This window comes from Xanthomonas sp. F1, assembly GCF_014199855.1.
This window is the reverse complement of the sequence record NZ_JACHOK010000002.1, coordinates 1-114,600: the sequence shown is the minus strand read 5'-3', so window position 1 is coordinate 114,600 and position 114,600 is coordinate 1. Positions and strand designations below refer to the sequence as shown.

The 114,600-nt window shown below is 69.5% G+C and carries 92 protein-coding genes, 3 tRNA genes, 1 other RNA gene, 2 pseudogenes and 1 riboswitch (1 of these 99 only partly in view); of the genes and pseudogenes, 33 read left to right on the top strand and 65 right to left on the bottom strand.

Translation table 11 applies throughout. The annotated features are described in order from the left end of the window. A protein-coding gene (locus GGR71_RS05190) for a hypothetical protein (protein WP_160962838.1) crosses the window boundary here: on the bottom strand, positions 1-375 show its 5' portion. 39 nt of this gene lie to the left of the window's left edge; 375 of the gene's 414 nt are visible here — the first part of the coding sequence; its start codon is at positions 373-375; its stop codon lies off the left edge, out of view. Between the two features lie 50 nt (positions 376-425). Then, entirely contained in the window at positions 426-1,676 is a 1,251-nt protein-coding gene (locus GGR71_RS05185; protein ID WP_237474551.1) for a multidrug effflux MFS transporter, read from the bottom strand. A gap of 287 nt (positions 1,677-1,963) precedes the next feature. Next, a riboswitch (glycine riboswitch) is annotated at positions 1,964-2,068 on the top strand. A 102-nt stretch (positions 2,069-2,170) separates the two neighbouring features. Between GGR71_RS05185 and gcvP the strand changes: the two genes are divergently transcribed. Both gcvP and GGR71_RS05175 read left to right on the top strand, forming a co-directional pair. Beyond that, a complete protein-coding gene (gene gcvP / locus GGR71_RS05180) occupies positions 2,171-5,095 on the top strand; it encodes an aminomethyl-transferring glycine dehydrogenase (protein WP_160962840.1) in 2,925 nt (974 codons plus the stop codon). Between the two features lie 232 nt (positions 5,096-5,327). Then, entirely contained in the window at positions 5,328-7,442 is a 2,115-nt protein-coding gene (locus GGR71_RS05175) for a catalase (protein WP_160962842.1), read from the top strand. Positions 7,443-8,264: 822 nt separating this feature from the next. Here the strand turns inward: GGR71_RS05175 and GGR71_RS05170 are convergent. Continuing rightward, positions 8,265-9,428 (bottom strand): zinc-dependent alcohol dehydrogenase, encoded by a 1,164-nt coding sequence (locus GGR71_RS05170; RefSeq protein ID WP_160962844.1) that lies wholly within the window; start codon positions 9,426-9,428, stop codon positions 8,265-8,267. Between the two features lie 155 nt (positions 9,429-9,583). On the opposite strand from GGR71_RS05170, the gene GGR71_RS05165 reads away from it, so the two are divergent. Beyond that, on the top strand, positions 9,584-9,934 hold the full coding sequence (locus tag GGR71_RS05165; protein WP_160962846.1) for a nucleotide pyrophosphohydrolase: 351 nt from the start codon (positions 9,584-9,586) through the stop codon (positions 9,932-9,934). Positions 9,935-10,410: 476 nt separating this feature from the next. Here the strand turns inward: GGR71_RS05165 and GGR71_RS05160 are convergent. The 3 genes and pseudogenes from GGR71_RS05160 to GGR71_RS05150 form a co-directional block, all read right to left on the bottom strand. Beyond that, positions 10,411-10,905 (bottom strand): annotated as a pseudogene (locus GGR71_RS05160) (DUF6496 domain-containing protein); the annotation flags it as partial. Between the two features lie 124 nt (positions 10,906-11,029). Further along, a complete protein-coding gene (locus tag GGR71_RS05155; protein WP_160962850.1) occupies positions 11,030-11,602 on the bottom strand; it encodes a phosphatase PAP2 family protein in 573 nt (190 codons plus the stop codon). A 356-nt stretch (positions 11,603-11,958) separates the two neighbouring features. Then, positions 11,959-13,344, bottom strand: coding sequence for a DUF763 domain-containing protein (locus GGR71_RS05150; RefSeq protein WP_160962852.1), 1,386 nt, complete (start codon positions 13,342-13,344; stop codon positions 11,959-11,961). A gap of 365 nt (positions 13,345-13,709) precedes the next feature. On the opposite strand from GGR71_RS05150, the gene GGR71_RS05145 reads away from it, so the two are divergent. Together GGR71_RS05145 and GGR71_RS05140 are read left to right on the top strand one after the other, a co-directional pair. Beyond that, positions 13,710-15,992: a glycoside hydrolase family 3 N-terminal domain-containing protein gene (locus GGR71_RS05145; RefSeq protein WP_160962854.1), complete on the top strand. Its 2,283-nt coding sequence runs from the start codon at positions 13,710-13,712 to the stop codon at positions 15,990-15,992. A gap of 420 nt (positions 15,993-16,412) precedes the next feature. Beyond that, complete coding sequence (locus GGR71_RS05140; protein WP_202405157.1) at positions 16,413-17,291, top strand: SDR family oxidoreductase; 879 nt, start codon at positions 16,413-16,415, stop codon at positions 17,289-17,291. A gap of 268 nt (positions 17,292-17,559) precedes the next feature. On the opposite strand, the gene GGR71_RS05135 is transcribed toward GGR71_RS05140, so the two are convergent. Continuing rightward, the gene (locus tag GGR71_RS05135; protein WP_184451712.1) at positions 17,560-20,076 is read right to left on the bottom strand and encodes an excinuclease ABC subunit UvrA; all 2,517 of its coding nucleotides are present in this window, start codon (positions 20,074-20,076) and stop codon (positions 17,560-17,562) included. Positions 20,077-20,200: 124 nt separating this feature from the next. Beyond that, positions 20,201-20,842, bottom strand: a complete 642-nt coding sequence (locus tag GGR71_RS05130) for an HD domain-containing protein (protein ID WP_160962860.1) — start codon at positions 20,840-20,842, stop codon at positions 20,201-20,203. 232 nt (positions 20,843-21,074) lie between these two features. On the opposite strand from GGR71_RS05130, the gene GGR71_RS05125 reads away from it, so the two are divergent. From GGR71_RS05125 to GGR71_RS21000, 4 genes are all read left to right on the top strand, one after another. Then, on the top strand, positions 21,075-21,536 hold the full coding sequence (locus tag GGR71_RS05125) for a GNAT family N-acetyltransferase (RefSeq protein ID WP_160962862.1): 462 nt from the start codon (positions 21,075-21,077) through the stop codon (positions 21,534-21,536). Positions 21,537-21,672: 136 nt separating this feature from the next. Next, positions 21,673-21,933: a hypothetical protein gene (locus tag GGR71_RS05120; RefSeq protein WP_237474557.1), complete on the top strand. Its 261-nt coding sequence runs from the start codon at positions 21,673-21,675 to the stop codon at positions 21,931-21,933. Between the two features lie 78 nt (positions 21,934-22,011). Then, complete coding sequence (locus GGR71_RS05115; RefSeq protein ID WP_160962866.1) at positions 22,012-22,434, top strand: hypothetical protein; 423 nt, start codon at positions 22,012-22,014, stop codon at positions 22,432-22,434. 68 nt (positions 22,435-22,502) lie between these two features. After that, on the top strand, positions 22,503-23,489 hold the full coding sequence (locus tag GGR71_RS21000) for an XVIPCD domain-containing protein (RefSeq protein ID WP_237474559.1): 987 nt from the start codon (positions 22,503-22,505) through the stop codon (positions 23,487-23,489). Positions 23,490-24,057: 568 nt separating this feature from the next. Here GGR71_RS21000 and GGR71_RS05105 read toward each other — a convergent pair. The 8 genes from GGR71_RS05105 to hflK form a co-directional block, all read right to left on the bottom strand. Beyond that, a complete protein-coding gene (locus GGR71_RS05105) occupies positions 24,058-25,722 on the bottom strand; it encodes an XVIPCD domain-containing protein (RefSeq protein WP_343160849.1) in 1,665 nt (554 codons plus the stop codon). A 35-nt stretch (positions 25,723-25,757) separates the two neighbouring features. After that, positions 25,758-26,702: a hypothetical protein gene (locus GGR71_RS05100; RefSeq protein ID WP_343160850.1), complete on the bottom strand. Its 945-nt coding sequence runs from the start codon at positions 26,700-26,702 to the stop codon at positions 25,758-25,760. Between the two features lie 292 nt (positions 26,703-26,994). After that, positions 26,995-29,220 carry a radical SAM/SPASM domain-containing protein gene (locus GGR71_RS05095; RefSeq protein ID WP_184451710.1) on the bottom strand — a complete coding sequence of 742 codons (2,226 nt, stop codon included), beginning with the start codon at positions 29,218-29,220 and terminating at the stop codon, positions 26,995-26,997. Between the two features lie 297 nt (positions 29,221-29,517). Then, complete coding sequence (locus tag GGR71_RS05090) at positions 29,518-30,753, bottom strand: hypothetical protein (protein ID WP_160964014.1); 1,236 nt, start codon at positions 30,751-30,753, stop codon at positions 29,518-29,520. 138 nt (positions 30,754-30,891) lie between these two features. Further along, positions 30,892-32,184, bottom strand: a complete 1,293-nt coding sequence (locus tag GGR71_RS05085) for an adenylosuccinate synthase (RefSeq protein WP_184451708.1) — start codon at positions 32,182-32,184, stop codon at positions 30,892-30,894. 267 nt (positions 32,185-32,451) lie between these two features. After that, a complete protein-coding gene (locus GGR71_RS05080; RefSeq protein WP_160963146.1) occupies positions 32,452-32,637 on the bottom strand; it encodes a DUF2065 domain-containing protein in 186 nt (61 codons plus the stop codon). A gap of 235 nt (positions 32,638-32,872) precedes the next feature. After that, on the bottom strand, positions 32,873-33,739 hold the full coding sequence (hflC, locus tag GGR71_RS05075) for a protease modulator HflC (protein ID WP_048490195.1): 867 nt from the start codon (positions 33,737-33,739) through the stop codon (positions 32,873-32,875). After that, the gene (gene hflK, locus GGR71_RS05070) at positions 33,736-34,878 is read right to left on the bottom strand and encodes an FtsH protease activity modulator HflK (RefSeq protein ID WP_160963148.1); all 1,143 of its coding nucleotides are present in this window, start codon (positions 34,876-34,878) and stop codon (positions 33,736-33,738) included. The genes hflC and hflK overlap by 4 nt, the downstream gene beginning before the upstream one ends. Before the next feature lie 142 nt (positions 34,879-35,020). On the opposite strand from hflK, the gene GGR71_RS05065 reads away from it, so the two are divergent. Together GGR71_RS05065 and pilH are read left to right on the top strand one after the other, a co-directional pair. After that, positions 35,021-36,025: an acrylyl-CoA reductase family protein gene (locus tag GGR71_RS05065; protein ID WP_160963150.1), complete on the top strand. Its 1,005-nt coding sequence runs from the start codon at positions 35,021-35,023 to the stop codon at positions 36,023-36,025. Between the two features lie 82 nt (positions 36,026-36,107). Further along, positions 36,108-36,485 (top strand): twitching motility response regulator PilH, encoded by a 378-nt coding sequence (gene pilH, locus GGR71_RS05060; protein WP_048490192.1) that lies wholly within the window; start codon positions 36,108-36,110, stop codon positions 36,483-36,485. 520 nt (positions 36,486-37,005) lie between these two features. On the opposite strand, the gene GGR71_RS05055 is transcribed toward pilH, so the two are convergent. Together GGR71_RS05055 and GGR71_RS05050 are read right to left on the bottom strand one after the other, a co-directional pair. Beyond that, complete coding sequence (locus GGR71_RS05055) at positions 37,006-37,893, bottom strand: DnaJ C-terminal domain-containing protein (protein ID WP_148829409.1); 888 nt, start codon at positions 37,891-37,893, stop codon at positions 37,006-37,008. Between the two features lie 136 nt (positions 37,894-38,029). Beyond that, positions 38,030-38,497, bottom strand: coding sequence for an Hsp20/alpha crystallin family protein (locus tag GGR71_RS05050; RefSeq protein ID WP_160963152.1), 468 nt, complete (start codon positions 38,495-38,497; stop codon positions 38,030-38,032). Positions 38,498-38,666: 169 nt separating this feature from the next. Between GGR71_RS05050 and GGR71_RS05045 the strand changes: the two genes are divergently transcribed. Next, complete coding sequence (locus tag GGR71_RS05045; RefSeq protein WP_160963154.1) at positions 38,667-39,149, top strand: peroxiredoxin; 483 nt, start codon at positions 38,667-38,669, stop codon at positions 39,147-39,149. A 31-nt stretch (positions 39,150-39,180) separates the two neighbouring features. After that, positions 39,181-39,765, top strand: coding sequence for a ferritin-like domain-containing protein (locus GGR71_RS05040; RefSeq protein WP_160963156.1), 585 nt, complete (start codon positions 39,181-39,183; stop codon positions 39,763-39,765). Between the two features lie 618 nt (positions 39,766-40,383). Here the strand turns inward: GGR71_RS05040 and pbpC are convergent. The 9 genes from pbpC to GGR71_RS04995 form a co-directional block, all read right to left on the bottom strand. Next, positions 40,384-42,777, bottom strand: coding sequence for a penicillin-binding protein 1C (gene pbpC, locus GGR71_RS05035; protein WP_160963158.1), 2,394 nt, complete (start codon positions 42,775-42,777; stop codon positions 40,384-40,386). Between the two features lie 418 nt (positions 42,778-43,195). Then, a complete protein-coding gene (locus GGR71_RS05030) occupies positions 43,196-44,137 on the bottom strand; it encodes a glycerophosphodiester phosphodiesterase family protein (RefSeq protein ID WP_160963160.1) in 942 nt (313 codons plus the stop codon). 19 nt (positions 44,138-44,156) lie between these two features. Continuing rightward, a complete protein-coding gene (locus tag GGR71_RS05025) occupies positions 44,157-47,069 on the bottom strand; it encodes a TonB-dependent receptor (RefSeq protein WP_160963162.1) in 2,913 nt (970 codons plus the stop codon). A gap of 246 nt (positions 47,070-47,315) precedes the next feature. Continuing rightward, complete coding sequence (locus tag GGR71_RS05020) at positions 47,316-48,107, bottom strand: DeoR/GlpR family DNA-binding transcription regulator (protein ID WP_160963164.1); 792 nt, start codon at positions 48,105-48,107, stop codon at positions 47,316-47,318. Continuing rightward, positions 48,104-48,763 (bottom strand): HAD family hydrolase, encoded by a 660-nt coding sequence (locus GGR71_RS05015; protein WP_184451706.1) that lies wholly within the window; start codon positions 48,761-48,763, stop codon positions 48,104-48,106. Before GGR71_RS05015 ends, GGR71_RS05020 begins: the two co-directional genes overlap by 4 nt. 28 nt (positions 48,764-48,791) lie before the next feature. Then, a complete protein-coding gene (locus GGR71_RS05010) occupies positions 48,792-49,880 on the bottom strand; it encodes an MFS transporter (RefSeq protein WP_456362597.1) in 1,089 nt (362 codons plus the stop codon). A gap of 614 nt (positions 49,881-50,494) precedes the next feature. Next, entirely contained in the window at positions 50,495-55,384 is a 4,890-nt protein-coding gene (locus tag GGR71_RS05005) for an alpha-2-macroglobulin family protein (RefSeq protein WP_184451835.1), read from the bottom strand. 848 nt (positions 55,385-56,232) lie between these two features. Beyond that, the gene (locus GGR71_RS05000; RefSeq protein WP_160963170.1) at positions 56,233-57,252 is read right to left on the bottom strand and encodes a nucleoside hydrolase; all 1,020 of its coding nucleotides are present in this window, start codon (positions 57,250-57,252) and stop codon (positions 56,233-56,235) included. Positions 57,253-57,321: 69 nt separating this feature from the next. Next, entirely contained in the window at positions 57,322-59,541 is a 2,220-nt protein-coding gene (locus GGR71_RS04995) for a TonB-dependent receptor (protein WP_160963172.1), read from the bottom strand. A 511-nt stretch (positions 59,542-60,052) separates the two neighbouring features. Here GGR71_RS04995 and GGR71_RS04990 point away from each other — a divergent pair. After that, positions 60,053-60,670, top strand: coding sequence for a hypothetical protein (locus GGR71_RS04990; protein WP_237474579.1), 618 nt, complete (start codon positions 60,053-60,055; stop codon positions 60,668-60,670). 60 nt (positions 60,671-60,730) lie between these two features. Here the strand turns inward: GGR71_RS04990 and prpF are convergent, their stop codons facing one another. The 6 genes from prpF to prpB all read right to left on the bottom strand — a co-directional run bounded on the left by prpF (position 60,731) and on the right by prpB (position 68,122). Next, positions 60,731-61,924 carry a 2-methylaconitate cis-trans isomerase PrpF gene (gene prpF / locus GGR71_RS04985; protein ID WP_160963174.1) on the bottom strand — a complete coding sequence of 398 codons (1,194 nt, stop codon included), beginning with the start codon at positions 61,922-61,924 and terminating at the stop codon, positions 60,731-60,733. A 38-nt stretch (positions 61,925-61,962) separates the two neighbouring features. Continuing rightward, on the bottom strand, positions 61,963-62,466 hold the full coding sequence (locus tag GGR71_RS04980) for an SRPBCC family protein (protein WP_160963176.1): 504 nt from the start codon (positions 62,464-62,466) through the stop codon (positions 61,963-61,965). 30 nt (positions 62,467-62,496) lie between these two features. Continuing rightward, the gene (gene acnD / locus GGR71_RS04975) at positions 62,497-65,112 is read right to left on the bottom strand and encodes a Fe/S-dependent 2-methylisocitrate dehydratase AcnD (protein WP_160963178.1); all 2,616 of its coding nucleotides are present in this window, start codon (positions 65,110-65,112) and stop codon (positions 62,497-62,499) included. A gap of 280 nt (positions 65,113-65,392) precedes the next feature. Further along, positions 65,393-66,559, bottom strand: coding sequence for a bifunctional 2-methylcitrate synthase/citrate synthase (gene prpC, locus GGR71_RS04970; protein ID WP_160963180.1), 1,167 nt, complete (start codon positions 66,557-66,559; stop codon positions 65,393-65,395). A gap of 41 nt (positions 66,560-66,600) precedes the next feature. Next, complete coding sequence (locus GGR71_RS04965) at positions 66,601-67,203, bottom strand: DUF1003 domain-containing protein (RefSeq protein ID WP_160963182.1); 603 nt, start codon at positions 67,201-67,203, stop codon at positions 66,601-66,603. A 31-nt stretch (positions 67,204-67,234) separates the two neighbouring features. Next, positions 67,235-68,122: a methylisocitrate lyase gene (prpB, locus tag GGR71_RS04960; RefSeq protein WP_160963184.1), complete on the bottom strand. Its 888-nt coding sequence runs from the start codon at positions 68,120-68,122 to the stop codon at positions 67,235-67,237. Between the two features lie 118 nt (positions 68,123-68,240). Between prpB and GGR71_RS04955 the strand changes: the two genes are divergently transcribed. The 8 genes and pseudogenes from GGR71_RS04955 (at position 68,241) to GGR71_RS04925 (ending at position 76,214) form a co-directional block, all read left to right on the top strand. Next, positions 68,241-69,482 (top strand): citrate synthase family protein, encoded by a 1,242-nt coding sequence (locus GGR71_RS04955; RefSeq protein WP_160963186.1) that lies wholly within the window; start codon positions 68,241-68,243, stop codon positions 69,480-69,482. A gap of 105 nt (positions 69,483-69,587) precedes the next feature. Further along, positions 69,588-69,698: pseudogene (locus GGR71_RS20995) on the top strand (type II toxin-antitoxin system RelE/ParE family toxin); the annotation flags it as partial. Positions 69,699-69,778: 80 nt separating this feature from the next. After that, on the top strand, positions 69,779-69,874 hold the full coding sequence (locus tag GGR71_RS20990) for a type II toxin-antitoxin system RelE/ParE family toxin (RefSeq protein ID WP_237474580.1): 96 nt from the start codon (positions 69,779-69,781) through the stop codon (positions 69,872-69,874). Further along, positions 69,871-70,227: an XRE family transcriptional regulator gene (locus tag GGR71_RS04945; RefSeq protein ID WP_160963188.1), complete on the top strand. Its 357-nt coding sequence runs from the start codon at positions 69,871-69,873 to the stop codon at positions 70,225-70,227. Before GGR71_RS20990 ends, GGR71_RS04945 begins: the two co-directional genes overlap by 4 nt. Before the next feature lie 120 nt (positions 70,228-70,347). Next, a complete protein-coding gene (lexA, locus tag GGR71_RS04940; protein ID WP_160963190.1) occupies positions 70,348-70,956 on the top strand; it encodes a transcriptional repressor LexA in 609 nt (202 codons plus the stop codon). Further along, entirely contained in the window at positions 70,956-71,576 is a 621-nt protein-coding gene (gene imuA, locus GGR71_RS04935; RefSeq protein WP_160963192.1) for a translesion DNA synthesis-associated protein ImuA, read from the top strand. Before lexA ends, imuA begins: the two co-directional genes overlap by 1 nt. A gap of 10 nt (positions 71,577-71,586) precedes the next feature. Next, positions 71,587-73,005, top strand: coding sequence for a Y-family DNA polymerase (locus GGR71_RS04930; protein ID WP_160963194.1), 1,419 nt, complete (start codon positions 71,587-71,589; stop codon positions 73,003-73,005). Beyond that, the gene (locus tag GGR71_RS04925) at positions 73,002-76,214 is read left to right on the top strand and encodes an error-prone DNA polymerase (protein ID WP_456362588.1); all 3,213 of its coding nucleotides are present in this window, start codon (positions 73,002-73,004) and stop codon (positions 76,212-76,214) included. Before GGR71_RS04930 ends, GGR71_RS04925 begins: the two co-directional genes overlap by 4 nt. A gap of 116 nt (positions 76,215-76,330) precedes the next feature. Here the strand turns inward: GGR71_RS04925 and GGR71_RS04920 are convergent, their stop codons facing one another. Then, positions 76,331-77,098 carry a DNA-formamidopyrimidine glycosylase family protein gene (locus tag GGR71_RS04920; protein ID WP_160963198.1) on the bottom strand — a complete coding sequence of 256 codons (768 nt, stop codon included), beginning with the start codon at positions 77,096-77,098 and terminating at the stop codon, positions 76,331-76,333. A 201-nt stretch (positions 77,099-77,299) separates the two neighbouring features. On the opposite strand from GGR71_RS04920, the gene GGR71_RS04915 reads away from it, so the two are divergent. Beyond that, complete coding sequence (locus GGR71_RS04915) at positions 77,300-77,482, top strand: hypothetical protein (protein WP_160963200.1); 183 nt, start codon at positions 77,300-77,302, stop codon at positions 77,480-77,482. Positions 77,483-77,615: 133 nt separating this feature from the next. Here the strand turns inward: GGR71_RS04915 and GGR71_RS04910 are convergent, their stop codons facing one another. From GGR71_RS04910 to GGR71_RS04845, 14 genes are all read right to left on the bottom strand, one after another. Beyond that, on the bottom strand, positions 77,616-78,743 hold the full coding sequence (locus tag GGR71_RS04910) for a serine hydrolase domain-containing protein (protein WP_160963202.1): 1,128 nt from the start codon (positions 78,741-78,743) through the stop codon (positions 77,616-77,618). A 714-nt stretch (positions 78,744-79,457) separates the two neighbouring features. Continuing rightward, positions 79,458-79,532: transfer RNA gene (locus GGR71_RS04905), tRNA-Val, on the bottom strand. An 87-nt stretch (positions 79,533-79,619) separates the two neighbouring features. Next, on the bottom strand, positions 79,620-79,973 hold the full coding sequence (locus GGR71_RS04900; RefSeq protein WP_010342469.1) for a PilZ domain-containing protein: 354 nt from the start codon (positions 79,971-79,973) through the stop codon (positions 79,620-79,622). Beyond that, positions 79,970-80,932 carry a DNA polymerase III subunit delta' gene (locus GGR71_RS04895; protein WP_160963204.1) on the bottom strand — a complete coding sequence of 321 codons (963 nt, stop codon included), beginning with the start codon at positions 80,930-80,932 and terminating at the stop codon, positions 79,970-79,972. The genes GGR71_RS04900 and GGR71_RS04895 overlap by 4 nt, the downstream gene beginning before the upstream one ends. Next, positions 80,929-81,600, bottom strand: a complete 672-nt coding sequence (gene tmk, locus GGR71_RS04890; RefSeq protein ID WP_160963206.1) for a dTMP kinase — start codon at positions 81,598-81,600, stop codon at positions 80,929-80,931. The genes GGR71_RS04895 and tmk overlap by 4 nt, the downstream gene beginning before the upstream one ends. Next, the gene (gene mltG / locus GGR71_RS04885) at positions 81,597-82,664 is read right to left on the bottom strand and encodes an endolytic transglycosylase MltG (protein ID WP_456362587.1); all 1,068 of its coding nucleotides are present in this window, start codon (positions 82,662-82,664) and stop codon (positions 81,597-81,599) included. Before mltG ends, tmk begins: the two co-directional genes overlap by 4 nt. A gap of 68 nt (positions 82,665-82,732) precedes the next feature. Next, positions 82,733-84,082, bottom strand: a complete 1,350-nt coding sequence (locus GGR71_RS04880) for an aminodeoxychorismate synthase component I (RefSeq protein ID WP_160963210.1) — start codon at positions 84,080-84,082, stop codon at positions 82,733-82,735. Between the two features lie 183 nt (positions 84,083-84,265). Then, positions 84,266-85,501, bottom strand: a complete 1,236-nt coding sequence (gene fabF / locus GGR71_RS04875) for a beta-ketoacyl-ACP synthase II (protein WP_048490158.1) — start codon at positions 85,499-85,501, stop codon at positions 84,266-84,268. Positions 85,502-85,630: 129 nt separating this feature from the next. Continuing rightward, complete coding sequence (gene acpP / locus GGR71_RS04870; protein ID WP_010342475.1) at positions 85,631-85,870, bottom strand: acyl carrier protein; 240 nt, start codon at positions 85,868-85,870, stop codon at positions 85,631-85,633. Positions 85,871-86,068: 198 nt separating this feature from the next. Further along, positions 86,069-86,812 (bottom strand): 3-oxoacyl-ACP reductase FabG, encoded by a 744-nt coding sequence (gene fabG / locus GGR71_RS04865; RefSeq protein ID WP_160963212.1) that lies wholly within the window; start codon positions 86,810-86,812, stop codon positions 86,069-86,071. A gap of 92 nt (positions 86,813-86,904) precedes the next feature. Then, positions 86,905-87,849 carry an ACP S-malonyltransferase gene (fabD, locus tag GGR71_RS04860; protein WP_160963214.1) on the bottom strand — a complete coding sequence of 315 codons (945 nt, stop codon included), beginning with the start codon at positions 87,847-87,849 and terminating at the stop codon, positions 86,905-86,907. Between the two features lie 700 nt (positions 87,850-88,549). After that, positions 88,550-89,533: a beta-ketoacyl-ACP synthase III gene (locus tag GGR71_RS04855; RefSeq protein WP_160963216.1), complete on the bottom strand. Its 984-nt coding sequence runs from the start codon at positions 89,531-89,533 to the stop codon at positions 88,550-88,552. A gap of 97 nt (positions 89,534-89,630) precedes the next feature. After that, on the bottom strand, positions 89,631-89,825 hold the full coding sequence (rpmF, locus tag GGR71_RS04850) for a 50S ribosomal protein L32 (protein WP_010342479.1): 195 nt from the start codon (positions 89,823-89,825) through the stop codon (positions 89,631-89,633). Positions 89,826-89,926: 101 nt separating this feature from the next. Continuing rightward, the gene (locus GGR71_RS04845; RefSeq protein ID WP_010342480.1) at positions 89,927-90,436 is read right to left on the bottom strand and encodes a YceD family protein; all 510 of its coding nucleotides are present in this window, start codon (positions 90,434-90,436) and stop codon (positions 89,927-89,929) included. Between the two features lie 135 nt (positions 90,437-90,571). On the opposite strand from GGR71_RS04845, the gene GGR71_RS04840 reads away from it, so the two are divergent. Further along, entirely contained in the window at positions 90,572-91,144 is a 573-nt protein-coding gene (locus GGR71_RS04840) for a Maf family nucleotide pyrophosphatase (protein ID WP_184451702.1), read from the top strand. Between the two features lie 21 nt (positions 91,145-91,165). On the opposite strand, the gene GGR71_RS04835 is transcribed toward GGR71_RS04840, so the two are convergent. From GGR71_RS04835 to GGR71_RS04825, 3 genes are read right to left on the bottom strand one after another with little or no spacing between them, the layout of a single operon-like run. Beyond that, complete coding sequence (locus GGR71_RS04835; RefSeq protein WP_237474720.1) at positions 91,166-93,004, bottom strand: glycosyltransferase 87 family protein; 1,839 nt, start codon at positions 93,002-93,004, stop codon at positions 91,166-91,168. 8 nt (positions 93,005-93,012) lie between these two features. Beyond that, positions 93,013-94,002: a glycosyltransferase family 2 protein gene (locus GGR71_RS04830; RefSeq protein ID WP_160963998.1), complete on the bottom strand. Its 990-nt coding sequence runs from the start codon at positions 94,000-94,002 to the stop codon at positions 93,013-93,015. 50 nt (positions 94,003-94,052) lie between these two features. After that, positions 94,053-95,897: a glycosyltransferase family 39 protein gene (locus GGR71_RS04825; RefSeq protein ID WP_160964000.1), complete on the bottom strand. Its 1,845-nt coding sequence runs from the start codon at positions 95,895-95,897 to the stop codon at positions 94,053-94,055. 36 nt (positions 95,898-95,933) lie between these two features. Between GGR71_RS04825 and GGR71_RS04820 the strand changes: the two genes are divergently transcribed. From GGR71_RS04820 to GGR71_RS04805, 4 genes are read left to right on the top strand one after another with little or no spacing between them, the layout of a single operon-like run. Then, positions 95,934-96,887, top strand: coding sequence for an AAA family ATPase (locus tag GGR71_RS04820; protein WP_048490150.1), 954 nt, complete (start codon positions 95,934-95,936; stop codon positions 96,885-96,887). A 5-nt stretch (positions 96,888-96,892) separates the two neighbouring features. Further along, on the top strand, positions 96,893-97,849 hold the full coding sequence (locus GGR71_RS04815; RefSeq protein ID WP_160964002.1) for a DUF58 domain-containing protein: 957 nt from the start codon (positions 96,893-96,895) through the stop codon (positions 97,847-97,849). Next, on the top strand, positions 97,842-99,791 hold the full coding sequence (locus GGR71_RS04810) for a transglutaminase family protein (protein WP_160964004.1): 1,950 nt from the start codon (positions 97,842-97,844) through the stop codon (positions 99,789-99,791). The genes GGR71_RS04815 and GGR71_RS04810 overlap by 8 nt, the downstream gene beginning before the upstream one ends. Beyond that, positions 99,788-100,306 (top strand): Slp family lipoprotein, encoded by a 519-nt coding sequence (locus GGR71_RS04805; protein WP_048490147.1) that lies wholly within the window; start codon positions 99,788-99,790, stop codon positions 100,304-100,306. The genes GGR71_RS04810 and GGR71_RS04805 overlap by 4 nt, the downstream gene beginning before the upstream one ends. A 58-nt stretch (positions 100,307-100,364) precedes the next feature. On the opposite strand, the gene GGR71_RS04800 is transcribed toward GGR71_RS04805, so the two are convergent. The 4 genes from GGR71_RS04800 to dnaX form a co-directional block, all read right to left on the bottom strand. Continuing rightward, positions 100,365-100,712 (bottom strand): histidine triad nucleotide-binding protein, encoded by a 348-nt coding sequence (locus tag GGR71_RS04800; RefSeq protein ID WP_010342491.1) that lies wholly within the window; start codon positions 100,710-100,712, stop codon positions 100,365-100,367. Between the two features lie 75 nt (positions 100,713-100,787). Further along, a complete protein-coding gene (recR, locus tag GGR71_RS04795) occupies positions 100,788-101,402 on the bottom strand; it encodes a recombination mediator RecR (RefSeq protein WP_160964006.1) in 615 nt (204 codons plus the stop codon). A gap of 239 nt (positions 101,403-101,641) precedes the next feature. Continuing rightward, on the bottom strand, positions 101,642-101,962 hold the full coding sequence (locus tag GGR71_RS04790) for a YbaB/EbfC family nucleoid-associated protein (RefSeq protein ID WP_048490144.1): 321 nt from the start codon (positions 101,960-101,962) through the stop codon (positions 101,642-101,644). 6 nt (positions 101,963-101,968) lie between these two features. Beyond that, entirely contained in the window at positions 101,969-103,846 is a 1,878-nt protein-coding gene (gene dnaX, locus GGR71_RS04785; protein ID WP_160963950.1) for a DNA polymerase III subunit gamma/tau, read from the bottom strand. Positions 103,847-104,081: 235 nt separating this feature from the next. Here dnaX and GGR71_RS04780 point away from each other — a divergent pair. After that, positions 104,082-104,174: transfer RNA gene (locus GGR71_RS04780), tRNA-Ser, on the top strand. A gap of 97 nt (positions 104,175-104,271) precedes the next feature. Beyond that, an RNA gene (ffs, locus tag GGR71_RS04775) (signal recognition particle sRNA small type) lies at positions 104,272-104,368 on the top strand. A gap of 497 nt (positions 104,369-104,865) precedes the next feature. On the opposite strand, the gene GGR71_RS04770 is transcribed toward ffs, so the two are convergent. From GGR71_RS04770 to GGR71_RS04740, 7 genes are read right to left on the bottom strand one after another with little or no spacing between them, the layout of a single operon-like run. Further along, on the bottom strand, positions 104,866-105,312 hold the full coding sequence (locus GGR71_RS04770) for a molybdenum cofactor biosynthesis protein MoaE (RefSeq protein ID WP_160963952.1): 447 nt from the start codon (positions 105,310-105,312) through the stop codon (positions 104,866-104,868). 3 nt (positions 105,313-105,315) lie between these two features. Beyond that, entirely contained in the window at positions 105,316-105,561 is a 246-nt protein-coding gene (locus GGR71_RS04765; RefSeq protein WP_160963954.1) for a MoaD/ThiS family protein, read from the bottom strand. Further along, positions 105,558-106,076: a cyclic pyranopterin monophosphate synthase MoaC gene (moaC, locus tag GGR71_RS04760; RefSeq protein ID WP_160963956.1), complete on the bottom strand. Its 519-nt coding sequence runs from the start codon at positions 106,074-106,076 to the stop codon at positions 105,558-105,560. The genes GGR71_RS04765 and moaC overlap by 4 nt, the downstream gene beginning before the upstream one ends. A gap of 31 nt (positions 106,077-106,107) precedes the next feature. Further along, positions 106,108-106,482 (bottom strand): nuclear transport factor 2 family protein, encoded by a 375-nt coding sequence (locus GGR71_RS04755; RefSeq protein WP_160963958.1) that lies wholly within the window; start codon positions 106,480-106,482, stop codon positions 106,108-106,110. 3 nt (positions 106,483-106,485) lie between these two features. Then, complete coding sequence (moaA, locus tag GGR71_RS04750) at positions 106,486-107,520, bottom strand: GTP 3',8-cyclase MoaA (protein WP_160963960.1); 1,035 nt, start codon at positions 107,518-107,520, stop codon at positions 106,486-106,488. Further along, complete coding sequence (locus tag GGR71_RS04745) at positions 107,517-108,284, bottom strand: MBL fold metallo-hydrolase (RefSeq protein WP_160963962.1); 768 nt, start codon at positions 108,282-108,284, stop codon at positions 107,517-107,519. Before GGR71_RS04745 ends, moaA begins: the two co-directional genes overlap by 4 nt. Further along, a complete protein-coding gene (locus tag GGR71_RS04740) occupies positions 108,284-109,033 on the bottom strand; it encodes a 3-deoxy-D-manno-octulosonic acid kinase (RefSeq protein WP_160963964.1) in 750 nt (249 codons plus the stop codon). The genes GGR71_RS04745 and GGR71_RS04740 overlap by 1 nt, the downstream gene beginning before the upstream one ends. A 20-nt stretch (positions 109,034-109,053) precedes the next feature. Between GGR71_RS04740 and GGR71_RS04735 the strand changes: the two genes are divergently transcribed. Then, entirely contained in the window at positions 109,054-110,103 is a 1,050-nt protein-coding gene (locus GGR71_RS04735) for a glycosyltransferase family 9 protein (protein WP_160963966.1), read from the top strand. A gap of 199 nt (positions 110,104-110,302) precedes the next feature. After that, positions 110,303-110,557, top strand: coding sequence for a DUF2798 domain-containing protein (locus GGR71_RS04730; protein ID WP_019798099.1), 255 nt, complete (start codon positions 110,303-110,305; stop codon positions 110,555-110,557). A 50-nt stretch (positions 110,558-110,607) separates the two neighbouring features. On the opposite strand, the gene GGR71_RS04725 is transcribed toward GGR71_RS04730, so the two are convergent. From GGR71_RS04725 to GGR71_RS04715, 3 genes are all read right to left on the bottom strand, one after another. Then, positions 110,608-111,012 carry a DUF6165 family protein gene (locus GGR71_RS04725; protein ID WP_017907820.1) on the bottom strand — a complete coding sequence of 135 codons (405 nt, stop codon included), beginning with the start codon at positions 111,010-111,012 and terminating at the stop codon, positions 110,608-110,610. 104 nt (positions 111,013-111,116) lie between these two features. Next, the gene (locus tag GGR71_RS04720; RefSeq protein ID WP_456362586.1) at positions 111,117-112,991 is read right to left on the bottom strand and encodes a rhamnogalacturonan lyase B N-terminal domain-containing protein; all 1,875 of its coding nucleotides are present in this window, start codon (positions 112,989-112,991) and stop codon (positions 111,117-111,119) included. 413 nt (positions 112,992-113,404) lie between these two features. Beyond that, positions 113,405-113,495: transfer RNA gene (locus GGR71_RS04715), tRNA-Ser, on the bottom strand. 209 nt (positions 113,496-113,704) lie between these two features. Here GGR71_RS04715 and GGR71_RS04710 point away from each other — a divergent pair. Next, complete coding sequence (locus tag GGR71_RS04710) at positions 113,705-114,409, top strand: PP2C family protein-serine/threonine phosphatase (protein ID WP_160963970.1); 705 nt, start codon at positions 113,705-113,707, stop codon at positions 114,407-114,409. Positions 114,410-114,600: the final 191 nt, after the last annotated feature.

Below are 114,600 nucleotides of genomic sequence, written 5' to 3'. Positions count from 1 at the left end.
GACCTGGGCATGCCGCGACTTGAACTCGTCGAAGCTCAGGCCCTGCGCCTGCGCATCGGCATGCGCGGCGTCCTTCAGCGCGTCCGAGTACATCAGCCGCACCGGCGTGCCGGCGCGCTCGTGCAGTTCCGCCGCCTGCATGATCAGCGACAGCACCTGCGCAGCGCTCTCGCTCTGCCCGGCGATGCGCCCGTCCATGCCCAGCACCCACTCGCCGTCGCGGCGCACGATGCCGGCCAGCAGCGTGCGCTGTTGATCGCGCAGTTCCGCGTGCGGTTCGATGGGCGCGGCCGGCGCGGCGCCCTCGGCGCGGTGGCGCAGGCGCTCGGCCAGCTTCTTGCGCAGATCGCGGCGCTGCTTGGACTGGATGGACATGCGGTTTCCTCAACGATGACCCGACGACGATAGCCCAACCGCGGCCATGCTCACAGCGGGTCGGCCGGTTCCAGCCGCGGCACCTGCGCGTCCGGCCGCGGCAGGCGCTTGCCGCTGCGCCGCTCCCAGCGCCAGAAACCCCAGCCGAGCAGGAAGAACGCGCCCGAGCCCAGCGCCAGGTGCAGGGCTTGGCCGCTGAGCAGCGGCGACAGCACCCCGGCCACCAGCACGGTGACCATCAACTGGGTGAAGGCCTGCAGCGACGATGCCAGCCCGCGCTGGCGTGGATACATGTCCAGCACCGCCAATGCCAGGATCGGGAAGATCAGCGCGGTGCCCAGGCCGGCGAAGAAGATCGGCAGCACCGCCCACGGCAGCGCGATGGCCGGCGCCAGCGCGGTGTAGGCGATGTTGCTGGCCATCGACAGGCCGCAGCAGACGAAGCCGATACGCACCTGGCGCATCGGCCCGAGCCGTCCGGCCATGCGCCCGGACAGGAACGCGCCCAGGGTCATGCCGCCGATGGTGGGCAGGAACAGCCAGGCGAAGTCGCGCTCGGTCTTGCCCAGCAGGTCGATCATGAATACCGGCGCCGAGGCGATGTACAGGAACACCCCGCCGAAATTGAACGCGCCGGCCGCGGCCAGGCGCTGGAAGCGCGGATTGAGCGCAATGCCGATGTAGTCGCGCAGCAGCGTGCGCGGCGCCAGCGGCGTGCGCGCTTGCGGCGGATGCGTCTCCGGCATCCAGCGCAGCGTCGCCACCAGCAGCAGCGAGGAGAAGCAGACCAGGAACCAGAAGATCGCCGGCCAGCCACGGCCGCTGCCCAGGATCCAGCCGCCGATGACCGGCGCGATCGCCGGGGCGATGCCGAAGATCATCGACACCTGGCTCATCAGCCGCTGCGCATCGTCGCCGTGGAACAGATCGCGGATCACCGCGCGACCGACGATCATGCCGACCCCGGCCGACACGCCCTGCAGCGCGCGGAACGCCAGCAGGGTCGGCAGGTCGCGCGACAGCGCGCAGCCGGCCGAGGCCAGGATGAACACGACCAGCCCGACAACGATCACCCGCCTCCGCCCCAGCGCGTCGGACAGCGGCCCGTGGGCCAGACCCATCAGCGCGTAGGCCAGCAGGTACACGCTCACCGTCTGCTGGATCGCCACCGGATCGGCATGCAGGCGCTGCGCCAGCTGCGGGAACGCCGGGAAGATGGTGTCGATGGAGAACGGGCCGAACATCGCCAGCCCGGCCAGCAACAGGGCCATGCGGCGCGTGGACACGGACGGGAGCGTCATGGGGACATCATCCTGAAAACCGGCCGCGGCGGCCAGGGACTGGCGCACACGCGACGACGCCGTCCGGCATGGACGGGCGCGAGAGAAGGGAGTACCGCCATGATACGCGCTGCGGCCGCATGCGCGCATCCGCCGCGGCTTGCCCATTCAGCCTGGCGTGGGTGCGAGCGGCCCGCCGTGGGCGCCGCCGGCCACGCTATAATCGCCGCGCAGCATGGTGGGAGAAGCGGGGCGACCCGCTGCCGAAGGCGCAAACGCCCGTAATCGCTCAGGCCCGATACCACCCGCACCAAGACTCTGGAGAGACCGGTCAAACCCGGCGCCGAAGGGGCACGAAGCGCAGCGCCAGCCGCCGCTTCCAAACTCTCAGGCAAAAGGACAGAGGGGCATTGGGAGGACCCGCGCTTCCCGTCGATCGTGCCCGCCACCGCGGTCCGACGACGGCCTTGCGCGGGTCCCCGCCTCCTTGTGCCTTCCTCTGCCGGACGACTGCCATGTCTCACACCTCTTCGCTGCGCGACCTCGAACACCACTCGGCGTTCATCGAGCGCCACATCGGCCCGAACGACGCCGAGATCGCGCACATGCTGCGCACCGTCGGCCACGACTCGCTGGAGGCGATGACCGACGCCATCGTGCCCGCGAACATCAAGTCGCCCGCCGCGCTGGCGCTGCCCGACGCCATCACCGAGGAGGAGGCGCTGGCCAAGATCCGCGCCATCGCCGACAGGAACACGGTGCTGCGCAGCTTCATCGGCCAGGGTTACTACGGCACCCACACGCCGAAAGTGATCCTGCGCAACATTCTCGAGAACCCGGCTTGGTACACCGCCTACACCCCGTACCAGGCGGAGATCTCGCAGGGTCGCATGGAAGCGCTGATCAACTTCCAGACCATGTGCGCCGACCTCACCGGCATGGAGATCGCCAACGCCTCGCTGCTGGACGAAGCCACCGCCGCGGCCGAGGCGATGACCCTGGCCAAGCGCTCGGCCAAGTCCAAGTCCGACACCTTCTTCGTGCACGACGCGGTGCATCCGCAGACCCTGGAACTGCTGCGTACCCGCGCCGAGCCGCTGGGCATCGTGCTGCGCGTTGGCACGCCGGAAGAAGCGCTGCAGGCCGAGTGCTTCGGCGTGCTGCTGCAGTATCCGGACAGCTTCGGCCACATCGGGGATCACCAGGCGCTGGCCGACGCAGTACACGCGCAGGGCGGCCTGGTCGCCGTCGCCACCGACCTGCTCGCGCTGACCCTGATCGCCGCGCCCGGCGAATGGGGCGCGGACATCGTCGTCGGCAACTCGCAGCGCTTCGGCGTGCCGTTCGGCTTCGGCGGCCCGCACGCCGCGTTCATGGCCTGCCGCGACGCCTACAAGCGCTCGATGCCGGGCCGCCTGATCGGCGTGTCGATCGACGCCGCCGGCAACCCCGCCTACCGCCTCACTCTGCAGACCCGCGAGCAGCACATCCGCCGCGAGAAGGCCACCTCCAACATCTGCACCGCGCAGGTGCTGCTGGCGGTGATGGCCTCGATGTACGCGGTGTACCACGGCCCCGAGGGCCTGGTGCGCATCGCTCGCCGCACGCACCGGCTGGCCGCGATCCTGGCCGCGGCGCTGCGTGGTACCGGCGTCGCCGTCGGCGAGCGCTTCTTCGACACCCTGCACGTCACCGGCGTGGACGCCGACGCGATCCACGCCAAGGCGCGCGCAGCCGGCATCAACCTGCGCGCAATCGACAGCGCGTCGCTGGGCATCAGCCTGGACGAGACCACCACCCGCGCCGACGTGGTCGCGCTGGCGCAGTTGTTCGGCGCCCAGGCCGACGTGGACGCGCTCGACGCCGCCACCGCCGATGCGCTGCCGCCGCAGTTGCTGCGGCACAGCGCGTTCCTGCAGCACCCGGTGTTCAACACCCACCACAGCGAACACGAACTGCTGCGCTACATGCGCGCGCTGGCCGACAAGGACCTGGCGATGGATCGCACCATGATCCCGCTGGGCAGCTGCACCATGAAGCTCAACGCCACTGCCGAGATGATCCCGGTGACCTGGCCGCAGTTCGGCGCGATCCATCCGCTGGCCCCGGCCGAGCAGAGCGTGGGCTACAAACAGCTGATCGACGAACTGGAAGCGATGCTGGTCGAGTGCACCGGCTACGACGCGGTCAGCCTGCAGCCCAACTCCGGCGCGCAGGGCGAGTACGCCGGCCTGCTGGCGATCCGCGCCTACCACCGCGCCCGCGGCGAAGGCCATCGCGACATCTGCCTGATCCCGGAGTCGGCGCACGGCACCAACCCCGCCTCGGCGCAGATGTGCGGCATGACCGTGGTGGTGACCAAGTGCGACGGCAACGGCAACGTCGACGTCGCCGACATCCGCGCCAAGGCCGAGAAGTATTCCGAGCGCCTGGCCGCGCTGATGATCACCTACCCGTCCACCCACGGCGTGTTCGAGGAAGACGTGGTGGCGATCTGCGAGGCGGTGCACGCGCACGGCGGCCAGGTCTACACCGACGGCGCCAACATGAACGCGCTGGTCGGCCTGGCCAAGCCCGGCAAGTGGGGCTCGGACGTGTCGCACCTGAACCTGCACAAGACCTTCTGCATCCCGCACGGCGGCGGCGGCCCCGGCGTCGGCCCGTGCGCGGTGAAGGCGCATCTGGCGCCGTACCTGCCGCGGACACTTCCCCGTGCCGGCATCCATGCCGGCGAAAATCAAAAAGCCGCCATCCATGGCGGCGGATTCAACTCTGGCGACGGCGACGTCGGCATGGTCTCGGCGGCCAGCTTCGGCTCGGCCTCGATCCTGCCGATCAGCTGGATGTACATCACCATGATGGGCAACAGCGGGCTGCGCAAGGCCACCCAGGTCGCCCTGCTCAACGCCAACTACATCGCCAAGCGGCTGGCGCCGTACTACAAGACGCTGTACACCGGCCGCAACGGCCTGGTCGCGCACGAGTGCATCCTCGATGTGCGCCCGCTGGAGAAGACCAGCGGCATCGGCGCCGAGGACATCGCCAAGCGCCTGATCGACTTCGGCTTCCACGCGCCGACGCTGAGCTTCCCGGTCGCCGGCACGCTGATGGTGGAGCCGACCGAGAGCGAATCGCAGCACGAGCTGGACCGCTTCATCGACGCGATGATCCAGATCCGCGAGGAGATCGCCGCGATCGAAGACGGCCGCCTGGATCGCGAGGACAACCCGCTCAAGCACGCCCCGCACACCGCCGCGCAGGTCACCGCCAGCGAGTGGACCCACGCCTATCCGCGCGAACTGGCCGCGTTCCCGCTGCCGACGCTGAAGCAGCAGAAGTACTGGCCGCCGGTGGCGCGCGTGGACAACGTGTACGGCGACAAGAACGTGATGTGCGCGTGCATCCCGGTGGACGCGTACAAGGAAGACGCGGTGGTCTGAGCCGCGTTACCGTTCGACGGTGTCTCCGAGACCCAGCCTCGTGCGCGAGGCTGGGTTTTTTTATGCGTGCGCAGCGCGCGCCCCCAGGTAGACAAGTGCGCGCGATGCGGCGCGTTGCACGGCTCGTTCACGCCGCGCCGCCCAGGATCGGGACTTCCGCCGCGCCCGCATCCTCACGCACCGGGCACCCCACCGCGACGCCTTCTTCCGCCACGCACCGGAGCGATCTTCCATGGCCAGCCGCAAGCGCACGCCCAGCGATTCCGCATCGTCCACCGCCCTCGCCTCCACCGCCGCGCCCGCCGACCAGCGCGGCCATGGCGACGAACTGCACCAGCAGGCCGGCGGCACGCATCCGCCGCTGACCACCAACCAGGGCATTCCGGTCGCCGACAACCAGAACTCGCTGCGCGCCACCCCGCGCGGACCGACGCTGCTGGAAGACTTCATCCTGCGCGAGAAGATCACCCACTTCGACCACGAGCGCATTCCCGAACGCATCGTGCACGCGCGCGGCAGCGCCGCACACGGCTACTTCGAATTGACCAAGTCGCTGGCCAAGTACACCACCGCCGCGCTGCTGACCGAGGTCGGGGTGAAGACGCCGGTGTTCACCCGCTTCTCCACCGTCGCCGGCGGCGCCGGCTCGGTGGACACGCCACGCGACGTGCGCGGCTTCGCGGTCAAGTTCTACACCAAGGAAGGCAACTGGGACCTGGTGGGCAACAACATCCCGGTGTTCTTCATCCAGGACGCGCTGAAGTTCCCCGACCTGATCCACGCGGTGAAGATGGAGCCGGACCGCGGCTTCCCGCAGGCGGCCAGCGCGCACGACACGTTCTGGGATTTCGTCTCGCTGATGCCCGAGTCGCTGCACATGATCATGTGGGCGATGAGCGACCGCACCATCCCGCGTTCGCTGCGCATGATGGAAGGTTTCGGCATCCACAGCTTCCGCCTGCTCGACGCGGAAGGCCGCAGCACCTTCGTCAAGTTCCACTGGCGACCCAAGCTCGGTCTGCAGTCCACGATCTGGGACGAAGCGGTGAAGCTGGCCGGCGCCGATCCGGACTTCCACCGCCGCGACCTGTTCGAGGCGATCGAACGCGGCGACTTCCCGGAATGGGAACTGGGCGTGCAGCTGTTCACCGAGGAGCAGGCCGACAGCTTCCCGTTCGATCACCTGGACGCCACCAAGCTGATTCCCGAAGAACTGGTGCCGCTGCAGATCGTCGGGCGCATGGTGCTGGATCGCTGGCCGGACAACTTCTTCGCCGAGACCGAGCAGGTGGCGTACTGCCCGGCCAACATCGTGCCCGGCATCGATTTCTCCAACGACCCCCTGCTGCAGGGCCGCCTGTTCTCGTACCTGGACACCCAGCTCAGCCGCCTGGGCGGGCCGAACTTCCACCAGTTGCCGATCAACGCGCCGAAGTGCCCGTTCGCCAACATGCAGCGCGACGGCCACATGCAGATGGGCGTGCCCAAGGGCCGCGTCGCCTACGAACCCAGTTCGCTGCAGGCCGACAGCCCGCGCGAGACCGCGCGCGGCTTCGTCAGCCACCGCACCCAGCCCGACGACGGCACCAAGGGCCGCGTGCGTGCCGAGAGCTTCGCCGACCACTACAGCCAGGCGCGGATGTTCTACCGCAGCCAGACGCAGCCGGAACAGGCGCACGTGGCCTCGGCGCTGGTGTTCGAACTGTCCAAGGTCGACACCGCGCACGTGCGAGAAGCCGTGGTCGGGCATCTGCGCCACGTCGATCCCAAGCTGGCGCAGCGCGTCGCCGACGGCCTGGGCATGGACGGGTTGCCGCCGGCACCGCCCGCTGCGGTCGCGCCGCAGGACCTGCCGCTGTCGCCGGCGCTGCAGTTGATCGGGCGCATGAAGCCCACCCTGCAGGGCCGCGCGATCGGCATCCTGATCGACGAGGGGTCCGACACCAAGACCGTGCGCGAGTTGCGCAGGGCCGCCCTCGACGCCGGCGCGGTGGTCAAGATCGTCGCGCCCAAGCTGGGCGGCGCCGTCCTCAGCGACGGCAAGCGCCTGGCCGCCGACGGCCAGTTGGCCGGCACGCCCTCGTTCGTGTTCGACGCGGTGGCGGTGGTGCTGTCGGCAGAGGCCGGCAAGCGCTTGAGCAAGGAGTCGGCGGCCATCGACTTCGTCAGCAACGCCTTCGCCCACCTCAAGGCGATCGCCGCCGACGCCGGCGCGCAGCCGCTGCTGAAGGCCGGCAACGTGCAGAAGGACGCCGGGGTGGTCGAGGCCAGCGACAGCAAGGGCTTCGTGACCGCCGCCAAGACCCGGCAGTGGAGCCGCGAACCGAAGCTCCGCCTGCTGGCCTGAGCGGCGCGGCGGTTTCCGCCATGGCGCCGCCGCAGGACGTGGCGCCATGGCGATGCCGGTGACCCGGACGGGTCGTCGGCGCTACTCACAAGCACGCAAATCGATGCACCCCGATGGTCGCAGTTCGCGACCTGGCACGGTGGCGGTGTCAGCGTTCCGGCTAGGCACAGCCCTCGATCGCCTGCCAGCACGTGCCCCTTGGCTGCCACGTCGCACGTGGCTGGCACGGCGATGACGAGATCCAGCCCCCAGCGCCACCGGCCCCCCGACACACAGCCTCCGATACGCCCGAGCTGGGGTCCAAAACAGGCCGCCTGGCCCGCTCCGATAGCGACCCAAAAATCGCCTGGTCAATTTTTCGCCACCCCTCTTGACACTGTTGTGTCACGGGCCGGCATCGGCCTTATCCACAACCTTATGCAGAAGTCATCCACACCCCCTGTGGACAACGGCGCGCTGCCGCCCTCACTCGGCCAAAACAACCAAGTCTTTGATTCGCATAACTAAAGCCTGTCATAGACTTGACAAGAAGCAGGCCAGCCCCTTGCGGACGGCCACGGAGCGGCGGGTGCGGCAAAAACTTATCCCGAACCCCGAGGCGCGGTGTCTACCGTGGAGAGAGGTGAAGGGGTCGTGAAATCTTCACCTGTTCGCGACGAACGGTTGGCGCTTCGGTGCCCCGCAACGCGTGAGGCCAACGGGACGCCCTCCGCTGTCGCGACGACAGCCTGAGCGTGGTGCAGCGCAGCAGGCTTTGCACCCGGCAAGCCCCCGCGGGAGCTTGCCGGGTGCCCCCGGCGGGATACCGGCTGCCTCGGCGTCTTACGGCGTCAGGATCACCTTGCGGCAGTCCTGCTCCTTCTTGTCGAAGATGGAATAGCCCTGCGCCGCCTCGGCCAGGCTCAGGCGGTGGGTGATGATCTCGTTCGGCCGCAGCCGGCCCTCGCCGATGTGCTCCAGCAGTTCCGGCATGAAGCGCTGCACATGGGTCTGGCCCATCTTGAAGCTCAGCCCCTTGTCGAAGGCGTCGCCGAACAGGAAGCCGTGGATGAAGCCGGCATACACGCCGGGCACGCTGACCGTGCCGCCGCGGCGGGTGGCGGCGATGCACTGGCGTAGCGCCGTGCCGCTGCTGCCTTCCAGCTTCAGCGTGGCCATCACCGTCTCCACCGTGCTGCCCTTGGCCTCGAAGCCGACCGCGTCGATGCTGGCGTCCACACCGCGGCCGTCGGTCTGGCCGACGATGATGTCGGCCGGATCATCGATCTCCTCGAAGTTCAGCGGAATCACCCCGTAGGTGCGCTGGGCGAAGTCGAGCCGGTATGGATAGCGATCGACCATGAAGATGCGCTCGGCGCCGAGCATGCGGCAGCAGGCCGCGGTCATCAGTCCGACCGGGCCGGCGCCGAAGATCGCCACCGTGCTGCCCTGGCGCACACCCGCGTTGACCGCGGCCTGGTAGCCGGTGGGCAGGATGTCGGAGAGGAACAGCACCTGCTCGTCGTGCAGCACGTCCGGCACCACCAACGGGCCGACATTGGCCTTGGGCACGCGCACGTACTCCGCTTGACCACCGGCCACGCCGCCATACAGATGGCTGTAGCCGAACAGCGCCGCCGGCGGGCGGATGCCCTTCTGGTTCAGCGCCGCGCCCTTGCCGGTGTTGGTGGTCTCGCAGGCGGCGTACTCGGTCAGCCGACAATGGAAACATTCGCCGCAGGCGATCACGAACGGGATCACCACGCGGTCGCCCTTCTTGACCCGCTGCACGTCCGGGCCGACCTCTTCCACCACGCCCATGAACTCGTGCCCGAGCACGTCGCCGGTGTGCAGGTCGGGGATCTTGCCGCGGTACAGATGCAGGTCCGAGCCGCAGATCGCGGTGGCGGTGACGCGCAAGATGATGTCGTCGGTCTCGAACAGCACCGGATCGGGAACGGTTTCCACACGCACGTCCCGGGTGCCGTGGTAGGTCAGCGCTTGCATGGGCATTTCCTTTCGACTGCGAACATGTGCCCGCAGTGTCGCTGCCGACGCCGTGCATCGTCGGTGACCATCCCGTGAGTCCGACGTCGCGACCGCGCTGCATGCATGCGTCGCAGCTGCTTTACCATGCGCCGTCCCCACTGCGAGCCGATGCCATGCCCGACAGCCTCCACGACCTGCAGGCCGCCCAGCGCGCCTTCGCCGACGCCCGCGACTGGGGTCAGTTCCACAGTCCACGCAATCTCGCCGCGGCGCTGTCGGTGGAAGCGGCGGAGCTGCTGGAGCATTTCCAATGGCTGGACGATGCGCAAAGCCGGCAGCTTCCTGAAGAAAAAAAGCAGCAGGTCGGCAGCGAGATCGCCGACGTGCTGCTGTATCTGGTGCAGTTGTGCGACAAGCTGGGGATCGATCCGATCGACGCCGCACAGCGCAAGATGCTGGCCAACGCCGCCAAGTATCCGGTGGAGCGCGCCAAGGGCCGCATCACCAAGTACACCGAGCTGTAGGCGCGCGCGAGGCGGTTGCCGCGCAACGACGCGGCGGCAAGCGCCCCCGATCACCGGCTTCCGCCACAAGCCGGATGCAGCTTGCCCCGTAGGAGCGGCTTCAGCCGCGACGGGTTGTACTGGGGAAGCCCCGTCGCAGCCGAAGCCGCTCCCGAAGGGCACGCACGTGAGCGATCAGAAGCACCCGACGCGCGCCACGGCGCGGCAGGCGGCGGCTAGGCGCGGGTATGCGAACTGCCCTTGCGCGCGGACGACGTCTTGCCGGCGCGCTTGCTGCTCGCCCGCGTTGCGCTGCTTTTCGCTGGCGCTTTCCTGGCCGCCGACTTCTTCGATGCCACCTTCTTCGACGCGGTCTTCTTCGTCGCAGTCTTTTTTGCCGAAGAGGTCTTGCGCGCAGCCTTCTTGGCCGTCGTCTTCCTGGCCGACGCGGTCTTCGCCGTGCGCTTCTTCGCGGCGGACGTGCGCGTGCCGGACGTCTTGGCCCGGGTCTGCGCGGCCTTCTTGGCCGCGGCCTTGCGCACCGTCGCACCCTTGGTCTGTGCGGCCTTCTTCGCCGCGGCAGAGCGGCTACTGGCGCTGCGCTTCTTCGCTGCGCGCTTGGTCTGCGTCGACAGCGCCTCGCTGCCCACCGTCTGCGTTGCGCGCTTGCCTTTGCTGGCGGTCTTCAGCGCCTTCTTGGCGCCGCGCGAGCGCGTCGGCGACGGCTTGGCCTGCTTGCCGCCCTTGGCTTCTTCCTGCGCGACCTTCTTCCTGGTGTCTTTCGACGCGGTCTTCGACGCGCCGGTCTTGACCCCGGCACGGCGCGCCTTGGACAGGCCGATGGCGATCGCCTGCTTGGTCGACTTCACCTGGGTCTTGCCGTCGCGCACGCGATCGATTTCCTCGCGCACGAATTCGCCGGCCTGGGTCGTGCCCGCCTTGCCTTCGCGCTTGGCGCGGCGCGCACGGGTGGTGGTGGATTGCTCCGGCATCGTTGCGTCTCCTGGTAGCGGCCACGACGGCCATCGGCTCCGGGTGTAGCAACGCACAGGTCAAGAGCAGGCATACGACAAGCGAAGCGTGCGTGCACGGGCTTGCACGCCGGCGACGGCGCGATCAGCCGTCGCGACCGCACAGCGCGGGCGAATAGGTCTGGATGGCGTGCTGGATCGGCGCGTGGCGTCCGTACATCAGCACACCGACCAGGGCCACCGACACGATGGCGTACATGCGCAGGCGCGCGGGCAACTGTGGCGCGCCGCGCCACTGCAGATAGCAGGCCGTGGTCGCGGCGCCGACCACCACACCGGCCGCGACCTCGGACAGGCTGTGCGCACGCGCGTAGACGCGGGCGATGGCGATCACGCTGGCGATGACGAATCCGCAGGCGATCGCCAGCCGCGGCCGCGGGCGGGCGCGCAGGCACAGCATGCAGGCCATCGGCCATACGCACGCCGCGAGCATGGTGTGTCCGCTGATCACCCGGAACTGCAGCGCGCGCAACTCCACGCCGCAGCCGGCGTAGAGGATCTTGGTCGCACCGACCAGCGCCGCGGCGGTCGCCACCAGGCCCAGCCAGGCGCCGGCGGCACGCCAACCGCTCCCGCCGAGTCCAAGCCACAGGGCGCAGACGAGCGCCAGCGGCAGCGTCATCGCCGCGTCGCCGAAGTTGCTGATGGCAGACCACATGCTGGAATCGGCGTACGCCTCGTTGGGGCCACCGACGCGGTGCGCCGAGGCAGCCATGATACGGGCGATCGCTCGACCGGAAGGACCGTGGTACGCGAGCAGGCAGCTTATCCGCCTGCCACCATCGCCATCGCATGACAGCGGACTTCCGAAGAAGCGCGCCCCTGGTCTCCCATGCACACGCTGACAGCGCCCCTGATAGCCCATTCCTCCATGTGGGAGGGACTTCAGTCCCGACTGCAACGCGGCCGGATGCGCCGATGGACGCGCCTATCGTGGCCGAATCGCCGTTGACGCCTGCACGGCAACCTGCATCCGGCTCGATCGTGGCGAGCCCAGACCATCAGCAACTGGCCCTACCTCGCCCGTGCGGCACGCCGCTCCGCGACCGCCTGCGGTGCCGGCTCCCAGCCGAACACGCTGCGCCCGCCATAGGTGTGCGATTGCGCGCGCTCTTCGGCGATGTAGCCCTCCACCGACGGCCCGCGCGCGGTCGGTTCGAGCAGGCGCGCCTGCGCGTCCAGGCGGCGGATCGCCTCCAGTTTCTCCTCGCGGCCCAGCCTGGCCTGCGCCACCGCGGTCTTGAGCACGCCGATGGTGTGGTCGTAGACCCGTGTCGGCACCGGGAACGGATGCCGGTCCTTGCCGCCATGGGCCAGCGAGAACCGCGCCGGATCGCTGAAGCGGCACGGCGCGCCGTGCAGCACCTCGGCCACCAGCGCCAGCGCGCGCACCGTGCGCGCACCGACGCCCGGCACCTGCAGCAGGTCGGCGAAATCGCGCGGTCCGCATTCGGCGGCAGCGGCCAGTGCGCCGTGCAGCCGCCGCACCACGACGTCGCTGCCGCGCACATCGTGGTGGTCGGGCAGCGACAGATGCGGCAAGTCGGCCGGCCGGCGCTCGGGCAGCGTGGCCGCCGCCGCCGCGAACAGGTCGCCGGTCTCGGCGAACAGCGCATCGGCAGGCGCCGCAATGTCACACCGCTCCTGCGCGGCGCGGGCAGGCGCTGCGGCAGCCGGCGCCGACGTCTGCGCGGCCTCCAAGGCGGCGTACTCGCGCGCAATGCGCTCCGGTGCCAGCGTCTGCAGCAGTTCCACCTGCGCCGCGCGCGCCGCGGCGGCGCGCTGGTCGGCCAGATTGACGATGCGCCCCTGGCGCGGGCCGTCGATCGCCGCATGCGGCGCGTCGACGAAACTGCTCAGGCCTTCCGACAGCCAGTGGTAGCGGCGCGCCTGCTTGCGCGCGCCATGCATGCCCTGCTGCACCACCACCCAGCGCCCGTCGTCGCTGACGATGAAACCGTGCAGGTACAGGTCGAACCCGTCCTGCACCGCGGCACTGTCCACCTTGGCCACCAGGCGGCTGACCCGCGCCAGCTCCGCGCCGTCCAGGCCGGTGCGCTCGCCCACCACCTGCAGTTCGTCCGGCGTGGCCCGCGAATGCCGCCCACGGCCGCCGCAGACATGGATGCCCAGTTCGCCGGACAGCGGCGCCAGGCCGCGCTTGAGCGCGCCGAGCACGCTGGTGGTGATACCGGAGGAATGCCAGTCCATGCCCATCACCGCGCCCAGCGACTGGAACCAGAACGGATGCGCCAGGCGCCGCAGCAATTCGTCGCGGCCATAGCTGTGCACGATGGCCTGGCACATCACCGCGCCGAGCCGGGTCATGCGCGCGCCCAGCCAGTGCGGCACGCGGCCGCCGTGCAGGGGCAGATCGGCGCTGCCGGAACGTCGGCTCATGGGGACTCCGAGGAAAGTGGTACACCAGGGTAGCCAGTGCCGGTCTCACCGTACGAGCCGGCATGCGGGTGCGGGCTGAGCGGTTCAGTACGGGCGATGCGTGACGTGAGGAGCATGCGTTCGCGGCCGAAGGCTGTTCCCTTTTCGGCATCGCAGGCGACTTGCCTGGTCAGTACCGCCCGTCGGGGCTGAAGCCCCTCCCACATCGGTCCTTGCGCCGTTCGCGTTGCGCCTCTTTGCCTTTGTGGGAGGGGCTTCAGCCCCGACTGCAGGGCGCATCAGCACCCCACCATCGTGCACTGCATCACAGCTTTCCGATCCCGATGGGGTAGCGTGACCGTCGGGCTGAAGGGGGAGCTTTGCCGATGACGTTTCGTACCACGCGGCGCGGGCTGTTGCTCGGCGCCGGTTCGTTCGCGTTGCTGTCGCACGTGCCGATGGGCCTGGCCCTGCCGCGCGCGCCGGCGAAGACGCCGGCCTTCATCGATGCGCTGATCGCGCGGATGACGCCGGAAGAGAAGGCCGGGCAACTCACCCTGTTCGGTTCGGCGCAGCAGACCGACGCGGCGGCCGCCGCCAATCCGGTCAACGTGCGCCCCACCGCCGAGGGCCAGCTGGCCGCGGCGCGCGCCGGACGCCTGACCGGCATCTTCAACGGCTCCAACGTGCGCTGGCACCAGCAGTTACAGCAGGCCGCGCTGGAGAGCCGGCTGAAGATCCCGATGCTGTTCGCTGCCGACGTGATCCACGGCTTCACCACCGTGTTCCCGGTGCCGCTGGGCGAAGCCGCCAGCTTCGAACCGGAGCTGGCGCAACGCACCGCGCGTGCCGCCGCACTGGAAGCCAGCGCGGTCGGCATCGACTGGACCTTCGCGCCGATGGTCGACATCGCCCGCGATGCGCGCTGGGGCCGCGGTGTGGAAGGCAGCGGCGAGGACGTGCTGCTGGGCCGGCGTTTCGCCGAGGCGCGCGTGCGCGGCTTCCAGGGCGAGGGCATCGACCATGCCGACGCGCTGGCCGCCTGCGCCAAGCACTTCGCGGCCTACGGCGCCGCCGAGGCCGGCCTCGACTACAACACCGTCGACATCTCCGAGCGGACCTTGCGCGAGGTGTATTTCCCGCCGTTCCAGGCCGCCTTCGGTGCCGGCGCGGTAACCACCATGGCTTCCTTCAACGAACTGTCCGGCGTGCCCGCCACCGCCAATACCTGGCTGCTGAGCCAGGTGCTGCGCGGCGAGTGGAACTACAGCGGCCTGGTGGTCTCCGACTACACCGGCGACCTGGAACTGGTCGCGCACGGCTACGCCCGCGATGCGCGCGACGCGGCACGGCTGGCGTTCCTGGCCGGCGTGGACATCAGCATGCAGAGCGGGCTGTACCTGCAGCACCTGCCTAGCCTGGTCGCCGCCGGTGAGGTGCCGATGGCGCGGCTGGACGATTCGGTGCGCCGCGTGCTGCGCTTCAAGGCCGCGCTGGGCCTGTTCGACGACCCGTTCCTGCGCATCGTGCCCGAGCGCGCGCAGGCGCGGCAGCGGCGCCCGGAGACGCTGGCGCTGGCGCACGAGGCGGCGCGCAAATCGGTGGTGTTGCTGAAGAACGAGGGCGAACTGCTGCCGCTCAAGCGCCAGGGCCAGCGCATCGCCCTGATCGGGCCGATGGCCAGCAACTGGGTGGAGAGCGCCGGACCGTGGACGCTGTTCGGCGGCGACGACAGCGGCAACGACCTGGCCACGGCCCTGCGCGCGCAACTGGCCGATCCGGCCACGTTGCAGGTGGTGGAAGGCTGCGCGTTCGAACACGCATTGCCGGGCGGCGTGCAGGCGGCGGTGGCCGCGGCGACCGCAGCCGACGTGGCGATCCTGGCAATCGGCGAACCGCTGCGCTACTCCGGCGAAGCGCAGTCGCGCACCGAGATCGTCATCCCCGGTGTGCAGCAGTCGCTGCTGGCCGCGGTGGCGGCCACCGGCACGCCGGTGGTGGTGGTACTCAGCAACGGCCGCGCACTGGTCCTCGACGGCGCGGTGCTGGACGCACCGGCGATCCTGGTCAGCTGGTTCCTCGGCTCGGCCTCGGGCCCGGCGCTGGCCGACATCCTGTTCGGCGTGCACGGCCCCTCCGGGCGCCTGCCGGTGAGCTTCCCGCACGAATCCGGGCAGTCGCCGTACTACTACGCGCACAAGCCCACCGGTCGCCCGGATCCGCGCCCGAACGCGCTGACACCCTTCACCACCCACTACCGCACGATCTCCAACACCGCGCTGTTCCCGTTCGGCCACGGCCTCACCTACGGCCGCATCGAGTACGGCGAACTGACCTTGAGCACGTCGCGGCTGGCCGCCGGCGGCACGCTGAAGATCACTGCACGCATCCACAACCGCGGCCACCGCGACGCCGAGGAAGTGGTGCAGCTGTACGTGCACGACCGCAGCGCCAGCATCACCCGCCCGGTGCGCGAGCTGAAGGATTTCCGCAAGGTCGCCGTGCCGGCCGGCCGCAGCGCCAGCGTGGAGTTCGTCCTGCGCCGCGACGATCTGCTGTTCGTCGGCCAGGCGCTCAAGCCGACAGTGGAACCGGGCCAGTTCGATCTGTGGGTGGCGCCTTCGGCGCAGGCACCGGGCTTGACCGCCAGCTTCGAACTGCTGGGCTGATCGCAGCGCGGGCGAGCGCTGTCGGTGGCGGCCATGCGGGCGCCACCGCGGCCCAGCGCTGCAGACTGCTACCAATGCGCTTCACGTCGACGGCACTGCGCGCTCACGCGCTGCTGCCGCGCGCGGCGCTCAGATGGGAACGGTCGTCTGCCGCCATGTCGCGCATCGCGCGCGCCAGATTCCTTGCATCGCATACGCAGACGACGCCACACCGGCGGCGACGGCGATGCGCGCCGCCGCGTCTTCCCCCACGCCAGGAGCCGCGCCATGCACGATCACGATCCCGACCACTCCGCCGGACGCCGTCGCGCACTCGGCGCCCTCGGCAGCGGCCTGGCCGCTGGCGGCGCACTGGCAATGTCCGCTGGCGCCGGTGCGCAACCTGCGGCCGCCGCTGGTACTGGCGCTGCGCGTCCGCCGATGCAGAACCCGCGCACGCAGTATCCGCGCCCGCCGTTCGACACGCCGAAGCAGGAATGGCCGGGCCTGGCCTCGAAGATGGTGCCGGTGCCCGACCATGGCGAACGCAGTTACGTCGGCTCCGGCCGCCTGAGCGGGCGCAAGGCACTGATCACCGGCGGCGATTCGGGCATCGGCCGTGCCGCGGCGATCGCCTTCGCGCGCGAAGGTGCGGACGTGGCGATCAACTACCTGCCGCAGGAAGAATCGGACGCGCGCGAGGTGGTCGCGCTGATCCGCGCGGCTGGGCGCAAGGCGGTGGCCATCCCCGGCGATCTGCGCGATGCCGCGTTCTGCAGGCAACTGGTCGCGCAGGCAGTGCAGCAGCTCGGCGGCCTGGACATCCTGGTCAACAACGCCGCGCGGCAGACAGCGCAGACATCGCTGCTGGACATCGACGACCAGCAACTGGACGACACGCTCAAGACCAATCTCTACGCGCTGTTCTGGATCATCCGCGCGGCGCTGCCGCATCTGCCGTCGGGCGCGGCGATCATCAACACCACCTCGATCGTCGCCGACGACCCGCCGGAATCGCTGCTCGACTACGCCACCACCAAGGGCGGCATCGTCAGCTTCACCAAGAGCCTGGCCAAGCAACTCGCGCCCAAGGGTATCCGCGTCAACGCGGTGGCACCGGGGCCGTACTGGACGCCGCTGCAGCCCAGCGGCGGGCAGTTCATGGACAAGCTCAAGACCTTCGGCGCCGACGGTCCCACCGGCCGCCCCGGCCAGCCGGCGGAGATCGCACCGATCTATGTGCTGCTGGCCTCGCAGGAATCCAGCTTCACCACCGGCAGCGTGTTCAGCAGCGTCGGCGGACGCGGCAACGTGGGTTGAAGTGCTGTCGCACGTCGATGCGCGATGTGCGTGCGGCATGAGACCTCATTGCGGAAGCGGCTCTAGGCCGTTTTGCGACCACACGGAGCCGCTCCCGCGGGGCCATGCGGTGCCTTACCTGGGTGCACCTTGGGAGGGACTTCAGTCCCGACGCCTTGCAGGGTCAGACACCCGGCAGGCTTCGCTCGCTGCGACTGCATCACCATGAATTCCTACATGCCATCGCCGTGTCGGAATTGGCGGAGGCCGCGAGCCGCCACGCGCGCGATTAACCGGCCAATTCCGCCGCCAAGAATGGCGCCGTTCGGCTGCCTGCCCGCGTCGCCACCACTTCCGGCACACCGGCCGCAACCACCTTGCCACCCGCCCCGCCCGCACCCGGCCCCATGTCGATGATCCAGTCGCTGGCCGCGGCCACACGCATGTCGTGCTCCACCGCCACCACGGTGTTGCCCGCCTCCACCAACCCGTGCAACTGCCGCAGCAGCGTGTCCACGTCGGCCGGATGCAGGCCGGTGGTGGGTTCGTCCAGCACGTACACGGTGCCGCGGCGCTGCGCACGCTGCAGTTCGCTGGCCAGCTTGATGCGCTGCGCCTCGCCGCCGGACAGTTCGGTGGCCGGCTGGCCCAGCCGCAGATACCCCAGGCCCACCTCCACCAGCACCTGCAGCGGCCGCGCGATCGCCGCATCGTCGGCGAAGAAATCCAACGCCTGCGCCACGGTCATGCGCAGCACCTGGGCGATGTTCAGGCCGCGCAGTTCGATCTCCAGCGTCTTGGCGTTGTAGCGCGCGCCATGGCAGGTGGGGCACGGCGCATACACGCTGGGCATGAACAGCAGTTCCACGCTCACCGCACCCTCGCCTTCGCAGGTGTCGCAGCGGCCCTTGGCCACGTTGAACGAAAACCGCCCCGCGTCGTACTTGCGCTTGCGCGCCGCCGGCGTGGCCGCGAAGCGCTTGCGCACGTGGTCGAACAGGCCGGTGTAGGTGGCCAGGTTGGAACGCGGTGTGCGCCCGATCGGCGCCTGGTCCACCTGCACCAGCCGCCGCACGTGTTGCAGGCCGCCGGCGATGTAGCCATCGGTGGCGACCCGCGTACCGCGCTCCAGCGGGTCCAGTTCCTCCTCCGCCTCGGCCGGCGCCTGCCCCAGTTGCGTGCCCAGCAACTCCACCAGCGCCTGGCTGACCAGCGAGGACTTGCCCGAGCCGGACACGCCGGTGACCGTAGTGAACACCCCCAATGGGATGTCCACGTCCAGCGCGACCACGTTGTTGCGGCTGACCTCGCGCAATTGTAGCCAGCCCTCCGGCGTGCGCGGCGCACGCGCGGCGGCCTGCGGCTCGGCGAACAGGTAACGGCGCGTGGACGAGGCCTGCACCTGCGCGAGCCCGGCCGGCGGACCGCTGTACAACACCTGCCCGCCATGCTCGCCGGCACCCGGGCCGACATCGACGATCCAGTCGGCATGGCGGATCACGTCGATCTCGTGCTCGACCACGAACAGCGAGTTGCCCGCACCCTTGAGCTGGTCCAGCGCGCCCAGCAGCGCCTGCGTGTCGGCCGGATGCAGGCCCGCCGAAGGCTCGTCCATCACGTAGACCACGCCGAACAATTGCGAGCGGATCTGCGTGGCCAGGCGCAGCCGCTGCAGTTCGCCGGGCGACAGCGTCGGCGTGCTGCGCTCCAGGGTCAGGTAGCCCAGGCCCAGCGCCTCCACCACCTGGATCCGCGCCAGCAGGTCCTGGGCGATGCGCTGTGCGGCCAGTGCCTGCTGCGGATGCCGCGAACGGCCCTGCATGCGGCCTTCCGCCGCGGGCCGCAGCAGGTCGGCCACCTCGCCGAGCGGGCGCTGCGACAGTGCGCCGATATCCAGCCCGGCGAAGGTCACCGACAATGCCTCGCGGCGCAGCCGTTTGCCGTCGCAACTGGGGCACGCGGTGCTGATCAGGTACTGCGCCACGCGCTTCTTGATCAGCGCGCTCTGCGTGCTGGCGAAGGTGTGCAGCACATAGCGGCGCGCGCTGCTGAAGGTGCCCATGTACGCCGGCTCCTGCTTGCGCTTGAGCGCGCGCTGGGTCTCGGCCAGGGTGAAGCCGGGATACACCGGCACGGTCGGCTGCTCCTCGGTGTACAGGATCCAGTCGCGGGTCTTCTTCGGCAGCTTCGCCCATGGCACGTCGACGTCGTGGCCGAGCGTGGTGAGGATGTCGCGCAGGTTCTGCCCGTGCCAGGCTGGCGGCCACGCCGCCACCGCGCGCTCGCGGATGCTCAGCGAACGGTCCGGCACCATCGACGCCTCGGTGGCGTCGTAGATGCGCCCCAGCCCGTGACAGGTGGGGCAGGCGCCGGCCGGCGTGTTCGGCGAGAAGCCGTCGGCGTGGATGATGCCCTGCCCCGGCGGATAGGTGCCGGCGCGCGAATACAGCATGCGCAACGAGTTGGAGATGGTGGTGACGCTGCCCACCGACGAACGCGTGCTCGGCGCGCCGCGATGCTGCTGCAGCGCCACCGCCGGCGGCAGGCCGTCGATGGCGTCCACGTCGGCGACGCCAGCCTGATCGATCAGACGCCGCGCATACGGCGAGATCGAATCCAGGTAGCGCCGCTGCGCCTCGGCGAACAACGTGCCGAACGCCAGCGACGACTTGCCCGAGCCGGACACGCCGGTGAACACCACCAGCGCGTCGCGCGGCAACTCGACGTCCACGTCCTTGAGATTGTGCTCGCGCGCGCCACGGACGCGCACGAAGCCGGAAGCGGCGAAAGCGAAAGGCGTGGACATGAGCAGGACCGGCAACGCGAAGGAGCGCGCAAGCTTAGCCGGTCGGCCGCCATGGACGTGTCGCGTCGACTGTGTTGCGCGTTTTTATTGCCCAAAACGCGCATAGTCGCCGGTGACGCAGACCTCAACCCAACGCAGGCGCCGCCAGCGTGTCGGCATCGGCGTCGCGCGCAGCCAGCGCCTGCATCCGCGTCACCGCATTGGCGAAGGGACGCAGCACCGCCACGCCGCGCTCGGCGTAGATCGCGTGCAGCGCCTGGTAGTACCACAGCGTGCCGTCGCGGCCGGCGGTGAAGCGCTCGAACACCGCCGTGCCGACCTCCGGGTCCTCCAGGTCGGCGACGATGCTGCGCGCGTTGTAGAGCTTGTCGCAGGCCGACACCAACAGCACCGCGTCCGGGGCCTCGGCCAGATGCGCCAGATACGCCTGCTTGCGGATGCGCCAGTCGCGGCGCTTGGCCGGTACGTCCGCGGGCGCCGCCTTGCGCTCTGCGGTGGCGTCAGTGCAGGCCATCACCATGTCGGCCACCGCCTCGCCGAACTGTGCGCGGATCACCGCCTCGTGCCCGGCGCCGCAATCCTCCACCACGTCGTGCAGCAGCGCCGCGATCGCCTGCTCCTCGTCGCCGCCGGCCTCCAGCACCAGCGTCGACACCCCCAGCACATGACTCAAATACGGCACCGTGCCGCCCTTGCGGAACTGGCCGGCGTGGGCGATGCGCGCGTAGTCCACGGCGCGCGCGTAGCGTTCGGTGAGAGCGGTCATGCGGCGATCCTGACGGAACAGGCCGGCATTATCGCCAAACTTGTCCGCACAGGTGCGTGGAGGCGAGCGTGGGCATGGCGCCCGTTCAAATCGCGCGGATGGCAGTCCTTGATCGCGTGCTCGGCCGGCAGGCGCGCACTACGAACACAGGCGCCGCGCGGGCCAATGCGGGTCGAGGCAACCTTCCCGCTTACACTTTCCTGTTCCCCCCATCACCGAAACGCCCGTACGCATGGACGTCCGTCATCTCGACCAGCACGCAACAGAATTGCCGCAGATCGCCGCCTGGTACCACGCGGCCTGGGGCCGGGAGGCGGGCTTCTCGCTGGACGACGAACTGCGCCAACTCCAGCGCGCCCCGGATGCGCATGGCCTGCCGCGGCGGCTGGCCGCTTTCGATGGCGCCCAGCCGATCGCCGCGGTGCAGCTGAAATACCGGGAAATGGACGCCTTTCCTCAGTATCCCTACTGGCTGGGCGGCATGTACGTCGCCGAGGCCTACCGTGGGCGCGGCATCGCCGGTCGCTTGCTCGCCCATGCTCTGGCCGACGCCGCGGACCTGGGCCTGGACGCCCTGTACCTGCAGACCGAGCATCTGGATGGCGGCGTGTACGCCCGCCACGGCTGGCAGCCCGTGCAGGAAGCCGATTCCTACGGCAGCCGCGTGCTGCTGATGATCCGCCCGGTCGGCTGAGCGGCTGGCCGCGCCTGCACATTACTTTTCCCCCGCGCCGCGTTAACGTGGCGCTTGGAAAGATAGGGCGGCCTTCCCTAACCTACCGCCCGCTCGACACACACGCATGAACGCAGCGCCGAGGATGCAACCGACCATGATCACCGACACCGCCCACGCCGTGGACGACACCGCCACCGACAGCGCCCCCATCCCGCCGGCGCGCCGTGCCGCCATCTCCGGCCGCGCCGCCGCGCACAGCGTGTACCGCTCGCCGCTGTCCGCCGATGACGCCGGCGATGAAGCGCTGCGCCTGCGCGAGTTGCGCGCCAAGCGCGCGGCGCAGGTCGCCGCGGTCGGCACCGTCGCCGCCCTGGCCGCCGTGGCCCTGATCGCCTGGCGCCGCGCGCGGCGCTGACCGCGCAACAACACCAGGCGCATTTGGCATAATGCGCCGAGCAGGAAGCTCGCCACCGCCCACGCAAGGACCGTCCCCATGACGCCATGGCACCGCATCGCCCAATTCGCCGGCCTGGCACTCGTCGCCAGCGCCTGCAGCATGCCCGCCGCCGCCCGCAAGACGCCGATGGCCTCGGCGGTGCTGAGCGTCCCGGCCGACCTGCCCAACCAGCGCCTGTTCGATTGCGCCGAATCCAGTATCGCCACCCTGTCCGAGACCAGCAGCTCCTGGCCCAAGGTCACCCGCGCAGACCCGGCCAAGGGCATCCTGGAATCGGGCGATTTCCCCGAGACGAATCGCAGCGGCTTTCGCCTGCGCCTGGAGCGGCCGCCGGGCGCCAACCAGGCCAAGCTCGCCCTCAAGGGCGCCGGTGCCTATTTCGTCGACCTGGGCGTCGACCAGGCGATGCACGACCTCAAGACCGCACTGGACCGCTGCGTCGCCACGCAACCGAACTGAGCCCGACGAACGGAACACGGCAGTTCTGATCCCCGCTGCATTCACATCGACCAAGGAAGGACACGACCATGCCCAATTACTCCATCGAAGCCCGCTCGCTCGGCGTGGTCGGCATCGCCGGCCACGACTTCTGGGTGCTGCGCGACGAACACGGCAAGGCCGTGGCGGAACTGCATGGCCTGGCCACCGATCGCCAGACCGGCCAGGCCATTCCCATCGGCACCGACGACACCCGGCACTCGCTGCGCGCCTGGCATTACCCGCACGATCCTGCCTATGCCCGCTCCATCGGCGAGAAGGTCGACAGCACCACCTACATCCGCGACGACCAACCGTCACGCACGGTCGCCACCGGCGACAAGAACGAAATCATGGAGCGCTGGAATACGGCCGTGCGCGCCGTGCCGGAACTCAACGCGCAGGATCGCGACTACCCGAACTACGGCTTCAAGGTCTTCGGCGAAACCGTCAACAGCAACTCCGCCTACCGCACTTTCGGCGAGCTGATGGACGTGCCGGTACAGGATTTCCCCGGGCGCCTCGAACCGGGCATCGACAACCGCATGCTGTCGCCGGAACGCATCGAGGAACTGCGCTACCACGCACCGGACGAACAGGAACAACAACGCGCACCCGCGCCTGCGGCCGATCCCACACGCGCCGACCATCCCGATCACACGATGCTGCAGCAGATCCGCGACAAGGTCCAAGGCCTTAACGGCCCCGGCCAATTGAACCCGGCCGACAACGACCGCGTCAGCGCCAGCCTGTACGCCCTGGCCAAGCAACACCACTTCAGCAGCGTCGACCAGGTCGCGCTCAGCCAGCAGACCGCAACCGCCGCCGCGGGCGACAACATCTTCATCGTGCAGGGTGCCGCCAACGATCCGGCCAAGCAGCGTGCGCACATGTCCACCGCGGAAGCGGCACAGACGCCGGCGGAGCAGTCGTATGCGATTGCGCAGGCGCAGCAGCCGCAGGCACAGCCGCAACAGGTGGAGTCACCGACTCAAACGCAAGACGCGCAGCCTCGGCCGCTGGTGCACGCGTTCTAGCCATCCCGGCCATGCGAACGGCCGCCAGCAACGTGCATGGCGGCATACAGGCCGCCTGGTGGCACGAGAAGCATTCTGTACAAGCAAGCGTCTTCGCTGCGCTCGACGTTCGCGCAGCAGGACCTAGATCGGCGCTGATTTCACGCGACAGTCGGCCAATCCAACGCCGGCGCGTCGCGGCAAGCCGCCGTCATCGTCCGCCAGGTCGGCACCCTCAACATCGCCGAGCTCGCGCGCGATCCGGGCCTGCGGGGTCGGACTATGGCGCTTCGCCGTCGGCTCCCCATCTTTCCCGCTTGAACACCTCGACCGTATCGCCGGCACGCTGACGGCTGTCGTGGCATGCGCATTCGTCTCGCGCGTCCTCGCTATCGCTCGAGGCTATGCCGCAGGGCGTGGACACTGTTGCTGCATGGCGTCAGGATGACGCCATCGGCATCCGCTACGGCGACATGTGCATGTCCGCGATCACGGCGTCGCCGTGCATACATCGGGCCGCAGCGCCGGCCACAACGTCTCGCGCAGCACCCCTTCTCCTTGCTTGGCCAACAACCAGCACCACGATGCATCAAGCCAACCCTCGCTGCCTGGCTGCGTCTTGTTGCGCAAGCATCGGTTCCTGCGCCTGATTCTGCGCCGTCGTGCGCGCATCGAGCGCCTGCATCTGGGACAACGACTGCTCGACCGGCGTGTTGATCGCCACATCGGTGGACATGCCGGCACGCAGAAACGCTGGGTTGCGCGGCTCGCTCTGCACGACGAACACGGTCGCGCCGGCCGGGGCACGCGCTGTCTGCTCGCTCAGCAGCACCTGATCGATACGCTCCAACCCATTCGCCTTGGCCAGGTGGGCGAGGCTGGCGGTCATGCGATCGCTGGTGCCGTCGCTGGCCCTGCCCAGACGCGCGTCCAACTGCCCGACGAGCGTACCGGCTTGCGCAAGCAGGGGATACGGTAGCCGCTGCGCCGGTTCGGCGTCTGCCCGCCGACGCGGGTCTTGCGCAGGTTCGACCGGCCTGCCGTCGGGACGTACGGGTTGCTGTGGCGGACGCCCGCCCTGTTCCGCCGGTCGGGGCTGCACGCCCTCCCGCGGCTGCCCCTGGTCGTGTTGCTGCTCTCTCGCAGGACCTGGCGTCGTGGTCGTCAAGACGTACTGCCATCGCGTTTGCGCCGGATTGCCCCGGACCGCGCCGATGAAGTCGTTGTACTCCGCGGGATGAATGGTCTGGCACCCCGCGGAATCGGTGCTGCCGGATGAACCGCGGTGGATCTTGAAGGTGTTATTGAGAGCCTGCACACCATTGACGTCGGCCTGGTCGAACCATCCATCCGCATTGGTGTCGCGCTGGACCGCGCCGCGGCCGGCGGCGACTGCCGCTTGGCTGGGCCGCAGAGCGACATCCACGGCGCCTCGTTGAAGCGGATTCGGATGCGCCCCCTGTTCCATCTCGATGGTGCCGTCGCGCAGCCGCCCCAGGTCGCGGATGCCGTCCGCGTTGACGTCATCGCCCTCGATCTTCCTGGGCCGGACGATGCTTTCGTACCCCGGGGATGGAGCAAACCTGCGATTTTCCACGCCGCCTCCAGCAAGCGGGCGCTGCCCCGTGTTGCCGGCATGGTGGTCGTACTGCGCGGTCGGCTCGGTATTCGCCTGCTGGGCGACCTGGACATGGCGCGTGCCATTGGCATCCTTCCACAGGACCACGAGGCGATCGTTGTAGACCCCGGTGCCGGGGCGCGCTTCGTTGACACGAGGCGTGGCTGGATTGTCGTTGGCCAGAGTCGCAGGATGCGCGCGATCCTGCATGGCGGCGAACGTCGAATTTTCCTGACGCAGCCCCAGCACCACACGCTCGTTCGGACGCGCCAATGCGTCGTGCGCCGCATCGTTGCCTTTCACCTGCACGATGCTGGCATAGACGTCGTAGGCCTGCGCATCGCTCAACGTGGACATCTGGTCTTGCGCCGGGAAACGGGGCTGAGCGGTTGCCGCGGTCTGCAGCCGCTGCAACGCCGTGGTGGCCGCAGGGTCGGATGTCCCCTGCAAGTGGGTCGCAATGCTGGCGCTGCGCTCCACACCCACGTACCGATCCAAGGCATCCTGCACGGCCTCGGGCTGGTGTTGCCGGCGTTCTTCCAGCATCGCCAGCGCTTCCGTCGTCCGATTGGCATTGAACAATGCGGTGATCCGGTCCGCACTGGAACGGATGTCCAAGTCGTTGGATCTTTCCATTGCGATGCTCGTTGCTGGAATGGTTGCGTGTTCGGCTACTTTTCGACGAAGCGGTCCTCGCCTTCATCGGGATAGTCCGAACACGCGGGCTCCCCTGTGCGAACCTGGCGACACGGCCACTGCGCCCGGGTCACACGATCGACGCGCTCGAAGCGCTCGCCGGTCCAGCGCACGAAGCCGAAGTGGGCATAAGCCTCGACCCTGCGCGGATCGTCTTCGGACAATGGCTGGTCGGGATCGAACTCCATCAGCCAGCGCATGGTCGGGGCGTAGGGCAGCTTGTCGTCGAAGAGCAACAGCTCGCTACCACCGTGGCGCTGCTGACGCGCGAGATCCTCGGCGCTCAACTGCGGATCGGGCGGGAACACGTCCGCACTGACATCATGGACCACACCATCGGCACCGAGCCGATAGGCCTTGCGTCCAGTTCCCGCGCGGCAGTTCAGACTCGCGGCGCCGGCATCGCACTTTACCGGCCACACCAGGTACACCGTCTTGTGCGGATCGGAACCTTCGAAGGAACGGATGGTCAAGTTGCCCGCAGCGACGGTGAAATCCGGACGACGCCCCAACCCAGGTGCCGCCAGGTAGAACGCGTTGTGCAAGTCCGCCATGCGCGTATCGCGCTCACCGGCAAGCGCCTCGGAAGGAATGGCCAACAGCGCACGCGCCATGTGTTCGGGTGCAGGGCCGCGACAATAGCCGTCCCGCAGGATGGGCACGGGCGAGGATCCATGCACGTGTTCGCGATCCACGCACACCGCGCCCAATGCGCGCTCCACCTTGAAGGGGACCCAGGGATCCGGCGCATTCGCTGCTGCACTCGGGAAGCCGACGATTGCATCCGCGTGCCCCGTGGCCGCGGGACTCTTCGGCGCCACCTGCGGCTCGACCTGGCCCATGGCACGCTGCTGGGTACATCCCAGGATGGTCAGGGACAGCATCCATGCCAGCGTCGCGTGAATCCTGAAGGTCTTCACACCGTCCTCCATTGCATTCGAAGCAAAGGGTGGATCCCAACGATCGCGGGCGCCAGCACCGATCTCGGCGTCAATCTACCACCGGGGGCTGCCGCGTTCATCCCGTCTCGGTAGACGATGCAGAGCGCCGACCGATCCGCATCACCCTGAAGATCTCGCTGTCCAATCGCAAGGATTTTTCGCCAACTCGAGGATCAGCGCCCGTCTTCGCCCTCATCGCCTACGGCCGAACAGATGCTTCGCCAAAGCGGCTCGGGGCACCTGCACCTATCGGCCGCCAACTCCGCCCGACTCACACCCCCTGCCCCACCACAAACACCACTCCATCGCCCCCACCCCCCGTCTGCCGCAGCTGCCCTTCCGCCTCCAGCACCTCCAGCGACACATCGGCGCCGAGGTCGCTAGCCCCACCTTCCAGCGTCAGCCCTACCCACCGATCGCGTCCGGCATGCTTGGCGCGGTACAGCGCGGCGTCGGCGATGCGCAGGCTCAGCGGCCAGTCGCCGCCGGGGTGGGCGGGGAACAGGCTGACGCCCATCGACACGGTGAGGGCAATGCGCCCGGTCGGGCGCACCAGCGGGTCGGCCTGCAGGCGCTCGCGCAGGCGGCGGAACAGGCGCGGGGCGTCGGCCAGGGTGCCGCCGGGGCAGATCCACAGGAACTCTTCGCCGCCCCAGCGGGCGATGACGTCGGTGCTGCGCGCGCACTCGCGCAGCAGGTCGGCCAAGTGCATCAGCGCGTGGTCGCCGCCTTCGTGGCCGTGCAGGTCGTTGACGCGCTTGAAGTGGTCGATGTCCAGCAGGGCGATCAGCAGCGGCTCCTGCGTGCGCTCCGGCGTCGCCGCGGCTTCGCGCGCCTGCAGCCAGGCGGTGACGTAGCGGCGGTTGCGCAGGCCGGTGAGGGCGTCCTCTTCGCTCTGCCGCCGAATGGTGGCGGTGAGTTGTTCGAGTTCGTGGTGCTGGGTCTGGATCTCGTCGTTCTTGCGCGCCAGTTCGGCGTTGATGCGCCGGCGCACGCGGCCTTCGCGCACCTTGAGCAGGAAGAAGCCAGCAAGCGCCAGCAGCGCGGCCAGCAAGCCGTAAAGCACGCTGCGCTGGCGCTGTTCGCGCGCCTGCAGTTGCGCGTAGGCGGCCTGTTCGGCGGCTCGGGTGCGGCCGAGCGCGGCCAGTTCGCTCTTCTTGCGCGCCAGGTCCACCGCCGATTCGAGCTGCGCGATGCGGGTCTTGGATTCGACGTTCACCGCCTCGTCGTTGACCGCTTTGTACTCGCGCATCAACGCTAGCGCCTCGCGATCGCGGCCCAGCGCATCGAGGTTGTCGATCATGGGCGGATACAGCTCAAGCCGCCGCGTCACGTTGTCCGATTCCGCGAACAACTGCCGCGAGTGCGCGAACGCCGCAGCCGCGGCATCGCGTTGGCCGAGATCCACCAGGGTGGTACCGAGGTTGGAATAGATGATCGCCGCTGCACCGTGATCGCCGTGCTCGCCGCTCTGCGCGGCGTTATCCATGATCGCGGCCGCCTCTTGCAACAAAGGCAACGCCTCCTGCGGGCGGTGCAGGCGACGCAGGACATCGGCGAGGTTGTTCAGCGGGGAAATCAGCGATGCCGTGTCGTCGGCGCGCGCCGCCGCCAATGCCTGCCGGTAGATGGCCTCGGCGCGCTGCAGTTCGCCGGCTCCGTCGTAGGCCGACCCCAAATTGTCGAGCACGGCCGCGCGTGACAGTTCCTTGGGCGGCTTGGCGTCGTAGGCGGCCAAGGCGCGTTGGCCATAGGCGATCGCTTTTTCCCATTCGCGGGCATAGCAGAACAAGCCGGTGGCGTTGTTCAGCAGCATGGCGTCGTCCGGCTTGCCCAGCGCCTTGCCTACCCGCTCCGCCTCGAGCAATGCAGCGATTGCGTCTGGCATGCGCCCTTGCTGCGAAGAGACGATGAACACGATCTGGTTGGCGTTGTATTCCACAAGATCGGGATGCTTGCGCACTCTGGACAACGCGATGCGGGCGACCCGCAAGGCGTCTTTCTGTGCGCCGATCTGGTAATAGCAAGCGGCCAGTTGCCGCCACAAGTCGGCGATGAGCGGCTCGTCCGGCAGTTCCTTCTCCAGCCGCCGCATCTCGGCTTCGAGTTCGGCGATGCGGGCGGCATCGCGCGGCTGCCAGATGGCGCCGTTGAGCTTTTTGAACAGACGCACCCGCTGCTGCGGCGACAGCGGCTGGGTGCGCAGGGCCGAGCCGAGAACCACCACCGTCTCCGGCTTGCCGGCGGCAGAGGCCGCGTCCACCAGTTCCAGGCCGAGGGGAATCAGGCCCTGCTTGTCGGTGGCGGCGTCCCAGGCCGGCATGCCCATGCGCAGCGCGGCCGCCGGGTCGTCGGCACGCACGGCCGCCACGCAGGCCGGCAACGCCTGTGCCGGCGCACACGCGGGCGTTACCACAGTCTGTGCCGCCACGCCCGGCACGAGCACACCCCACCACAGCAGCGCCCCGAGCGACTGCCAAACCAAGCGACTGCGCACTGCCGTTCTCCCCCAAGATGCCACGGCGCACGACGGAGCCCTGGCGCGGCGGCTGCCGTCGCAAGCGGGTCCCCGCGTGTCGCTGCCGATGTGCAGCGACGCCGATCCGTGCACTGCTATCGGCCGCAGAGGCGATTTCTTGAGCGCCGCTCGTCCACCGCCAACGGCCGAGCATCGGCGGCCACACACCCATCCTCTGCGTCATGCGGATCGCACGGCCGCTTTCAGCGCTCAATCCCGTCTAGATTCCCGCATCCGCAGGACGATGCCAACGCGCCGACGCTCCGCGCCTTGCATCTAGACCGGCGGCAACCGCCGAAGTTGCTCGGCGCTGGGAAAGGCGCGCACGCGGTAGCGCGGCGGATACATCGTCGGCTGCGCCTCCATCAGATCGCCGAGCAGGGCAAACGCCGGCTCCCATTCCGCAACCGTCACGTCCGCTTCGCCGTCCTCGCGCGGGACGACGAAGGCGATGTGGTCGGTCCTGGGCAACAAGGTGTCCACGCCCTCGGTCCAGGTACCGACCGACACCTGTCGCGTGCTGTCGTTGCGGTCCTGGTAGACGTTGAACGAGGCCACGAACACATCCACGTCGTTGGCCTCGTGCAGCTTGTCGAGCAGCGCTTTCTGACCGGCGTAGGCAGGCGTATCCAGCATCCGCCGCAGGTCGGCCTGGCGCTGCCGGTGCTCCGGCGCAGTCAGCGCGAACGGCACGATGCGGCGTGCGTCGTCGTAGGTGAAGGCCAGCCAGGAGATGCAGCGGCCATGCTCGGCCGCTTGCAGGCTCAGTTCCAGCATGAGGGCCATGGCCACGTTGTCGCGCTCGCCGACCACCAGCAGGCAATCGCGCGTGGGCAGCATGAACACCGGGCGCCCCGCCACCGGCGCGCGATGCAGCACGTCAGGCAGCAAGGCGCGGCTGGTGTCGTAGGCGTCGTACCAGGCGCCGCGGAACACGCCGGGAGCGACTTCGGCGAAGCGGTCCTCGGTGGCGTCGCGCAGATTGTCGCGGGCGATGGCCAGGCCCTCGTCCAGGGAGATGCCCCACTCCGGCCGAGGCCCGGCGATCAGGGTCGAGGTCGAATCGGGAAGGTCCAGCGCCAGCAATTCGACGCAATCCTCGGCGATATCGCGGCAGGCATAGGGAAACGGCACGTCCATGCCCTTCTCGCACTGCTGCTCCAGGCGCAGGTCCTCGAACATGCCGCGGTTGCGGATCACCGGCATCAGCGTGGCGCGCAGTTCCTCGAAGCTGCGTTGCTGCCGAGTTTCCTCCTGCTCGTTGAGGAAGGCGGCGACATAGCTGTGCAGCGCCTCGTCGCGCCGACGCCGATCGGCCTGGGTATAGGCGTGGTAGGCGTTGTGCAGGTGGATGGTGCGGCCGTTCTGGCCGACCAGGCGGAACGCGTCCGGCTGGTACGTCAGGGGTTCGGCATAGCCACGCGCCTGCAACGTCTCCAGGAACAAGCGGGCAAATGCATCCGGACCGGGCGGCTCACGGTTGAACAGCGTGTCGAACAGGCCCTTGAACATCGGCGATCTTCCTTGGGGTCGGGTGCGCGCAACACGCCGTCGCGGGCGTCTCGCGCGGGTGGCTGCTGGCCCACATCCTCTCGCAAAAAAGCCCCGCCGAGGCGGGGCTTTCACTGAACGCCGCAGCGCGCGCCAGGATCAGGCGAACGGATCCTGCAGCACCATGGTGTGCTCGCGGTCCGGACCGGTGGAGACGATCGAGATCGGGCAGCCGGCCAGTTCCTCCAGCGCACGCAGGTAGGCGCGGGCGGCGGGCGGCAGTTCGTCCCACACGGTGATGCCGTGGGTGTTCTCGCTCCAGCCCGGGAACTCCAGGTACACCGGGGTGCACTCTTCCCAGCCCTGCGCGTCCAGCGGCGCGTACTCGGTGCGCTTGCCGCGGTATTCGTAGGCGATGCACACCTTCAGCTTCTCCATGCCGTCGAGTACGTCGAGCTTGGTGATGCACAGGCCGGAGATGCCATTGATGGCCACCGCCCGCTTCAGCGCGACGATGTCCATCCAGCCGCAGCGGCGCGGGCGGCCGGTGGAGGCACCGTACTCGGCGCCGCGGTCGCGGATGCCCTGGCCGATCGCGTCGTCCAGTTCGGTCGGGAACGGGCCGCCGCCGACGCGGGTGGCATAGGCCTTGGCGATGCCCAGCACGTAGTCGATGTCCTGTGCACCCACGCCGGTGCCGGCCAGCGCGCCGCCGACGGTGGTGTTGGAGCTGGTGACGTAGGGATAGGTGCCGTGGTCGATGTCCAGCAGTGCACCCTGCGCGCCTTCGAACAGCACGCGCTTGCCCTGCTTGCGCAGGTCGTGAAGGATGCCGGCCACGTCGGACTTCATCGGCTGCACGTACTCGCCGAAGGCCAGCGCTTCGTCGAAGGTCTTCTGGAAGTCGACCGCTTCCACGCCCAGGTACTTGGTCAGCACGAAGTTGTGGTAGTCCAGCGCGGTGCGCAGCAGCTCTTCCAGCTGCGGCGGGTAATGCAGGTCGGCGACGCGGATGCCGCGGCGCGCCACCTTGTCTTCGTAGGCCGGGCCGATGCCGCGGCCGGTGGTGCCGATGGCCTTGCCGCCGGCGGCCTTCTCGCGGGCCTGATCCAGGGCGATGTGGTACGGCATGATCAGCGGCGCGGCCGGCGAGATCTTCAGGCGCGAACGCACTTCCACGCCGGAGGTCTCCAGCTCCTCGATCTCCTTGCGCAGCGCGGCCGGGGAGATCACCACGCCGTTGCCGATCAGGCACAGCGCGTCGGCGCGCAGGATGCCGGACGGGATCAGGTGCAGGACGGTCTTCTTGCCGTTGATGACGAGGGTGTGGCCGGCATTGTGGCCGCCCTGGAAACGCACGACGGCACCGATTTCCTCGGTGAGCAGATCGACGATCTTGCCTTTGCCTTCATCGCCCCACTGGGCACCGAGCACGACAACTGACTGACCCATGGCTGGGTAACTCCTGGTTTGCTGCGCGACCGTCGGGGCCACGCGGATGTGGTGGCCGTGCGGGGACCGACCGACACCAGCGCGGTTGCTCCATCGGGGAGCGTCCAGGCGGCGGCAGGGCCCATACACGGAAAAAGCCGGTCGAGACGCTCGCGTGGAGCGGGCCCGGCCGGCTTTTGTGCATTATCCGGGTTTTGGGTGGCGGTCACCACCCCTTCCCCTGCCGCGTTCAGCGACCTGCCCGTCGGCAGCAATCGGGATGCGGGGTCAGGCGCGAACCCACAGCAAGGCGATCAATCCCATCGCCAAGGCCACCCCGCCGGCGATCCGCAATTGCGCGGCCGGCATGGCCAGCATCTGCTGCACCATCCGCTTCCAGGCCTCAGGTGCGACCAGCAGGATCAGGCCTTCGAAGACGACGACCAAGCACACCGCGGCGATCAGATCGTGCATGGGGTCTCACAGGCAGAAGGAGATGGCGTGTGCGCGTCAACTGGAGCGCCCGCATCCTGTAGGAGCGGCTTCAGCCGCGACAGGGTTCGCGGAAAGCCTGCCGCGTCCGGACTTTTCTGGGAGATCCTGTCGCGACTGAAGCCGCTCCTACAAAGGAAGGCGGCTGCGGCCAACCGATAGCGGGATCGGGACCCGCTCTTGCGAATCCCCACTCCCGACTCCCCAATCCCGCCCCTCAGCGCTCGCTCTTGAGGTACTGCAGGAACGGATCGTTCTTGTCGAGCACGATCACGCCGTTGCCGTCGGCCATGGCGCCGCGGTAGGCCTCCAGGCTGCGGTAGAAGGCGTAGAACGACGGGTCGGCGGAGCCGGCCTTGCCGTAGACGCTGGCGGCCTCGGCATCGCCTTCGCCGCGCAGCTTCTGCGCGTCGCGTTCGGCCTCGGCGACCAGCACGGTGCTCTCGCGATCGGCCTGGGCGCGGATGGTCAGCGCCTGCTCCTCGCCCTCGGCACGCAGCTTGGCCGCTTCCTGCTTGCGCTGCGCGCGCATGCGCTCGTACACGTCGGTGATCACCTGGCTGTCGGTCGGCAGGTCGATCTGCTTGATGCGCAGGTCGACGATCTGCATGCCCAGGGTCTTGCTGGCCGCGTTGATCGCCACCAGCTGCTTGGCGATCAGTTCGCTGCGGTCGCCGGACACCAGCTGCTGCAGGGTGCGCGAGTTGATCTGGTTGCGCAGCGAGTCGGTGATGATCGGCGCCAGCAGGCTGTTGGCCACCTTCTCGTCGCCGCCTTGGGTGGCGCGGTAGAAGGCGCGCACGTCGGAGATGTAGCCGATGGCGAAGAAGCTGACGCTGACGTCCTTCTGCTCGGCGGTGAAGTAGCGCGCCGGATTGGTGTCGATCACCTGGAAGCGGCGGTCGAACATGCGCACCGATTCCACCAGGGGCACCTTGAAGTGCAGGCCCGGCTTGAGGTCGGCACGCACCACGCGGCCCAGGTTCAGCACCATCGCCGCCTTGTCCTCGGGCACCACGAACACCGAGCTGAGCAGCGCGAACAGCGCGACGACGGCAATGCCCGCCCACAATGACAGTTTCATCGCTGGATCTCCTCACGGCCGGTCGGGCGCGGCGTGCGCTCCGGGTTGCGGACACTTTCGGCCGAACTGCTGTTCAACGCCGGCATCAACACCTCCTGCGGCACCGTCGGCAGCGACGTGGTCGGCGTCGGCGGCGTCGAGGTAGCCGGCGCCTTGTTGTCGGCCGGCATCGGCACGTAGATCAGTTGGCGGCCATCGCCGCCGATGACCTTGCGGTTCTCCGCCAGCACCTGCTGGATCGTCTCCAGCCACAGCCGCTTGCGGGTGACCTCGGGCGCGTTCTGGTACTGCTGCTGCAGCAGGGTGAAGCGCTCGGCGTCGCCCTGCGCGCGGGCGATCGCCGCTTCCTTGTAGCCTTCGGCGACGGTGCGGGTGCGTGCCGCCTGGCCGCGCGCCTCCGGCACCACCTTGGCGGCGTAGGCCTGGGCCTCGTTGATCAGCCGCTCCTTGACCTGCTGGGCGCCGTTGACCTCATCGAAGGCCGACTTCACTTCTTCCGGCGGACGCGCGTCGGGCAAGGTCAGGCCGGTCACGATCAGGCCGGTGTGATAGGCCTTCAGCGCGGCCTGCAGGCGCTCGCGCGCGGCCACCGCCATCGGCCCGCGGTTGTTGAGCACCGTGTTGAGATCCGAACGACCGATCTGCTCGCGCACCGCGCTCTGCGCGGCCTGCTCCAGCACCAGGTCGGCGTTGCGCGCGCCGAACACGTAGGTGCGCGGATCCTCGACGCGGTACTGCACGTTGAGCGAGACGTTGACGATGTTCTCGTCGCCGGTGAGCACCGGCAACTGGCTGTCGAAGGTCTTGATGCGGGTGGCATCGACCTTGCGCACGGTCTCGATCGGCCACGGCAGCTTGAAGTTCGGGCCCGGCTGCAGGATCCGCGAGAACTGGCCGAAACGCAGGACCACGCCGCGCTGCTGCTCGCCGATCAACTGGAAGCTGCTGAACAGCAGCACCAGCACCACCGCGCCCAGGATCCAGCGGCCGATGCCGCCGCCGTCGCCGAACAGGTCCTTCAACGGACCGGGCAACCCGCCCCACTTTCCTCCCCCATTGCCGCCGCGCGGCGGCCAGGGACCGCGCCCGTGATTGTCGGGGCCGTCTCCGCCCTTGCCGCCAGGTGTGTTCCAGGCCATGCATGCTCCAAGAAGGAAGGTGGCGACGCGTCGGTCACGCGCCGGTCACCGGATAATGAGTCGCCGATTCTACAAGATGGGGCAGACCCGCCGTTTCGAAAGGGTATCTTGGTGCATTCCTGCGTGCCGACCAAGGTGTTCCATGTCCGTTCCCGCCCAGTTCTCCGCCTTCCGCATCGACCAGGACGCCAGCGGCTACCACGCCGGCCTCGTCCCGCTGTCGCTGGACCAGCTCAGCGACGGCGAAGTGGTGATCCGCGCCGCCTGGTCGTCGGTGAACTTCAAGGACGCGCTGGCCGGCACCGGCCAGGGCAAGATCCTGCGCCGCTTCCCGCTGGTCGGCGGCATCGACGTGGCCGGGCACGTGGTCGCCTCCAGCGACCCGGCGTTCAAGGAAGGCGACGCGGTGCTGGTCACCGGCTGCGGCCTCAGCGAGACCCGCGACGGCGGCTACAGCGCGTACGTGCGCCTGGAGTCCAAGTGGGTGGTGCCGCTGCCGGCCGGGCTGAGCCTGCGCGAGAGCATGGTGCTGGGCACCGCCGGCTTCACCGCGGCGCTGGCACTGCTGCGCCTGCTCGACAACCGCCAGACCCCGGCGCATGGCCCGCTGTGCGTGACCGGCGCCACCGGTGGGGTCGGCTCGCTGGCGATCGACATCTTCAGCCGCGCCGGCTTCGAGGTGCATGCGGTCAGCGGCAAGGCCGAGCGCGCAGAGCAGCTCAAGGCCTGGGGCGCCACCCAGGTGCTGGGCCGCGACGCCCTGCAGACCAGCCGGCCGCTGGAATCGGTGCGCTTCGGCGGCGGTCTGGACAACGTGGGCGGGGCGATGCTGACCAGCCTGCTGGCGCAGACGGCACCGTACGGCAATGTCGCCAGTGCCGGCCTGGCCGCGACCGCGGAGCTGGACATGACGGTGATGCCCTTCATCCTGCGCGGCGTGTCGCTGCTGGGCATCGGCTCGGCCGGCACCGCGCGCGACCTGCGCGACCGCATCTGGCAGCACCTGGGCAGCGACTGGAAGCCGCGCCACCTGGAGACCATCTGCACCCGCGAAGTGGACCTGGCCGGCCTGCCGGAGGTGTTCGCCACGATGCTGGCCGGGCAGTCGTTCGGGCGCACCGTGGTGCGGCTGGATCCAGGCGCGTAGCCACGCCGGCGCTTTGTGACACGCAACGCTTTCCGCCCTCGCGCCGCTGCCACTACACTCCAAGCTTCCTAGGGGGAAGCACATGGCACGCATTCTGATCGTCGACGATTCGCCGTCGCAGTTGCTGGGCATCCAGCGCATCGTGGAAAAACTGGGGCACGAAACGATCACCGCCACCGACGGCGCCGCCGGCGTGGAAGCGGCCAAGGCGTCCTTGCCGGACCTGGTGCTGATGGACGTGGTGATGCCCAACCTCAACGGCTTCCAGGCCACACGCACCCTGCGCCGCGAGCCGACCACGCAGAACATCCCGGTGATCCTGGTCACCACCAAGGACCAGGACACCGACCGCATGTGGGGCATGCGCCAGGGCGCCCGCGCCTACATCACCAAGCCGTTCTCCGAGGACGAGTTGTACGAGGTGATCGAGCGCGTGTTCAGTGGCGAGGATGCGCCGTAGAAGCCGGGAATCGGGATTGGGGATTGGGGATTCGTAAGGGCGGGTTTCCGGGCGGCGTTTGAGCGCGCGGCGTAAGGCCGCATTGCAATCGGCGCCCCTTGTAGGAGCGGCTTCAGCCGCGACGGGCGTTACCGGTGACGCCTGTCGCGGCTGAAGCCGCTCCTACGATAAGCCGGGCAATGCATGGAACCAAACGAAGAGCCGGCGGCGTCTCTTGTAGGAGGGGCTTCAGCCCCGACGCTTGAAAGGTTGAGGCGTCGGGGCTGAAGCCCCTCCCACAGAACAGCAGCACAGCTGCAGACTTGCGAAGCGCGTACGCTGATCGGCGATGCCGCTGCGGCCGTGCGCCGCAGCGGCTCCAGCGCAGTCACGCCTGCAGGCGCATGCCGGGCCGGGCCGCACAGGCGGGTACGGCCGCTTTATCGGGCCGGCATGGCGGCTGAAGCCGACCCCACAACGCCACAGTGCGAAGGGACACCGCTCTTGCGAATCCCCATTCCCAACTCCCCAATCCCCGCAATCAAACGGCCTCGCCAAACGCCTTGGCCAACCCGCGATACGCCTTGCGCTGCGCTTCGGTTTCCGGCGCGGGCGCCAGCACCTCCAGTTCGACGATCTGGTCGCCCGGCGGGGTGCCGGGCAGGCCGCGGCCGCGCAGGCGCAGCTTGCGGCCGGCATCCGATTCCGGCGGGATCTTCAGTTCCACCGCCCCGCCCAGGGTCGGCACGCTGATGCTGGTGCCCAGCGCCGCCTGCCAGGGCGTCACCTGCAGGGTGTAAAGGATGTTGCGGCCGTCCACCTCGAACTGCGGGTGAGCGGCGTACTCGATCTCCAGCAGCAGGTTGCTGCCGCCGTTGCCCTGCCCGCCCAGCCGGATCACCTGGCCGGGGCGCACGCCCTTGGGCACGCGCACGTCCAGCTGCTTGCCGTTGATGGTGATGCGCACGCTGTCGCCGGCATACACCGCCTCCAGCGGCACCGCCAGCTTGGCGCGGGTATCGCCGCGCGGTGCACCCGGCCCCGGACCGGGGCCGGCGCCGCCCTGGCGGGCGCGCTGCTGGCGGGCGAATAGGCTCTCGAAGAAATCGCTGAAGCCGCCGCCGGCGCCGCCGTTGCCGAACACTTCCTCGAAGTCGAAGCCCTGCGCACCACCGTAGTTCGGTGGCGCGTGGAACTCCTCGCCCGGGCGGTAGCCCTGCGCGCGCAACTGGTCGTAGGCGGCGCGCTTGGGCGGGTCGCGCAAGGCCTCGTAGGCCTCGTTGATCGCCTTGAACTTCTCTTCGGCCCCAGGCTCCTTGCTGACGTCGGGATGGTACTTGCGCGCCAGCCGCCGGTACGCGGTCTTGATCTCGGCATCGCCGGCGCTGGGTTCCACGCCCAGGGTCGCGTAGTAATCCTTGAATTCCATCCATCACCTCAAAAAAGAGTCGGCCCGCCGCCTTGCGGCAACGGGCCGGTTGCATGCATTGCGCCATCGCCCGGCCATTCTACGGCCGGCCGCGAGGGCGCGGCGTCGCGGTGGCGACGCCGCTGCGAGCGGGCGCTTACTGCACGATCGTGGCCCCGGTATCGACCTGGATGCGGCGCGGCGTGCTCGCCGGACGCTTGGGGATGCGCACTTCCAGCACGCCATGGTAGCCGGTGGCGGAAATGCCGTCCGGGTCGGCACTGTCGGGGAGCGCGAAGCGGCGGTGGAAGCTGCCGTAGCGGCGCTCGATGCGCGAGAAGCGCTCGGTATCGGCGGCCGATTCGCTCTTGCGCTCGCCCTTGATCGACAGGATGCCCTTGTCCATCGACACCTCGATTTCCGACGGGTCGATGCCCGGCAGATCGGCGTACAGCACGAAGCGCTCCGGCTCCTCCTTGATGTCCACGCTCGGCACCCACTGCGCGGTGACGACGGCCGATTCGTCGGTGCCGCCGTTAGGGTCGAAGAAGCGGTCGAACACCTGCTTGATCTCGTTCTGGAATGCGGCCTGGGCCGGCCACTGGCGATAACGGACGATGCTCATCGTGGTCTCCTGAAACGTGAATGGAGTACACCCCGGAGGGGACGGTTTGCGGCGGCGGGACCGGCCCGCCATCCATGCCCGTCAGATAGGCCTGCCGCGGCGCTTTTCAAGGCGTTGACGCCACCTTCCCATTTCCGTTTCTAGACTCGGTTCATCCAAGGAGCCCGACATGCCCATCCAGATCGGCGAACGCATTCCCGAAGTGGTGCTGCAGCACATCCGCGACGGCGTGGAAGCCGTGGATACGCGCACCCTGTTCGACGGCCGCCGCGTGGTGTTGTTCGCGGTACCCGGCGCCTTCACCCCGACCTGTTCGGAGAAGCACCTGCCCGGCTATGTCGAGCACTTCGAAGCGTTTCGCAAGCGCGGCATCGAGGTGTACTGCATGGCGGTGAACGACCCGTTCGTGATGCAGGCCTGGGGCAAGAGCCAGCTGGTGCCCGACGGCCTGCAGATGCTGTCCGACGGCAACGGCGACTTCGCCAAGGCGCTGGGCCTGGAGCTGGACGCCAGCAGCTACGGCATGGGCGTGCGGGCGCGTCGCTTCGCGCTGTACGCCGACGATGGCGTGGTGAAGGCGCTGTTCGTCGAGGCGCCGGGCGAGTTCAAGGTCTCCGCCGCCGACTACGTGCTGCAGCATCTTCCCGACTGATCCCCTTACCCACCACAGGAAACGGCCAGCCATGTCCAACAAGCCAGCCCCCCCGAACACCGACGCCAAGCCGCTGCAGCACACCGCCGGCCTCACCGACACCGCCACGCTGCGTGCCAACGCCCGCCAGAGCATCGAGGACGGCGCGATCACCAAGAGCTACAGCGCCGACCGCGAGGCGGTGATCAAGATGCTCAACGACGCGCTCGCCACCGAGTATGTGTGCGTGCTGCGCTACTACCGCCACTACTTCATGGCCGCCGGCATGCTCGCCGACGCGGTCAAGTCCGAGTTCCTGGAGCACGCGCAGCAGGAGCAGGCGCATGCGCACAAGCTGGCCGAGCGCATCGTGCAGCTGGGCGGCGAGCCGGATCTCAATCCGGACACGCTGACCGCGCGCTCGCACGCCGAGTACAAGGAAGGCGAGGACCTGCGCGACATGGTCAAGGAGAACCTGATCGCCGAGCGCATCGCCATCGACAGCTACCGCGAGATGATCAACTTCGTCGGCGACAAGGACACCACCACCAAGCGCATCCTGGAAGAGATCCTGGCCCAGGAAGAAGAGCACGCCGACGAGTTCTCGGACATGCTGGAAGGCTGGATCGGCAAGTAAGCCGGTTCCGCGTTACGCCCTCTCGTAGGAGCGGCTTCAGCCGCGACAGGCCGTCTCGATGGCGCCTGTCGCAGCTAAAGCCGCTCCTATTGTCCTTCTGGTCTGACACACATGATTGAAGCAACTGCAAAGGCTTTCGCCTTGCGGCGAGTCACTTTGATCAGCCTCCGGCTGCTGAGAAGCGCTTCTTTGCTTGTGCAAAGAAAAGTAACCAAAAGAAGCGCTTTACCACAGCCGAAGGCTGGTCAAGCACACCCTGCCTCACGCTCTCCGCGCTGACGCGCTCCGGGTCCGCGTCCAGCCCGGGGATTCGCGGAAGGGGCATCCTGCCCCTGCCGCGAACGGCGCACATCCATGTGCGCCGCCCCTTCGGGGTTTTTCCCCGTACTGGCCGCCGCTTCGGAAGGGAACCCGGCAAGTCAAAAGCAAGAGCAAGAGCAACAGCAACGAGCCAAAGCCAAGCGACCGCGTCTCTCGCAGGGACTCACGCTTGTTCGTGTCCGGGAGCGATTGTGGGAGGGACTTCAGTCCCGACTGCTTCCGAGGTCGGATCGCCCGCCTACTCTGATCGTCGTCGTTGCGTGACAGTTGGCTTCTACGAGCGCGCGCCACCGCTGCTCAACGCAACACCTGGAACCGCACCTGGGTCCAGGCGCCGTTGCTGGCCAGGGCGGTCAGGGTATGGTCGCCGGCGTCGGCGAAGTCGCGCTGGAAGGTACGCGCGCCCTCGGTTCGGGCGATCCAGCGGCCGTCCAGCAGCCAGTCCACCGGCGCGCTCGTGCCCAGCGCGCGCACCTGCAAGCGCACGCTGGTACTGCCCGGTGCGCGCGCCAGGGTGGCGCGGTCGTTGAGGCCTTCGATGCGCAGGACGTCGCTGCGGCCGCGGCCGTCGTCGCGGCAATCCGGCGCCAGCGCCGGCAGTTGACCGGCCTGGCGTTCGCTTGCGTGCAGCCACGGCGTCAGCAGCGCCGGCCAGCGCGCCAGTTCGCGGGTGACCGCCGCGTGCGGTTGCGCGCAGTCCGGCGACAGCCGCAGTCCACTGTGCACGTCCACCTGCACGGTCTCGCGGCCGGCGCTCCACAGCCGCGCGTCGCGCTCGGCGAAGGTCGGCGGCACCGCGCCGTCCAGCGCATAGGCGGAGAAACGGCGCTGGCACAACGACGGCGGGGTCTGCTCGGCGGCGATGCCCAGCGGCCAGCACACGTCCACCTGCTGCACGTTGGCGGGCATCGGCCGCGGTGCGTTGTCGCCGCGCAAGCGCGGCAGGCTGTCGATGGTCTCGAACATCAGCGGCAACGCGGTCACCGCGCCGTACTGGCCGGGCAGCGGCGTGCCGTCGGGGCGGCCCACCCACACGCCGACGGTGTAGCGGCGGGTGCTGCCGATCGCCCACGCATCGCGGTAGCCATAGCTGGTGCCGGTCTTCCAGGCCACGCGCGGGCGCGTGCCGACGTCGAAGGTGCCGACGCCGTAGCCCGGACGCGGATTGGCCTCGAGCATCTCGCGCACGATCCAGGCCGCACCGGGCGACATCAGCCGCCGCTCGATGCGCTTGTCGGTCGCGCTGTAGCGCACGTGGCCGGCGATGCCGTCGCGGTTGAGCGCAGCGAAGGCACCGACCAGTTCCTCCAGCTTCGCGCCGGTGCCGCCGAGGATCAGCGCTAGGTTGGGCGTACTGCCGCGGGGGAACTTCAGGCCGATGCCGGCGTTGCTCAGGCGCGCGGCGAAGCGCGCCGGCCCGACCCGGTCGAGCAGATCCACCGCCGGCACGTTGAGCGACAGGCGCAGCGCGCTGGCCGCGCCGATCGGGCCGTTGAAGGCTTCGTCGAAATTGCCTGGACGGTAGTCGCCGAAACTCTGCGGTGCGTCGACCAGCAGGCTTTCGGAGTGGATCAGGCCGTCGTCCAGGGCCATGCCGTACAGGAACGGCTTGAGCGTGGAGCCGGGCGAGCGCCAGGCCTGCACCATATCCACGTCGCCGAGCCGGCGGCGGTCGCCGAACTGCACCGAGCCGATGTAGGCGCGCGCCTGCAGGTCGCGGTTGTCCACCACCAGCAAGGCGGCGGAGGTGCGCTCGGGCAGTTGCGAGAAGTAGGCGCTGACCCGGTCTTCGAGGGTGCGCTGCAGGTCGGCGTCGAGGGTGGAAACGATATGCGCGGCGTGCGGGCGCTGCCGGCGCAGGCGCTCGGCCAGCAGCGCGGCGTGCAGCGGCGTCTGCAGCGAGCGCGCCACCACCGGCTCGATGCGCGCATCGTCGACCTGCGCGCGCGGCCACACGCGCAGCGCGACCATGCGTTCGAGCACCTTGTCGCGCGCCGCGCGTGCCGCCTCCGGATGCCGGTCCGGGCGCAGCCGGCTCGGCGCCTGCGGCAGCACCGCCAGCAGCGCCGCCTCGGCCTGCGACAGGCGCGCGGCCGGTTTGCCCAGATAGGCCCAGCTCGCCGCGTCCACGCCTTCGATGGTGCCGCCGTAGGGCGCGCGCTCCAAGTACAACTGCAGGATCTGCCGCTTGCTCAGGTGCGCTTCCAGCTGCAGCGCGCGCAGCGCCTGCTGCGCCTTGCCCCAGGGCGTGCGCGTGCTGACCTCGGGCGGCATCAGGATGCGCGCCACCTGCATGGTCAGGGTGGAGCCGCCGGAGACGATGTGGCGCGAGAACAGCCACTGCTTGGCCGCACGCAGCAGCGCCCAGGGATTGACCCCGGGGTGCACCCAGAACCAGCGGTCCTCGTAGTTCAGCAGCGCCTGCAGGTACAGCGGCGAGACGCTGTCCGGCGTGGCCGGATAACGCCAGACGCCGTTGCCGTCGGCGAAGGCGCGCAGCGGACTGCCGTCGGCGGCCACCACCAGGGTCGAGGTGTCGCGCGACTTCGGCAGCGGCAGCGGGAACGCCAGGTCCAGCAACAGCAAGGTCGACAGCAGCGCCACCGTACCCCAGCGCAGCCACGGCAGCAGGCGCGTCCAGCGCCGGGGGCGCCGCGCGGCGTGCGAGGCGGCGGTGTCGTCCAGTGGCATGCGTGCTCCCGATGGAAGCGGCCATTTTGCCTGTTGCCGTGGCGACGCGGCGAATGGGACCAGGCCGGCGCGTTTGGCGGCACCGGCGATGCGCGGGGCTGGCTTCGAGGCATCGGCGAACATTCGCGGTTGCCGCGACGCGATTGACGCGCTGTTGTTTTGTAGGAGCGGCTTCAGCCGCGACGGGCGTTCCCGATAGCGCCCGTCGCGGCTGAAGCCGCTCCTACAACAGCATTGAGCCTTCCGGAGACGCTCAATGCCAACACGTGGTGCACGGGCTAGATCCCGCCGAACGTCCCCACCCCACCCTACGCCCGCGGCAGGCGCAGCGTCGCCACGCTGCCGGGCGCATCCGTGCGCGCCTCCAAGATCTGCCGCGACAGCACCAGTTACGGACAGTGGCGCGACCAGGCGCGGGTCAGCGCTTTTCCAGCGACGCGCGATAGCGCAGCAGCGCTTCCGGTTCGTCGGTCTGGAAGGCGCCGATGCCGGCGCGGTAGAGCCGCCCCCACACCGCGTCCGGATCGCGCACTGCATCGGCATCGCCGCCGACGTCGGCGACGAAGCCCTCCCACAGCGTATTGACCAGCAGCCGCACGTGCCGCTGCTTGGCCAGGGCCGCCACCGCCGGCAACTGGGCCAGGCGCATCCGCGGCAATTCGATCGCCACCGGCCGCACCTTGCCGCCGGTCTGGGTGCGCACGGTCTGCACCAGGTCGTCGGTGCCCGGCGGGTTCAGCAGCACCGGGGTGAAGTTGATCCGGTCGAACGGCGGCATCGACGCCAGGTCCTGGCTGGCGACGCCGACCTCGGTCTTGACCACTACCTGCCGCTCCATGCCGGCGCGACGCACCGCGTCGACCACCTCGGCGTAGATGGGTGCCTTGACGTCGAGGTTGAGCATGATCCGGCCCTTGGCCGAGGCCAACATCTGCGCCAGGGTCACTGGATGCTGGTCGGTGAGCGCCGCGTCGGGGCCGCCCTCGTCGTCGCGCAGGCGCAGCCGCGCCAGTTGCGGCCAGGTCAGTTCGGCGACCTTGCCGGTGCCGTCGGTGGTGCGGTCGACGGTGGCGTCATGGAACATCACCAGCGTGCCGTCGCCGGCGCGACGGATGTCGGTTTCCAGCATGTCCACCCCCAGCGCCACGCAGCGCTCCAGGCCCAGCAGCGAGTTTTCCGGCGCATGCCCGGGGAAGCCGTGCGCGGGCGCGGGGTTGTGGCAGCCGCGGTGGGCGACGACGAAGATGCCGCCGTCGGGTGCGGCCAGGCGCGCCTGGATCGGGGCGATGGCGGCGACGGCCGGGGCCGTCGCGGTCAGCAGCGCGGCAATGACCGCGCCGCGCGAGAAAAGCAGGTTCATGGATGGTCTCCGGCAACGGTCACAGCGACGGGGTGAAGCGCAGGCCGAGCCAGTAGGTGGTCGGCATCGAATAACTGTCCTTCAGCAGGTTCTCGCCGGGGCCGGTCAGGCTGGTGAGGCGGCTGTGGGTGACATTGCTGATCTGGCCGACCACGCTGAGCTGCTTGCTCACCGCCCAGGTCGCCGACAGGTCCAGCTGCGAGCGCGGCGCCCAGTACAGGTCCTGCCAGGCGATGTTGCTGACGATGGCGCGCAGCGCCTTGCCCTGGCGGTTGTAGGCCGCGCGCAGTTCCACGCCGCCGATGGTGTAGAACAGCGAGGCGTTGGCGGTGTAGTCCGGCTGCCCGACCAGGCGATCGACGGTGCGCTGGCTCTGCACCACGTTGGGTGCGCTGCCGCTGGTGAACGGCACGTCCATGCCGCCATCGAGCAGGGCCAGGTTGGCGCTGCCGCCCAGGCCGGACAGCGCCGGCACGCCTGGGAACAAGGTGTTGAACACCGCGCTCAGCTCCAGGCCGCGCACGTGCGCCTTGGCGGCGTTGGCCGGGGTGCTGATCAGCACGTTGGAATAGGTGGTGCCGTTGAAGCTGAACTGGTCGGTGCGCGAGAGGGTGAAGATCTCGTCCTGGATGCGCTTGTCGAACAGCGCCGCGGCGAGCATGCCGTCGAAGTCGTCGGGCAGGCGCCATTCCAGCGACAGGTCCAGGTTGGTGGACACGCGCGGCTTGATGTCGGGATTGCCGATGGTGACGGTCACGCCCTGCGCGTTGGGATTGCCCATGTCGCTGCTGTTGACGAAGCCGATCGAGGTGCGCGCGGCATAGGCGTCGTAGGGCGGGCGGCCGAGCGTGCGGCTGGCGCCGGCGCGCAGGTCGAGGCGGTCGTTGACGTGGTAGGTCATCACCGCCGAGGGCAGCACCTTGGCGTAGCGCGAATCGGTGGGCGCATCGACGTAGACGTAGTTGCCGCTGGCCGCGTCCAGTTGCCGCTGGCGGCCGACCGTGGCCTGGTCGGTGTGGTCGTAGTGCAGGCCGGCTTCCACGTCGAATGCGTCGGTGCGGTAGCCGAGCAGGCCGTAGGCGCCGAAGATGTTCTCGCGGTGGCTGAAGTTGTCCTGGTTGCTGAAGGCGCTCTGGTCGGTGCGGTTGAACGCGCTCAGTGGGGTGGCGCCCAGGATCTGGTTGGCCTTGTCCGGATCGATCGCGATCAGGTTCAGGCCCAGGTAGCGCATCGGCGCATTGGATGGCGCCAGCACGTCGGCGATCTTCAGCGGCGGCGCGCTGCGGTTGGGCTGGTATTCCACGCGGTAGATATCGAAGCCGGGTTCGTCGCGGGTGTAGCTCAGGCCGCTGCCGAAGCCGAAACCGCGGTCCATCTCGCCGCGGTTGAAGGCGTAGTCCAGGCGGCCGGTGAGCACCTTGTCGCGCGCATTGCGCTGGTAGTCCGGGCGCCAGTACAGCAGGCTGTAGTTGTCGTAGTTGTAGTACGACTGCGCCGACATCGGGAAGCGCTGGTTCAGCGCGGAGGTGTCGTAGTTGAAGCCATAGGCCGCCGTCGGCACCACGGTGACGCCGGGGCCGGTCTGCCCGGTGGGCACCGCCGCCGGCCGCTGCGCGCCGGTGACGTACTTGATCATCTTGATCGGTTCGGCATAGGTGGCATCGGACCAGGAGCCGCGCGCCGACAACACCTGCCGGTCGTCCGGGCGCCATTCGAAACCGGTCTGGGCGAGCTTGGTGCGGGTGGTGGTGATCTGGTTGGAGTAGCCCACCTCCACGTCGCCGACCGGGTACGTGCCGCTGGTGGCGGTCTGGTTGTAGACGCGGTTGCGGTTGCGCGGATCGAGGATGATCTCGTTGCGCTCCATGTTGTCGCGGAAGTAGTAGTAGCCGGCCGTGGCGTAGGCCTGCAAGGATTCGCTCAGCCGCGCCTCGAACTTGCCGGTGAGGCCGTAGCGGTCGCGCTTGTCCATCACGTACCAGTACTTGTCCTGCTGCGGCACGGCCCAGCCGTTGCCCAGGTTGGTGCCGCTCTGCAGCGCGCCGGTGCTGTCGTAGAACCCGTAGTGCACCGTGTCGGTGGTCATGTGGGTTTCGGTGTAGCTGCTCAGCGTCTGGTAGTTGCCGGACAGGGTCAGGCCGTACTGGCCTTCGCTGCCGAAGGTGCGGCTGCCGGTGGCGAGCAGGCGGTAGCCCGGGTCGTCCTGGTCGCGCGGCTTGCCGACGTCGTTGGCATGGCCCAGCGAGGCCTCGGCGGTGAAGAACGGCTTGCCGCCGTTCTCGAACGCGCTGCGGGTCTTGAGATTGATGGCGCCGCCGGTGGCGTTCGGATCCAGGTCGGGGGTGAAGGTCTTGATGACCTGCAGTTCGCTGACCATCGAGGCCGGCAGGATGTCCAGGCGAACGCCGCGGGTGATCGAGCCGAGCGTACCGTTGGGCGTGCCCGGCGAGGCCACGGTCAGGCCGTCGATGGTGACGTTGTTGTAGGACGGGCCGAGGCCGCGCAGCACCGGGGTGGCGGCTTCGTCGCGCGGGTGCTCGTTGTCGGTGGCCGGCAGCACCGACAGGCCCGGAATGCGGCGCAGCGCCTCGACGATGGTGGTGTCCGGCAGCGCGCGCACGTCGGTGGAGCTGACCACGTCGGTGATGTTGGTGGCCGCGCGCTTGCTCTCGATCGCCGCGGCATTGGCCTTGCGCACGCCGGTGACCTGCACGCTGGACAGCGTGGTGGTGCCGTCGCCGCTGGCGGTGTCGTCGGGCGTGGAGTCTCGCGTGGTGTCGCCGGCGGCCGGCGCAGTGGCGGCCGCGACGGCGCTGGCGTCGGCGGCGACCGTCGCGGTGGTGGAGGCGGCGTCCTGCGCCAGCGCGGCCTGGCAGCTGGCGGCGAGCGCGCAGACGATCAGCGCGCGGCGCCGATGGGTGAGTGGTTGCATGGCGATGTCCCCTGGGTGACTGAATTAAGTAACTTAAAGTTCGTTATTTAATCCCAGGGATATGACGCTGCGATGGCGGCCTCCGGAAAGTGCGAAGACACGGCGGCCCTGCCCTGTCTTACTCATGCTCAGGCGAGCAGCAGGCAGCAGGCAGACGCGACGCAATGGCGTGGACCTGCGGGAGGATGGAATCCGTGCCGCGTCCGCCGTCGCTGGTGGATGCAGCGGCCGCTTGGCGGCGACGCCTTAGTCCTTGGCCGCCGGCGCGGCGCGGTGCACCTGCACCGCCTGCGCGGCGAACGCGGCGAACACGCCGGCCGGGGCGTCGTGCTCGACCACCAGCCGGTCGATCGCCTCCACGCCGACCACGCGATGCGCGGCCAGGGTGCCGAGCTTGTCGCTGGTCACCACCGCCACGGTCTCGGCGCTGGCCTCGACCATTGCCCGCTTGAACAGGCTTTCCTCGTCGTCCACGCCCCACAGGCCGCGCTCGGGGTCGATCGCGCAGGCGCCGGGGAAGCACAGGTCGGCGCGCAGCTGCCGCAGCTGCTGCAGCGCCTGGGCGCCCACCGCCGCGCCGCTGCGCGGATCCAGGCGGCCGCCGATCAGCAGGATCTCGATGCCCTCGCGGCGCAGCAGGATCTGCGCGATGTCCGGCGCATTGGTCACCACGCTCAGCCCCAGGCCCGCCGGCAGTGCTGCGGCGATGGCGCTGTTGGTGGAGCCGGCATCAATCAGCAGCCGCTGCCCAGGCTGGACCAACGCGACTGCGGCCAGCGCCAGTGCGCGCTTGCGCTCGGCATGCTCGGCCTGGCGCTGCGGCAGCGGCGCGAAGGTCGGCGTGGGCAGCAGCGCGCCGCCATAGACGCGCCGGCACAGGCCCTGCGCAGCGAGTTCGCGCAGGTCGCGGCGGATCGAATCCTCGGACACGGCGAAGCGCTCGGCCAGTTCCGAGGCCACCACCCGACCGTGCTCGCGCAGGCGCTGCAGGATCGCCTGCTGCCGCTCCTGCGGCAGGGTGTCGCGCTCGCCGCTCATGGCGCCGCGGCGTCGGCGCGTGGCGGCAGCACGCCAAGCGCGATCAGGTCCTCGCGCAGCGTGGCGGCGTCGCGGAACTGCAGCGCGTGCATGCCAGTGGCGGCCGCGGCGTGCACGTTGCGCGGCGCGTCGTCGATAAACACCGCACGTACCGGGTCGATCGCATAGCGTTCGCACAGCAGCGCGAAGATCGCCGGATCCGGCTTGACCAGGCGTTCTTCGCCCGACACCAGCACGCCCTCGAACCACTGCAGGAACGGATAACGTTCGCGCGCGATCGGGAAGGTCTCGTGCGACCAGTTGGTCAAGGCGTACAGCCGCAGCCCCTGCCCGCGCAGTTCGTCCAGCACCGCCACGGTGGCATCCAGCGCACCGCCCAGCATCTCCGGCCAGCGCGCGTGGTAGGCGGCGATCATCGGCGCGTGCGCCGGATGCAGCGCGCTCAGTTCGGCCACCGCCTCCTGCCACGGCCGCCCGGCGTCCTGGCGCTCGTTCCACTGCGGGCTGCACACCTCGCGCAGGAAGGCTTCCATCGTGGCTTCGTCGTCGAACAGGCGGCGGTACAGATGGCGTGGATTCCAGTCGATCAGGACGCCGCCGAGATCGAACACCACGGTGTCCAGGGAGGGTGCGGCGGGAGGATCGGACGACGGCATGACAGGCTCCAGCAGACGAAAGTGAGGATCAACGACGCACCAAGCGCGCAGCGGCGGCGACCAGCAACAGCAGCGCCGCCACCGCCGCCAGCGCCAGCGGCAGACCGATGGCGTGGGCCAGGAACCCGATCAGCGCCGGCCCGGCGAGCAGGCCGGTATACCCGAGCGTGGTCAAGGTCGCCAGCGCCAGGGCGGGCGAAGTGCCGGGCATGCGCCCGGCGGCGCCGAACATCACCGGCACTAGATTGGAGGCGCCCAGGCCGACCAGCACGCAGCCGAGCAGGCCGCTGCCCGCCGCCGTGCCGGTGCTGGCCAGGAACAGGCCTGCGGCGGCCAGCACCGCGCCGAAGGCGACGGTGCGCACCGGCCCCAGCCACGCCACCAGACGGTCGCCGCCGAGCCGGCCCAGCGCCATCGCCACCGAGAACGCGGCATAGCCCAGGCCCGCCACGCTCGGCGCCAGGCCGTGATGCTCGCGCAGCAATACCGCGCTCCAGTCGAGCATGGCGCCCTCGGCCAGCAGGCAGACGAAGCACAGCGCGCCCAGCAGCAGCACCGGTCCCTGCGGCAGCCGCAGCGGCACCGCTTCGGTGGTCGACGCCGCGTGCCGCAGCAAGCCGCCGCGCTGCCACAGCAGCACACCCAGCAGCAGCACGGCGACCAGGACGGCGCCGGCCAGCAGCGGCAGGCCGGCGCCGAGCAAGGCGCTCATGCCGGCCGCACCGATCAGCCCGCCGACGCTGAACACGCCGTGGAAGCCGGACATCGCCGCCTTCTGCAGGCGCCGCTCCACTTCCACGGCATGCGCGTTCATCGACACGTCGAGTGCGCCCAGCGCCGCACTGAAGTACAGCAGCGCCACCACCAGCAGCGGCACGCTGGGAGCAAGCGCCAATGCCGGCAGCGCCAGGCACAGCGCAAGGGCGCTGGCGACGATGACGGTGCGCGCGCCCAGGCGGTGGCTGAGCAACCCGCCCAGCGGCATCGCGAGCACCGAGCCGGCGCCGAAGGCCAGCAGCACCATGCCCAGCCGCGCGTCGTCCAGGGCGAAGCGCGCCTTGACGTAGGGGACCATCGGCGCCCATGCCGCCATGGCCATGCCCGACAGCAGGAACATGCCGCGGGTGGCGGCCACGGCGCGGGAGACGGTGGGCGTTGGGGCTGGCGCGGAAGCTGGAGGCGAGGCAGACGGCATGCGGGGACCCTGGTGATCGAGTGCCGGGTCAGCTTAGACGAACACGCACAATCATGCAAAAACGTGCATTAATCGACAGCGGGAGATTACGATGGTAAGCCGGCCTCCCATAGCGGCGGCCGTAATCCCATTCGAGAGCCAACGCAGCGGCGACTTATGCGCTGGCCCAAACGACGACAGGACCCTGCGGGTCCTGTCTTGGGTGCTGCGGAGCATGGGAAGCGTGTGCGGCGCGGTGGGTACGACGGTCTCTGGTCGCCGTACTCTCCCCCCACCCGCCCTTCTCCCAGGGGGAGAGGGGAGTTTGGTGCGGCGGTTTCTGGTGCATTTCTGGCGGTCGTACCCTCACCCCCGCCCCTCTCCCGGGGGAGAGGGGAGTTGAGCGCGGCGGCTTCTGGTGCATTTCTGGCCGCCGTACCCTCGCCCTCGCCCCTCTCCCGGGGGAGAGGGGAGTTGAGCGCGGCGGTTTCTGGTGCATTTCTGGCCGCCGTACCCTCACCCCCCGCCCCTCTCCCGTGGGGAGAGGGAGTTTTCGATCAGGGCTGCACGACGTTGATCGTGCCGGGGTTGCTGCGGCCCACCCCGCGCAGGTCGGGACGGTACATGTCCTCGACCAGCGACGGCGGCACCGTGTAGGTGCCCGGGGTCACCGCGCGCACCAGGTAGAACACCTGCGCCTTGCTGCCGGCCGACAGGCTCAGCGCGGCCACGTAGCGGTCGTCGCGGAACTCCTCGTGCTTGACGTCGGCGGCGTTGGAACGGTCGCTGATCTCGATGCCGTCCACCACCACGTCGGCCCACTGCTTGGCGTCGCCCAGGTTGAAGTTCTCGATCTCCAGGCCGGCCGGCAGCAGGTCGGTCAGCAGCGCGTCGGGCATGCTGGTGTCGGAGGTGATGGTGACGCGCACGATCAACGCCTCGCCCTCCTTCAACGGCTGCGGCGTCCATGGCTTGCCGTCGGTGCCGTAGAAGCTGCGCTCCACCTTCAGTGTGCTGTCGTCCGCCGCCGGCGGCGTACGCGGTACGCCGGCGATTTCCAGGCTGGCGTACAGCGGCGGCTGGCCCTGCGGCACGAAGTGCACGCCGCGCGCCAGTTCGGCCTCGTCGAACTGGCGGCCGAAGGCCTTTGCCGGGGCGATCGTTTCGCTGCTGTCGCCAACATTCAACTGCCCGGACACCTGCGCGGTCTGGCTGTTGAGCAGGGCCTTGCCCATGCGCGCCAGCGCCACCTGCTCCTGCGTGCTCAGCCACAGCCAGCCGCCACGGCGGCGCGCGTCCAGTTCGCGGCCCAACGCCATCACCCGCGCGTCGTACTCGGGCTTGGCCAGGCCACGCTCGTGCAGCAGCGCGATCATCAGCGCATCGTCGCGGACCACGCTGCCGTAGTCGCCGAAGTACCGCGGCCGGTCGGCGCTGTCCTTGGCGAACCCAGCGGCGATCGCCGCCTCGCCGCGCTTCTTGTCGCCCTGCAGCGACAGCGCCACGCCCAGGTGCACCAGCGACAGGCCGGTCAGTGCCTTGCCGCGATCGTTGTCGTACAGCGCGCGCAGCGTGCCCAGCGGCGCACGGTTGACCCGCGCCAGCACGTAGCCGGACCAGGCCTGGTTGGCGAACTTCAGGTTCTCGCGGCGGTCCTGGCCGTAGAAGTTGTTGCCACCGGACAGCAGGTCCTCGCTGAGCCGGTTCAACGCCTTCTGCAGCACGTTGTCGGGCACCGCGAAACCGGCGTCCTTGGCGTCGAGCAGGAACTCGGCGATGTACGGGGTCAGCCCCGGATTGACGTAGCCGTCGTCGCCCCACATCGAGAAGTGGCCGCTGGAGACCTGCATCGAGGCCAGCCGCCCGAACGCGCCTTCCATGCGCGCGCGGCGGGTGGCCGCATCCAGGCCCTTGACCCCGAGCAGGCGTGCGGTGGCGTCGTCGAGCAACAATGCGGCGTAGCCCTTGCTGGTGGTCTGCTCGGCGCAGCCGTAGGGGTACTCCAGCGCGCCTTGCAGGGCACTGGCGAACGGGATCGGCGGCAATGCGCTGACCAGCATGCGCGCGTTGACCGAGCCGGCCATCAGGCCCTCGGCATCGCTGGCGCCCAGGGTCACCGGCGCCAGTTGGTCGAGCACGCGGGTCTGCGTGCGCAGCACCGACGGCCACGCCGCACGCACCGGCAGGTCGTAGCGGCGGTCGGCGGCATAGCCGTTCCCCTCCACCCGCACCCGCACCTTGGCCACGGTGTAGCCCTCCTGCGCCACCAGCGGGAAGCTCAGCGTGGCCTTGCCGTCCTTGCCCAGCTTGGCGCTGCGCGCGTTGTCGGCGATCGCCAGCGGGCCTTCGCCATCCACCCGCACCTTGAACTCGCCCGGCTGGCCAGTGAAGTTCTGCACGTCCAGGGTCACGGTGCTGCGGTCGCCCGGCGCCATCACCCGCGGCATGCTGGCCTCGGCCACGATCGGCGCGCGCACCAGCGTCTCCACGTCGCGGTTGCCGTAACGCTCGTCCGAATAGACCAGCGCCGACACGCGCAGGGTGCCGTTGAAGTCCGGCACCGGCAGTTGCACGCGGGCGTTGCCCTTGGCGTCGAGCTGCACCGGGCCGGAGAACAGGTCCACGGTCTGCACGCGCGCGGTCGGGCGCTTGGCCTGCGGCAACGCCGCAAGCGCCATGTCACCGCCGAAGCGCAGCTTGCCGGTGCCGCCCTCGAAGCTCTCGATGACCCGGCCGTAGATGTCGTAGGCGTCCACGCCCAGGCGCCGCTGCGCGAAGAACTGCGCGTTGGCGTCGGGCACCGGGAAGCGGGTGATGTTGAGGATGCCCACGTCCACCGCGGAGATGGTCACGTGCGCCTGCTTGCCGGCCAGTTCCGGCACGCTCACCGTCACCGGCAGCGGCTGCTCCGGGCGCATCTGCTTGGGCGCGACCAGGCCCACCGCCACGCGCCGGGCCTTGCGGTCCATCGGCACGTAGGCCACGCCGACCGCGCGCGCCGGGGTGATCTTGCTCGGCGCCGAGCCGCCGCGGAACACCAGCGCGGTGACGTAGACGTCGTGGCGTTCCCAGTCCTTGGTCACCGGGATCTCGAAGCGGCTGCCCGGCTTCACGTCGATGTCCTGCACGTACAGCATGCGGTCGCTCTCGACCATCAGCAGGCCGGGGCCGGCGTGCGGCGGGGTCAGGGTGACCTTGAGCGTGTCGCCGGCCTTGTAGCCGGTCTTGTCCAGCGCCAGCTTGACCTTGTCCGGGCGCGCATCGAGGCCGCGGTTCTCGTCGTTCCAGCTCCAGCCGGCATGGAACGGGTAGCGCGTGGTCAGGCCGGTCGCCGGATCGAACACGTCCACCCGGTACTCGCCCCATTCCACCGGGAAATCGAACTTGGCGGCGCTGGCGCCGGCATCGACGGTGAGCGTCTGCTTGTTCTCGAAGCGGCGGGTGAAATCGTAGTCCCAGCGGTTGTCGGTGAACGCCCAGTGGTAGTCGCGCAGTTCGCGCACCAGGGTCACCTTCAGGCCCTTGGCCGGCTGCGGCCTGCCCTGCGCGTCCACCCGCATCAGTTCGAAGCGCGCGTTGGCATTGGCGTCGGCACCGTCCTTGTCGTCGAACAGCGGGCGCACGCCGACCAGCGTCGGCGCCGGCCACAGCACGCGCTTGAGCGTGCGGGTGACGGTGCGACCGCCGGTCTCGTACACGCTGGCCGAGACCAGCGCGGCGATGGTGCTGGTCGGCTTGGCCTCGTCGGGCAGCGCCAGGTCCTCGCTGAGCTTGCCGTCGGCGCCGAACTCGGTATCGACCACGTCCTTGGCTTCGCGCGGCAACTGCAGGGTCGGGTCGCCGAAGAAGTAGCCCGGCAGCGCCTCCACCGGGTGCTGCTCGACCGCCACCGCCAGCTTGGCGGTGAAGCGGTTGCCCGCGGCCGGCGCGCCGTACAGGTAGGCAGCGGTGGCCTGCAGCTTGAACGGCTCGCCTGGCTTGAGCGTCTTCTGCGCGCTGTCCAGGTCCAGCTTCATGCGCTCGGGCAGGAATTCCTCGATGCGCAGGGTCATGCCCTGCACCGCTTCCTTGCTGGTCGGGTCGGTACGGAACTCCACCTGCCAGCGCCCGGTCGGGGCGTCGGCGGGGATCAACTGCTCGAAGCTGAAATAGCCCTGCTCACCCGGCTGCAGCCGGGTCTCGCGGAAGATCTTGCCGTCGGGCTGCTTGAGCCGCAGGAACACCGGCTGCGCGCCCTTGCCGGTGGTCGGCACCGGCTTGCCGTCGTTGTCGCGCAGCAGCGCCGACACCCGCACCGTCTCGCCGGGGCGGTACAGGTCGCGGCCGGACCAGGCGAACACGTCGAACCAGGCGTTCTCGCGCCCAGCCACCGCGAACTCGCTCAGGTCCAGCGCCGGCTGGTTGAACGGCAGCATCGACAGGTCGGTGCCGCTGCGCGCCACCAGCACCTGGCCGGCGTCGAGCGTGTAGTTCAGCAGCGCGTTGCCGTTGTCGTCGGTCTGGCCCTTCAGGAACAGCTCGCCGTCGGCGCTGAGCACGCGCAATTCCACCTTCTTCAGCGGCTCGCCGCTCTGCAGCGAGGCGGTGTGGACGAACAGCTTGTCCTTGTAGGCGCGCGCGTGCAGGCCGATGTCGCTGACGGTGAAGAAGGCGGTGTCGTATTCGTTGTCGAACTTGCCTGGGCGGCGCAGCACCGCGAAGTACAGGCCCGGCGCCTGCAGCTCCTTGATCTCCTGGATCGGCAGGTAGGTCAGCGCGCGCTCGTTCTTGTCGCCGCCGAGCACGAAGCGGTTGACGTAGACCGAGTCGGCCATCTGCGAGATCGGGGTGTGCTCGCCGTAGTCGCTGTCCAGCTCCCAGGTGCCGCGGCGGCCGCCGCGCTGGTACTGGGCGAAGAACGTCGGCAGCGCGCCGTCCTTGACCCGCATGAACTCCACGTCCACTTCCGGCACGTTGAGCGAGACCACGGGCAGGCCGCGGCTCTCGCGCGCCGGCAGCACGCTGCCCTGCGAGGCGAAGCCGACCGCCGGAGTCAGTTCGCCGGTGTAGACCTTCTGCTTGAGCGGCTTGCCCAGGCGGCTGCCGTCGGCGGCCAGCAGGTCGGCCGAGATCACCACGGTGTAGTCCTTGGCCGCCTCCACGTAGGGATAGCGCAGGGTCTTGCCGTCGTCGGACAGCGACCAGGCGCTCTCGTCGGTACCGACCTTCTCCTCGAAGCGCAGCAGCTTGTCGAAATCCTGGGTGCCGACCAGCGGCCGCGAGAACTCCAGCGCCAGCGACAGCCCGTCGCCCTTCTGGTCGGGATAGGCGCGGACCAGGCCGAAGCCCTTCATCGCTTCCTTCTGCCCCTTCACCGGCTCGCCGCTGGCCTCGGGCAACTGCCCGGATTCGTTGCGCTTGCAGCCACCCAGCGCCAGCGCAAGGCCCAGCAGCAGAAACGTCCCCATCAACCCCGCGCGCAGGCCCGCCCAGCGCCGCTTCGAATCCGTGTGCATGCGTTCGCTCCGTGAATGTGGCGCGAGTATAAAGCGCCGGCGCGACGGCTGGAGGAACGAAGATGCACCATCCATCGGCGTGTGCGCGGCAGGCCGCCGTCGGTGCGGAAGCACGCCCCGCAACCATGCCGACGATCGCTGTGGAGCCCCCCGTAGGAGCGGCTTCAGCCGCGACAGGCATTCCCGGGAAAGCCCGTCGCGGCTGAAGCCGCTCCTCCCCCCTGAATGAGTACCCGTGCGCCCTCGCCTCGAGGTCATGCGGGAGGGACGTCGTCCCGACGCGACGGCAATGGATGCGCCGATAGCTTCACGCGTCGGGACTGAAGTCCCTCCCACAAGAAAGCCAATCCGATGGCCCTGCCGACAGCACTCACGGCGCAAGCCTCATGTGGGAGGGACTTCAGTCCCGACTGCAGAGTAACGGATCGTCCGGTGGCTCCACTTGTCGCGATGAAGCTGCTTCCACAGCGGACAATCCGATGCGCCATGCCGACACCCACAGCACCGACGGCACGAGACCTCATGTGGGAGGGACTTCAGTCCCGACTGCAGAGTAACGGATCGGCCGGTGGCTCCACTTGTCGCGATGAAGCTGCTTCCACAGCGGGCAATCCGATGCGCCATGCCGACGCACACAGCACCGACGGCACGAGACCTCTTGTGGGAGGGACTTCAGTCCCGACTGCAGCGCAACGCATCAGCCAGTGGCACCGCTTGTCGCGACTAACACGTCGCCCAGCGGCGCTGCGATGGCCTCATGGCGAGCCGCCCCTGCACCGCCACGTGTCGGCGCACCGGCCTCAGCGCAGCAACCGCCGCATGTACAGCGCGATCAGTCGCGGCCTATCCAGCGCCAGGCACACCTGGGCATTGGCCGCAGCGCCTGGGGCGTCCGCCGCCGGCGCCTCACGGGTATAGCCCTTGTCGTCGACCACGATGCGCAGCGGCACGGTGGGGCACAGGCCCGGGTCGAGCAACTGCGCCACCGGCACCACGTCGAACAGAGTCGGGGTGGCGCTGGCCCAGGGCTGGTCGGTGTCGCGCCACTGGTAGTAGAGCTGCGCCAACGCGTCGGTCAGCGGCTCGCCGTGGGCGAACAGCGCCACCCGCTCCGGTTCCTCCAGGGTCACCTGGGTGGCGTCCAGCGGCAGCATCACGATCGGCACGCCGGCGGCGAACACGCGCTGCGCGGCGCCGATGTCGGCGGCGATGTTGTACTCGGCCGCCGGCGGATTGGGCGGACGGTAGCGCGACTTGCCGTAGCCCGCGCGCACCGAACCGCCCATCAGCACCACCTGCTTGAGCTGGGCGAAGCCGGCCGGGTCGCGCTGCAGCGCGCGCGCCACGTCGGTCAGCGGACCGAGCACCAGCAGGGTGACCTGGCCGGGGTAACGCCGCGCCTGCGCCAGGATGAACTGCGCCGCGTCCGGCGCCGCCGCGGGCAGCCGGCCCTTTGCCGCCCAGCGCGCCTGGCTGAAGGGGATGGTGCTGGTGGTGCGCTGGCCGATCGCCAGCGGGATGTCGTCGCGGCCGGCCTGCTGCAGCAGCCGCTGCAGCAGTTGCGCACGCAGGCCGGTGTCGCCCCACGCCGAAGCGATGCCCAGCACCTGCAGTTCCGGGCTGCGCAACAGCAGCGCCAGCGCGAACGCATCGTCGATGTCGTCGCCGATGTCGGTGGAGACGATCACTCTCTGTGCGGGCGAAGGGGACACGCCGGCGCCCTGCGGCGGCGCGACAGCTGCCGGGCGCGCCGCCGCTGCGGCAGCGACGGGCGCGGTGGCCAGCAGCGCCAGCGCCGCCCATCGGATCAGATTGCGCATGCGCGTCTCCCAAAAAAGAACCGCCGGCATGATAGCCGGCGGTCGGTCGTGCAACGGCGAGGCCGCGGATCAGAAGTTGGCGCGGAACTGCGCGCCGACGATGCGCGGATCGTTGATGAAGCCGGTGAGGTTGTTGAAGTCGATCGCACCGGTGGCGCGGATCTGGTTGGTGCAGTTGCGGCAGAACACCGAGACCTCGTACGCGCCGGCGCCCCAGTTGTAGCCGATCTTGGCACCGCCCTCGAGCAGCGGCTGGCCGACGAACTCGCGCGAGTCGTACAGGAAGAAGTTGATCTCGCTGCGGTAGGACCAGTCGGTGAAGAAGAAGAACTCGGCGTCGTCGCCAACCGGGATGCCGTAACGCAGGGTCGCGTTGCCCATCCACTTGGCCGCCTGCGGCAGCACGTTGCCGTCGATCAGCGCGCGACCGGAGGCATTGATCGGATCGGTCACGGTGCAGGTGCGGCACACGCCCACCGACAGGGTCGAGTCCTCGATGCGGGTCCAGTTGTAGGCGCCACCCAGGGTCATGCGCAGGTTCTGGGTCAACAGCGCTTCGAAATCGAACTCGGCACCGCGCGCCTTGGAGGCCTTGGCGTTGAGCAGGCGCACGTCGTTGGAGGCGCCGCCGACCGCGGTCAGCTGCTGGTTCTTCACCTTGAAGTCGTAGACGTCGAAGCTCAGGCGCGCGCGCTTGTCGAACAGGTCGGACTTGATGCCGACCTCGAACGAATCCACGGTCTCCGGCGCGGCCACGGTCAGCGGCGCGGTGGCCGACGGTACGCCGAAGCTGGCGCCGCGGAAGCCGCGGGCGGCACGCCCGTAAACGTTGACGTTGTCGTTGATCGTGTAGGTGGCGCTGAGGTCGCCGGTGACCTTGGAGTTGTCGGTGCTGCCGCTGGAGGGCTGCTGCAGGGTCACGCGGTCCAGCGCGAGCACGTCGAAGATCTTCTTGTCGTAGGTGTAGCGGATGCCGGCGCGCAGGTTCAGGCGCTCGGTCGCCGCGTAGTTCAGCGAGCCGAACGCCGCCCACGAGGTGTTGCGCTGGCGGGTCAGCTGGTAGCTGGCCAGGGTGCCGCCAGCCAGGGTGTTGTAGGTGTAGTTCTCGCCTTCCACCGAATCGTGGAAGTAGTACAGACCGGCCTGCCAGTTCAGCGGCCCGGCGTACTGCGACTCGGCGCGCAGCTCCTGCGAGTACTGGTCCAGGTTCTTGATGCCGCCAGCGGTCTCCACCGGGAACGGGATCACTCCGGGACCGGACGGCGGCGCGAACACCGCGCCGTAGCCGCCGTCGATGTCGCCGCGGCTGTAGTACTTGCCGATGCCCTCGTAGCCGGTGATCGAGTGCAGCACGATGTCGCCCAGGTCCCAGGTCAGGTTGGCGCTGCCGCCGTAGGTCTGCAGTTCCTGGGTGTTCTTGCCATCGATGGACACTTTGTCCGGATCGAAGCCGGCGACCAGCTGGTTGGTGCCCGGCTGGAAGATGTTGGCGCGGAACAGCCGCGCGGTGCCGTCGAGGTGGCGCGCGTGCGCGTTGAACAGCGCGCTGAAGTCCTCGCCCGGCTGGAACAGCACCTGCAGGCGCACCGCCGAGTCCATGTAGCCTTCGAACGAACGGTTGTCGATGGTGTTGTCGACCCAGTCGCCACGGCGCTGGCCCAGCGCCGACAGGCGCGCGGCCCACTTGTCGCCCATGGCCACGCTCAGGCCGGTTTCCATGGTCATGGTGCCGTAGGTGCCGTAGGACAGGCTGGCGTAGCCGTCGTTGGCGCCGATGGTCGGCTTGACCGAGTTGAACTTGACCACGCCGGCGGGGGTGTTGCGGCCGAACAGCGTGCCCTGCGGACCGCGCAGCACTTCCAGGCTCTGCAGGTCGAAGATCGGGAAGCCCTTCAGGAACGCGTTCTCGGCGACCACGTCGTCATAGATCAGCGACACCGGCTGCGAGGCGTAGGTGTTGAAGTCGGTGTTGCCGTAGCCGCGGATGTAGAAGCGCGGGAACACGCGGCCGTTGGACGACTCGACATTGAGGCTGGGCGCCTTGCCGGCCAGCACGCGCACGTCCGAGCCGCTGGTGGCGATGGCGTCCAGGTACTCCGGGCGCAGCACGCTGGCCGACACCGGCACGTCCTTGGAGTCCTCGGCGCGGCGCTCGGCGGTGACCTTGATCGTGTCCAGACGGGCGACCCCGTCGGTGCTGTCCGCCTGCTGGGCGGCGGCGGGGAACGAAAGCGCGGAAACGACGGCAACGGCAAGCGCACTGGCGCGCAGCGACCAACTGGCAGACATGGGAACTCCGGGATGGGTGGGCGTAATCGGGAGCGCGCCGAGTCCTTGCCGCGCCGCAGCATAATTAACACAAAATATACATCCTGCGGCGGCCGGCGTCACCTGGGGAGGCCGGGATTCGGGATTGGGGAGTCGGGATTGGCAAAAGCGGCTGCCGGCCCGGGCGGGCTTCCTCCTCGGATTGCGGCAGCCGCTTTTCGTCGCGTCGGGACTGAAGTCCCTCCCACAATGGCAGGTATCGCGCGCAGTCGCCGGCGGCGATGGAAGCGGCCGCGGCGCATCGGACCGCGAGATGCCCTTGTGGGAGGGACTTCAGTCCCGACGCGCGAAGTCCTCAGGCTCCAGGCCGCTTTGCAGCACCGGTGGCAGCAACACGCCCAGACGATGCTCCACCCATGGCACGCCGCTCCTGCAAACGCCCATGCCAAACCGCACGTCATGCGCCCGCAGTCGAAAGGCCAGCAGCGCAGACGGCCATGCTGCTGCCGCAAGCCCAACCGGGCCGCACGGAATGGCATCGCATGCTGCGTGCCGCTTCACACAGCGATCGCTCCTGCGTCTGAAGAACGCGCATCCGCGCTGTCTTGGAGAGACCCCGATGTTCACACCCCGCCCCCTATCCCTCGTCGCCGCGCTCTGCGCGACGCTGCTCGCCTGCTCCGCCCAGGCCAAGACCTGCACCGCGGTCGACAACATCGTGGCCAGCACCGCGTCGGACACCGCCAATCGTGCCGCTGGCGGCATTGGCGGGCATGTCGGCCTGCACATGCAGAACGCCACGGCGCCGCTGCCGCCCAGCGGCGCGCAGAGTCAGCTCGGAAAATCGGCGTTCGCCAACTGGGCCGCGTTCCAGGGCGCCTTCAGCAAGTGGGCCACGGCCACGACCGGCAAGCACGCCGACTGCGGCACCAGTGGCGGCGCGAAAGACATCGCCGATGCGGCCAGCGTCGGCATCACCGCGGGATGGGCCTGCACCGCCGCGGACGGGGACGGCATCTGCAGCAACTGGCGCAAGTTCAAGCCGGTCAAGGTCTGCTTCTGGTATGCCAACTCCCCCGGCGCGAAAGGCACGGCGGGCAAATGGCTGCTCAACACGGCCTACCCGTCGCTCAACGCGGACTGCAGTTGAGCGGCCCCGCCGCCGTTGACTGCGCCGTGCGGAGCTGGCGCCTTCGCACGGCCTGCCGGCTCAACCGGCCGACGTCGCCGGCACCCGCACCCAGCCTTCCATCAGCACCCGCGCGCTGCGGCTCATCAAGGCCTTGGTGACGGTCCACTGGCCGTCGACCTGGCGCGCCTCGGCGCCGACCCGCAAGGTACCCGAGGGGTGGCCGAAGCGCACCGCGGTGCGCTCGCCGCCACCGGCGGCGCGGTTGACCAGGGTGCCGGGAATCGCCGCGGCGGTACCGATCGCCACCGCCGCGGTGCCCATCATCGCGTGGTGCAGCTTGCCCATCGACATCGCCCGCACCAGCAGGTCGATGTCGGCGGCCGCCACCGGCTTGCCGCTGGAGGCGGTGTAGTCGGCCGGCGGCGCGACGAAGGCGACCTTGGGCGTGTGCTGGCGCGTCGCCGCATCGTCCAGCGTGGCGATCAGGCCCATCCGCAGCGCGCCGTACGCGCGGATCGTCTCGAAGCGCTGCAGCGCCTGCGCATCGCCGTTGATCGCGTCCTGCAGTTCGGTGCCCTGGTACCCCAGCGCCTGCGCCTCGAGGAAGATGGTAGGGATGCCGGCGTTGATCAGGGTCGCCTGGAACGTGCCGACGCCCGGCACCTCCAGCGTGTCGACCAGATTGCCGGTGGGGAACATGGCGCCGCCGGCGCCGTCCTCGTCGGCGGCCGGGTCGAGGAATTCCAGCGCGATCTCCGCCGCCGGGAAGGTCACCCCGTCCAGCTCGAAATCGCCGGTCTCCTGCACCGCGCCGCCCGTCATCGGCACCTGCGCGACGATGGTCTTGCTGATGTTGGCCTGCCAGATCCGCACCGTGGCGACACCGTCGCGCGGAATCCGCGCCGCATCGACCAGCCCGGCGGCGATCGCGAACGGCCCCACCGCCGCCGACAGATTGCCGCAGTTGCCGCTCCAGTCCACGAACGCACGCTCGATCGCCACCTGGCCGAACAGGTAGTCCACGTCGTGGTCGGGACGCGTGCTCGGCGCCACGATCACGGTCTTGCTGGTGCTGGAGGTGGCCCCGCCCATGCCGTCGATCTGCTTGGCGTAGGGATCGGGGCTGCCGATCACCCGCTGCAGCAGCGCATCGCGCGCCGGGCCCGGCGTCTGCGCCGCCGCGGGCAGGTCCTGCAGGCGGAAGAACATGCCCTTGGAGGTGCCACCGCGCATGTAGGTGGCGGGGATGCGGCGTTGCGGAACGTGGGTCATGGCGGTTCCAGGTACGTGCGAAAAGAAGAGACGGCGGATCAGGGCGAATCGGGAATCTCGGGCTCGACCAGTTGCGTCAGCAAGGTCAGCGACTCCTGCCAGCCGAGATGGCAGAACTCCACCGGGATCTGCGGCGGGATGCCCTCCTGCACGATCTCCAGCGCGGTGCCGCAGGCCACCGGCCGCAGCCGCACGGTCACGATCATCTCGCCGGGCAGGTCCGGGTTGTCGAAGCGGTCGGTGTGGCGGATCAGCTGGCCGGGCACCAGTTCCAGGTAGGTACCGCCGAAGGCACTGCTGGTGCCGGTGCCGAGGTTGGTGAAACTCATCCGGAAGCTGCCGCCCACCCGCGCGTCCAGCGCATGCACGGTGGCGACGAAGCCATGCGGCGGCAGCCATTTGGCCAGCGCCGCCGGTTCCAGGAAGGCGCGGTAGACGCGCTCGGCCGGCGCGCGCAGCACGCGATGCAACTGGACGGTCCCGGTGGTGGTGGCGGATGTGCTCATGGCGGTTTCCTCGGCGGTGGCGGGCGCGGCCAGCATGGCACGCGCCCGATGACAGCGGCAGCCGGCTCAGGCGCTGCGGGCGTCCTCGAGGAAGTCCTGGGCGAAGCGCTGCAACACGCCGCCGGCTTCGTAGATGGACACCTCCTCGTTGCTGTCCAGCCGGCACAGCACCGGCACCTCCACCGCGGCGCCGTCCTTGCGCACGACGCGCAGGGTCAGCGTGGCGCCCGGGGTGCGCGCGCCGACCACGTCGAAGGTCTCGCTGCCGTCGATGCCCAGGGTCGTGCGTGTGGTGCCCGGCAGGAACTGCAGCGGCAGCACGCCCATCCCGATCAGGTTGGTGCGATGGATGCGCTCGAAGCCCTCGGCGACGATCGCCTCGACCCCGGCCAGGCGCACGCCCTTGGCCGCCCAATCGCGCGAGGAACCCTGGCCGTAGTCGGCACCGGCGATCACGATCAGCGGCTGCTTGCGCGCCATGTAGGTCTCGATCGCCTCCCACATGCGCAGCACCTGCCCGTCCGGTTCCAGCCGGGTCAGCGAGCCCTGCTGCACCTTGCCGTCGACCACCGCCATCTCGTTGATGAGCTTGGGGTTGGCGAAGGTGGCGCGCTGCGCGGTGAGGTGGTCGCCGCGGTGCGTGGCATAGGAATTGAAGTCTTCCTCCGGCACGCCCATGTGCGCCAGGTATTCGCCGGCGGCGCTGTCGGCCAGGATCGCGTTGGACGGCGACAAGTGGTCGGTGGTGATGTTGTCGCCGAGCACCGCCAGCGCGCGCATGCCGCGTAGCGTGCGTTCGCCGGCCAGCGCGCCTTCCCAGTACGGCGGGCGGCGGATGTAGGTGCTGCGCGGGCGCCAGTCGTACAGCGGCGCTACCGGTGCGCCCTGCTCCACGCGCACGTTGAACATCGGCGCATAGACGCGGCGGAACTGTTCCGGCTTCACCGCGGCGCGCACTGCCGCATCGATCTCGGCGTCGCTGGGCCAGATGTCCTTCAGCCGCACCTCGCGTCCGTCGGCGTCGGTGCCCAGCACGTCCTTCTCGATATCGAAGCGCACCGTGCCGGCGATGGCGTAGGCGATCACCAGCGGCGGCGAGGCCAGGAACGCCTGCTTGGCGTAGGGATGGATGCGCCCGTCGAAATTGCGGTTGCCCGACAGCACCGCGGTGGCGTACAGGTCGCGCGCCACGATCTCCTGCTGGATGCGCGGATCCAGCGCGCCGCTCATGCCGTTGCAGGTGGTGCAGGCGAAGGCGACGATGCCGAAGCCCAGCGCCTCCAGGTCCGGCAGCAGGCCGGCTTCCTCCAGGTACAGCTGCACCGCCTTGGATCCGGGCGCCAGCGAGGTCTTCACCCATGGTTTGCGGGCCAGGCCGCGCGCGCGCGCATTGCGCGCCAGCAGGCCGGCGGCGATGACGTTGCGCGGGTTGGAGGTGTTCGTGCAACTGGTGATGGCGGCGATGATCACCGCACCGTCGGGCATGCACCCCTGCGCCTGCTCGGCCTGGCCGGCGGCGAGCTTGGCGGCGTCGGCGATGCCGCGCGCGGCCAGCTCGGTGGTCGCCACGCGCTTGTGCGGGTTGCTGGGGCCGGCCATGTTGCGCACCACCTGCGACAGGTCGAAGCGCAGCACGCGCTCGTACTGCGCGGTGGCCAGCGCATCGGCCCACAGCCCGGTGGTGCGCGCGTACTGCTCCACCAGCGCCACCTGCGCTTCCTCGCGCCCGGTCAGGCGCAGGTAGTCCAGGGTCTGCTGGTCGATGTAGAACATCGCCGCGGTGGCGCCGTATTCCGGGCACATGTTGGAGATGGTGGCGCGGTCGCCAATGGTCAGCGCGGCGGCGCCTTCGCCGAAGAATTCCAGGTACGCGCCGACCACGCGCTCCTGGCGCAGGAATTCGGTCAGCGCCAGCACCACGTCGGTGGCGGTGATGCCGGGCTGCGGCCGGCCGCTCAGCTCCACGCCGACGATGTCCGGCAGGCGCATCCACGAGGCGCGGCCGAGCATCACGCTCTCCGCCTCCAGCCCGCCGACACCGATCGCGATCACGCCCAGCGCGTCCACGTGCGGGGTATGGCTGTCGGTGCCCACGCAGGTATCGGGGAAGGCGACGCCGTCGTGCACGTAGATCACCGGCGACATCTTCTCCAGATTGATCTGGTGCATGATGCCGTTGCCCGGCGGGATCACGTCCACGTTGCGGAACGCGCGCTTGCTCCAGTCGATGAAGTGGAAGCGGTCCTCGTTGCGGCGATCCTCGATCGCGCGGTTCTTGGCGAAGGCCTGCGGATCGTCGCCGCCGCATTCCACCGCCAGTGAGTGGTCGACGATCAACTGTACCGGCACCACCGGATTGACCTTGGCCGGGTCGCCGCCCTGCTCGGCGATGGCATCGCGCAGCCCGGCCAGGTCCACCAGCGCGGTCTGGCCGAGAATGTCGTGGCACACCACCCGCGCCGGAAACCACGGAAAATCCAGGTCGCGGCGACGCTCGACCAGCTGCAGCAAGGCCTCGTGCAGCAGGTCCGGATCGCAGCGGCGCACCAGGTTTTCGGCGAACACGCGCGAGACGTAAGGCAGGCCGGCATAGGCGCCTGGACTGATCGCGTCGACCGCGGCCTGCGCGTCGAAGTAGTCCAGCGCGGTGCCGGGCAAGGGAAGGCGGTAGTGGCTGTTCATGGCTGGCTACAGTAGAAAAAAGCGAAGACAGATCCCTTCTCCCACCGGGACCTTGGCCCCCTTTTGGGGGGAAGGTGCCCCGAAGGGGCGGATGAGGGTACGAGCGAAGCCTAGTGAAATCCGACTCCTCATGAGGGCGGATGAGGGTACGGGCGGCCAGGAAGGTGTCTCGAAGAAAGGACTTCCATCGCAGACGTCCCTGGCGCCCGTACCCTCACCCCCGCCCCCTCTCCCGGCGGGAGAGGGGAGTGTCACTCGGGGTAGACGATTTTTAGCAGCATCACTTGCGTTGATCGATCGGCACGAACGCCTGATCCTCCGGCCCCACGTAGTTCGCGCTGGGGCGGATGATCTTGCCGTCGACGCGCTGCTCGATGATGTGCGCGCTCCAGCCGGCGGTGCGGGCAATGACGAACAGCGGGGTGAACATCGCCGTCGGCACGCCCATCATGTGGTAGCTGACCGCGCTGAACCAATCCAGGTTCGGGAACATCTTCTTGATGTCCCACATCACCGTCTCCAGGCGCTCGGCGATGTCGTACATCTTGCGGCTGCCCTGCGCCTCGGACAGTTCGCGCGCCACGTCCTTGATGACTTGGTTGCGCGGGTCCGACACCGTATACACCGGGTGGCCGAAGCCGATGATGACTTCCTTGCGCTCGACCCGCGCGCGGATGTCGGCCTCGGCTTCGTCCGGCGTGTCGTAGCGCTTCTGCACCTCGAAAGCCACCTCGTTGGCACCGCCATGCTTGGGCCCGCGCAGCGCGCCGATGCCGCCGGCGATGGCGCTGTACATGTCGCTGCCGGTGCCGGCGATGACCCGGCAGGCGAAGGTGGAGGCGTTGAACTCGTGCTCGGCGTACAGGATCAGGCTGGTGTGCATCGCCTGCACCCATTCCTCGTGCGGCTTGAAGCCGTGCAGCAGGCGCAGGAAGTGTCCGCCGATCGAATCGTCGTCGGTCTCCACCTCGATGCGCCGGCCGTTGTGGCTGTAGTGGTACCAGTACAGCAGCATCGAGCCGAGGCTGGCCATCAGCTTGTCGGCGATGTCGCGCGCGCCGGGATGGTTGTGGTCGTCCTTCTCCGGCTGCACGCAGCCCAGCACCGACACGCCGGTGCGCATCACGTCCATCGGATGCGCCGACGGCGGCAACTGCTCCAGCGCGGCCTTGACCGCGGCCGGGATGCCGCGCAGCGAGCGCAGCTTGGCCTTGTAGCCGCGCAGCTCGCTGTTGCTGGGCAGCTTGCCGTGCACCAGCAGGTAGGCGATCTCCTCGAACTGGCTGCTGCGCGCCAGGTCCAGGATGTCGTAGCCGCGGTAGTGCAGGTCGTTGCCGCTGCGGCCCACCGTGCACAGCGCGGTGTTGCCGGCGGCGGTGCCGGACAGGGCCACCGATTTCTTCGGCTTGAAGCCGGGGGCGGTCTGCGGAGCGGTGCTGTCGTTCATGGCGAATCTCCCGGGTGTTGCGGTCGGATGGGTGCAGTGGATCAGGACGCCTGCGGCGGCGGCGAGATCCCGGCGCGCTCGAGCAGTTGCTGCAGCATGAGGATCTGGCGGTTCTGCAGTTCCACCAGCGTCGCCCAGTCCTGCTCGCGCAGCTGGTTGAGCTTCTCGTGCACCTGCAGGATTTCCAGTTCGGCCTTGATGTTCACTTCGTAGTCGTTCTGCGCGTGCAGGCGGTCCACCGCCGCCTGGCGGTTCTGGCTCATCATGATCACCGGCGCCTGGATCGCGGCCAGGCACGACAGGCACAGGTTGAGCAGGATGTAGGGATACGGATCGAAGGCGTGCGCCAGCAGCAGGCTGTTGAGCGCGATCCAGCCCAGCAGCACTAGGCCGAAGCCGATGATGAAACTCCAGCTGCCGCCGATCGCGGCGACGCGGTCGGCGATGCGCTCGCCCAGCGAGCGATCGCTGTCGGCCTGCTTGACGATGTCGCGGGCCACATGGCGCTTGGCGATGAAGCGCTCCACCACCTCGCGCTCGGCCTCGGACAGCTTGTCCAGTTCGGTCTGCAACAGATGCCGCGCGGTCTGGCGGCGATCGATGCGGCTGCGCAGGAACGATGCAGCGCTGGCTTGGGTATTCATGGACGGACTCGGGCAGGAAAATCGCCGCCGATCATGCGCCCTTGCCGGCAAACAGCGCATCCAGGCGCTGCTCGAAGGCGTGGTAACCGATGCGCTCGTACAGCTCCTCGCGGGTCTGCATGCGCTCGAGCACCGCCTGCTGGTGACCGTCGCGGCGGATCGCGGTGTACACGTCCTCGGCGGCCTTGTTGGCGGCGCGGAACGCCGACAGCGGGAACAACTGGATCGCCACGCCGGCCGAGGCCAGTTCGTCGCGGGTGAACAGCGGGGTCTTGCCGAACTCGGTGATGTTGGCCAGCACCGGCACCTTCACTGCGTCGACGAAACGGCGGTAGGTGTCCAGGTCGTAGGCGGCCTCGGCGAAGATGCCGTCGGCGCCGGCCTCCACGCAGGCGATGGCGCGTTCGATCGCCGCGTCCACGCCCTCGGCCTGGATCGCGTCGGTGCGCGCGATCAGGAAGAAGTCCGGATCGGTCTTGGCGTCGGCCGCGGCCTTGACCCGGTCCACCATCTCGCCCTGGCTGACGATCTCCTTGCCCGGGCGATGGCCGCAGCGCTTGGCGCCGACTTGGTCCTCGATGTGGCAGGCGGCCGCGCCGGCCTTGATCAGCGCCTTGATGGTGCGCTCGATATTGAACGCGCTCGGCCCAAAGCCGGTGTCGATATCCACCAGCAGCGGCAGCGGGCACACGTCGGTGATGCGGCGCACGTCGATCAGCACGTCGTCCAGGGTGTTGATGCCCAGGTCCGGCAGGCCCAGCGAGCCGGCGGCGACGCCGCCGCCGGACAGGTAGATCGCCTTGTAGCCGGCACGCTGCGCCAGCAGGGCATGGTTGGCGTTGATCGCACCGATCACCTGCAACGGCGCTTCGGCGGCCAGGGCGGCGCGGAAACCGGCGCCGGGGGAAACGAGGGACATGGGCGGCTCCTGACGAAGAGGCGGCGCGCCCCGCCGGGCGTTCCGCGATGGGCGCCAATCTGGCACTCTCGCTGGCACGGATCAATCTTGATTCAATGAATCAACCTATCGTCCCTTCATGTCCGACGCCACCGACCGCAACCTGATCTCCGCCGCCCAGGCCTGCGCCTTGCTCGGCATCAGCAGCGCCACGCTGTACGCCTACGTCAGCCGCGGCCTGCTGAGTTCGCGCGCCGGCGCCGACCACCGCAGCCGCGCCTACCTGCGCGCCGAAGTGGAGCGGCTGGCGCAGCGCAAGCGCGCCGGTCGCGGCGCCGCGCGTGGCGCCGCGCAGAGCCTGGACCGCGGCCTGCCGGTGCTGGAGACGCGGATCTCGCTGATCCGCCCAGACGGCCCCTACTACCGCGGGCGTTCAGCGGTGGCCATGGTGCGTGCCGGCGCCAGCCTGGAGGACGTCGCGCGACTGCTGTGGGACTGCCCCGACGGCGAAGACCCGTTCGCCAGCGCCCCCGTCGCGCCGTGGCCGGCGGTGCTGGCGCCGCTGGCCGGGCATGCCGCGCTCCCGCCACTGGAACGCGCCATGGCCTGCATCCCGCTGCTGGCCTTGGAGCTGCGCCAGTCGCTCAACGCCGCCCCCGGCGTGCGCCGCGAAATCGCCGCCACCCTGCTGCGGCAGAACGCCGCGCTGCTGGTCGGCACCGCGCCGGACGCGCGCCCGCTGCATCGCCTGATCGCCGACCATTGGCGTCCCGGCGACGCCGACTTCGCCGAACTGGTGCGCGCCGCGATGCTGCTGTGCGCCGACCACGAACTCAACGTCTCCGCCTTCGCCGCGCGCGTGGTCGCCTCCACCGGCGCGCCGCTGCACGCCACCGTCAGCGCCGGCCTGGCCGCGCTGTCCGGCCCGCGCCACGGCGGCGCCACCGCGCGCGCCCACGCCCTGCTGCGCGACGCCCAGGACGCGCCCAGCGCCGCCGCCCTGATCGCCGAACGCTGGCAGCGCGGCGACGACCTGCCCGGCTTCCACCACGCCCTGTACCCGGACGGCGATCCGCGCGCGGCCGAAGTGCTGCGCCTGCTGCGCGAATGCAGCGGCGGCAGCGCGCGCATGCAGCACGTGGACGCGGTGATCGCCGCCGCCCAGGACTGCAGCGGCCAGCGCCCGAACATCGACTGCCTGCTGGCCGCGCTCTGCTTCGTCCACGACCTGCCGGCCGCGCACGCCCTGGTGCTGTTCGCCGCCGCCCGCCAGGCCGGCTGGCTGGCCCACGCCCTGGAGCAGCAGGCCCTGGGCAAGCTGATCCGGCCACGCGCCCGCTACGCCGGGGCGATGCCGGAGGATGGCGCCGCGCGCGGCTGAGAAGACGGCGAGCGCGCTTGCGAATGCACCAAAATTGGTACACCATGCCGCCATGGAGACCACACTGGACGTGCGCTCTACCGTGCCGCATCGGGCGTCGAGCCGGTGCGGGTTTGGCTCAGGGAAGACGTGTCCGCCGATGCCAGGCGCGCCATCGGCGGCGACATCAAGACAGTGCAGTTGGGATGGCCGCTCGGCATGCCTTTGGTGCGCAAGCTGGACCAGCACCTGTGGGAAGTGCGCAGTGCGATTCCCGAAGGCATTGCGCGGATTTTTTCACCACCGTTGGATCGGACATGGTGCTGCTGCATGGCATCGTCAAGAAATCGGGCAAGACCCCGAGCGCCGATCTCGCCACCGCCAAACGCCGCAGAGACGAGGTGATGCGATGAGCCGCAATCTCCATATCGGATCCAGCTTGGACAGCTTCCTGGCCGAGGAAGGCATCCTCGAAGACACCACCGCGCTCGCCGCCAAGCGCGTGATCGCCTGGCAGGTCGCCGAAGCGATGAAGTCCGCCAAGCTCACCAAGAGCGCGCTGGCCAGGCGCATGAACACCAGCCGCTCGCAACTGGACCGCGTGCTGGACGCCACCGACACCAGCCTCACCCTGGACACGCTGAGCCGCGCCGCCACCGCGCTTGGCTACCGGATCCAGATCGACCTGGTCGCCGCGCAATCAGGCAAACCCATCGGCAAAGCACCAATCGCGAAGGCCAAGACCTCGGCCGGAATCGGCAGCTAAGCGCAGTCGCCCCACTTCCGATGCCTCGCTTGGACGCACCAGGCTGACTGGGCGCGGCGTCCGAACGCATTCAGCGCCCCATCTCGCCAAGGCCGCGCCCTCGGTGTACAAATGTACACCATGACCACCCTGTCCCCGCAGCGCGCCGCCATCCTCGCCTACGTCCATGCCTGCATCGAGCAGGAGGGGCGGCCGCCGAGCCTGGCCGAGATCGCCGAACGTTTCGGCTTCGCCTCGCGCAATGCCGCGCGCAAGCACGTGCAGGCGCTGGTCGAGGCCGGGCTGCTGGCGCAGGTGCCGCAGCAGGCGCGCAGCCTGCGCCCGGCGCAGGCCGGCCACCGTAGCGAACTGCTGCAACTGCCGGTGCTGGGCCGGGTCGCCGCCGGCGCGCCGATCGGCGCCGACATCGGCCTGGACCAGCAGTTGCGGCTGGACCGTGCGGTGTTCGCGCTGCGCCCGGACTACCTGCTGCGGGTGCAGGGCGACTCGATGATCGACGACGGCATCCTCGACGGCGACCTGGTCGGGGTGCGACGCGCCGCCGACGCGCGCAACGGCCAGATCGTGGTGGCGCGGCTGGACGGCGAACTCACCATCAAGCGCTACCGCGCCGATGGCGACGGCATCGCCTTGCTGCCGCGCAATCCCGCCTATGCGCCGATCGTGGTCGGCCGCGGGCAGGACTTCGCCATCGAAGGGCATTACTGCGGCCTGATCCGGCCCGGCTGATGGCCGCCGTCGTCGCCCTCGACCGCCTGCTGGCCGAGCGCCGGGTCTGGCGCGGCCAGCCGACGGCGCTGCCGCCCAGCGCGCAGCCCACCGGGCACGCCGCGCTGGACGCGGTGCTGCCCGCGCGCGGCTGGCCGGAGATGGCGCTAACCGAGCTGTTGCACGCCGCCGACGGCATCGGCGAGTTGCAACTGCTGTGGCCGACGCTGGCGCGGCTGTCGCAGGGCGGCGGCCGCATCGTGCTGGTCGATCCGCCCTACCTGCCCTACCCCGCCGCCTGGGCGCAGGCCGGCGTGGCGCTGGCGCAGTTGCAGATCGTCCGCGCCGGTGCCGACGCGGCCTGGGCCGCCGAACAATGCCTGCGTTCGGGCAGTTGCGCGGCGGTGCTGTGCTGGCCCGGGCTGGCCGGCGACAAGACCCTGCGCCGGCTGCAGGTGGCGGCCGAGACCGGGCGCACCCTGGGCTTCGCCTACCGGCCGCTGAAGGCCGCCGCCAATCCGTCGCCGGCCGCGCTGCGCATCGCCATCGACGCCGCGCCGGCACAACTGCGCGTGCTCAAGTGCCGCGGCGGGCTGCCGCCGGCACACCCGCTCGCCCTGTCCGCCCTGGCGAGCGGGTGAGGCCGCGGGCATGCGCTGGGCCTGCATCCTGTTGCCGCAACTGGCGCTGGACACCGTCCTGCGCCGCTGGCCGTCGCCGGACGAACCGCTGGCGCTGCTCGACGGCCCGCCGCAGCGGCGCACGCTGAAGGCGGTCAACGCCGCCGCGCGCGCCCGCGGCCTGCGCCCCGGGCAATCGCTGGTCACCGCGCAGGCGCTGTGCGACCGCTTCGCCACCGCCTTGCACGATGCCGAAGAAAGCCGCCGCAGCCAGCAGTTCCTGGCCGCCTGGGCCTACCGCTTCAGTTCGCTGGTCAGCACCGACTACCCCGGCGCGCTGTTGCTCGAGATCGAAGCCAGCCTCGGCCTGTTCGGTCCCTGGCCACGCTTCGAGGCACGGCTGCGCGAGGAACTGACCGCGCTGGGCTTCCGCCACCGCATCGTGGTGGCACCGCATCCGCTGGCCGCGCGGGCGCTGGTCAATGCGCACGACGGCATCGCCCTGCTCGATAACGCCGCGCTGCAGCGCGCGCTGGGGCAGTTGCCGATCGCGCGCGCCGGGCTGTCGCCGGCCCTGGCCGACGGCTTCGCGCGGATGGGCCTGCGCCGCCTGCAGCAGCTATTCGCCCTGCCGCGCACCGCGCTGGCACGGCGCTATCCGCCGGCCCTGCTGCAGCACCTGGACGCGTTGCGCGGGCAGGCGCCGCTGCCGCTGCAGTACTACCTGCCGCCGGACCGCTTCGATGCGCGCGTCGAACTGGGCTATGTGACCGAATCCAACCAAGCGCTGCTGTTCCCGCTGCGCCGCTTGACCCAGGACCTGGCCGCGTTCCTGGCCGGGCGCGATGGCGGCGTGCAGCGCTTCCGCCTGCTGCTCGAACACGAGGACCTGGAGCCCAGCGTGGTGCCGGTGGGCCTGCTCGCCGCCGAGCGCGATGCGGCGATGCTGTTCGAACTGGCGCGCGGGCGCCTGCAGCAGGCCAGCGTGCCGGCGCCGGTGCAGGCGCTGCGCCTGTGCGCCGACGAACTGCCGCCGTTCGTGCCGGCCGCGCGCGAACTGTTCGACGAACGCGCGCAGCAGGCGCTGCCGTGGGAACAACTGCGCGAACGCCTGCGCGCGCGCCTGGGCGACGACGCCGTGCATGGCCTGCGCGCGCACGCCGACCATCGCCCGGAACTGGCCTGGCGCGCCGAATCCGCCACCGCGCGCAGCGCGCCCGCCGCTGCTGCACCGCCACGGCCTGGCTGGCTGCTGCAGCAGCCAATTCCACTGCGCGAGCGCGCGCCCGAACGCCTGGCCGGGCCGGAACGCATCGAGAGCGGCTGGTGGGACGACGGCGACGTGCGCCGCGACTACTACGTCGTGCGTACCCGCCAGGGCCAGCGCGCCTGGGCGTTCGCCCCGGCCGACGCGCCTGATGCGCTGATGCTGCACGGCTGGTTCGCATGAGCCACACCCCGCCGCACCCACGCATGCCGCCGCGCCTGCGGCTGCTGCCGACGCCTGCGCCTGCGCAAGCCAGCGCACCCACCGCCAGCGCGCCGCGCGCGCCAGCCGACACCGCGCTGCCCGACTACGCCGAACTGCATTGCCTGTCCAACTTCAGTTTCCAGCGTGGCGCCTCGCACCCCTGGGAACTGTGCGAACGCGCGCTGCGCCACGGCTACCGCGCCCTGGCGATCACCGACGAATGCAGCCTGGCCGGCATCGTGCGCGCTTGGCAGGCGGCCCGGGACATGGGCCTGCACCTCATCGTCGGCAGCGAGATCCAGTTCGAGCACGGCCCCAAGCTGGTGCTGCTGGCCGAGACCCTGCATGGCTACCAGCGGCTGTGCCGGCTGATCACCCTGGCCCGACGCCGCGCCGACAAGGGCAGCTACCGTGCGCTGCGCGAGGATCTGGCCAGCGCGGACGACGGCAACGGCCTGCTGTGCCTGTGGCTGCCGCGTGGCGATGGTGACGACGCCGCGGACGGCGCCTGGCTGCAGGCACGCTTCCCGCGGCGGCTGTGGCTGGCCGTGGAACTGCTGCGCGGCCCCGACGACGCCACGCTGCTGCAGGCGCGCCTGCAGTTGGCGCATGCGCTGCAACTGCCCGCCGTGGCCAGCGGCGACGTGCACATGCACGCACGCGGCCGCCGCGCCCTGCAGGACACATTGACCGCGATCCGCCAGCGCCTGCCGTTGCACGAAGCCGGCGCCCACCTGTATCCCAACGGCGAACGCCACCTGCGCCCACGCGCCACGCTGGCGACGCTGTATCCACCGGCGCTGCTGGCCGAAACGGCACGCATCGCGCAGCGCTGCACATTCGACCTCGGCCAACTGCAGTACGAATACCCGCACGAACTGGTCCCGCCCGGGCACACGCCCACGCAATGGCTGCGCATCCTCACCGAACGCGGCGCAGCCGAGCGCTGGCCGCACGGCGTGCCGGACAAGGCGCGGCGCCTGATCGAACACGAACTCGGCGTGATCGAGCGGCTACAGTACGAGTCCTACTTCCTCACCGTCTACGACCTGGTGCGCTTCGCGCGCTCCAAGGACATCCTGTGCCAGGGCCGCGGCTCGGCGGCGAACTCGGCAGTGTGCTACGCGCTGGGCATCACCGCCATCGATCCGGATCGCATCGGCATGCTGTTCGAGCGCTTCATCTCCGAGGAGCGCAAGGAGCGGCCGGACATCGACATCGATTTCGAGCACGACCGCCGCGAGGAAGTGATCCAGTACATCTTCAGTCACTACGGCCGCGAGCGCGCCGCGCTGGCGGCGGTGGCGATCAGCTACCACACGCGCAGCGCGGTGCGCGACGTGGCGCGCGCACTGGGTCTGCCCAGCGACACCGTCGATGCCCTGTCTTCCGCGCTGGGCCAGCGCGATCCGGTGGAGTCGGCGCAGGAACTGCTGCGCGAGCGCGGTTTCGACCCGGACACACCGGTGATGCGCCGGCTGCTGGTACTCGCCAGCCAACTCATCGGCTTCCCGCGGCACCTGTCGCAGCACCCCGGCGGCTTCGTCATCTCCGAGCATGCGCTGCACACCCTGGTGCCGGTGGAGAACGCGACCATGGCCAATCGCACGGTGATCCAGTGGGACAAGGACGACCTGGAACTGGTCGGGCTGATGAAGGTCGACGTGCTCGCGCTGGGCATGCTCAGCGCGCTGCGGCGCACCCTGGACCTGCTGCGCGTGCACCGCGGCCGCGACTACACGCTCGCCACCATTCCCGCCGAAGACAAGCAGACCTACGCGATGATCCAGCGCGCCGACACCATCGGCGTGTTCCAGATCGAATCGCGGGCGCAGATGGCGATGCTGCCGCGGCTGCAACCGAAAGAGTTCTACGACCTGGTCATCCAGGTGGCGATCGTGCGTCCCGGGCCGATCCAGGGCGGCATGGTGCACCCGTATCTGCGCCGGCGCAGCGGCGAGGAGGCTACCGATGATCTGCCCGATGAGTTACGCGAAGTGTTCAAGCGCACGCTCGGCGTGCCCCTGTTCCAGGAACAGGTGATGCAACTCGCGGTAGTCGCCGCCGGCTACACGCCGGGCCAGGCCGACCAGTTGCGCCGCTCGATGGCCGCCTGGAAACGCCACGGCGGCCTGGAACCGCATCGCGACAAGCTGTTGGAAGGCATGCTGAAGAAGAACTACAGCGCCGAATTCGCCGGACGCATCTTCGAGCAGATCAAGGGCTTCGGCAGCTACGGTTTTCCCGAGAGCCATGCCGCCAGCTTCGCCCTGCTCACCTACGCCAGTTGCTGGCTCAAGTGCCACGAACCGGCGGCGTTCACCTGCGCGCTGATCAACAGTTGGCCGATGGGCTTCTACAGCCCCGACCAGTTGCTGCAGGACGCACGTCGCCACGGCCTGCAGGTGCGGCCGGTGGACGTGCGCTACAGCGATTGGGACTGCAGCCTGGAAGCGTACAGCTCCGATCCGCAGGTGCAGCCGGCGATCCGCCTGGGCCTGTGCCTGGTCCGCGGCCTGGCCGAGGAAGACGCGCTGCGCCTGCAGCAGGCGCGCGCGCAGGCCCCGTTCCACGACCTCGCCGACCTGTGCCACCGCGCCGCACTCGACGACAAGGCCCGCGCCGCGCTCGCCGACGCCGGCGCGCTGAAAGCGCTGGCCGGCCATCGCCATCGCGCGCGTTGGGCCGTGGCAGGCGTCGAGGCGCAGCGGCCGCTGTTCGAAGCGCTCGCGGCCACGCCCGAACAACAGGTCGCACTGCCGCTGCCCAGCCAGGGCGAGGACATCCGCGCCGACTACGCGACGATCGGTACCACCCTGGGCAAGCACCCGCTGACCCTGTTGCGCGCGCAGCTGCGTGCGCGCCGTTACCGCCATTCCGGTGAACTACGCGACCTGCCGCACGCCAGCGCGGTCGCCATCGCCGGCCTGGTGACCATGCGCCAACGCCCGCAGACCGCCAGCGGCGTCACCTTCATCACCCTCGAAGACGAGCACGGCCTGGTCAACGTGGTGGTGTGGCGGCGCCTGGCCGAACGCCAGCGTCAGGCCCTGATCGAATCCCGGCTGCTGCTGGTGCGCGGCCGCGTCGAGACCGAAGGCAAGGTCCGCCACCTGATCGCCGGCCACTTGGAAGACCTGACGCCCATGCTGCTTGGCCTGGATATCCGCAGCCGGGATTTTCATTGAGGCGGCAAGCGTCACCGCCACAGTAGCGCCGGGATCACGTTGTGATAGCTGAGGGTGCAACCTGTGCCTTGCTTCTTCAGGCACCAGCGTTCTCCAACCTACTGATGCAAGCAGGACTACTTGAACATTTCAGTCTGCACCTCTGACAACGCATACCGCCGTTGGCAATGCTCGCAGAAGAACGCGCGCCGCTGCGCCTTGCCGAGTTGCTTGCGATAGGTGAGCAGATGACCATCGCGCGGACACACCGTCTTGGTGTGCACCTGGTAGTGCTTCTTCAGTTCGTAGGCTTTCTTCCAACGATAGAAATCGAAGCTGTACTCGCGCGCCTGGGTCACCAGTTCGCCCAGCTTGCGCGGCGGCAACGCGCCGATCTCGCTCTCGGGATGCACGCGGATCCGGTGCAGCACCTCGTTCTTGATGATGTTGCCGACCCCGGCGAACACGTCCTGATCCAGCAAGGCATCGGCGGCGAGCGCATGCGGCCGCAGCCGCAACTTGCGCCGCGCCTGCGTCGCATCCCAGTCGGGATTCATCACATCCGCGGTCCAGTCGTAGGCCGCATCCAGCGGACCGTCGATGAACTTGATCGAACATGCGTAGAAGTTCAGCTCCTCGCCCTTGGCGAAGCCCAGACTCAAGCGCGCCGACGCGTCCTTGCGCGCATTGATCCGATAGCTGCCGAACAACAGAAAGTGGATGCGCACACTGAACGCATCGAACTCGATCAGGAAATGCTTGCCCCAACTGCGCAGCGACAGGATCTTGCGGTTGCGCATCCGCTCCAGGTCCAGCTTGCTGTTGCCGGAGACCCGCAACACCTTGCGCCCGGCGAACGCGGCGGCTTCTTCCTTCAGAATGACGATCGAGGGACCTTCGGGCATGCCTGCAGTATCGAGGGCCGGTGTGAGCAGGTCGTGAGCCGAAGGGGAGCCAATGCTGGTCAGTCGGCGCAGGGATATGGGTTGGAATCGGATGATCGATGCCAACGACCCGGGGCCGCCCGCTCCAGTTCAGCCGCGTACTCGGCCTGCAGCGAGCGGGACCGAACATGCTGATGACAGCCACGCCGCGCAGTGGCAGGCATGAGCCGCATCGAGCTGCTGCTGGATGCGCACCAGTTCGCGCCCGAAACGTTCTTCACCGACAACCAGGCCGAACACCAGATCCGCCGAAGGGGGATCCAGGCCTTCATGGATCCGGATGCGTGCGGTCCGCGTGATGTCAGTAGCCCACGCATTTCATATGCACGTGGAAACAGGCGATAGCCGTCGATCGAAAGCGTATCAATATCCGCACGCATGGGAATCAACGCATCTTTCCAAGAAATTTCGACCGCATCGTCTTCGTAGATATCACGAACAGGCACGGCTCGGGCCGCGCGAACAGTCATCGCACGCACTACTTTGAACCGACCGCGGCCTCGCCTATCCGCGAAACGAATTCGTCCAGGTCGGTGTTGGCGGTATTGGCGAGAATGACGATGGTCAGGTCGCGGTCGAGGAAACGATACAACTGCGCCTGCGCGCCCATGATCCTGCCGGGACGTTTGGCGACACGGTACTTGGCGGCGCCTATCCGCGTCTCGTAGACCCACAGGCCATAACCGTAGTCGTCGAGCCCCGGGGCGGTCAGCCGGGCGATGCTTTCCTTGCGCAATAGGCCGGACCCGAACAGCGCGTCCGAGAACCTGAGCACATCTTCGGCCGTGGAGTACAAAGCGCCGGCGGCGTACCAGTTCTCCGGATAGACCGGGAAGTCGTTGGACAGGGACTTGAGGTCTTCGCGATACGAGTAGGTGGAGGCCAAGCCTTCCACGATGCTTTCATGGCGCAGCATGCCGGTATGGTTCAGTCCCAGCGGCTTCAGAATCCGTTCCTTCAGCACCTGCTCGTAGGTTTTGCCCGTGACGCGTTCGATGACCTTGCCCAGGATCAGGTAATCGCCGTTGTTGTAGTCAAAAGTCGTGCCTGGGGCATGCAGTAGCGGTCCGCTGCAGAATTTTCTTATCAACTGATCGCTGGTATAGGGCGACTGGTAGGTCGGCAAGCCCATGGTCAATGCCTGCTCCAAGCTTTTCACCTGGTCGAAGTTCCGCAGTCCGGACGTATGGTTGAGAAGCTGATGCAAGGTGATACGGTCGGCACCGGCGATGGCGTAATCGGGCAGGTAACTGGCCACGTTCGCCTGCAGATCCAACTTTCCTTCTTCATGCAGTTGCAGCACCAGGGTGGCGGTGAACAGTTTGGTGATGGAAGCGATCCAGTACCGGGTCTGGTCGCCATTGGCGGCGCCGTACTGGACACTGGAAAGACCGAAACTGCGTTGGTATCGCCGCTTGCCGTCCTGCTGGACCAGGACAGTGCCGCTGAAGCCGTGTTGCGCGGCATAGGTGGCGATGAAGTCTTCGAGTGGCATCGCCTGCGATTGCGCCCGCAGCGGCATCGCCGCGCAGAGGAAGACAAGCACACCGACAAGCAAGCGATAAGTAACGGAACGGAAGAGGTTTTGCACGATGTACCCCGGCATGATGGAACGGCCGCGAGTATGGAGCCGGACCACTACCTGGGCGGGTACCTTCGGACGAAACGAGGATAAGGCCGACGAAATGGCCGACGCGCGCTGCAAATAGGTGGGCTGGCCCGGCAGGGTGAACTCGCCTGGCGATCGCGCCGTGCTGGCCGTTGCTTCTGTCTTGTTCCGGCCACGCTTACAACTGTGTCAAATACCACTCGCCATCGAGCCCGAAGCCCATCAGGCGTCCCTGCGCATCGCGCAGAAAACGCAAAGGTCCCGCTGGATCCAGTCGCAGCGCATTCGCACCGAACAGATACGGCGATACGGATTCCAACCACCACTGCAGGACGCCTACTTGCAAGCGCAATCCGTTAGCCGTCGCAGTCAGCTCCGCGGTCCTCGAACTTGGACACGGCAGCCTGTGAAACGTTTAACGCTTCAGCAATCTACGCTTGGATCTTCTTCGCGACGGCTCCTCGGGCCGCCAACGGCAGCGTGTTCCGAATTCGACGAGGCCTGCTCAAGGCCCACGGGACGAACGGCCAGTGGCCCGCGTTCGGCATGGCGAGGATCGCCACCAAGTCGGCGCGGCGGTATCAGGATTCCGACACGGCTGCATCATTCAACACGCACGTCGATACCGTCGTTCCGCACTCGCAGTCGCTGTTAACGTGCAGATACAAAAAAGCCGGCACTAGGCCGGCTTTTCGATGACGCTCAAATTCGTGGTGGGCGGTGCAGGGTTCGAACCTGCGACCCTTGCCGTGTGAAGGCAATGCTCTACCGCTGAGCTAACCGCCCGTGTCGCGAGCCGCACATTATAGGGCTGTGGCGCGCGGCGTCAATGGGTCCTTGCGAGGTCCGTGGCGCGGCGTCGCCGCGCGGCCGCTACATGGTCTGGGTGGGCTTGTCGGCGTTGAGGATGCCGGCCAGTTGGGTCTCGATCTTGGTGCGGATGGTCTCGCCTTCGCTGTTGTCCGGCAGCTGCACGCCGATGCCGGCGGCGCGGTTGCCCTGGGCGCCGACCGGGGTCACCCAGATCACCTTGCCGGCGACCGGCAGGCGCTCGCTGGAGTCGGGCAGGGTCAGCAGCAGGAACACTTCGTCGCCGAGGAAGTAGCGCTTGGGGGTGGGCACGAAGATGCCGCCGTTCTTCACGAACGGCATGTAGGCGTTGTACAGCGCCGCCTTGTCCTTCACCGCCAGCGACAGGATGCCCTGGCGTCCGCTCATCGCGCTCATCGTTGTGCCCCTCTCCGGGCCGGGCGATCGCCATCGCGCCAGGCCAGCAACAGTTCCGCGATCGCCAGGTCGGCGCGCACGGTGGTTCGCAGCAGATCGCGTGTGCGATTGGCGGCGTCGAACCACGCGGCCAGCTTGTGCAATCGCGCCGGGTCGGTCAAGCCGGCCTGCGACGCCTGGGCAAGCGCCAGATCGGCGGCATGGCCCAGGCGCTGTTCGGCCAGCGCGTCGCTGCTCCAGCGCTGCGCGGCGTCCAGCGTGCCGAGCTTGCCCGCGGAGACCTGCTCCAGGTCCGCGGCCACCTGCCGGCGCAGCTTCAAACCGTCTTCGCGCAACCACTGCGCGGCCAGGCCGGGATGGCCGCGCGCGGCGTCCAGCGCTTCGCGTGCGGTCTTCTCGGGAAAGTCCTGGGCCAACAGCCAGGCGATCGCTTCGTCGGCCGGCGGCAGCTTGAACTCCAGGCGCTGGCAACGGCTGCGGATGGTGGCCGGCAAGCGCGCCGGCTGCGCGCTGATCAGCCACAGGTAGCGGCCGGGCTGCGGCTCTTCCAACGTCTTCAGCAAGGCGTTGCAGGCGGCGCGGTTGATCGCGTCGGCTGGGTCCACCACCACCACCTGGGCCACGCCGTACTGCGGGGTCAGCGCCAGCTTCTGCGAGATCTCACGCACCTGTTCGATGACGATCTCGGTGCGCAGCTTGTCGCCGGTGCGGTTGGGAATGAACGAGATGAGGTGCAGGTCCGGATGGGTGCCGGCGGCGATCAGCTGCGCGCTGCGCAGGTTCGCGGCCGGTTCGCCCTGGCCCAGCACGTGCGCGGCCAGCTTCAGCGCCACCGCGCGCTTGCCCAGGCCTTCCGGCCCGCAGATCAGCAGGCCATGGCCGAGACGGCCGGCATCGAGCGCGGCCACGGTCTGGTCGTAGGCGCGCTGCTGCCACGGCGCGAACGGTGCGTCGCTCATGGCGCCGGCTCCTGTTGCTGCTGCACCCACGCGGCCAGCGCGGCGGCGACCGCCTGGGCGACCGCCTGTGGCGGCTGGCTGGCGTCGATGACGCGGAAGCGCTGCGGATCCTGCGCGGCGCGCTGGCGGAAGCCGGCACGCACGCGCTGGAAGAAATCGTCCTGCTCGCTCTCGATGCGGTCCGGCCACAGGTCGCGACCGCTGGTGCGGGCGCGGCCGATCTGCACGTCGAGGTCCAGCAGCAGGGTCAGGCCGGGCTGCAGGCCGACCGCGCGGCGTTCCAGGTCGGCGATCCAGGCGCGGTCCAGGCCACGGCCCTCGCCCTGGTAGGCGTAGCTGGAATCGGTGAAGCGGTCGCTGACCACGTAGGCGCCGCGCTGCAGCGCAGGGCGGATCACCTCGCGCACGTGCTGCGCGCGCGCGGCGAACACCAACAGCAGTTCGGTCTCGGCGGCCAGCGGCTCGGCGACTTCGCCGGGCGTCTTGTCCAGCAGCAGCGCGCGGATGCGTTCGGCCAGCGGCGTGCCGCCCGGTTCGCGGGTCAGCACCACCTCGTGGCCCCGCGCCTGCAGGCAATCGCGGATCGCGTTGATCGCGGTGGTCTTGCCGGCGCCCTCGCCGCCTTCCAGGCTGACGAAGCGATGGTGGCTCAGCACGGCCTCGCTCATGGCGTCACCGCCGCGCCGCTGCGCGCCTGGCGCAGGCGCTGCAGGTAGCGCGCCACCGCGGCGTTGTGCTCGGCATAGCTGGACGAGAACGCATGCGCACCGCTGCCGTCGCCGATGGCCACGAAGTACAGGCTGTCGCCCGGCGCCGGGTTGGTGGCGGCACGCAGCGCCTCGCGCCCGGGCATGGCGATCGGGGTCGGGGTCAGGCCGGTGCGGGTGTAGGTGTTGTACGGCGTATCGGTCTCCAGGTCGCGCTTGCGGATGTTGCCGTCGTAGGCGCTGCCGATGCCGTAGATCACGGTCGGGTCGGTCTGCAGTTTCATGCCCAGTTGCAGGCGGCGCACGAACACGCCGGCGATCTGCGGACGCTCGGCGGCCAGGCCGGTTTCCTTCTCCACGATCGAAGCCAGGATCAGCGCCTGCTCCGGCGACTGCAGCAGCAGGTCCTTGGCGCGCGCGTCCCAGGCCTCGGCCAGCGCCTTGTCCATCGCCGCATGCGCGCGGCGCAGCACCTGCAGGTCAGTGTCGCCGCGCTGGTACAGGTAGGTCTCGGGCAGGAAGCGGCCTTCCGGATGCTGGCCGGGCTGGCCGAGCTTGGCCATCAGTTCGCTGTCGCTGAGGTCGGTGGTGGTGTGCACCAGCGGCGTGGCCGCGTTCAAGGCGCTGCGCAACTGGCGCACGTTCCAGCCTTCGACGATGGTGAAGCGGTACTGGATGACCTGGCCCTTGCGCATGCGCAGCAACAACTCGCGCGGGCTCAGCGCCGGCTGCAGCGCGTACTCGCCGAACTTGAGCTTGCCGGCCACGCCCAGTTCGCGTGCCAGCACCTGCCATTGCAGGTCGCTGCCCTGGGTCACGCCCGCGGCGCGCAGCTTGCGCAGTACGCCGTTGAGCGAGGCGCCGCGCGCCACCTCCACGCTGGGCTGGGTGGCCTGCAGCGGCTGCTCGGCGAAGGCGCGATAGCCGTGCCACCACCACGCGCCGGCCGCGGCGAGCAGCAGCGCCAGCACCAGCAATGCCGCCAGCAGGGTCAGACACCCGCGTTTAGCCCAAGCCACGACCACCTCGGAGCGAATTCAATGGCGTGCAGGATACCGCGCGGCCGGCATCGCCCGGTATCGCGCGACTCCGCTCATGGCTCGAGCGCACGCAGCAGGCCGCGCGCCTTGGCCCGGGTCTCGTCGAGCTCGCGCTCCGGGTCGGAGTCGAACACGATGCCGGCGCCGGTGCGGAACTGCACCTGCGCGCCGTCCACCTCGGCGGTGCGGATGAGGATGTTCAGGTCCATGTCGCCGTCGCGGTTGAGCCAGCCGAACGCGCCGGTGTAGGCGCCGCGCGAGGTCTGCTCCAGCTCGGCGATGATCTGCATGCAGCGCACCTTAGGGCAGCCGGTGATGGTGCCGCCGGGGAAGGTGGCGCGGATCGTCTCGCCCGGAGTCGTTCCCGCGCGCAGCCGGCCGCGCACGTTGCTGACGATGTGGTGCACGTGGGCGTAGCTCTCCACGGTCATCAGCTCGTCGACCTCGACACTGCCCGGCGCGCAGATCCGTCCCAGGTCGTTGCGCTCCAGGTCGATCAGCATCACGTGTTCGGCGCGCTCCTTGGGGTGCCCAACCAGTTCGCGGATGCGCGCGGCCTCGTCGTCGCCCGGCGCGCGCGCGCGGGTGCCGGCGATCGGCCGGGTCTCGACCACGTCACCACGCACCGACACCAGCCGTTCCGGCGAGGAACTGACCACGGCGCGATCGTGGCCGACGAACAGGCCGGCGAACGGCGCCGGATTGGCGCGACGCAGCTGCGCGTACAGCGCCGCCGGCGCCAGCGGCGCGGCGAAGCGCGCCGACCAGCGTCGCGACAGGTTGACCTGGAACACGTCCCCCGCGCGCAGGTAGTCGAGGATGCGGCGCACGCCGTCGACGAAGCGCTGCGGCGGATCTTCCTCGATCGCCAGCGGAGCCTGCCAGGCCGGCGCAGGCGCCGCCGCGGGCAGCGCCTGCAGATCGGCGAGTACGGCGTCCAGCAATGCCGCATGCGCGGACTCGGCGACCGCCACGCAGTCGCCGGTGACGTGATCGCGCAGCAGCGCCGCGGGGCAGCGCAGGGCCAGCGCCGCGGGCGTGGTCGCAGCGGACGGCGGCAATTGCAGCACCGGCTCCACCTGCGCAGCCAGTTCGTAATCCAGCAGCAGCGCCCAGCCGCCGCGGAAGGGCCAGCGCGGCTCGTCGCGCTCGCAGCGTTCGGCCTGCCAGCGCGCATCCAGCGCACTCAGGAAATCGCCGGCGACCGCAACACCATCCAGCGCGCGGGTCACGCCATCGCGATCCAGCCGCAGGCCTTGCCCGTCGGCGACCAGCAACAGATCCCAGCGGCCCTGCGCCGTGCCCGAGGCCGCGGATTCCAGCAACACCGGATACCGCTGCGGCGCCAGGCGATGCAGCGCCAGCAGATCGACGTCGGCCGGCAAGGGAACGGTACGCAGCATCGAAGATCCGCTGGAAGATTGAAAGAAGCGTCAGGGAACGGGAGGCATCGCCAGACAAGTTCCAAGCGACACCGCAGCAACGCGCGCGGACCTCACGCGCGCCGCTCGATGGATGGACGCGCGCGACGGGAGTGAGGCGCCGGCTGTGACGATTCCCGAATCCCGATTCCCGAATCCCGGCTCCTAGACCCGCTTGAACACCAACGTGCCGTTGGTCCCGCCGAAGCCGAACCCATTCGACATCGCCACATCGATCTTCTTCTCGCGCGCCACGTTCGGCACGTAGTCCAGATCGCAGCCTTCGCCCGGCTCGTGCAGGTTGATGGTCGGCGGGATGATGCCGGCATGGATCGCCATCACCGAGAAGATCGCCTCGGCACCGCCGGCAGCGCCGAGCAGGTGGCCGGTCATCGACTTGGTGGAGCTGACCATGGTCTTGTAGGCGTGATCGCCGAGCGCACGCTTCATCGCCAGGGTCTCGGCCAGGTCGCCCAGCGGCGTGGAGGTGCCGTGCGCGTTGAGGTAGTCGATCTGGTCGGGATTGAGCTTGGCGTCCTTCATCGCCGCCACCATGCTGCGCGCGGCACCTTCGCCGTCCTCGCTCGGGGCGGTCATGTGGAAGGCGTCGGAGCTGGCGCCGAAGCCGACCAGCTCGGCATAGATGCGCGCGCCGCGTGCCTTGGCGTGTTCGTACTCTTCCAGCACCAGCACGCCGGCACCGTCGCCGAGCACGAAGCCGTCGCGCTCCTTGTCCCACGGCCGCGAGGCCGCGGCGGGGTCGTCGTTGCGGGTGGACATCGCCTTCATCGAGCAGAAGCCGCCCACCGAGGTCGGCGAGGAGCCGCGCTCGGCGCCGCCGGCCAGCATCACGTCGGCGTCGCCGTGCTGGATCATGCGCATCGCCGTGCCGATGGAATGGTTGGAGGTGGCGCAGGCCGAGACCGCGGAGAAGGTCGGCCCCTTCAGCCCTTTGATCAGGCTCACCTGGCCCGGCAGCATGTTGATGATGGTGCTGGGGACGTAGAACGGCGAGATCTTGCGCGCGCCGCCCTCGTGGAATTTGATGGTCTGCTCCTCGATGCCGAGCAGGCCGCCGATGCCGGAGCCGAGGATCGCGCCGATGCGCTCGGCATTGGCCTCGGTGATCTCCAGGCCGGAATCGTCCAGCGCCATGAACGAGGCGCCGACGCCGTAATGGATGAACGAATCCATCTTGCGCGCGTCCTTGGACGAGATGAACTTGGTCGGATCGAAATCCTTGATCTCGCCGGCGATCTTGGTGGTGAACTGAGACGCATCGATCTGGGTGATCGGGCCGATGCCGGAGCGTCCGTTGACGATCCCTTCCCAACTGCTGGCCAGGTCATTGCCCAACGGCGACACTAGGCCCATGCCGGTTACGACGACACGACGGCTCATTGCGAAATCTCCTCACCGCGATACGCGCGGCCTTGACGCTGTAAAAACACAGGGCCGCATGCGCGGCCCCATGGGATTGTCACGCGCATCGGGCCCACGCAGGCGCCGATGGCGATCGCGAACGCAGCCTCAGCTCTTGACGTGCGCCTTGACGTAGTCGATGGCCTGCTGCACCGAGGTGATCTTCTCGGCTTCTTCGTCCGGGATTTCGCACTCGAACTCTTCTTCCAGGGCCATCACCAGCTCGACGGTGTCCAGCGAGTCGGCACCCAGGTCATCGACGAACGATGCGTTGTTGGTGACTTCTTCTTCCTTGACGCCGAGCTGTTCGACGACGATTTTCTTGACGCGTTCTTCGATGGTGCTCATTGGGATATCGCTCCAGATGGAGTAGTGGTGGTTCGAGTTGAGGATCCCGCACATCGTGCGGTACTCCTGAGGGACTCACAAAACGCCATCGGGCTGCGATGGCCGCGTTGGATAGTGTAGTGGAAACCGACTGGCCCTTGCAGCGCTGCACAATTGCCGGCCGATCAGCCACTTAGGCGCGTCCGCTGCGCCGCAGGCTCACGGCATGTACATCCCGCCGTTCACGTGCAGGGTTTCGCCGGTGATGTAGCCGGCGCCGGGGCCGGCCAGGAACGCCACCGCGTTGGCGATGTCGGACGGCTGGCCGAGCTGGCCGAGCGCGATCTGCTCCAGCAGCGCGTTGCGTTGCGCCTCCGGCAGCGCCTTGGTCATGTCGGTATCGATGAAGCCCGGCGCGACCACGTTGACGGTGATGCCGCGCGAGCCGATCTCCTTGGCCATCGATTTGGAGAAGGCGATGATGCCGGCCTTGGCCGCGGCGTAGTTGGCCTGGCCCGGGTTGCCGGTCACGCCGACCACCGAGGCGATGTTGACGATGCGGCCCCTGCGCGCCTTCATCATGCCGCGCAGCACCGCCTTGGAGGTGCGGAACACGCTGGTCAGGTTGGTGTCGATGATCGCCTGCCAGTCGTCGTCCTTCATCCGCATCAGCAGGTTGTCGCGGGTGATGCCGGCGTTGTTGACCAGGATCGAGACCGGGCCGAATTCCTTGGCGATCGCCTCGATCAGCGCATCGACCGCGGCGGCGTCGGTGACGTCCAGCGCGCGACCGTGGCCGCCGTGGGTGGCCAGGCGCGTGCCGATCGCCTGCGCGCCGGCGTCGGAGGTGGCGGTGCCGATGACGGTGGCGCCCTGCGCGGCCAGTTCGTCGGCGATGGCGGCACCGATGCCGCGGCTGGCACCGGTGACCAGCGCGATCTCGCCCTGCAATGGCTTGCTCATCTGCGTTTCCTTGGAGACGGACGGCGCATGGCGCCGGTGGAAAAGGGGGGAAACCGGCGCGGGCGACACACGCACCGCGCGGCGGCCGGCGATCAGGAGGCCCAGGCCTCGCGTGCGCCGGCGAACTCGGCGGGCGTGCCCAGGGCGCGACCGTCGAGCGACTTGTCGATACGCTTGACCAGCCCGGTCAGCACCTTGCCCGGGCCGCACTCGGCCAGGCGGGTGGCGCCGCCGGCGGCCAGCGCCTGCACGCAGCCGGTCCAGCGCACCGGCAGGTACAACTGCTCGACCAGCGCCTGGCGGATCGCCTCGACGCCGTCGTGCACCTGCGCATCGGCGTTCTGCACCACCGGCAACTGCGGCGTCTGCCAGGCCAGCCCGCGCATCGCCTCGGCCAGGCGGTTGGCCGCCTCGCGCATCAGCGGGGTGTGCGAGGGCACGCTGACCGCCAGCTTCACCGCCTTGCGCACGCCGCGCTCGGCCAGCAGCGCCAGCGCGCGGTCGACCGCCGCGGCATCGCCGCCGATCACCACCTGCCCCGGCGAGTTGTAGTTGGCCGGCACCACCACCTGGCTGCCGGCGGCCTGCGCGCAGACCTCTTCGACCACCGCGTCCTCGGCGCCAAGCACCGCGGCCATCGCGCCCACGCCGGCCGGCGCGGCGTCCTGCATCAATTGCCCGCGCAGCCGCACCAGGTGCGCGCCGTCGTGCAGCGACAGCGCGCCGGCGGCGACCAGCGCGCTGTATTCGCCCAGGCTGTGCCCGGCCAGTTGCGCCGGACGCGCCCCGCCCTCGGCCAGCCACAGCCGCCACAGCGCCACGCTCGCGGCCAGCAGCGCCGGCTGGGTGTACTCGGTGCGGTTGAGCATCTCTTCCGGGCCGCCCTGGCTCAGCGCCCACAGGTCCACGCCGGCGCCCTCGGAGGCTTCGGCGAAGCTGTCGCGCAGCTGCGGATGCAATTCGGCCAGTTCGGCCAGCATGCCCAGCGATTGCGAACCCTGGCCGGGGAAGACGAAGGCGAGTGTGGAATCGGTCACGCGGTTGGCCCTGCGAAAATCGAGCGGCGATGATACGGGCGAAACCGGCTGGGCGTCTGTACCCGGGCGTATGTGAAATGGCGGCCAACCCACCGCGCGGCGCCAGCGACGCTGGCTCCGCCGTGCCGGGCGCCATGCCGATAGCGCGCGTGGCGGGCGCGACACATGCGCCCGGAAAGCGCTGCGACCGGCCGCGTCAGGCAAGGCGACGGCAGCGCATGCCGACAGCGGCACGGCGCGATGGGCGTCGGTCGAATCGGCATGGACTCGCGCCCAGGCGATGGCACGATGGCGCGGATGCCCTGGCGCCGCTCGGGTCGAACGCACCTCGACCGAGCGGGTTAAGGGCACCGCAACAACCCGCTCTGCCGCCGCACAACGGGGTCACCTCGTTGCCACCGTAGGAGCGGCTTCAGCCGCGACAGGCGTTCCCGGGAAAGCCCGTCGCGGCTGAGGCCGCTCCCACAGGGGCCTGGGTAAGGCGCCGACGGGATGCAGCGACGGACACAGCGCGCGCAGGCGCCCTCCGCACGTCGGACGCCGCGACTGCGCACAATCGAGGGTGCGCGGGCTTGACGCGCACTGGCATCGATAAAGACGGGGTCGGCCAGCGCATCGCCGTGCGTCGTGGAGACGACGCGCAGCATCCGGCATTGCCGCTGCGTACCGCGGCGCCGATGGCGCCGGGCACGGGACATGCTCAGTAGCGCAGCAGCGCCGAGCCCCAGGTGAAACCGCCGCCGAAGGCTTCCAGCAGCAGCAGTTGGCCGCGCTGCACGCGACCCGAACGCACCGCCACGTCCAGCGCCATCGGCACCGAGGCGGACGAGGTGTTGCCGTGGATGTCCACCGTCACCACCACCTGCTCCATCGGCAGGTCCAGGCGCTTGGCGGTGGCCTCGATGATGCGCAGGTTGGCCTGGTGCGGGATCAGCCAGTCCAGGTCTTGCTTGTCCAGGCCGTTGGCCTCGAGGGTCTCGTCGACCACGGCGTCCAGCGCCTTGACCGCGTACTTGAACACCTCGCTGCCCTTCATCTGGATGCCACCGGCGGCCGGGTCGCCGGTGCCGTCGCCCAGCCCGGTGGCGATGCCGACCGGGTTCCACAGCAACTCCTTCTTGCTGCCGTCGGCATGCAGATGGGTGCTGAGGATGCCCGTGTCTTCGTCGGCGCGCAGAACCACCGCGCCGGCGCCGTCGCCGAACAGCACGCAGGTGGTGCGCTCGGTCCAGTCGACGATGCGGCTGAGGGTTTCGGTGCCGATCACCAGCACGGTCCTGGCGTCGCCACTGCAGATGAACTTGTCGGCCACGCTGAGCGCGTAGACGAAGCCCGAGCAGGCCGCATTGACGTCCAGCGCCGGGCAGCCGACCACGCCGAGGCGGGCCTGGATCAGGCAGGCGGTGGACGGGAAGATCAGGTCCGGCGTGGTGGTGCCGACCACGATCATGTCGAGTTCGGCGGCGTCGATGCCGGCGGCTTCGATCGCCTTCAGCGCGGCCTCGTAGCCCAGGTCGCCAGCGGTCTGGCCGGGGGCGGCGATGTGCCGCTCGCGGATGCCGGTACGGCTGCGGATCCATTCGTCGCTGGTGTCGACCATCTGCGACAGATCGTCGTTGGTCAACACTTTTTCAGGCAAATAGCTGCCGGTGCCCGCGATCCTGGAATAGATCCGCTTGCTCATGCTGGTTCCTGTTGCCTGTTACGCAGGCCGCCCCGGTGCGGCGCGGCCTGTGAAGATGGGTGACTCCGTCCGCCGCAGCGCGATGGACGGGCACGAATCAATCTTCTTCGACCTGCGCGGTCTTGGTGGCGATCACCTTCTTGCCACGGTAGTAACCGTCGGCGGTGACGTGGTGGCGCAGGTGGATCTCGCCGCTGGTCGGATCGGTCGACAGCTGCTTGGCGCTGAGGGCGTCGTGCGAACGGCGCTGGCCGCGGCGGGACGGGGTGACACGGGATTTCTGCACAGCCATGGGATTGCTCCAAACTCGGTTCGTTTACATCTGTCGTCATTACGTCGCGCAGGACGCGCGCGTCCGGCAACAACCTCAGGCAGCGGCAGGCGGACCGACCGCTACTGTTTCTTCAGCGCCGCCAACGCCGCGAACGGGTTGACCTTGCTCGTTTCTTCCTCGGTCGCCGGCCAGTCGCGATCGACCGCCTCGCTTCCGGGCGCCACCGGCACCAGCGGTACCGCCAGCACCAACTCGTCCTCGACCAGATCGGCCGGCCGCAGCATGCCGTCTTCCGGCACCAGCAAGGCCTCGTGATCCGGCGGCAGCGCGGCTTCTTCTTCCTCGCTGCGGATAAGCCCCAGCCGCTGCACGCTCGACACCGGCAGCAGGAAGCGCTGCAGGCTGCGCTGACAGATCAGCGGCAGCTCGGTTTCGATCTTCAGTTCGACATAGGACACTTGCAGTACAGCGTCGCGGCCGAATTCCAGCGTGTAGCGGCATTCGCCTTCGGTGTCGGCCAGGCTGCCTTGCAGACGGGTCATCGCCGAGAGCGGCAGGCGGTCTTCGAAGACCCTGCGCGCTGCGACCATCCGCCAGGCATCCAACAGTTCGGGCACGTTCGCGGACATAAGCCGCAGAATGTTAAGGACTGCCGGCGTCGCTGTCAAACCGCCCCCAGCCCGGCCCTGGGTCGGCTTGCCGGTCCGCGCCGGCCGCCGCAGACTGCCGGCCCCGGCCCGCCGCCGCCCTGCCCCACCCCGCCGATGCCGCCGCTGATCCTGGCTTCCACCTCCGCCTACCGCCGCGAACTGCTGCAGCGGCTGCGCCTGCCCTTCGACTGCGCGCGCCCGCAGGTCGACGAGACCCCATTGCCCGGCGAAGCCCCGCTGGCGCTGGCGCAGCGGCTGGCCGCGGCCAAGGCGGCGGCGGTCGCGGCCACTGCCGGGGAGGCCTGGGTGATCGGCTCGGACCAGGTTGCCGAACTGGATGGCCAACCGCTGGGCAAGCCCGGCAACGTGGCCGCGGCGCATGCGCAGCTGGCGGCCATGTCCGGGCGCAGCGTGCGCTTCCACACCGCGGTGTGCCTGCAGCGCGGTGCGCGCACGCTTCACACTTGCGACCTCACCGAAGTGCAGTTCCGCGAGCTGCAGGCCGACGCCATCGCCCGCTACGTCGCCGCCGAGCAGCCGCTGGACTGCGCCGGCAGCTTCAAGTGCGAAGGCCTGGGCATCAGCCTGTTCCGCGCGATCCACAGCCAGGACCCGACCGCCCTGATCGGCCTGCCCTTGATCGCGCTGTCCGAGCTGCTGCGCGAGGCCGGCTACGTGCTGCCCTAGCCAGCCGACAGGGCTGCACCCTTACTTCAGCCGGCACCACTGGTACGGGAAGCGCGCCTGCCCGACCCAGGACGGGTAGATCCGGCAGGACCCCGGCTGCAGCGCCAGGCCGTAGCGCGCCAGCTGCTGCGCGGCCAGCGCCTGGGTCTGGCGGTCCGCGGCGGCGACATCCACGGTCCGTTCCGGCAGCAGTACCCAGCGGCAGCGGCCGGCGTCCACCTCCACGCCCGCGCGCACCGGGCGGTGCGCCAGGCGCCGCATCAGTGCGCAATCGGGGCCGCGATCCAGGCCCAGGCGCGCGGCCATGGCATTGAGCCGCTGCAGGCGCTCGACATTGCGATCCACTTCCGCCGGCAACATCGCATAGCCCTGCCCGCGCGCCGCCAGCATCGCGCGCACCCGCGCGGCATAGGCCGGCGTTTCCGGGAAATTGGAGGCGACCGACGCGTACGCCGCCTGCTCGGGCAGGAATGGGATGCGCCAGGACTCCGGCGCATCGCCGACCAGCAGCACCAGGCTGCGCTCCGGCTGCGGCATCGGCGGCGCCTGCACCCGAAACGCCTGCCGCGCCCAGCGCTCATGCCCCCATTCGCCCCAGCCGTACAGCGCAAAGGCCGCGCAGGCGATCAGGGTCCAACGTGCCGCCGGGGCGGCGATGCGTGCCGGCAACAGGCGCCGCAGTCCGACCCACAGCAGCAGCGGCGCCAGCAGCTCCGGCACCACCAGATAGCGCTGGATGCTGAAGGCGGCCTGCCAGGCAACGAAGGCCACCAGCACGAACACCAGCACCGCACGCCAGGCTGGCGCGACCACCTCCGCCGTCGCGGAGGCGTGCGGACGCCGCAGCACCCAGCGCAGCAGCGTGACCAGGCCCAGCAGATACAGCAGCGGCCACACCAGTTGCCGCAGACGCACCTCGCTGACCCGATTCGGCGCCAGCGAGAACTGCAGCGGCCAGGTCAGCCATTCCCACAAGGTCTTCGGCAACCAACGCGTGTCGCTGACCGCCACCGGCTGCGCCAGCGGCGCCAGAAAGTGGCTGTTGAACTGTGGGAACAGCGGATTGCCGAAGGTCTGCCACACCCGTAGCAGCCACGGTCCGGCCAGCAGCGCGAAGCTGAGCAGCGTCACCGCGGTCAGCACCGCAGCTCCGCCGATGCGCTGCCGCGGGCGCCCGCCGGCGACCAGCGCGGCCACGCCCAGGGCCAGCGCGAACAGCGCATTGGTCAGTTTGCAGGCCATCGCCAGCCCGAGCAGGGCGCCGGCCAGCGTCCACCAGCCCAGCGCCACGCCCTGCCCCGCGGCCTGCTGGCGGCGTTGCGCATGCAGTGCGGCGAGCAGCGCGCCCAGCACCGGCAGGGCGCTGGTGTTGTCGGCCATGGTGCCGGCGAACTCGGACAGGAACGCGGCGCTGCATAGGCCGGCCAACGCCAGCCACGGCGCCAACCGCGCGCGATCCAGCCGTGGATCCAGCACCTGCCAGACGATGCCGGCCAGCAGCAGGAACGCCAGCGCGTGCAGCACGCCCATCACGAACCCGGCCAGCGGGGCAGGCAAGGCGACGAACAGCGCGTAATGCAGCACGTCCAGCAGCGGATTGAAGTAGCTCTGCATCTGCGCCGGCGCCAGGTCGATGCCGAGGCGACCGTGCAATGCGGCGTAGCCGTTGTACAGGTGGTAGTTGCGCAGGTCCCAGTTGGCGTCCTGGCCCAGCCACAGCGACAGCAGCCCACCCAAGAGCGCGACCGCCACACCCGCCGCGATCACGTTGCCGCGGCTGTGGAAGGCGAAGCGGCGATCCAGCGCGGCCAGCAGGCGCTGGCGGCGCGTCGGGCGCGGCAGCGCCGCAGCAGCAGACATGGCCGCACTCATGCGCCGTCACCGGGGTACGTGCCTTGCGCGTCCGCCGCCAGCCAGGCCGGGATCGCCAGGTAGGCCAGGCGCTTGGCCTCGATGCGGCCGCGCGTGACCGTGTCCAGGATCAGCCCGCAGGCCAGCAGCAGCACGCCCAGCAGGACCAGCGCCGAGCACAGGATCGCAGTGGGGAACCGCGGCACCAGGCCGGTCTGCCAATAGGTCTGCAGCAAGGGCACCGCCAGCCCCAGCGCCAGCAGCACGCAGGCGCCGAAACCCAGCGAGAAGAACAGCAAGGGCCGCTCGGCCTTGAACAGGCGCAGGATGGTCAACAGGATGCGGGTGCCGTCGTGCCAGGTGCGCAACTTGCTCTGCGATCCTTCCGGACGCGCGCCATAGGCGGTGTCCACTTCCGCCACCGGCATGCGCAGCTGCAGTGCGTGCACCGCCAGTTCGGTCTCGGTCTCGAAGCCGGCGGCATGCGCGGGAAACGACTTCACGTAGCGCCGCGAGAACACCCGGTAGCCGGACAGCATGTCGTCGAAGCTGCGGCCGAACAGGAAGCCCACGCAGCGGGTCAGCAGCACGTTGCCGGTGCGATGGCCGGCGCGGTAGGCCGCCGCCTCGTCGCTGCGGCGCGCCCCGACCACCATGTCCAGCCCGTCGCGCAGCAGGCGCTCGACCAGCGCCGGCGCCATCGCCGCATCGTAGGTCGCATCGCCGTCGACCAGCACGTACACGTCGGCCTCGATGTCGGCGAACAGGCGCCGCACCACGTTGCCCTTGCCCTGCAGCGCGACCTCGCGCACCACCGCGCCGGCCGCACGCGCCCGGGCGATGGTGGCGTCGCTGGAGTTGTTGTCGAACACGTGGATGCGCGCGCCGGGCAGATGCGCGGCGAAATCGGCCACGACTTGGCCGATGGTGGCTGCCTCGTTGTGGCACGGCACCAGCACCGCGATCCGCGGCGCGGCCGCGGGACGGTCGGAGGGGAAACTGGACATGGGCGGCGTGCGGTCCTGCGCGACGGCGTGGAAAGGCGCGCCATCCTAGCTCAGTGCGGGCGCAGCACGATCGGTTGTTCCCACCAGTCCTCGACGCTGCCGTCGCGGCCGTGCAGGCGCAGGCCCAGCCAGTGCGTGCCCGGCGCCAGGCTGCCGGCATCGACGGTGGCGCTGAAGCCGATGTTCGGATGGCCGGGATCGGTGGAGATCTTCCAGAACTTGGTGACGTCGTAGAACTCTCCGTAGTGCGCCTGCGCCGCGACCTTGCCGTCGAGCAGCACCTCGACCCGATCGATCCCCACCCCGTCCTTGAACGCCCAGCCGGAGACGGCGAAGCGGCGGCCGACGGTGGCGTCCACGTCCGGGGTATTGAACCAGGCCATCGCCGGCGTGGTGCAGGGGCCGGTCGCGCGCTGCGCCGGCAGCGCGAACAGCAGGAAGCGCTGGCTGCCGTGGTCGCTGGACACCACCCGCGGCGGCGGCAGCGGACCGACCAGGTCGCAGACCGCGTGGTAGCGCTGCAGCAGCAGCCGATACTTCATGTCGCTGGGCGAGAGCACCAGCAGCCGCGGACCGTCGCGGTGACCGTCGCTGAGCAGCCCCCACTGCTGCAGCTGCGCGCTGCGCCCGTGCTTGTCGTTCAACGGATGCGGCAGCACCTGGATGTTCGGGTCGCGCAGTTCGAAGCCGAGTTCGGCGCCGACCTTGAAGTTGTCCGCCAGCACCTTGGTGCCTGCCGGCATTGCCGCCAGTTCGCGGCGCACCGCGCTGGCCAGCGGCCGCCAGCCGGCGAAGTTGCGCGGGTAGTACTTGTCACCGGCGGCGTGCTCGCGCACCGCCGGCACCGACACCGCCAGGTAGTAGCCGAACGCGCCGACCAGGCCGAGCCCGGCCAGCAGCCAGGTGGCGCGGCGCAGCGGCTTGCTCCAGCCGTTGAGGATCACCGGCGTGGCGATCAGCAGCGCCAGATAGCCCGGCAGCGGCCAGTGGAAGCTGACCCGCTCGGCGTCGGTGAAGAACCCGAGCAGGAAGATGCCCAGCGTGGACACCCCGCCGAGCAAGCCGAAATAACGCCACTGCACCCGCGTGCCACTGCTGCCGCCGCGCGTGGCCATCAGCGCCACCTTGGTCATCGCCACCGCCAGCAGCGGCGTGACCAGCAGCAACTGGATCAGCACGAAGGCGATGCCGGCGGGCTGGAAGCTCCAGGGATGGCGATCGACCAACTGGAACTTGAGACCGGCCTCGCCGTTGTCCACGTTCCAGGCCAGCAGCGGCAACCAGGCGACCATGCCCAGTGCCAACGCCACCCACACCTGCGGATCGCGCAGCATGCGCCGGCCCTGCGGAATCAGCAGCAGCGCGATCGCGCCGACGCCGATCACGCCGACGAAGCGGTAATGGCTCAGCGCGCCGATGACCAGGCCCAGCGCCAGCTCCACCGCGCTCATCGCATCGGTCTGGCGCAGCAGCCGCGCGGTGGCATCGATGCACAGGATCGTCGCCAGCGCCATCGGCACGTCCGGCAGCGCCAGGATGCCCAGGGTGCCGGACAACGGCATCAACAAGGCCAGGCTGCCGGCACGCCAGCCCGCCACGGCACCGAACCAGCGCGTGGCGATGCGCGCGATCAGCCACGGCATGGCCGCACCCAGCAGCAGGAACGGCGCGCGCAGCGCCAGCAGGTGATCGCCGCCGAGCGCCACGCCCAGCCGCGCCAACCACGCGGTCAGCCCGGGCAGATCCGAATAGGCCAGCGCCAGATGCTGGCCTTCCTGCCAATAGAACGCCTCGTCGACGAACAATGGCAGGCGCGCGGCGACCAGTAGTTTGGCGGCGGTGACGAGCGTCCACAGCACGATGAAGACACTGCGTGCACGTTGTTCCCCTTGCATTGCCCGTACACTCCCTGAAACCGTTGCGAGACTGCGATGCCTACTCCGCTCCGCTTGCCGGAAATGCTAACCGATACCTTGCGCGAGGCGCTCACGCGCGCCCAGCAGCAGGTCAATTCGCTGGTCCTGGGCAAGCCGCAGCAGGTGCGCATGGCGTTTGTCGCCCTGCTGTCCGGCGGACATCTGCTGATCGAGGACCTGCCCGGCCTGGGCAAGACCACGCTGGCGCATGCGCTGGCGGCGAGCCTGGGGCTGGGCTTCCAGCGCGTACAGTTCACCTCCGATCTGTTGCCGGCCGATGTGCTGGGCGTGTCGGTCTACGACGCGCAATCGCGCCAGTTCCAGTTCCACCCGGGGCCGGTATTCACCCACGTGCTGCTCGCCGACGAGATCAACCGCGCGCCGCCGCGCACCCAGAGCGCGCTGCTGGAAGCGATGGCCGAACAGCAGGTCACCCTCGACGGCACCACGCACCCGCTGCCGTCGCCGTTCTTCGTCATCGCCACGCAGAACCCGGTGGACCTGTCGGGTACCTTCCCCCTGCCCGACTCGCAACTGGACCGCTTCCTGCTGCGCCTGGCGCTGGGCTATCCGAACGCCGAGGCCGAACGCGCGCTGCTCAGCGGCAGCGACCGCCGCGACCTCATCGCACAGGCGCAGCCGCTGCTCGGCGAGGCCGACATGGCCACGCTGCGGCAGGGCGTGGAGCAGATCCATGCCAGCGAAGCACTGGTCGGCTACGTGCAGGCGCTGCTGGCGCGCAGCCGCCAGCACCCCGGTGTACGCGTCGGCCTGTCGCCGCGCGCCGGCATCGCCCTGCTGCGCGCGGCCAAGGCACATGCGCTGCTGCTCGGGCGCGGGCACGTGCTGCCCGACGACGTGCAGGCGCTGTTCGTGGCCGTCGCCGAACACCGCCTGGTGGCCGAACAGGAATCGGCCTCCGGCCAGGCCCTGGCCAAGGCGATCCTGCACAGCGTCGCGGTGGACTGACGCCGATGCCGGGCGGGCGGCGCGACTGGCGGCAGCGACTGGCGCAGTTGGCCGCGCCGCGCGCGCCGGAAGCGCTGCCCGTCCATCTGGACCGGCGCCGCATCTACATCCTGCCCACCCCGTTCGGCGGCTTCCTGGCATTGCTGCTGGCGGCGATGCTGCTCGGCGCGCTGAACTACAACAACAACCCGGCGCTGCTGCTGGCGATGCTGCTCGGCGCGGCAGCGATGGCCAGCGCCATCGTTGCGCACCTGCAGTTGTCCGGGCTGCGACTGGAGGCGCTGTCGGCCGAGCCGGTCGCTGCCGGCCAGCCGCTGCGCCTGCGACTGGCGCTGGCCACCGCCGACGGTCGCCGTCGGCGCGGCCTGCGCGTGCGCCACGGCGCCGCGCACACCTATCTGGACCTGCTCGGCGACGACCACAACGCCGCCGACCTCGAAGTGCCCACCGAGCGCCGCGGCTGGCTCGACCTGCAGCGCATCCAGGTCTCCACCACCCAACCGCTGGGCCTGCTGCGCGCCTGGGCCTGGTTCTGGCCAGAGACCCCGCTCCTGGTCTACCCGCAACCGGAAGCCGACGGTCCACCGCTGCCGGCCGGCGCGGGTACCCCGACCCAGACCCGCCTGCATGCGCTCGGCGAGGAACTGCACCAACTGCGTCCCTACCGCGCCGGCGACGCACCGCGGGCGATCGCCTGGAAGCACTCGGCACGCCGCGACACCTTACTGGTGCGCGAGTACGAGCGCCCGATCGGCGTGGACGTGGTGCTGGACTGGCGCACGCTGCCGGCCTTGCCGCACGAACGCCGCATCGCGCGGCTGGCGCGCTGGGTCGAGGACGCCGAACGCGACGGCCGCCGCTATCGTTTGCTGCTGCCGGGGCAGCCGGCGCTGGGTCCGGGCCGCGGCCCGCAGCACCGGCATCTGTGCCTGCGCGCGCTGGCGCTGCTGCCGCATGGCTGAGCCGCGTTCGCCCGCGCTGCATGCCGCCAGCCGCGCCTGGGCGCTGGGCGCGGCGCTGCTGGCCTTGCTGCCGCTGCTGCTGCAGTTGCCCGCGACACTGGCCTGGCTGATCGCGCTGTCCGCGCTGCTGATCGGCGCCAGTTCGGCGTGGCGGCCGCTGCCGGCGCTGCTGCGCCTGGCCCTGGTCGCGGTGATGCTCGCGGCACTGTACTGGCAGGTCGGGCTGCGCTTCGGCCGCGACACCGGCTGCGCACTGCTGGCGGCGATGCTGGCGATCAAGCCCTCGGAACTGAAGAGCCTGCGCGACGCGCGCAGCCTGCTCGGCTTCGCCCTGTTCGCGCCGTTCGCCGCCTTCCTGCTCGACCAGGGACCGGTGACGATGGCGCTGGCGCTGGCCGCAGTGATCGCGGCGCTGCTGTGCATGCAGCGCCTGGCCGACCAGGAAGGGCACAGCGCGCGCCGCCCGCTGCGTGGGCAACTGCGCGGCGTCGGCCGCCTGCTGGCGCTGGGCCTGCCGCTGGCGCTGGCCGCGTTCTGGCTGTTCCCGCGCCTGGGCTCGCCGCTGTGGGGCGTACCGGAACGTGCGCTGGGCCGTCCGGGCCTGTCGGACACGATGAGTCCGGGGCAGTGGCTGGACCTGCTGGCCGACGACACCCCGGCGCTGCGTGTGCAGTTCTTTGGCCCGGTCCCGGCGCCGGCGCAGCGCTACTGGCGCGGGCCAGTGCTGTGGGATTTCGACGGCAGCACCTGGCGTGCGCAGCGCGACAACGCCTGGGCACCGGCACCGCCGATCCAGCTCGCACCCGGCGGCTGGGACTACCAACTCGAGGTGGAACCGACCGACCGCCGGCAATTGGTCGCCCTGGACCTGCCCCGGCAGGCGCCGGCCGGCACCCGGCTGACGGCCGACGCCGTACTGCAGACCGAGCGCCCGCTCAGCGCACTGACCCGCTGGCGGCTGCGTTCAGCGCTGCCGCAGCGGGTGGAGTCCAATCTCGCGCCGGCGCAGCGGCAGCGCGCGCTGGCGCTGCCGCCGGGCTACAACCCACGCACCCTGGCGCTGGCCCGGCAATGGCGGCAGCAGGCCGGTGCCGACGATGCGGCGATCGTTGCCCGCGCCCTGCAATGGATCCGCCGCGACTTCGCCTACACCTTGGAGACGCCGTTGCCCGGCCGCGACGGCGTGGACGAGTTCCTGTTCCAGCAGAAGGCCGGGTTCTGCCAGCACTTCAGTTCGGCGTTCGTGGTGCTGATGCGCGGCGCCGGCATTCCCGCGCGCGTGGTCACCGGCTATGCCGGCGGCACCCGCAACCCGTTCGGCGACTACTGGGTGGTGCGGCGCATGGACGCGCACGCCTGGGCCGAGGTGTGGCTGCCGCAACGCGGCTGGGTGCGGGTGGACCCGACGGCGGCGGTGGCGCCGGAACGCATCTACGACACCCTGGAGGACCGCCTGGGCAGCGGCGGCGGCGCGCAGGGCGATGGCGCCGACTGGCGCTGGCGCGATCTCGCCGACTGGGCGCGGCGCGGCTGGAACGACCTGGTGCTGTCGTTCGATGCCAACCGCCAGCAGCGCCTGCTCAGCCAGTTCGGCGTGGCGAAGTTGGAGCCCGGCCAACTGGTGGCGCTGTTCGCCGGATTCGCCGCCTTGCTGCTGGGTGCGATGGCCTGGTGGCTGGCCCGCGGTGAGCGCGAACGCGATCCGCTGCTGCGGGCCTGGCGGGCGCTGGGCCGGCGCTACGCCAAGCGCGGCCAGGGCCGTGAACCGCACGAGCCGGCGCTGGCGTGGGCCGCGCGGGTGCAGCAGGAAACCGGCGATGCGACCCTGATTCCACTCAGCCAGCGTTTCGCCGATGCGCGCTACGCTGGCGCTGATTCGGACAGCGCTTCATTGTTGCGCGACCTGCGCAGGCACCGTCCGCCAACTGGAGCATCCCGATGAAGATTCGCCTGCTGTTCCCCGTGATCGCTGCGTTGGCGCTCGGCGCCTGCGCCACTGCTCCCAAGCCACTGCAGGGCCAGTTCGCGCCCGTCAGCCCGCGCGATTCGGTCGCCGGCCAGCAGGCCGGCGCGCCGGTGCGCTGGGGCGGCAAGATCATCAAGACCACGCCCGGCCAGGGCCAGACCTGCTTCCAGATGCTGTCGCGCCCGCTCAATGCCAGCGGCCGTCCGGACAGCAGTTCGGCCGACGCCAGCGATGGCCGTTTCATCGCCTGCCGCGCCGGCTTCTACGACCCGGCGGTGTTCGAGCCGGGCCGCGAGGTGACCTTCATCGGCCACGTCTCCGGCTACGACAACACCCGCATCGGCGAGTACGACTACCGCCTGCCGAAGATGGATGCAGACGTGGTGTACCTGTGGCCGGTGGTGCGTCAGGTCGAAGTGGTGCCCGCCTACCCGTATGGCCCCTGGGGCGGCCCGTGGGGTCCGTGGGGTCCGCGCTGGGGCTGGTGGTAACCGCCGCAACGAAAAACGCCGCTGATCCAGCGGCGTTTTTTTATGTGCCAGCCGCGGCTCAGGGCGTGCCGAAGCGTCCCAGCGGCGCGCCGGCGAGCAGATGCAGGTGCAGATGGAACACGGTCTGCCCAGCGTGCTCGCGGCAGTTGATCACCACCCGGTAGCCGTCCTGGGCCAGGCCCTGCTCGCGCGCGTAGCTGGCCGCGGCCAGCACCAGCCGGCCGACCAGGGTCGCCTGCTCCGGCGCCAGGTCGTCCAGGGTCGGAATCTCCACCTGCTTGGGGATGAAGAGCACATGCACCGGCGCCTGCGGCGCAATGTCCTTGAAGCCGAGTACGGCGTCGTCCTCGTAGACGATGCTGGCCGGAATTTCGCGACGGATGATCTTGCCGAAGATGGTGTCCATGGAGCGCGCCCGGAACGAAAGAAGGGGCCGCCGTTATAGCCCAATTCGGCGTCGCGCCGCAGCCGCGTGCGGCCCTTACTCGCCGGCGCCGGCGCGCGGCACCTCGCTGCGGCTGCCGAAGGCATGCGACAGCGTGCCGCGATCCACGTACTCCAGCTCACCGCCCAGCGGCAGCCCCTGCGCCAGCCGGCTCGGCCGCACGCCATGCTGGCGCGCCAGTTGCGCCAGGTAATGCGCGGTGGCCTCGCCTTCGACCGTGGAGTTGGTGGCGATGATCAGCTCGGCGACCTCACCCTGCGCCAGCCGCGCCGCCAGCCGATCCAGGCCCAGCTCGCGCGGCCCGATACCGTCCAGCGGCGACAGCCGGCCCTGCAGGATGAAGTACAGCCCGCGGTAGCCGGTGGCGTGCTCGATCGCCAGCCGGTCGGCCGGCGATTCCACCGCGCACAGCTGCTGGCGGTCGCGCGCGGGACTGGCGCAGATCGCGCAGACCTCGGTTTCGCTGAAATCGCGGCATTGCGCGCAATGGCCGATGCGCTCGATCGCCTCGAGCAGCCGCTCGGCCAGGCGCTGCCCGCCCTCGCGCTCGCGCTCGAGCACGTGGTAGGCCATGCGCTGCGCGGTCTTCTGGCCGACGCCAGGCAGCACGCGGAACGCATCGATCAGTTGTTCGAGCAGCGGCGAGCTCATTGGTTGGGGATTCGGGATTCGGGATTGGGAATTACAGCGGGCTATCCACCACCAAGTCGTTGGCACGCGATCCAGTGAAACGCGGGACATCGCGTAGGAGCGGCTTCAGCCGCGAGGGGCGTTACCGGCAATGCCCGTCGCGGCTGAAGCCGCTCCTACGCGGGAATTCACCGAAGCAGGAGATGCAGCGCACTCGCGAGAAACCACGAATCCCGAATCCCCACTCCCAAATCCCGGTCTCAGAACGGCAGCTTCATGCCCGGCGGGATCGGCATGCCGGCGGTGGCCGCACCCATGCGCGCCTTGGACTCGGCATCGATCTTGTTGGAGGCGTCGTTGAAGGCGGCCGCGATCAGATCCTCGGCCATTTCCTGGTCGGCCAGGATGCTCGGATCGATCCGCACCTTGCGGCACTCCTTGGCGCCGGTCAGGGTCACGTTGACCATGCCGCCGCCGGCGCTGCCGGTGACTTCCAGCTGGGCCAGTTCTTCCTGGGCGCGCTGCAGGTTTTCCTGCATCTTCTGCGCCTGTTGCATCAGTTGGGCGATATTGCCACGCATCGTGGTTCACTCATCGTAGGGACGGATGGAATCGGGAACGACCCGCGCGCCTTGCTGCTGGATCAGCGCCTGCACCGCCGGGTCGTTCAGGAACGCGGTTTCGGCCGCGTTCTGGCGCTCGCCGCGTTGCCGGTGCGAGCGCTCATGCAGGGTTTCGGCATCGACCGCGATGCCGCTTTCGATGACGATCTTCGGGCGCTGGCCCAACGCATCGGCCAGCGCCACGGCCAGTTCACCGAGCGAGCGCTCCGACTGCAGATATTCAAAGCCCGCCGACAGCGACAGCCGCAGCACGCCCTCGGCATGGCTGACGAAGGCCGCATTGGCGGCGAGCTGCCGCGACGGGCCGGTCAGGCTGCAATCGGCGACCAGTTCGAGCCAGTCCTCGGCGCTGTGCAGGGCGCGCGGCAGGTCGGACACGGCGGCGTGGGTGCGCGGGGTCTGCGCCAGCGGCGGCACCATCGCCATTTCCGGTTCGGCGGCCGCGGCCGGAGCGACCGCTGGCGCCGGTGCCGCGACCGGCGCGGACGGCGCAGGGCGCGCCGCCGGCGGTGCCGGCGGATCCCATGGCGGGTCCAGCGGGGCCGCTGCTGCGCTGGGCGCAGCCATCACGGGCGCGGCCGGGACCGGTGCCGGTGCGGCGACGACGGGCGCCGCCGGCGCGGCGGGACCCACCGCAACAGGCGCGGCCATCGCTGCGGCGGGCGTGCTGGCAGCAGGCGCGCTGGCAGCGGCCGCCGATGTATTACCGTGTCCTTGCGCGGCCGCACCGGTCGCGCTGCCGGCTGGCAGCGCCGCGGCGCCCATCGGACGGAACGCCAGCATGCGCAGCAGCGCCATCTCGAACCCGGCACGCGGGCTCGGCGCCAGGTACAGGTCGCGGCGCCCGTTCAGCGCCATCTGGTACCACAGTTGCACGATCTCCGGCCGCAGGCGCTCGGCCAGCGGCGCCGGGTCCAGACCGTCCAGCGCGGGCATGGCGGCGCCGGGCACCAGTTGCCGCACCTGGATGCGATGCAGGGCCTCGGCCAGCGCCTCCAGCACCCCGCCCCAGTCGGGCGAGAACTCGGCCAGGCCGGCCACCACCTGCAGCAGCCGCTGCCCATCGGCATCGGCCAGCGCGTCCAGCATCGCGCCGACCTGAGTGCGATCGACCGTGCCCAGCATCGTCCGCACGACGTCGTCGCGCAGCGCGCCGCCGGCGTAGGCGATGGCCTGATCGAGCAGCGACAGGCCGTCGCGCAGGCTGCCGTCGGCGGCCTTGGCCAGCTGCACGATCGCCGAGGCATCCACCTCGATCTGCTCGGCGGCCAGGATCTTGGTCATCTGCCCCTGGATCTGCTCCTCGTCCAGGCGCTTGAGGTTGAACTGCAGGCAGCGCGACAGCACCGTCACCGGCAGCTTCTGCGGGTCGGTGGTGGCGAGCAGGAACTTCACGTGCTCCGGCGGCTCTTCCAGCGTCTTCAGCAGCGCATTGAACGCGGCCTTGGAGAGCATGTGCACTTCGTCGATCAGGTAGACCTTGAACTTGCCGCGCGAGGGCATGTACTGCGCGTTCTCGATCACTTCGCGCACGTCGTCCACGCCGGTGTTGGACGCGGCGTCGATCTCCAGCAGGTCGATGTAACGGCCTGCATCGATGTCCAGGCAAGCCGCGCACTGGCCGCACGGGTCGGCGCTGGTGCCCTGCTCGCAGTTCAGCGACTTGGCGAAGATGCGCGCGATCGTGGTCTTGCCGACGCCGCGGGTGCCGGTGAACAGGAACGCGTGGTGCACCCGGCCGCTGTCCAGCGCGTTGGTGAGCGCGCGGACCACATGCTCCTGCCCCACCAACTCGGCGAAACGCTTGGGGCGCCACTTGCGGGCGAGAACGAGATAGGACATCAGGCGACCGTCTTCATCTGAACCGCCATTGTGCCACGGCGGGCCACCGCGATCGTTCAGTCGTCCGGTCAGCTGCCGTCCCGCACGCGCCGCCTCCGGCGCAGGGCGGACTGCGACGACGAATAGAGCGCAGATCGGCGCAGTTCACGCAACCGCGGTGGTTCGCCTTGTGAACGGCCGCCATGACGGCTAGAATTCCCGCCCTTGCCCGGACCGCATGGCCCGCGCAAGATCCGGAGAGGTGTCCGAGTGGTTGAAGGAGCACGCCTGGAAAGTGTGTAAGCGTCTAAACCGCGCTTCGGGGGTTCGAATCCCCCTCTCTCCGCCAGATTCGAATGCGCTTCCCTCGCAGAGTTGCTCCGCCCTTGGCGTAAGACTCAAAGGGAAAGACCGCGCCACGGCGCGGTTTCGTCTCTATGGTGGCCCCGTCGGCCCCTCGCGACGCTAGGTCGAAAACCCCGCCAGGGCCGGAAGGCAGCAACGGTATCGATCGACGCGGGCGCCGAGGTCAGCCGGCGGGGTTACCACCCTCCTTCTGCACCGCAGCCCGCCGCATGCACACATGCATCGTGTGCGCGATGCGCACTGCCGGGTACGGACATCCTTCCGGCATGCCGCGCCATACGCTTGCTTCGGGTCCCCGGCTAGTCGTTGGCACCGGCCGTGGCGACGGCGCACGCATCCCTGCAACCGGAGGCGCCACTTCGGCGCGTATCGATCGACGCGGGCGCCGAGGTCAGCCGGCGGGGCTACCACCCTCCTCCAGCAACTTGCCTGCGCATGGACACAGCATCGTCTGCGTCATGCGCCCTGCCAGATATGAGCATTCTTGCGGTACGCCACGTCTTCCGCCCGCTTCGGGTCCTTGGCTAGTCGTTGGCACCGGCCGTGGCGACGGCGCACGCATCCCTGCACCTGAGACGCCACTTCGGCGCGTATCGATCGACGCGGGCGCCGAAGTCAGCCGGCGGGGTTACAACCCTCCTCTACAAGACACGATCATGCCTGAACGCGCGACGCTACTTGGGTTGCGACGCCTGCGCTTCCGGATGCAGCCAGCCCGCGTCGCCGTCGCGATAGCGTTCGCGCTTCCAGATCGGCACGCGCGCCTTGACCTCGTCGATGACGTAGCGGCAGGCATCGAACGCCGCGCCACGGTGCGCAGCGGCGACGCCGACCCAGACCGCCAGGTCGCCGATCGCCAGTTCGCCGACACGGTGCACGCAACGCAAATCGAGGACGGCGAAACGAGCCAGGGCCTCGTCGACGATGCGCTGACCCTCGGCTTCGGCCAACGCGGCATAGGCCTCGTAATGCAGGCCGTCGACCGCGCGGCCGTCGTTGTGGTCGCGCACCCAGCCTTCGAAGCTGGCATAGGCGCCCGCCTGGGCATGCGCCAGCGGGGCGCGCAGCATGGCGATGTCGAGCGGTTGGTCGGCCAGCCGGAAACGCGGTTCGGTGGACATGGCTCAGCCTCCCGAGACCGGTGGAATGAACACCACTTCGCTGCCGTCGCGCACCGCCTCGTTCCAGCCGACGAAGGCGCCGTCCACCGCCACCCGCAACCGATCCAGCGGCCAGCGCAGGCCATGGCGGGCATCGAGTTCGGCATACAGCGCGCGCAGGTCCGGCGCATCGGTGCGCACCTGTTCGCGCTCCATGCCTGCGGCCTCGCGCAGGCTAGCGAAGTACAGCACGGTCACCTCGGCGCTCATGCCACGCTCCCGACGTCGCGCTTGCCGCCGCGCTTGCCGACCAGCCGCACCGGGCCGATGGTCATTGCGTGGGTCAGCGCCTTGCACATGTCGTAGACGGTCAGCGCGGCGACGCTCGCGCCGGTCAGCGCTTCCATCTCCACGCCGGTGCGGTGCACGGTGCGCACCGTGCATTCGATGCCCAGCACCTGCGGCGAGCGCCAGTCGATGGCGAAGCGGCAGCCGTCGATCGGCAACGGATGGCAGAACGGAATCAGTTCGTGGGTACGCTTGACCGCCATCGTGCCGGCGATCACCGCGGTGTCGACGATGCCACCCTTGGCGCTGCGCAGCGCATCGGCGCGCAATTGCGCGGCCACCGCGGCGGGAAAGCGCACCTGCGCCTGCGCCACCGCCACGCGCGCGGTGGCGGCCTTGGCGGAGACGTCGACCATGGTCGGCAGCCCCTGCGGGTCCAGGTGGGTCAGCGCGGGCGCGGTTGCGCGCGCGGACGTGGCGGAGGTCTTCTTGGTCATGGACTGCGCTGCCGCTCCCACGGCGCGATCTTCAGGCACCGCCGGGAATCGGCGTGCCTTGGTGGAACAGCATGCGCCATCGGTCGTCACGGCGCTGCCACAGCGAACTGCGCAGCGCCTGCCGCGGAGGCTCACCGCCGCCGCTGCGCTCGCTGCGGTAACGCACTTGCGCAAGATCCGGCGCCAGCGACTGCACCTCGATGTCGAAGGCGCGGTAGCGGACGTCGCCCGACTCGGCCGACAGTGTGTGCAGCACCGCCGGCTTGTCGAAGCGGCGGCCGGAGGCGCCGAACTCGACGAACGCATCGTCGAGCAGTTCCGCCACGCGCGCCGCCAAGGCCCGCACCGCCGGCTCCAGCAATTCCAGCTCCAGCGCGACCAGCGCGCGTTGCACTGCGGCGTCCATCGCTCAACCGCCGATCAGGAACATTTCGACGTGCTTGCCGCGCGTGGCCGTCGCCGCGCCACGCAATTCGCTGTAGCGATCGTCGCGACGCTCCCACAGCGCACGCACGCGTTCGGCCAGCGCGTCCTCGCCACCAGCCAGTGCCGGCCGCAGGTCAGTGCCCTCGCCCGCGAACAGGCAGGTGTAGAGATGGCCGTCGGCGGACACGCGGGCGCGGTGGCAGTCGCCGCAGAACGGCGTGCTGACCGAGGTGACGAAGCCGATCTCGCCGCCGCCATCGGCGAACGCATAGCGCGCGGCGACCTCGCCGGAATAGTGCGGAGCCAGCGCCTGCAACGGCCAGTGCGCAGCGATGCGGTCGCGCAGCTCGGCGGCCGGCACCACCCGCTCGCGACGCCAGGCGTTGCAGGTGCCGACGTCCATGTACTCGATGAAGCGCAGCACGTGGCCGCTGCCGCGGAAATGCGCCAGCAAGGGCAGCACCTGGTCGTCGTTGATGCCGCGCTGGACCACGCAGTTGAGCTTGACCGGCCCCAGCCCGGCCGCGACCGCCGCGTCGATGCCCTCCAGCACCTGCGCGATCTCACCGCGGCCGCCGGACAGTTGCCGGAACACCGCCGGCTCGATCGCATCCAGGCTGACCGTGACCCGACGCAGACCGGCCTCGTGCAAGGCCAGCGCGTGCCGCGCCAGCAGCGCGCCGTTGGTGGTCATGGCCAGGTCGTCCACACCGGGAATGCGCGCCAGCCGCCGCACCAGCTCGGGCAAATCGCGGCGCAGCAGCGGCTCGCCGCCGGTCAGGCGCAACTTGTTGACACCGTTGCGCACGAAGGCGCGGGCCAGGGTCTCGAGTTGCGCGAACGACAGCCGCGATGCGGCGTCGAAGCCGTAATCGTCCGGCACCTTGTCGGCCGGCATGCAGTAGCCGCAGCGGAAGTTGCAGGCCTCGATCACCGACAGGCGCAGGTCGCGCAACGGCCGCCCGCGCCGGTCCGCCGGCGTCGTCGACGCGAGCGGCGGGCGCGGCAGCGCGTTCATCCCGCCGGCACCTGCGGCACCTGCGCAGCGCGCGGCGCGGCCAGCGCCACGCATTCGCCCGGGCGCGCCACGCGGTGCCCGCGCCTGCGCAGAGCCTCGGCATCCTCAGTGCTGGCGTAGTGGTAAAGCATGGTCCGTTGCAGCAGCTCGGCGGGATACTCCCGCTCCAGATCGTCCACGCCAGTATGCGACGGGTTGCCGTGAAGACCACAGTCGTGGGCCACCAGTTCACCGTCGTCGGCATACCGGTTCAGCATTTCCGGGATCGGCCGGGTATCCCCGCTCCACACCAGCGCACCCTGCAGGCGCAGGCCGTAGGCGGTCTCCGGCCAGTGGTGGCGCACCGGGAACACCTCCAGGCGCATGCCCTCGTGCCAGAACGCATCGCCCACCGCGATCAGCTGGAACGCATCCCAGAAGTTGGCGCCGCCCTCGGCCAGCACGTTCGGATAGTCGGCCACCCGGCGATGCAGCAGCGGCACCACCGTCGCCGGCACGTACAACCGCACCTTGCCGCGGCGCGCGGAGAAATAGCTGTCCACGAACAGCCGCTCGAAGCCGGCGACGTGGTCCAGGTGCACATGGGTGACGAACAGCGCCTGCGGCATCGCGCCGTAGTGCGCCTGATAGGCGGTCAGCCCCTCGCCGCCGCAATCGATGGTCAGCCACGGCCGGCCAGCGCGCTCGATGGTGGCCATCGGCGAGCCAAGCGACACCGCCGACGCGTTGCCCACGCCCTGGAAACGCAGCGCCCAGTCGGTCATCAGCAACCGCGCTCCCAGGCCAGGTCGTAGGCGCGGCGCAGGCGCGCGTAGTCCTTCTCCACCGCATCGACGCTGCGCTCGCCGCGCAGCTTCAGCAGCGAACGACGCAGCCGCTTGAGGTTGCGCTCGCGCCAGCGGGTGCTGGGAATGCGCAGCACGCCGCGATCGAAATCGATCAGCCAGCCGCGGTTGTTGCCGTCGAACAGGATGTTCTGGGCATTGAGGTCGGCGTGGTCGAGGCCGGCGCGATGGAAGCGCGCGATCAGCCGCCCCGCTTCCTCCCACGGCGCGCCGCGGCCGGCGATGCGCGCGCAGTCGGCCAGCGAGCGCACGCCCTCCAATCGCTCCATCAGGATCGCCGCGCGGTAGCGCAGCCCCTGGCGCAGATAGCAGGCCGCCAGCGGTCGCGGCACCGGCAGCTTGCGCGCGATCAGCGCGCGCATCAGCCGGAACTCGGCGAAGCTGCGGGTGCGGTCGGCGCCGGTCCACAGGTAGCGGTCGCGGACCAGCTTGGCGACCAAGCCGCCGCGGCGGTACTGCCGCAACACGCAACTGCCGAACGGGGCATCGACGAACCAGGCGCCGCCGCGGCCGCCGGCATCCACCGGGCGCGCGCGTTCGCCCCAGGCGGCGGCGGAGAACAGCGCCGGTTCGGCTTGCCGCAGCCGCTCGCGGTCGAACAGAATGGCTCCGTAACCGCGGCCCTCGCGGTACGGCGTCAGCGCTTCGGTGGCGTCGAATGCAACCATCCAGCGAGTCTAACAACACCATGCCGGCAACGCTCCCTTCGTTGTGCCTGTTGCGCCTGTCGGCGCTGGGGGACGTGACCCACGTGGTGCCACTGGTGCGGACCCTGCAGCGCGTCTGGCCGCAGGCGCCGGCCCTGCACTGGATCATCGACAAGGCCGGGCACAAGCTGCTGGAAGGCCTGCCGGGCGTGGTGTTCCACCCCTACGACAAGCGCAGCGGCGTGGCCGGCATGCGCGCCTTGCGCCGTGACCTGCCGGCACAAGGTTTCGACGCGCTGCTGCAGATGCAGGTCGCATTGCGCGCCAACGTGCTGTCGGCGTTCGTGCCGGCGCGCCGCCGCATCGGCTACGACCGCAGCCGCTCCAAGGACCTGCACGGGCTGTTCGTCAACGAACGCATTCCGGACCGCCCCGGCATCCATGTGCTGGATGCGATCGGCAGCTTCTGCGAGCCGTTGGGACTGCGCCAGACCGAGGTGCGCTGGGACCTGCCGGTACCCGAGCAAGCCCATGCCTGGGCGCGCGCGCAATGGCCCGAGGACGGCCGTCCGGCACTGCTGATCTCGCCCTGCTCCAGCCACCAGCGCCGCAACTGGTATGCCGAGCGCTACGCCGCGGTGGCCGACCATGCGGCCACACAGGGCTGGCGCGTGGTGTTGTGCGGCGGCCGCAGCGATCTGGAGCGCAGCACCGCCGACGCCATCGTCGCCGCAGCGCGCACGCCGGTGCTCGACCTGGTCGGCCGCGACACGCTCAAGCAACTGCCGGCGCTACTGCAGCGCGCGGCACTGGTGCTGACTCCAGACTCCGGCCCCATGCACATCGCCAACGCGATGGGCACCAAGGTGCTGGGCCTGCACGCGGCCAGCAACCCGCGCCGCAGCGGCCCGTATTCGGACATCCGCTACTGCGTGGACAAGTACGACGCCGCCGCGCGCAAGTATCTCGGCAAGCCGGCCGAGCAGCTGAAGTGGGGCAGCAAGATCGAATTCGACGGGGTGATGGACCTCATCGGGGTGGACGACGCGATCGCCGCGTTCGAGCGCTACCGCAGGGACCACGGCCGCTGAGGCCAGTTGCGGCAAGCGCGGCGCCGCCCTACCATCGCCGCGCGTCCTGCCGCCGACCCGGCCCGCAGGAGCCGCCGTAAGCGTTTACGTCAATCAACGCGCCAACTGCGCCGGATCCGTCCGGGGCTGTTTCCCGCCAGGGCCTGACAGGCCGCTGGCGGGTGGCGCCTTCGATCGACCGGCTTACGGAGAGTCCGCAATGTCACGTTCCCCGCTGTTTTCCCGCAAACTGCCCCCGCGCCATGCCGCCTGGGTGACCCCGCTGCTGCTGTCGGTGCTGATGACCTGCATCGTCTCGATGATCAGCACCCTGCGCAGCGTCGGGCTGGCGCCCGGCGTCGGCACGCTCTGGCTCGGCGCCTGGGCACTGTCCTGGCTGGTCGCCTTCCCCACCTTGCTGCTGGTGCTGCCGCTGGTGCGGCGCCTCACCGGCCTGCTGGTCGCGCGCGACTGAGCAGGTCCATGTGACGTCCGGGAGGCGGCAACGCCTCCCGGGCACCGCGCTCACGCCGAGGCGTTGCGGTAGTCCTGGTAGGACTTCTCTTCCACGTAGCTCGAGCCCAGGGCCAGGTTGATCTCCTTCTTGAGCCGTGCGCGTTCGTCGTTTTCGTAGTACACGCTGCGCGCCAGCTTGATGAACTCCTCGTCGAAGGCCTGCGCCTTCTCCTTGATCCGGATCTCGTCTTCGATCACCCACAGGCGCTCGTTGACCGCCTTCAGCTCCGCGCGCAGGCGCGCTACGTCGCCGCCGGCGGCCGGATGCGCCATCCAGGTCTTTTCCAGCGCCGACAGTTCCGCGCGCACGTTGGCCAGCTTGCCCGGATCCTCGATGCGCTCAGACTTGATCTGCAGGATGGCGATCTTGTCGAGCAATTCGCCGAAGGACACGGGCACCAGGATTTCGGACATGGCAGACACCACAAACAGAAGTCGCGCCAGTGTAACGGCTCTGCCTTAAGACGGCGTCGGCGCTGCGTCGCGGCGGCGCGCTCGCCTGGAACGGCGCACGGACGTCAGCGCGCCGCAGCGACGCCCGCAGGTGCATTCTCCTGGACCAGATCGATCGCGTCGTACGACACGCCCGGACTGAGGAACCCCTGCCCGTGCTGCCCGCTGGCGACGCTCAAGGTCAGGTCGTTGCTGCCGACCTTCAACGCGGACAACGGGATGACGAAGCGATAGACGGTGTTGTTGCCGCGATAGATGCCGACCGTCAGCGTGCGCGAGGTCGGTTGCGGCGACGCCGCGGGAACCGCCGCCTGCCACCCGCCGATCGCCGGCACGGGCCGCCCATGAAACGCGGCGGTGGTGATGCCGATGCGCAGCGTCGGCGGCGCCGCCGGCAGGCGCTCGAGGACGAAGCGCACGTGCAGCGCGTTGTTCACGTCCTGCCATTGATACGCAGGAAAGTCTTGCGCCGCTGACGACGCACCGACCGTGAATGGCGCGGTCCGCCAGCTCGCCATGCGCACGTCCGACGGGTGCATGGTCGTCACCTTGTCGCCGTTCAAGAACTCGCGCGGCGAGCCATCCCAGCACCCGATCCGCCATAACGCCGGCACGGTGTCCGGATCGTCGGCGCGCAGCGTCCCGGTGGCCACGGCACGGCCTGCCGCCACGGTGGCCTCGCCCTGCGCGACGGCCAGTTCGTTCTTGTAGAGCGTCACCCGGTAGACGCCCGGGAGCATGCCGCTGCGTTCGAAGCGCCCGTCCACACCGACGCCGGTCCAGTACTGCGCCTGCGCCGAGGCGAAACCCACCGTGTAGGCAAAGGCGGGATCGAGGCCGCGCGCCGTACCGTTCACCCCGCCGCGTGCCGCCGGCGGCACATAACCGTCCAGGCCCGCACCGGCGAACCACGCGGTATCGACCGGCCCCGGCGGCGCACCATCGGTGAAGACCAGCGTATAGGCATCGAGGACGCCGGTGCGGAACGGCTCGGTCTGGCCTTCGCCGTAATTGACGATGTAGGTCAGCTCCTGGTCGACGGTGCCCTGGTCCAGCAGGCTGCGGTAAAACGGGCCGCCGGAACCGCCCTCGTTGTCGTCGCGCACCATCCACATCCCGACATGCGCACCGGTCGCGCCGAAGTAGCGCCAGTCGAGCAGCCGCATGTTGGAATAGTGTTTCGAGCGGGTCTGCCCGTCCGGGCGAGCGAACACATCGTGCGCCTCGATCGTCCGGTCGGTCCCATGCAGGTCCGCCGGTTCGGGGCCATGTGGGAGCAGCGCCCAGGGCACGCGCACGACGAAGCGCAGCAATCCGGGCTTCGGTTCGCTGCCGAAGCGGTCGGCCATGTAGATGCGCGGTTCGCCGCGCCGGGCAAGGTAGTAATGGACCAGATCGCCCGAGCGCACCGTCACCCGGATCGTATCGGCATCGAGCCGTCGCGCCTCGACGGCGACCGGCCCGGCATCCGCGTACAGGCCGGCGAAGCCCGAGTTGACGTGGCTGTCCTTGGCCGGATCCTGGTACTCGACGCCATGCCAGCGCAGCGAACACAGACCGCCTGCGCTCTGCAATCCACTGCGGCCGGCGATGCGCCGCACGGCGAAGGTCAACCCCGCACCGGTGTCGACGACGTAGGCATCCGGGCGTTCGCTGAGCCCGAACCGTGCCGCATGCGCAGACGTCGACGCGTCCGGCAGCGGCGCTGCAGCGCCACGCTGTGCCGTGGCACCGACCGCGGCAAACAGCAGGATGCACATCGTGATGAAGGAGGAACACCGACGCGATCCTGGGCGCCCAGCTGCGCTCGTCGTTTTCACCGCCTGCGCGCGCTGCGCCGCCTTGGTGACGCCGGGACATGCGTCGGCATGTCGATCCGCACGCTCGAAGCCAACCCGACTGTCCATTGCGCCAATGCCGAAACCAGGGGGCGACAGCATGCGAACACAACCGCTGGACGATGGATGAACCGGGAGAACGGGCTTGTCCAACGCAGGGCGGGAGCGCCTACGATGCGACGGCATCCAGGCCCGCTTATGCGGGATGCGCGCCCTGCATCGGCGGGCTAGGCGGCCGCATCACCCGTGGCGAGGCAGGATCGGTCCAAGCGGCGAACGCAACGGGGGCACGCCACGCGCAGGGCTTTGGTGATTGCCCGTGCGACAGGGCGGTCCGATGCCCAACATGCGGTTTATCGCCGCCCACGAACCGTTGAGGAATCATCCCGAAGCGGAAACACGGGGTTGATCGCGGACACCGCCAAGCGCGGTTGTCATCGCCAGCGGCGTTTGCCTGCGCGGCGCGGGGCATGCCCCTGGAGACGCGGCCTCGCGGATGCGCGAGACGCAAGAACTGGCGGGAAGGGGGGGATTCGAACCCCCGAGGCGCTATAAACGCCTGCCTGATTTCGAGTCAGGTACATTCAACCACTCTGCCACCTTCCCGGGTGGTCCCCGGCGGACCGGGGGCGTGCATCATACGGTCCCCGCCGCGCGCGGACAAGCGGCCCGGCGCCGATGGCCCCGCAAGCCCCTGGCGGCGCGGGGCGATGAACCCCGCCTGCTTGGCGCCGCGCCCGGCGATTGCCTGATCCGCGCGCGACCGCGATGATGCCCTTCGACCCCAGAAAACCCCGGCCGGCCGCAGGCGCGCAATGATCGAATTCGGACACCTCACCCATGTCGGCCTGCGCCGCGACCTCAACGAGGACACCTACTACGGCGACCACGAGCTGGGGCTGTGGCTGGTGGCCGACGGCATGGGCGGCCACGCCTGCGGCGAGGTCGCCAGCGCCCTGGCGCGCGAGGCCATCCTGCGCGAAGTGCGCGGCGGCACCGCGCTGGCGCAGGCCATCCGCATTGCCGACGAGGAGATCATCCGCGCCTCGCAGCGCCGCAACGACACCCTGCCGATGGGCACCACGGTGGTGGCCGCGCGGGTACAGGGCAACCGCTTCGAGGTGGCCTGGGTCGGCGACAGTCGCGCTTACCTGTGGCGCGACGGCAAGCTGGCCCAGCTCAGCCAGGACCACAGCTACGTGCAGGAACTGATCGCGCAGGGCGCGCTCACCGCCGAGCAGGCGCGCGCGCATCCGCACCGCAACGTGGTCACCCAGGCGTTGGGCGTGACCGATCCACAGCACTTGAACGTGGCCACGATGACCGGCGAGCTGCGCCCGGGCATGCGCCTGCTGCTGTGCAGCGACGGGCTGACCGAGGAAGTGGACGATGCCGGTCTGGCCAGCGCGCTGGGCCATGACGACTGCAGCGCGCAGGAATGCGTGGACATGCTGGTCGCCGCCGCGCTCGACGAAGGCGGCTCGGACAACATCACCGCGATCCTGGTGCGCTGCCACTGAGGACGGTGCGGCGCGGCCGCCGCCCCCGTGCGCGCAAACCACTTCAGGCAACGCTGGGCACTTGCATTCTTCACGCTCAAGCCGGCCAGGCTGCCCTGTAGGAGTCAACTGTCATGCACCCGCGATGGCTGGAGGAGCGTACGGGGCTTGATCGCGTGCGATGGCATTGAGCCAGCGCAGGAACTTGTGCA

What these genes read in the sequence shown, in the direction of transcription:
- GGR71_RS05185 (WP_237474551.1), bottom strand. Translation starts at nt 1,676, where the DNA reads ATGACGCTCCCGTCCGTGTCCACGCGCCGCATGGCCCTGTTGCTGGCC.
- gcvP (WP_160962840.1), top strand. Translation starts at nt 2,171, where the DNA reads ATGTCTCACACCTCTTCGCTGCGCGACCTCGAACACCACTCGGCGTTC.
- GGR71_RS05175 (WP_160962842.1), top strand. Translation starts at nt 5,328, where the DNA reads ATGGCCAGCCGCAAGCGCACGCCCAGCGATTCCGCATCGTCCACCGCC.
- GGR71_RS05170 (WP_160962844.1), bottom strand. Translation starts at nt 9,428, where the DNA reads ATGCAAGCGCTGACCTACCACGGCACCCGGGACGTGCGTGTGGAAACC.
- GGR71_RS05165 (WP_160962846.1), top strand. Translation starts at nt 9,584, where the DNA reads ATGCCCGACAGCCTCCACGACCTGCAGGCCGCCCAGCGCGCCTTCGCC.
- GGR71_RS05155 (WP_160962850.1), bottom strand. Translation starts at nt 11,602, where the DNA reads ATGTGGTCTGCCATCAGCAACTTCGGCGACGCGGCGATGACGCTGCCG.
- GGR71_RS05150 (WP_160962852.1), bottom strand. Translation starts at nt 13,344, where the DNA reads ATGAGCCGACGTTCCGGCAGCGCCGATCTGCCCCTGCACGGCGGCCGC.
- GGR71_RS05145 (WP_160962854.1), top strand. Translation starts at nt 13,710, where the DNA reads ATGACGTTTCGTACCACGCGGCGCGGGCTGTTGCTCGGCGCCGGTTCG.
- GGR71_RS05140 (WP_202405157.1), top strand. Translation starts at nt 16,413, where the DNA reads ATGCAGAACCCGCGCACGCAGTATCCGCGCCCGCCGTTCGACACGCCG.
- GGR71_RS05135 (WP_184451712.1), bottom strand. Translation starts at nt 20,076, where the DNA reads ATGTCCACGCCTTTCGCTTTCGCCGCTTCCGGCTTCGTGCGCGTCCGT.
- GGR71_RS05130 (WP_160962860.1), bottom strand. Translation starts at nt 20,842, where the DNA reads ATGACCGCTCTCACCGAACGCTACGCGCGCGCCGTGGACTACGCGCGC.
- GGR71_RS05125 (WP_160962862.1), top strand. Translation starts at nt 21,075, where the DNA reads ATGGACGTCCGTCATCTCGACCAGCACGCAACAGAATTGCCGCAGATC.
- GGR71_RS05120 (WP_237474557.1), top strand. Translation starts at nt 21,673, where the DNA reads ATGATCACCGACACCGCCCACGCCGTGGACGACACCGCCACCGACAGC.
- GGR71_RS05115 (WP_160962866.1), top strand. Translation starts at nt 22,012, where the DNA reads ATGACGCCATGGCACCGCATCGCCCAATTCGCCGGCCTGGCACTCGTC.
- GGR71_RS21000 (WP_237474559.1), top strand. Translation starts at nt 22,503, where the DNA reads ATGCCCAATTACTCCATCGAAGCCCGCTCGCTCGGCGTGGTCGGCATC.
- GGR71_RS05105 (WP_343160849.1), bottom strand. Translation starts at nt 25,722, where the DNA reads ATGGAAAGATCCAACGACTTGGACATCCGTTCCAGTGCGGACCGGATC.
- GGR71_RS05090 (WP_160964014.1), bottom strand. Translation starts at nt 30,753, where the DNA reads ATGTTCAAGGGCCTGTTCGACACGCTGTTCAACCGTGAGCCGCCCGGT.
- GGR71_RS05085 (WP_184451708.1), bottom strand. Translation starts at nt 32,184, where the DNA reads ATGGGTCAGTCAGTTGTCGTGCTCGGTGCCCAGTGGGGCGATGAAGGC.
- GGR71_RS05080 (WP_160963146.1), bottom strand. Translation starts at nt 32,637, where the DNA reads ATGCACGATCTGATCGCCGCGGTGTGCTTGGTCGTCGTCTTCGAAGGC.
- hflC (WP_048490195.1), bottom strand. Translation starts at nt 33,739, where the DNA reads ATGAAACTGTCATTGTGGGCGGGCATTGCCGTCGTCGCGCTGTTCGCG.
- hflK (WP_160963148.1), bottom strand. Translation starts at nt 34,878, where the DNA reads ATGGCCTGGAACACACCTGGCGGCAAGGGCGGAGACGGCCCCGACAAT.
- GGR71_RS05065 (WP_160963150.1), top strand. Translation starts at nt 35,021, where the DNA reads ATGTCCGTTCCCGCCCAGTTCTCCGCCTTCCGCATCGACCAGGACGCC.
- pilH (WP_048490192.1), top strand. Translation starts at nt 36,108, where the DNA reads ATGGCACGCATTCTGATCGTCGACGATTCGCCGTCGCAGTTGCTGGGC.
- GGR71_RS05055 (WP_148829409.1), bottom strand. Translation starts at nt 37,893, where the DNA reads ATGGAATTCAAGGATTACTACGCGACCCTGGGCGTGGAACCCAGCGCC.
- GGR71_RS05050 (WP_160963152.1), bottom strand. Translation starts at nt 38,497, where the DNA reads ATGAGCATCGTCCGTTATCGCCAGTGGCCGGCCCAGGCCGCATTCCAG.
- GGR71_RS05045 (WP_160963154.1), top strand. Translation starts at nt 38,667, where the DNA reads ATGCCCATCCAGATCGGCGAACGCATTCCCGAAGTGGTGCTGCAGCAC.
- GGR71_RS05040 (WP_160963156.1), top strand. Translation starts at nt 39,181, where the DNA reads ATGTCCAACAAGCCAGCCCCCCCGAACACCGACGCCAAGCCGCTGCAG.
- pbpC (WP_160963158.1), bottom strand. Translation starts at nt 42,777, where the DNA reads ATGCCACTGGACGACACCGCCGCCTCGCACGCCGCGCGGCGCCCCCGG.
- GGR71_RS05030 (WP_160963160.1), bottom strand. Translation starts at nt 44,137, where the DNA reads ATGAACCTGCTTTTCTCGCGCGGCGCGGTCATTGCCGCGCTGCTGACC.
- GGR71_RS05025 (WP_160963162.1), bottom strand. Translation starts at nt 47,069, where the DNA reads ATGCAACCACTCACCCATCGGCGCCGCGCGCTGATCGTCTGCGCGCTC.
- GGR71_RS05020 (WP_160963164.1), bottom strand. Translation starts at nt 48,107, where the DNA reads ATGAGCGGCGAGCGCGACACCCTGCCGCAGGAGCGGCAGCAGGCGATC.
- GGR71_RS05015 (WP_184451706.1), bottom strand. Translation starts at nt 48,763, where the DNA reads ATGCCGTCGTCCGATCCTCCCGCCGCACCCTCCCTGGACACCGTGGTG.
- GGR71_RS05010 (WP_456362597.1), bottom strand. Translation starts at nt 49,880, where the DNA reads ATGTTCCTGCTGTCGGGCATGGCCATGGCGGCATGGGCGCCGATGGTC.
- GGR71_RS05005 (WP_184451835.1), bottom strand. Translation starts at nt 55,384, where the DNA reads ATGGGGACGTTTCTGCTGCTGGGCCTTGCGCTGGCGCTGGGTGGCTGC.
- GGR71_RS05000 (WP_160963170.1), bottom strand. Translation starts at nt 57,252, where the DNA reads ATGCGCAATCTGATCCGATGGGCGGCGCTGGCGCTGCTGGCCACCGCG.
- GGR71_RS04995 (WP_160963172.1), bottom strand. Translation starts at nt 59,541, where the DNA reads ATGTCTGCCAGTTGGTCGCTGCGCGCCAGTGCGCTTGCCGTTGCCGTC.
- GGR71_RS04990 (WP_237474579.1), top strand. Translation starts at nt 60,053, where the DNA reads ATGGCATCGCATGCTGCGTGCCGCTTCACACAGCGATCGCTCCTGCGT.
- prpF (WP_160963174.1), bottom strand. Translation starts at nt 61,924, where the DNA reads ATGACCCACGTTCCGCAACGCCGCATCCCCGCCACCTACATGCGCGGT.
- GGR71_RS04980 (WP_160963176.1), bottom strand. Translation starts at nt 62,466, where the DNA reads ATGCTGGCCGCGCCCGCCACCGCCGAGGAAACCGCCATGAGCACATCC.
- acnD (WP_160963178.1), bottom strand. Translation starts at nt 65,112, where the DNA reads ATGAACAGCCACTACCGCCTTCCCTTGCCCGGCACCGCGCTGGACTAC.
- prpC (WP_160963180.1), bottom strand. Translation starts at nt 66,559, where the DNA reads ATGAACGACAGCACCGCTCCGCAGACCGCCCCCGGCTTCAAGCCGAAG.
- GGR71_RS04965 (WP_160963182.1), bottom strand. Translation starts at nt 67,203, where the DNA reads ATGAATACCCAAGCCAGCGCTGCATCGTTCCTGCGCAGCCGCATCGAT.
- prpB (WP_160963184.1), bottom strand. Translation starts at nt 68,122, where the DNA reads ATGTCCCTCGTTTCCCCCGGCGCCGGTTTCCGCGCCGCCCTGGCCGCC.
- GGR71_RS04955 (WP_160963186.1), top strand. Translation starts at nt 68,241, where the DNA reads ATGTCCGACGCCACCGACCGCAACCTGATCTCCGCCGCCCAGGCCTGC.
- GGR71_RS20990 (WP_237474580.1), top strand. Translation starts at nt 69,779, where the DNA reads ATGGTGCTGCTGCATGGCATCGTCAAGAAATCGGGCAAGACCCCGAGC.
- GGR71_RS04945 (WP_160963188.1), top strand. Translation starts at nt 69,871, where the DNA reads ATGAGCCGCAATCTCCATATCGGATCCAGCTTGGACAGCTTCCTGGCC.
- lexA (WP_160963190.1), top strand. Translation starts at nt 70,348, where the DNA reads ATGACCACCCTGTCCCCGCAGCGCGCCGCCATCCTCGCCTACGTCCAT.
- imuA (WP_160963192.1), top strand. Translation starts at nt 70,956, where the DNA reads ATGGCCGCCGTCGTCGCCCTCGACCGCCTGCTGGCCGAGCGCCGGGTC.
- GGR71_RS04930 (WP_160963194.1), top strand. Translation starts at nt 71,587, where the DNA reads ATGCGCTGGGCCTGCATCCTGTTGCCGCAACTGGCGCTGGACACCGTC.
- GGR71_RS04925 (WP_456362588.1), top strand. Translation starts at nt 73,002, where the DNA reads ATGAGCCACACCCCGCCGCACCCACGCATGCCGCCGCGCCTGCGGCTG.
- GGR71_RS04920 (WP_160963198.1), bottom strand. Translation starts at nt 77,098, where the DNA reads ATGCCCGAAGGTCCCTCGATCGTCATTCTGAAGGAAGAAGCCGCCGCG.
- GGR71_RS04915 (WP_160963200.1), top strand. Translation starts at nt 77,300, where the DNA reads ATGAGCCGCATCGAGCTGCTGCTGGATGCGCACCAGTTCGCGCCCGAA.
- GGR71_RS04910 (WP_160963202.1), bottom strand. Translation starts at nt 78,743, where the DNA reads ATGCCGGGGTACATCGTGCAAAACCTCTTCCGTTCCGTTACTTATCGC.
- GGR71_RS04900 (WP_010342469.1), bottom strand. Translation starts at nt 79,973, where the DNA reads ATGAGCGCGATGAGCGGACGCCAGGGCATCCTGTCGCTGGCGGTGAAG.
- GGR71_RS04895 (WP_160963204.1), bottom strand. Translation starts at nt 80,932, where the DNA reads ATGAGCGACGCACCGTTCGCGCCGTGGCAGCAGCGCGCCTACGACCAG.
- tmk (WP_160963206.1), bottom strand. Translation starts at nt 81,600, where the DNA reads ATGAGCGAGGCCGTGCTGAGCCACCATCGCTTCGTCAGCCTGGAAGGC.
- GGR71_RS04880 (WP_160963210.1), bottom strand. Translation starts at nt 84,082, where the DNA reads ATGCTGCGTACCGTTCCCTTGCCGGCCGACGTCGATCTGCTGGCGCTG.
- fabF (WP_048490158.1), bottom strand. Translation starts at nt 85,501, where the DNA reads ATGAGCCGTCGTGTCGTCGTAACCGGCATGGGCCTAGTGTCGCCGTTG.
- acpP (WP_010342475.1), bottom strand. Translation starts at nt 85,870, where the DNA reads ATGAGCACCATCGAAGAACGCGTCAAGAAAATCGTCGTCGAACAGCTC.
- fabG (WP_160963212.1), bottom strand. Translation starts at nt 86,812, where the DNA reads ATGAGCAAGCCATTGCAGGGCGAGATCGCGCTGGTCACCGGTGCCAGC.
- GGR71_RS04855 (WP_160963216.1), bottom strand. Translation starts at nt 89,533, where the DNA reads ATGAGCAAGCGGATCTATTCCAGGATCGCGGGCACCGGCAGCTATTTG.
- rpmF (WP_010342479.1), bottom strand. Translation starts at nt 89,825, where the DNA reads ATGGCTGTGCAGAAATCCCGTGTCACCCCGTCCCGCCGCGGCCAGCGC.
- GGR71_RS04845 (WP_010342480.1), bottom strand. Translation starts at nt 90,436, where the DNA reads ATGTCCGCGAACGTGCCCGAACTGTTGGATGCCTGGCGGATGGTCGCA.
- GGR71_RS04840 (WP_184451702.1), top strand. Translation starts at nt 90,572, where the DNA reads ATGCCGCCGCTGATCCTGGCTTCCACCTCCGCCTACCGCCGCGAACTG.
- GGR71_RS04835 (WP_237474720.1), bottom strand. Translation starts at nt 93,004, where the DNA reads ATGTCTGCTGCTGCGGCGCTGCCGCGCCCGACGCGCCGCCAGCGCCTG.
- GGR71_RS04830 (WP_160963998.1), bottom strand. Translation starts at nt 94,002, where the DNA reads ATGTCCAGTTTCCCCTCCGACCGTCCCGCGGCCGCGCCGCGGATCGCG.
- GGR71_RS04825 (WP_160964000.1), bottom strand. Translation starts at nt 95,897, where the DNA reads ATGCAAGGGGAACAACGTGCACGCAGTGTCTTCATCGTGCTGTGGACG.
- GGR71_RS04820 (WP_048490150.1), top strand. Translation starts at nt 95,934, where the DNA reads ATGCCTACTCCGCTCCGCTTGCCGGAAATGCTAACCGATACCTTGCGC.
- GGR71_RS04815 (WP_160964002.1), top strand. Translation starts at nt 96,893, where the DNA reads ATGCCGGGCGGGCGGCGCGACTGGCGGCAGCGACTGGCGCAGTTGGCC.
- GGR71_RS04810 (WP_160964004.1), top strand. Translation starts at nt 97,842, where the DNA reads ATGGCTGAGCCGCGTTCGCCCGCGCTGCATGCCGCCAGCCGCGCCTGG.
- GGR71_RS04805 (WP_048490147.1), top strand. Translation starts at nt 99,788, where the DNA reads ATGAAGATTCGCCTGCTGTTCCCCGTGATCGCTGCGTTGGCGCTCGGC.
- GGR71_RS04800 (WP_010342491.1), bottom strand. Translation starts at nt 100,712, where the DNA reads ATGGACACCATCTTCGGCAAGATCATCCGTCGCGAAATTCCGGCCAGC.
- recR (WP_160964006.1), bottom strand. Translation starts at nt 101,402, where the DNA reads ATGAGCTCGCCGCTGCTCGAACAACTGATCGATGCGTTCCGCGTGCTG.
- GGR71_RS04790 (WP_048490144.1), bottom strand. Translation starts at nt 101,962, where the DNA reads ATGCGTGGCAATATCGCCCAACTGATGCAACAGGCGCAGAAGATGCAG.
- dnaX (WP_160963950.1), bottom strand. Translation starts at nt 103,846, where the DNA reads ATGTCCTATCTCGTTCTCGCCCGCAAGTGGCGCCCCAAGCGTTTCGCC.
- GGR71_RS04770 (WP_160963952.1), bottom strand. Translation starts at nt 105,312, where the DNA reads ATGTCCACCGAACCGCGTTTCCGGCTGGCCGACCAACCGCTCGACATC.
- GGR71_RS04765 (WP_160963954.1), bottom strand. Translation starts at nt 105,561, where the DNA reads ATGAGCGCCGAGGTGACCGTGCTGTACTTCGCTAGCCTGCGCGAGGCC.
- moaC (WP_160963956.1), bottom strand. Translation starts at nt 106,076, where the DNA reads ATGACCAAGAAGACCTCCGCCACGTCCGCGCGCGCAACCGCGCCCGCG.
- GGR71_RS04755 (WP_160963958.1), bottom strand. Translation starts at nt 106,482, where the DNA reads ATGGACGCCGCAGTGCAACGCGCGCTGGTCGCGCTGGAGCTGGAATTG.
- moaA (WP_160963960.1), bottom strand. Translation starts at nt 107,520, where the DNA reads ATGAACGCGCTGCCGCGCCCGCCGCTCGCGTCGACGACGCCGGCGGAC.
- GGR71_RS04745 (WP_160963962.1), bottom strand. Translation starts at nt 108,284, where the DNA reads ATGACCGACTGGGCGCTGCGTTTCCAGGGCGTGGGCAACGCGTCGGCG.
- GGR71_RS04740 (WP_160963964.1), bottom strand. Translation starts at nt 109,033, where the DNA reads ATGGTTGCATTCGACGCCACCGAAGCGCTGACGCCGTACCGCGAGGGC.
- GGR71_RS04735 (WP_160963966.1), top strand. Translation starts at nt 109,054, where the DNA reads ATGCCGGCAACGCTCCCTTCGTTGTGCCTGTTGCGCCTGTCGGCGCTG.
- GGR71_RS04730 (WP_019798099.1), top strand. Translation starts at nt 110,303, where the DNA reads ATGTCACGTTCCCCGCTGTTTTCCCGCAAACTGCCCCCGCGCCATGCC.
- GGR71_RS04725 (WP_017907820.1), bottom strand. Translation starts at nt 111,012, where the DNA reads ATGTCCGAAATCCTGGTGCCCGTGTCCTTCGGCGAATTGCTCGACAAG.
- GGR71_RS04720 (WP_456362586.1), bottom strand. Translation starts at nt 112,991, where the DNA reads ATGCTGTCGCCCCCTGGTTTCGGCATTGGCGCAATGGACAGTCGGGTT.
- GGR71_RS04710 (WP_160963970.1), top strand. Translation starts at nt 113,705, where the DNA reads ATGATCGAATTCGGACACCTCACCCATGTCGGCCTGCGCCGCGACCTC.